We start from the raw sequence: 91,287 nt of genomic DNA, 5'->3' as shown, positions 1-91,287 counted from the left end.
CTACTTTTTCAACAGAATCGGCCGATAGCAGCCCCCCGAGGGTTATCCGGTATCGTCTTCAATCAACGAACCTATGTCCACGCAGGACAACACTGTCTGCCTTGACGTTCACTCGATCTTTGTTATGCAAAAATAATTGATTTCCCTATTGCGATAGCTTTTGCTCATTAAGCATGCTGGTTATGTGCGAGATCGTTCGTACACATAAAAAGAAGAATCAGCATGAACACAGAGACCCAAAATGCTTACCGCTCACTAGCCAGCCACTTCTACGACACGCGCCTGCCTGGCATCCCGGTCAGTGAGCTAAATGAGCTGAATATCATTGGTGCTTTATTGCGGGCTGCGCCTGAATATCGGCCCGACTATTTCAGGCGATTGCGCAATGCACTCGCGCTGGATCAGAAGCTCCGGAATCACTTCTGGATTGCCCAGGAAATCAATCGGACACTCAACCCTGTTACCGTTTTGGGCTTGCCTCGCAAACGCAAGCAGGCTCGGCGGCAGAGAATTTCTGATGAAGAGTTTGGGTGCTGGGTCAAGGAGCTGTTAGCGAAGGAGCAGGTGGTTGAGGCGGGGGCCCTTTTGTTGATCAGTATGACTGGCGCGCGCCCTTGTGAGCTCGGTGGCATCAGCGTCAATGGCAATCGCATAGTGATTCCTGGTGCGAAACACAGCCATGGCGGTTTGCGTGGTGCTGACCGAGTGCTTGAAGCCAGTGAGGATTTCTGCAGGCTGGTGAGCAATGCTCTTGAGGCTTTCCATTCTCAGGGCAGGAGCTTGGACTCAATCCGCATAGCGATCCGTCGCGCGGCTCTTGAGACCTTTCCTCGTAGAAAAGTGCCGAGTATGTATACGTTGCGCCACCAGTTTGGATCAAACCTCAAGGCATCGGGCCTGTCGCGGGTCGAAATTGCTTATGTGATGGGTCATCAAGCGACGGACTCTATTGCACGATACGGCGATAAACGATTTGGCCGCGCTGAGGCTGTCCAGGTCAAGCCTGCGTGCGAAGCAGACTTATCGAGAGTTCGAACAACACATGCTGCATACGCTCGATCTCGTTCGAAGGCCTTGCGTATTGATTGCTGATTGTCGAGCTCACCGGGCGTCGACCTTCAGTAGGTCCCCCCAGCGGGTGGTATAGGCGGGAGAGAGCAACTCCCGTCGCATGCTCCATTCGGCTGTTTTGGTGAGGCGCCCCGGTTGCAGCGTTCCACGCCCCCAGCGTCCGTTAATGGCATCCAGCGTACTCATCAGTTGCTCGGTCTTCACGGGCTGTTCAGGGGCAAATAGGTCAGGCGTGTATTCATCCCGACCGCACAGATCCAAGAGCAGTACCTGTGCTTTCGCATAGCTGAATCCATCCCGGTATAGCCGGCTGATACCTTCACGAGCAGCAGCAATAATCAGGCGAGTATCGTCGGTCGGGTAGGGCAGTTGGCAAAGCAGGCCGTTGGCGTATTTGGCCTCACTCGGGTTGAACATACCGGTGCGCAGGCTGACGCGAATCTGCCGGCATAGAGAGCCCTGCATGCGCAGTTTTTCAGCAGCTCGGGTGGCGTAAGCGGTCACGGCTTCCTGAATCGGTTCGATGGCCTTTAAGCGCTTGCCAAAAGAGCGGCTGCAGCAGATTTCCTGCTTTGCCGGTGCCGCCTCTTCCAGCGCCAAGCAGGCAGTGCCACGTAGTTCGCGCGCCGTTTTCTCGATGACCACGTTGAAGCGCTTGCGCAGTTCCCACGCGTCATGAGTCGCCAGATCCCAGGCGGTTTTGATGCCCAGGGCATTGAGGTGAACCTGCATGCGTCTGCCAACGCCCCAGACCTCCTCTACGGGCATGACCTTAAGCAGCTTGTCGCGGCGCACAGGGGCACGTAGGTCGACCACGCCACCGGTTTGTTTTTGCCAGCGCTTGGCCGCATGGTTAGCCAGCTTGCTCAAGGTTTTTGTGTGGGCGATGCCAATACCAACTGGAATACCGGTCTTCAGCTTGACCTCGTATTGCAGTGAGCGAGCTAATGGCTCCAGTGGTTCCGGCATGCCACTGAGCTCGGCAAAGGCTTCATCGATGCTGTACACCTCCACTGCAGGCAGACGCGCCTCGATGATGCTCATGACGCGCTCGCTCATATCACCATAGAGGGCATAGTTGCTGCTGAAAGCCACGATGCCATGGCGCTTGAGGTCGCCTCTGATCTCATGGAAGAGGGCGCCCATTTTTACGAAAGGCTTGGCATCAGCAGAGCGGGCAATCACGCAGCCGTCGTTGTTGCTGAGCACCACGATGGGTGTGCGCTGCAAGTCAGGCCTAAACACACGCTCACAGCTTGCGTAGAAGCTGTTGCAGTCGATCAAAGCAAATACAGGCTCAGGCATGGGCGCGGTGATCTCGAAGGCTATGGGTCACGACGCCCCAGATCCTCAACTCGTCGTCTTCCTGGACGTAGCGGGGTGGGTAGTCCGGATGTTCGGACTGCAGAACATAGCTGCCATGACTTTTTCCCAAGCGTTTGACGAATATCTCCCCGTTTAGGTAAGCCGCGACAATGTCGCGAGGTTTGGACTCCCGGGCACGGCTGACAACGAGGTAGTCGCCATCAAATATCCCGGCTCCGATCATGCTTTCTCCACTGACCTTAAGCACGTATGTGTGTGGCGCATTGATGTCCAGCAACTCATCCAGAGAGAGCTTGTGCTCCATGTGATCCAGCGCAGGACTTGGGAAGCCCGCAGGGATGTGGACGTCAAAATACGCCAGGAGAGTATCGGTTGGCCTTACTTCGTAGAGGATCTGGGCATTGCTCATGACGGTTAACCAGATTGCTGTATTTATATACAGTAATCTGTGAGGCTTGGATCTAACAAGCAGCGTCTGTCGGGACAGCGCTGGATATGCCCGAATTCTTTACAGGCGAAAAGTTTACGTGTCGCCTCACCTGGCGATCCGGCCTATGGTCGACACATCACAACCGAGGAGCGTTCACCATGATGATCATGCTGAGTTCGATGAGTGAATATTTGACCGTGCTGGCCACAGGGCTGGTGATGGTCGGGTTGGCACGCCTGGCCTACGGTGGCCGTGCAGTCTGATCGATTTGATCTCGCGCAGGTCGCCAGGGCTCACAGGCGGTAGGTGTCGACCTTCCACCATGTGGGTAGCAAGTCCCTGATCTTGGCCTGGCCGAAGCGATCATCCAGCAAATACACCACGCCTTGGTCATCGACCGTGCGGATCACCCGGCCTGCGGCCTGCACCACTTTCTGCAGGCCTGGGTAGAGGTAGGCATAGTCGTATCCGTTGGCCTCGCCGAACATCTGCTGCATGCGCGCTTTGACTTCTTCATTGACCTCGTTGACCTGGGGCAGGCCCAGGGTGGCGATAAAGGCGCCGATCAGGCGCTTGCCCGGCAGGTCGATCCCCTCGCCAAATGCCCCGCCTAGCACGGCAAAGCCGATGCCCTCGGAATGCAGGGTGAAATTGTCGAGAAAGGTCTGGCGTTCACCTTCGCTCATGCTGCGGGTCTGCACGCTGGTGGGAATGTCCGGGTGCAGCGATGTGAACAGGTCCTGCACCTGTTGCAGATACGCATAGCTGCTGAAAAACGCCAGGTAGTTGCCGGGCTCGCGGCGGTATTGCTCGGCCATCAAGCGGCAGATCGGTGCCAGGCTGGAGTCGCGGTGCTGGTAGCGGGTGGAGAGGTTGCGCAGCACCCGTACGCTCAGTTGCTCAGCGGTAAAGGGCGAGGCTACGTCGATCCATTGGGCTTCTTCCGGCAAACCCAGCAGGTCGCGGTAATAGTTGGCCGGGCGCAGGGTGGCCGAGAACAGCGTGGTGGTGTGCGCATCACTGAATCGGTCGGCTAGGAAGGGCGCCGGCACCACATTGCGCAGGCACAGGGTGGTATCCAGGCTGAGCATGTTGTCCTGCTGACGGGTGATATCGAACAGCGAGTGTGGCCCGTACACCTCGCTTAAGCGGCAGAACAGCATGGCATCCAGGTAGAACTGCAGCAGGCTGCGCTCATTACCATCTGGCTGTTCGCTGAGGTGATCGGTAATTGCTGTAACGGCTTTCTGCAGCGCGGCGACAAACAGATCCGGCACGCTGGGGTAGATCTGGTAGTCCTGCTCCTGCACCCGATTGAGCTGCTCCCAGTGCCGCCCCACCCGTTGCAAGGCGCTGCGAATGCTACTCGGCGCTGTGTTGCACAGGGCATGAAACAGCCCCTGATTGAGCTCGGCGGTGTACATGCTACGCGCCCGGTCGACCAGGTTGTGCGCCTCGTCCACGAGCACTGCGATACGCCATTCGTTGAGCAGGGTCAGGCCATAGAGCAGGGCGTTGATGTCGAAGTAGTAGTTGTAGTCACCCACCACCACATCGGCCCAGCGGCACAGTTCCTGGCTCAGGTAGTAGGGACAGATCTGATGTTCCAGGGCGATGCGTCGCACCTGGGCCTGCGGCAACCAGGCCTGTTCCAGCGCTGCCAGACGGGCCGCCGGCAGGCGGTCATAGAAGCCTTTGGCAAGGGGGCAGGATTGGCCGTGGCAGCTTTTATCCGGATGCTCGCAGGCTTTGTCGCGGGCCACATGCTCCAGCACCCGCAGTGGAATCTGTTGATCGGCTTCACGCAGGCTGTGCAGGGCATCCAGAGCCAGGCGCCGCCCTGGGGTTTTAGCAGTGAGAAAGAACAGGCGATCCAGTTGCTGCCCGGGCATGGCCTTGAGCTGCGGGAACAGGGTGCCCAGGGTTTTGCCAATGCCGGTGGTGGCCTGGGCCATCAGCGTATGGCCATCGCGGGCGCTGCGGTAGACAGCTTCGGCCAGTTGGCGTTGGCCATGGCGAAAGGTTGGGTAGGGAAAGCTGATGCTCTGCAGGTGCGCGTCACGCTTGATGCGGTGCGCCTCCTCCTGTTCGGCCCAGCGCAGAAACTGTTGGCACTGCTGATTGAAGAAGTCTTCCAGTTCAGCGGCTGTGAAGTGGTCGCTGAAGGCGTGCTCGGCGTGACTCATGACGTCGAAATACACCACAGCCAGCTCCAACTCTTCCAGCTCAAGCTGCTGGCAGAGCAACCAGCCATAGACCTTGACCTGTGCCCAGTGCAGCAACCGGTGATTGGCGGGGATGCGGCTGATATCACCGCGGTGGGTTTTGATCTCCTCCAGGCGGCGTTCCTGCGGGTCGTAGCCGTCGGCTCGGCCGCTGACCAGCAGGCCCGGGTAGCTGCCACTCAGGGGCAACTCGGCGATATAGCCGTCTCCCCGCCGATCAACCACTGTCTGATGCCCGGCCATGCCTTCCTGCGCGGTGGGGGAAGGGGTGAAGCGCAGATCCAGGTCCCCCTCCTTGGCGGTGAACTCGCACAGTGCCCGCACCGCAACTCGGTAACTCATACCTCGGCCCAGCTCACGTAGCACACTTCAACAGCAATGCCGTTCTGAGCTGCGAAACTGAGCCAGCGTTTCTGGTTGTCCTGTAGACGGTCACCGGGGCCTTTGACCTCAATCATCCGGTAGCGCCGTTCCTGCGGGTAAAACTGGATCAGATCCGGCATGCCGGCGCGGTTGGCTTTCAGGTCACGCAGCAGGCGGGTAAAGCAGGCGTGCAGATGGGCGGCGGGAATGCACTGCAGGGCCAGTTCCAAGCGCGCCTCATCGAGCATGCCCCAGAACACGAAGGGCGACTGCAGGCCGAACTTCTCCTGATACCTAGCCTTGATCAAATGCTCATAGCCGGGCTTTTCCAGCTGCTGCAGACAGCGCTCGAACAGGTGTTGGCGACGGGCATAAAAGTCCGGGCTGTGCAGGTCCACCGGGCCGCTGTGAAACGGGTGAAAAAACGCCCCCGGCAGCGGCGCGAAGATCGCCTCCCAGCACAGCAAACCGAACAGGCTGCAGAGCAGGGTGTTTTCCACGTAATGCACCGGAGCATCATCCTGATGCAGATGATCACGCACGGCGATTTCCACGCAGCCATGTGCCGGCATCGGCAATACCAGGTCGATACGGGGTTCGCCCACTGCCTTGGGCTTTTTCACCATCGGCAGGCCGAGCTTGCGGCGCAGGCGGGTGAGGGCCCGTTCCAGGCGCTGACTTTCCTCATCACTGCCTGGGGCTTGGCTAAAGGCCAGGGCCTTATCATGGGCTTCGCTGTCGCGCCCCAGTTGTTCCAGCACGCGAATCTGCCGCCAGCGGGCTTCGCCATGGGCGCTGTGCTGATAGAGCGCCAGGGCCTGCTCCAACTCGCAGCTCTTCTCCAGTTGCTGAGCGATCTGAAACAGCAGGCGCGATTGGCGGCTGCACAGATAAGGGTTGCTTGAACTGAACGCCAGCAACGGCGGAACTATATCCACCAGGTCTGCTCCTTGCTCAACGCTGACGCGCAACTGGCGCAGGTGCAGGTAATCCTCCAGATCCTGGCGACACTGAAAGCCGCGTGACTGCGGGCCTATGTCCACCGATTCGTAGCGGTAGATGCCCAGATCCGCCAGCACGAACTCGGACCAGTCCTGGGCCAGATTGCCGAAGAACATCAGGCGCAGACGGTCACACAGATCACCCACCATCAGGCTCAGCAACTGATCATCCAGCCTAGGGCACCAGTCCCTGAAGGGCTGGGCAGGTAACTCCGTGCTGCGCAGTTGTTCGAGCAGCTCGGCCTTTTTCTGTGAGGCGCGGCGGTCGGTGACTGGCAGATGGGCCAGCAGCTCGTCCTTGCGCAGCAGCTCGGCAATCTCATCAACTGTCAGCAGCGCCTGCTCGGTGACCCAGCCCTGTTCAAGCAGTGGACCGGCTGCCGTCAAGCAGTCGCCGATTTCCGGATAGACGAGCTTGCTCAGGCGAAAATGACAGCCCTTGCGCATGACCATGCGCACCAGCAAGGCCTGGGATGGCCAGGCAAGGGTGTTGAAGGTGTCGAGAAAGGCGCGCTCTTCATCTGAAAGCAGGTCGGCATAGCGTTCACCTACCCAGGCGAGTGCCGTGCGAAAATTGCTGAGGTAGTAGAGCTCGGGCGGTAGTAGCGCAGACATGGTAGCGATCACTGTATTTTTGTACAGGATTGTCCGTGTTGGTGGGCGCAGGATCAACTGACGGAAAGGCGATGAGCTTCAGTGAAGAGCAGAAATTGACTCAAAGCTGCCGTGAGCAACAGGACGAGAACGGCCAAATGCTGCCCCACCGTACGAAGCGGATCTGCCCGAGATGAAGCTGCCATACTGTGCCTACTGCGTGAGGGCGAATCTATGACTACTACATCTGAGAGCTGGCGAGTTGTATGCCAAGACCCTGGGGATGGCAGCGGAGACGTCATCGTTGAGCTTCCATCCGAGCTACTTGAGCAGCTCGGATGGGGGCTGGGTGATGAACTGTCAGTTGAGGCGGGAGAGGAAAACATCTGCCTGAAACTCAAGCAACGAGCTGATGGCGCCTCGTCATAGCAATCCAAACATTGTCTGATTGCGGTTGACTGCGTCGCTTCAAGAGCTGCTGCTAACGGCCAGAAGCGGACGCTTGGAATTATCGAAAACCTGAGCGAATTCTGATGCAACCGCTGACGGCAGCGGACGATATTGCCAGCAACACAATGGTGCGCGACTGGTTGGCGGAGAGCGAAAATGGTGCCGATCTACCACGCTTTGTCAGCTACCTGAGTGGAGTGTTGGAGCAGCACAAGGCCGCCACGGCTTTCGTGATTTCTTCGGCAACCAGTCGCCATTACAGTGAAAAGGGGCTGGAGCGCACGCTGAGCCGCGCTAACGCCCAAGACGCCTGGTATTACCGTTTCCTCGACAGTGCGCAGCGCCGCGTCGTCGAAATTGGTACCGACGGCAATACCGGCGCCCTCACGCTGTTTATCGATCTGCGCGTGGAAAAAGCTGGTCAGTTGCTGGGCGTTGCCGGCCTCGGTTTGCGCATGGACGAGCTCTCAACTCTGATCAAAAACTTCAGTTTCGGCGAGCGCGGCAAGGTGTACCTGGTGCGCAACGACGGCCTGATTCAGATCCATCCGCAAACCGATTTGAACGGTGATCGCCAACTCGCCGAGCAGATTGGCGCACCGGCAGCACGGGCCGTACTGGGCAAGTCTGCGCTGTCATCGGCGGCTTTCGAGCGCGAGGGCGAGCCCTATCTGGCGATCAGCTTGCCATTGCGCGATTTGAATTGGACGTTAGTTGCTGAGGTGCCGGAAGCACAAATCTATGCGCAAGCGCACCAGGCGCTGTGGTTGACCAGCCTGATCGGTGCGGGTGTGGCGCTGGTGTGTCTGGCATTGGTGGTTTGGTTGGCGCAGAGCCTGGTCAAGCCTATCCAGCAGGTTACCCGTGCCTTGGTGGCAATTGGCAGCGGCGGCGGTGACCTTACCCATCGCCTGGATGACAGCCGTGCTGATGAGTTGGGGGATCTGGCCCGTGGCTTCAACCGCTTTTTGCTCAGCCAGCGCGAGATGATCGCGGACGTGCTGAATACCAGCGAGCGGCTGCGCTCCACGGTTGGCCAAGTGGCGAAGGTGGTGGACAACACCGCCACGCGTGCCGACCGCCAACAGGAAATGACTGAGATGGTGGCCACTGCAGTTCATGAAATGGGGCTGACGGTGCAGGAGATTGCGCGCAACGCCGGCAGTGCGGCTTCTGCGTCGCATGGCGCTCGGGAGGAGGCGTTGCAGGCCCGAGAGGTGGTGCGCGGCTCCATTTCCCATATTGAAAGCATGTCTGACGATATCGGCACGGCTTCGGGCGCGGTGGGCGAGCTGGCCCGGCAAGTGGCCTCCATCGACCAAGTGCTGGCAGTGATCCGTGGCGTCTCCGAACAGACTAATCTGCTCGCCCTGAACGCAGCGATTGAAGCGGCGCGGGCCGGCGAAATGGGCCGCGGCTTTGCAGTGGTGGCGGATGAAGTACGCACATTGGCGCGTCGTACGCAGCTGTCCACCGACGAGATTCAGAGCATGATCGCCGGCCTTAAGCAGGGCGCGGAAAACGCTGTGGCTTCGATGCACAAGGGGCAGGCGGCTACCGGGACAGGGGTTGCCTCCAGCCAGCGCACGGGACGTTCACTTGAGGCGATCACCGAGCAGGTGAACCGCATCAGCGACATGAACCATCAGGTGGCGGCCGCTACCGAGGAACAGTCGGCGGTGACCGAGGAGATCAACCGCAACGTACAAGGCATTTCCGATCTGGCGCGTGCTACCGCGGGGGAGGTGAATGATTGTCGTCAGGAGTGCCGCACCTTGAGCGGCCTGGCCGACGACCTGGCGCGGCAGATGGGCGGGTTCAAGCTGTAGGCAGCGCGGGCGGGAGAGGCAGTTAAGGCTTCTCCCGCGTCGGGTTACAGACCCAGCACCGCTTTAAGGTCGATATCCGGCGGCACCGCCGTGTTGAACTTGTAACCCTTGATCACCAGGTTGTAGTGCGAGGCCAGCAGGTTCTTGGCAGACGCCGCGTCGCGGCGCTCGAAGCAATCCACCAGGCGGGTGTGCTCGTCACGCAGCTGGCAGTAATCGAAGCCCGAGCGGTATAGCGCGTTGATCAGCGCTTCCTGCCGGCGCAGCTGGTTGTGGATGTTGTTGAGAATGTCGTTCTTCAGGAACGAGATCAGCAGCGAGTGAAACTCACGGCCCAGTTTGTCGCCCAGATCATGGTCGTGGGCTTGGTGCGCGGCCTGCTCCTTGAGGGTGTGGGCACGCAATATCTCCAGCTCGTTCTGGGTGATCGACTTGGTCAATTGGTCAATCACACCGCTCTCCAGTACCAGGAGCATCTGGTAGAGCTGGTACGCATCGTCGAAGGTCGGGCAGGCCACGGATGACGAGCGTTTGGGTGACACCTCCACCAGGCGATCCTGCGAAAGCCGGATCAGCGCCTGCCGGACCACCGTCCGGCTTACATCGAACAACTCCGCAATATCCCGCTCATTTAGCTTTGTGCCTGGCGGCAAGCGCCGGTGGTAGATCGCATCCGATATGGCAGAGACAATTTTCTGGGTGAGCATGGCACCAGCTATCAATAGACGTTCGCAGCCGCGAAGCCTACCACAGGCCTTTATCCGCCTTCACTGAGCACCATCTTGGGGATGGGTAGCGGTCTGGCGATCGTATGTGGGGCATATTCCCCGTGGTGGGTCACGCCTTTTCAGAAAATTCACCGCGAGTAACCTGACCAATAAGACAAATTGTCGATCTGGCATGGAGAATGCTTTTTGTCATCGCTCTGGTATACCAGTTGCTCAATATTGGTACTCCAGTAATGAAAACTGGTCATATTTCAGGATTCGACCAACGACCTTTGTGATGACGGATCAGGCCGCGAGGCGGGGGCACCCCGCCGACGTTCGCAGGAAGCGCGGACTGCTCCGTCCCAGCCACCAGTGCAGGGTTTTATGAAGACAATCTCGGCTCCAAACAAGGCGCAATACCTGCGCATGCTTCTGCTGGCGTGCCAGCATGTGATGGTGATGTATGCCGGGGCAGTGGCCATTCCCCTGGTGCTTGGCGCGGCGCTGGGTCTGTCCAAGACCGACATCGCCTTTCTGATCAATGCCGACCTTTTCGCCTGCGGGATCGTGACCATCATCCAGGCCATCGGTATCGGGCCGGTCGGTATCCGCATGCCGGTGATGATGGGCGTGACCTTCACGGCCATCGGCCCAATGATCGCCATCGGCTCCGATCCCAGCGCTGGTTTGTCGGCTATTTTTGGGGCCACCATCGCTGCCGGCTTGTTCGGCCTGGCCATGGCACCTCTAGTGGGCAAGCTGCTGCGATTCTTTCCGCCGGTGGTCACAGGTACCGAGATTGTCGCGGTGGGGCTGTCGCTGATGTCAGTTGCCGCGGCATGGTCCGCCGGTGGTTTTGGCAACGCCGAATTCGGCCGCCCGCTGTACCTGGCAATCGCCTGTGCGGTACTGCTGTGCATCTTGCTGATCGTTCGTTTCACCAAGGGTTTCCTCAACAACATCTCGGTGTTGCTGGGCCTGATATTCGGTTTTGCCCTGTCGGCTGGCGCAGGTTTGGTCAGCCTGGACGGCATCGAGGACGCCCCGGTGTTCGGTGTGATCCTGCCGTTCCATTTCGGTATGCCGACGTTCCATTTGTGGCCCATGGCGGCCATGTGCATCGTGATGCTGGTGACCTTTATCGAGTCGACAGGCATGTTCATGGCCTTGGGCGAGATCGTCGACAAGCCCATGGATGAACGCACCCTGGTTCGTGGCTTTCGTGCCGATGCCCTCGGCACGGCGGTGGGTGGCATCTTCAATACCTTCCCGTACACCTCGTATGCGCAAAATATCGGTCTGGTCAGCATCACGGGCGTGCGCAGCCCCTGGGTGTGCGCGTTGGCCGGGGCGATTCTGATTGTGCTGGGTCTGTTTCCCAAGGTGGCCTACTTCGTGGCGTCGATTCCGCCCTATGTGCTGGGCGGTGCCGGCATCGTAATGTTCGGCATGGTTACGGCCAGTGGCATGAAGGTGCTCGGCCGGGTGGATTTCAAGAATGTCGGCAATCTTTATATCGTCGCCATAAGCCTGGCGGTGGGCATGTTGCCCGTGGTCTCGCCGCACTTTTTCAGCAAGTTGCCTTCCTCGTTGGGGCCGATCCTGGAAAGCCCGATTCTGCTCACGGCAATTGTCGCGATCACCTTGAATATCTTTTTCAACGGTATCGGTTTGAGAAAACCGCAGAACGACGCCGCGACTGGCGAGGGTATTGGTCAACACTCCAACTGATATCTCTGATTGTTTGGTGATAATTAAGTGAAACGCTACCTGTCTTGATAGCTACCAGGGGGCAGGTAATACACTAGAGCGACCTTATAGGTCGCTTTTTTTTGCGCTGATAGTTACCTTGGTAAGTGCATTTAATAATACAAAAAAACACGCACTAAATTACTTCACCACACCAAAAACCGCCCCCAATAGCAGCAAAAATGCATTTCAAGAGCTTGTAAACTCCTGCAAAGTCTGCGCAATTCGTGCATTTATTGGCCCATTACTTGCTATATGTAAATGCTGACTATTCGATCAGCTTTATATATGGGGGATAAGATGAAAGTTAACAATAAGTCCACTGTTTTTGCAGCAAGCTTTTTGGGGTTTTCGTGTTTGCCATCGGTATCGCATGCCGATATGAATTGGCACAGCGAAAGTCTCACTTATCAATACGGCAAAGAGTTCAAGGTGGATGCACGCACCGTACAAACCATTACCTTCGAACATGCCAGCGACTGGTCGTGGGGCGATGTGTATTTATTTATGGACAACAATTGGTACCCAGGCGGTGGTACTTACAATGATGGACACCATTCCATTTACAGTGAATTGGCGCCGCGACTTTCGTTGGGCAAAGTGTTTGATAGCAAACTGTCGTTCGGTCCCGTCAAGGACGTATTGATTGCGTCGAGTTTTGAATGGGATAAAAACGAAAAGCATGGAACGCACGATCAGGTTAACTATTTGCTCGGCCCGGGCTTTGATCTCGATCTACCGGGTTTCGATTATTTCCAGCTTAACTTCTACTACCGCAAACCAGACGGCGGTGTAGCACCTAGTGGGCAATGGCAAATCACGCCGGTCTGGTCGTATACCATTCCGATCGGCCGCTCCGACGTGGTGATCGATGGTTATATGGACTGGGTGGTCAATAATAAAGGCACGTATCACAGTAATCTGCTGTTCAACCCGCAGATCAAATATGACCTGGGCAAGCACTTTGGTTATGAGCCCAAGCGCTTCTACGCCGGGGTCGAGTACAACAACTGGACAAACAAATACGCGATCAAAGACACCCGCGCATTCGACACCGATCAGAATGTGACCAGTCTGATTGTGAAGGTGTACTTCTAAAACAACACCGGGCGGTTATCCGCCCGGTTCAGCCTTGCCAAAAGCGAGGCATGAAAAAGGCCACTCGCTAGTGGCCTTTTCCGCTGTCGGCGCGTTATGCCGTGGCTTTCTTGACCCCGAAGGTCTTGTCGAACATAGCCGCGATATGACCGCCGACAGTGATGGGCGCCGGATAGACCTCATCGGCCTTGCGCAGCGTGGGCACCACCGAGGCTTCGTAGTAGTAATCCAGGTCGAAAAAAGTTGGCACCGAGTAGCGCGGGGTGTCTTTTTTGGAGTTGAACACGCGGTGCATGGTCGAGTGATAGAGGCCATTGGTGAGCACCGGCACCATATCGCCGAGGTTCACCACAAAGGTGTTCTCGATAAACGGCGCTTTCAGCCACTCACCGTCGGCATTGCGCACCTCGAGACCGCCGACTTCATCCTGCAGCAGCAAGGTAATCAGGCCCCAGTCGGTATGGGCACCGGCGCCAATCTGGTTTTCACGGGCATCGGCCGGCTGGCTGGGGTAGTGCAGCATGCGGGTAATGATCATCGGCTCTTTGAGGCCCTGGTCGAAAAAGTCTTCGGGCAACTGCAGCGACAGGGCAAGCAAGCGGACGATCTTGCGACCGAGCAGATCCATGTAGCGCATATAGTCTTCGGTCTGCTGGCGGAAACGGGGGTTGCCCGCTGGCCATTGGTTCGGGCCGTGATAGGGTGTTTTGCGAATAACGTGCGGATGTGCGTCGTCCAACTCGCGACCCAGCAGAAACCCTTCTTTCAGATCGGGCGGCGAACCTTCATCGAGAATTTGCGCCGCAATCGGTTCATACCCTCGCAGGCAACTGGAGTTTTTCGAGTTGACCAACATTTTTTCGTGCAGCGGCGTTTTGAAATATTCCTTGGCTACATCAAACTGCGCTTTCTGCAGTTCTACCGGTACGCCATGGTTTTTAATATAAAAGAAACCGGTCTGCCGTGCCGCCTTATGAATTTCCCAGGCTACTGCCTTGCGCTTCTCGATATCGTGGGAAAAGCTGTCCGCCAGATCGATAACCGGAATGTTTTTGGCCACTGAAGGCGGGGTATATATGACCATCTGCAAAACTCCTGTTGATTACTAAGTGGTGTAACAAGGCAGAGTGGTAGGGCAACGTGCTGTCAGAACCGCTGTTATGGTTATAGTGCGGGGCAAGTAGCCACGTCTTTTGATGTTCTGACGATAAGAGTAATCAGGGTTTGCCGGCCGGGAATATGCCGGCCATTACGGTAAAGCCTGGAATACGTCTGACTTCATCCAGCCAGAGACGCACCGAGGGATAATCCTGCAACGAAAGCCCGGCTTCATCGGCCATGGCCACATAGGGAAAGCAGGCAATATCGGCAATAGTCGCGTGCGCCAGTGGACAGAGAAACTTGAAATCCTGTTGGCGATTGATCCACAGATGTTTATCCATCACCTCCAATAATGTTTGAGCACGCGCGCGACAGGCGTCGGCGTCGAAGTCATACATGAACAACTCATGTAAACGTGCGGCAGAAAGTGATCCGGTCAGACTATCGGCAAATGCCAGCCACACCTGGATATCACCCAACACCTCCGGTTGATCCAGCGGATACCATTTGCGACTCGGATCAAATATTGATGCCAGATAAACCAGAATGGCCTGGGAGTCGCGAATGATCTTTTCGCCATTCTGCAAAACTGGTAATTGACCCATAGGATTGATGCGCAGAAATGCAGGGCGCTTATGTTCACGCCCCGGGTGGAACTCGACCACTTCGGTTTCGTATTGCACGCCCAGAATCGATAGCAGCAAACGCACCTTGAAGCAGTTTCCGGATAACTCGTAATCGTAAAGTTTCAACATCAGACACCCATTAGATATCCAGAATCAGCGTTTCAGAGCGGCAACCCGATACACACGGCATGATCAACGTGCCGCTGTCTTTTTCTTTGGCCGAAAGATAAACATCGCCGTGCTGCAGTTCGCCGCTGACCACCTTGGTCATGCAGGCGCCGCATACCCCTTGCTCGCAGGAGTAATCGATGGCTACCCCGTGATCGAGGCAGGCTTGCAGCAGGGTCTGCCCGGGGCTGACGGTGAAGGCTTTGCCGCTGGACTTGATGGTCACTTGGTAACTGCCCGACTCGGCAGCCGGCGGCTTGCTGCTGGGGGCCAGCGCAAAGTACTCGAAGTGAATCTGCTCGCTGGCAAAGCCAGCTTCGCGTGCCAGCTCGACGACCAGATCAATCATCGGCTGCGGCCCGCAGACATAGACGTCATGCCGTGCCGGTTCCCGGTCCTGGAGCAATTCACGCAATGTCTGCTGCGTGCCTTCGATATCGAGGCCCAGGTAGGTCGCCGCTTGTTTACCGAGCGCGGCAAGCCGCTGGGTAAAGGCCACATGTTCCTCACTGCGCGCCAGGTAATGAAAACTGTACGGGCGCTTGGCGCGTTGCAGATGCAGGCCCATGGCCAGAATCGGGGTGACCCCGATGCCACCGGCGATCAGCAGGGCGTGACGGCCCGGCGGCTGCAGCTGGAACTGATTGCGTGGCAGCGTCAGCTGCACCTGGGTGCCTACCTGAACATCCACGTGCATGCTGCGCGAGCCGCCGCGTGATTGCGGCTCGTGTTTGACGCCGATCACCAGTACATCCTGCTCGTCAGGCGTGTTGACGATCGAGTACTGGCGTAGGTGGCCAGAGGGCGTGGTCAGGCTCACGTGCATACCCGGTTCCAGCGCCAACAGCCGCCCGTCATCCGGTTTCAGCCAGAACGAAGCGATGTCCGGGGTTTCGTTTTGGCGCGCGATGACGGTGCACGAGAACGGCTCGCCCGGCTTATCGGCGGCGGGTGGGTTGGGAGTCTTCAGAGGCACCGCGTCCGAGGCGATAAGCCGCGCGGTCGGCGCTGGCGTGGGGCTTTGCAGTACGCGGGCAAACAGCTCGTCGAGCAGTTGGGTAAAGACGATTTTGCGTTGCAGGGGCAGGGCAGCAGCGGCGTAAAGGCGGGCATGCACCACGGCCTTGGAGTCCGATTCCGGCTGGACAAAAATCCGCACGCTGTCGAGCAGCCCGGCGCAGCTCAGGTCAATGCTCAGGCCGCTTACCAGCGTTTGCACGCGGTCGGCCTGATCTCCCAGCAGCGGCGCGAACGAGGGGGCGGCCTGCTGGATGGCCTCGACGACGGCCTTGGCGTTCATTGCCACTGGATGGCTGCGCAAATTGGTGGACAGCGCGGCACCGAGCGGACGCTGTCTCCCGGGTTTGGCGTTGCCAACCGGGGCTTCGAGCTGGGCGAACACCAGGCCGTCCACCTCGGCGCAGGGGAAGGTGCGCACACAGGCGGCGCTGGGTTTTGCCGTGCGGTGAGCGGGCACAAAGGCACAATGGCCCGAGCCGCTTTCATATTTCCAGCCATGGTATTGGCACTTCAGCTGGTTGCCGATGTTCACCCCAAGGCTCAGGCGTACACCGCGGTGCGGGCAGCGGTTTTCCCACACATTTACAACACCGTTGTCGTCACGCCAGACCGCCAGCTCCTGACCGAGCAAGCGCGTTTGGTACACGTGGCGAAACGGAAGGTCTTCGGAGCTGGCGATCACATGCCATTCCTGATGTAACGAACCCATATCTGATTACCTGCTAATACGGCTCAGCGAGCGGTGCCGAACGTGACGTTGCGTGCTTTGATCCAGCGGCGGTAGGCACTGGACAGTGCATCCGCGCGCACGGGCGTTTCGTGCCGGGGATCCAGCGGCAGGCCCTTGGGCACCTGATTGAGCAAAATCATGATGTCCTGGCCAAAGATGCGTTGCTGGAAGTCGCGCAGCTGCTTGTCGGTGTTGATGTCGTCGAGGTAGCACATGATCGCGTGGGCGATGCAGCTCTCCTCATCCACGGGCTGCACGTACAGGCCGAGCACATCCAGGCGATTGGCGTCGATGACGCAAGTCTTGTAGAGGATGGCGATAAAGGGGCGGGCGATGCGGTACACGTACTGCATCTCCACCGGTTCGCTGGCCGCCGCCGAACCCTTGGGCTGCGGAAAGCGGCAATTGACTGCCAGCACCTCATCAGCCTGTTCGTCGATCTCGACGTCATAGGCGGCCACTTCGGTGAGCGGTTCGGCGCCGAGAATATCGGTGTGCACGAACGGGAAGTGAGCCATGTCGAGGAAGTTTTCCACCACCCGCAGCCCAGAGGTGGCAACGCGGATCGAGCCGGCGCTGACGACGCGGCGGTCCGTTTCTTCGAACTCGGGAATGGCCAGAATTCGGCGTGGTTGCGCGGACAACGACACCCAGAGCAAGCCGTAGACGATCAAGGTTTTCAGCGGCTGAGAACTGTCGGCAAGGTGCGCGATCAGCCCGTCGGGGGTGCGGGTGTAGCAGATGGCCTGACCCAGAATCCGGGTATGGCATGGCTTGCCAACGACGGCCTCGGCCAGCGCACCAACCGGATGCCAGTCGTCGTAGACAAAGCTGTTTTCTTTTAACATAACGGTGGCCCGTACAAGGCTTGGCGGCGCCGTGACGACGCCAAGCGCAGAGGAGGTATTACGCCCGGTACTGAGCAACGAATTCAGCCGCCGACTTGGCGCTGCGCGCCTCGTGCACAGCCGCGCGCTCGGCGTACAACTCGCGGACGAACTGCGCGTAGGCACAGCTGTCGGCAAACATGTTGTACATCCAGCCCAGGCCGTAGGCGTTTAGGTTGATGTTGTCGATGGTCATCAGCGACAGGTTGGTAGCGGGGTTTTGCAGGTAGGCATCGATGACTTTGCGGGTGACTTCCTTGGTGCACGCCAGCTTGTGCGCATGCCACATGTCGGTATGCCATTCGCCTTCGGCAGGACGCCGGAACGGGTACTGAATGGAGCGCCCTGGACGGTCGATACCTTTGGCATCCCAAGGGCCGGTTTCAAAGCCCCACCAGTTCAGCGGGCCGTTAGGCGCGGCCGGGCGCATCTGGGCCCAGTGCACCAGGTTGCGGTTCAGCCATTCGTCCGCGTAACTGTCGTCGTTGAACGGGTCAAGTTTGGCGATGGCATCGTTGTCGCCACGCATCTGCGAGACGGCGTGCTCCACTTCGTTTTCAATCTTGAAAATGCAGTGGCTGTAGTCAATGGCCACGTTGAACTTCGCGCCGCGGGCTTCCACCAGATCGGCTACTTGCGAGACCCGGCGATAGTCTTCGGACCACATGTCCACATGGTTTTCGAAGGTGATGATCACCCCGGCTTTTTCCGCGTACTCGTACGACTCCAGGTAACACTCGGCGACCTCTTCGTTGGTCACGTAGTGGCGGTCCTTGTGCTTAGCCCAGATCATGAAATTGTGGTACTTGCCGCCGACCTCGACGGTCAGGTCGATGTTCTCTTTGATCAGGTGATCATCCAGGCCCAGGGTGTACAGGCCGCTCCCCGACAGCACCGGCAGGTCGTAAAGTTGGCTGCCCTTGATGTACTCGTCCAGCTCCTGGCGGTTGTTGGGAATGCGATCGATGAAGTCCCAGACCTCGGCTTCCTTGACCAGTTTGAATTGCTCGAGAATCGGCAACTCGGTCAGTGACACCGGGTTCTCACGCGACGACGCCTGGATACCCAACCCGGCACAGCCCAACTTGAACATCTTTTTCATGTACTGCTCCTGCAAAAACGTAGCTTCGAAAGGGCGCTTGGCCCATGGGTGTAGGCCTTAACGCTCCTCGAGCACTTCGCTGAGGAGGGCCGCTTTGAATTCGTCCTTGCCGCCCAGCGCCGCTTGCGACAGTTCGCGGTGCCATTTGCGGTACTGGATGGAGATCTTGTCGGTGCCTACCGACAGTTCGGCGCTATCGAGCTCGATAGGCCATTGGGACTGGATCACCGGGCGGTCTTCTTCCAGCACGCGTTTCTGGAAAGCCAGGTGCACGTGGTCGGGCTGCTGGTCTTCGGTACGCACGATGACCATGAAGTTGCGGCAAGTTCTGTCGTCCACCGGGCTGGCGGTGGTCCAGAGGATGAATTTGGAATCGTCCTTCCACAGTTTGATTTCCAGGTTCACCGAGTACGGCATCGAGCAGCGGTAGGTGAAGTCGCCCATGGGCGCTTCTTCCGGCAGCGTTTCGTACATCTCTTTGGGCGGCGCCAGCTGAAAGCGCAGTTCACCGTGGCTGCGATCGACGTTTACCGTGGGGTGACTGGCGAAGAAGGGGTCGTACAGAGTGCCGGGGTGAACGAAGGCGAAATGGGAGAAGTCGGTGAAGTTTTCCCAGCGGCGCTCGGCCGAGGTTTCCCACACATACGACTCCGCCACCACGACTTTCATGCCTTCGCTGTCCCAATCGCCCAGGTAAGGGATTTCGGTGCAGTCGAACGAATTGTCCAGGCGCACCCAGACGATGCCGTAGCGAATGGCGCAGTCGTATTTGGCGATTTTTGCGCGCGGCGGAATAGGGCGGTCGGGGCAGGCCGGCACCAGCGTGCATTCGCCGGCGTCGTTATAGCGCCAGCCGTGGTAGGGGCACTGCAGGGTGTCTTTGCCCTGGTGCTTGCACACGCTCCCCAGCGACAGGCGCGCCGAGCGGTGCACGCAGCGGTCATCGGCGGCCATCATCTGCCCGTCCAGACGGGCCAACACCAGGTTCTCTCCCAGCAGCTTCACCGACATCGGGCCATGCCCGGATGCGTTGGCTTTCTCGAACTCGCTCAAGGTACACACCGGGTGCCAGAAATGGCGGAGGTAACCTTTGTGTTCTATCAGGGGCTTCCATTGAGCGGACATCGCCGATCCTCATTACGGTTGATCACATTGCTGGCTTTTCAGAAATACAATCTGGTATACCAGTCTCGGCATCGCTAAAGCACGTCTTGTGCCAACGCGAAGAGGCGATCAGAAAAATGCTCGCAATGCCTCGTAGTTGACTGCCTGGACAGTTTTTAGACGAATTTTTTCAGCAGTTGGCGGGCGTGTTTTTCGCTCTGGCATGGTGCGCAGCGGCAGCTCGATGCACTTTCCTGGCGCGAAAAGAATCCGCGTTGGGCAACATTTCGAAGTGAGGAAGTCAGGTAAAACCATGGTTCGGCGGTTACGGTTTCATTCGGTGTCGGTCAGCTACTTCGACATGGTTCAGCACTGCGGCTCGATCCGCGAAGCGGCCCGGCGCCTGAACGTGGCTTCGTCGGCGGTCAATCGGCAGATCCTCAAACTGGAGGACGACATCGGTGCGCCGCTATTCGACCGGCTGAGCTCCGGACTGAAACTCACCCCCGCCGGCGAGTTGTTCGCACGCCATATCGGTGTGGTGCTCCACGACGTAGAACGGCTGCGCTCGGAACTCGAAGCCATGGAAGGAATCCGGGCAGGGCATGTCGAATTGATCGTTGCCGAGACCCTGGCTGTGGACCTGTTACCCACCGTGCTCGAACACATGCACGCGCGTTATCCACGGGTGTCTGTCGGTGTCACCGTTTCCGGCTCGCAAGGCATTCCGCAGGCGATCATCTCCGGGGCGGCGGACCTGGGTCTGGCTTTCGCGTTGCCTAAACACGAGCAGCTCCAGCAATTGGCCCTGGGGCATTTCCGGCTGGCGGCGATCGTGCCGCCCAATCACCCGTTGGCCGATAAAAGCCAGGTCAGTTTTGGCGCCTGCGCCGACTACGACCTGATCCTCAGCAAGCCGGAAATCTCGACGCGGCAACGACTCGCGCCACTGCTCAAATCCGCCCATTTTTCCGGCAGGACCCGCCTGGAAACCGCATCGCTTGAACTGGCCAAGCAGATGGTAGTGCGCGGCAGGGGCGTGGCGTTTCAAACCGCGTTCGGCATCGAGGCGCAGGTGGCCGCCGGTGAACTGAAGATGCTTCCGCTCACCGACAGCGGCGGTATTTTCTGCGACCTGGGCTTGTACATGAGCAGCGGCCGCTACATTCCGGCTGCCGTGGATGCCTTCGCCAGAATTCTCACCGACGAGATTTTGCGTCGCGAGCGGCACGAGGCCAGTCAGTTCGGGGCTCTTGGCTAGCGCTGCCAAAAAGGCATCAGGCCTGGCGATATTCGATGCTTTCCGCGCTCTGCCTGAGCAGATAACACTCCGGCCCATTCAAGTAGGAGTCGCTCACATGGCACACGCCCAACTCGCACCGTCACCTCTGGAGGCCTCGCAGGCCACCACGCTTCCAGTTATCGACATCTCGGGCCTGCGCTCGGCATCACTGATCGAACGCACCCGGGTCAGTCAGCAAATCGGCCAGGCCTGTCGTGACAAAGGTTTTTTCTACGTCATCGGTCATGGTGTACCGGCAGCTTTGCAGCAGCAGGTGATCGACCAGGCGGCCACGCTGTTTGCTCTGCCGCCCGAAGAAAAGCGCAAGGTCGACAAGTCACTCTCCATGGCCAATCGGGGCTACGAACCGTTGCGTAATCAGGTGCTCGAAGCCGGCGCGCCACCGGACGTCAAAGAAGGCTTTTACATCGGCCAGGACAAGCCGCTGGATCATCCCGATGTGCTGGCTGGCAAATTCAATCAGGGGCCGAACCTGTGGCCGGCAGACCTCCCCGAGTTTCGCCAAACCATGGAGGCCTACCAGCGGGAACTGGAGTCAGTGGCTCGCCTGCTGATGCAGGGCGTGGCTCTGTCGCTGGGCCTGCCGGAGCAGCACTTTGCCGCGTTCTGCGAGGACGCCATGACCACGCTGCGCCTGCTGCATTACCCACCGCAGCCGACCACTGCGGCACCGGGCGAGAAGGGCTGTGGTGCGCATACCGACTGGGGTGGCCTGACTCTGCTGTTGCAGGATGAAAACGCCGGGTTGCAGGTGTGGGATCAGGAGCGCAATGGCTGGATCTGGGCCACACCGGTTCCCGAGGCCTACGTGGTCAACCTCGGCGATCTGATCGCGCGCTGGACCAACGATTTGTACAAATCGACCCTGCACCGCGTGGTCAATGTCTCGGGTAACGAGCGCTATTCGGTGCCTTATTTCTACTCCGGCAACATCGCCCACGAAATCGCCTGCATCCAGGCCTGCCTGGCACCCGGCGAGTCACCCAAGTACCCGGTCATCAGCGTCGAAGACCACTACAAAAACATGTTCCGCAAAACCTATTCGATGTGATCACAGCCGCGCAGACGGAGCCTGTTTCAATGCCTGCCTTTATCCCGGGCTAACCGCCTAACCAATAACGTATGGGGAGCAATACGCGCATGAACATGCCTGGATTCAGGAAAGTACTGGCAGGGTTATTGAGTGGTATCGGTCTGGCAGCAGCCATCACCGCATACGCCGACGAGCCGCTCAAGGTCGGCTTCGTCTACACCGGTCCGATTGGCGACCACGGTTGGACATATCAACACGAGCAGGGCCGTAAGGCGTTGGAGCAGGCGCTGGGCGAGAAAGTCCAGACCACCTACGTCGAAAACGTTGCCGATGGCGCGGACTCCGAACGGGTGATCCGCAACATGGCAAAAAGCGGCTACGACCTGATCTTCGGCACCTCGTTTGGCTACATGAACCCGATGGCCAACGTGGCCAAGCAATTCCCCAAGACCGCGTTCGAACACGCCACTGGCTACAAGCGCAGCACGAACCTCGGCACCTACCTGTCGACCTCGTACGAAGGGCGCTACGTGGCCGGCTACCTGGCCGCGAAAATGACCAAGAGCAAGACCGTCGGTTATGTCGCGTCCTTTCCGATTCCTGAGGTTATCCGCGACATCAATGCTATTCAGGTCGCGTTGAACAAGTACAACCCAGGGGCGGTGGTTAAAGTGGTGTGGCTGAACACCTGGTTCGATCCCGGCAAGGAATCCGACGCCACCAACACGCTTATCGACCAGGGCGCCGATGTGATCTTCCAGCACACCGCCAGCCCAGCACCGATTCAGGCAGCCGAGCGCCGCGGGGTGTACTCGGTGGGCTATGCCTCCAACATGGCCAGCTTCGGCCCCAAGTCGGTAATTACCTCCATCGAATACAACTGGGCGCCGTTCTACATCCGCACTACTGAGTCTGTACTGAACGGCACTTGGAAATCGGCTGACTACTGGGGTGGGCTGGCCGATGACGCCCTGACCATGCCGATCAGCGATATCGTTCCCGCTGAATTTAAGGCCGAGGCGCAGCAGATCATTGCCTCGATCAAGAGCGGCACGTTCCACCCCTTCGATGGCCCGGTTGCCGACCAATCCGGCAAGGTCAGAATTGCGCCAGGAGCCACGGCCAGCAATGCGGATCTGGCAGGTATGGACTACTACGTCCAGGGCATCGCTGCGGAGTTTCCGAAGCAGTAACGTTGCGGGTCCCGCTCGCTAACCGGGCGAGCGGGGTGGCTGAATACCTGAAACGGATCGACATCCTCGATCCGCCTGTGCCGCTCCTGTGCAACAACACCTAAGAAGCTCAGGCAAGCAACTGTCTTTTCAACACCTTGCCCACAGAGCTGCGGGGCAGGGCCTCAAGCATGTGCACAGACTTCACGCATTTGAAGCCCGCCAATCGCTGGCGGCATGCCTCGACAATCGAGGCCTCGTCGGTAGCGCCTGGTTGGGTCGCGACCACAAATGCGATCGGCACCTCGCCCCAGCGCTCGTCGGCCTTGCCCACCACGGCAACCTCGGCCACGCCGGGCAGCGACGCGATCACCGCCTCCAGTTCTGCGGGATAGATGTTTTCGCCACCGCTGATGATCATGTCCTTTAAGCGATCCACCACGTAGAGGAAGCCCTGTTCGTCCAGACGGCCAATGTCGCCGGTTCTGTACCACGTCAGTGTTTTCCACCGGTGTGCTCGTCATCCTCTTCGCCATCTGCACGAGTCTTCGTTTTCAGCTGCGAGAGCGCCTGCTCATTGATGATGGGTAGAACGCCTTGCTCGGTGTCGACTACCCACATCTGCTGCTGCTCGCAGTAATACCCAGGTAGTTGGTCTTCGCCTGTACGAAGTGTGCTGGCACTTGCCAGGAAGGGCGAAATGTTCGCATGACGATGGCGGGCGCGCGCGTCCCTATCGGTGGTGTTTTCCATGCATCAAGTCCATTTAGATCGGTTTGGTGTGCAGATTGATACTACTTTGCCATCAATGACCGAACAACATAGTTTCCGCATGCTGGTGGGCGGTCGTAGCATGCTTACATCAAAGATTCGCTACTAAAAAATAAGGTTCCGCTCGCGACGACGGCAAGCAGTCAGGTTGCTTGATCTGGTAGTCGCCTGATCCACTTGCGATTTGCGTTTGCGACCTTCCTGGTAAGGCTGACAGAGCCGGTATGAGCGCCGACGCAGAGAACATCGAATCGGTGCGTTGGCGAGGCAGTAACAAAGCCCTCATAGAGCCAGCCGAGCAGGTCATCAAATAGGCCGTCATTCACTAGGACTGAATCGGCCCTAACAGTCCGCTATTGGCCGATTTCGGCCGGTCATTCAGACTCGTCGTAGTCGGTAGTACCTGGCATAAGTGCTTCCAGGTCTACGCGTGCAAAGGTGCTCAGCTCTTCAGTCGGAGGCCAAAAATCACAAGGCCCAAATCCGAATCAACGCGTACCCCATATCCACATTTACGGATTCCCGTCCCTCCACCCATTCATCATTACGCAGACGTTTGCCGGTACTGGTTTCCTTTTCGCCTTTCGCAATCACCAGCACGAATAAGCGTGATGGGGCGTCGACGGAAGAAAGCCTATCGATATCGGAACGTACAGACCAATCACCTTCCAAACACTTGGCTTGTGACCCGTCACCAAGGCATTTGACCTCTGCCACCATGATCGTTTTGCCGCTTTCATCCTGCGAGTAAAGGTCTGCTTTGCGGCCTTCACCTAGAGGCAAGTCAGTCCAGATATCGACTTCGTTCTTGAACCAGGCATGAAGGCTGATTTCAGCCTGTATCCAGTGCTCCCGACAGCTGTTCAGCTGCAGCACCAAGTTTCTTGTCCATCGCGCGAAAGGCTTGCTCGAACAAGGTGATCCATTGTGCTGTGCCCATTCTGTTCTCCTGGTTTGAATCCTAATCCCGGCGATCATTATTCAATCAGCTGTCAGGCGCTTGCTCATGCAGCTCTAGAGCCGCCTTTAGTCGTTGCTGGATCTCGTCTCTGAGCCCTTGTGGTTGTTGTATCTGAATGGATCCCGCGTGGGACAAAATCCACCACTTCAGCTCCCAGCTGTCATTCACCGTCGCGGTTAGTCGTGAGCCTTCATCTTCTGCGACCAGCAGCATGTCGTGGGATATGGGCGTCTCTTGCAGCAGACGCGCGAGTCCTTCGCTGATCCAGGCTTCGAGCTTGATCTTCTCGTGGGTACCAAACTGCATGGCGCCACTATCGACATAGTCTTGCAGGTCAAACCCTTCCGGCTTGAAGCATTGAGTGGGTAATCCACGTGCCTCTTCGAAACGATGAACAACGAATTGACGGATGTCGTCGAAGGGTTCGGCGCTGGCTATGAGGTAAGTGGTATGGGCTCGCTGAACCAAGCCCAGTGGGTTAAGGGTGAAGTTGTGAAATTGATTCTTGTGGGCTGAGTAGTAGCGGCAGCTGAGCTGGGTGTCGTTCATCAGCGCTTGCTGAATCACGTCGAGAAGATCGGCGTTGATTTCTGGAGGGATTTGCGTGAGCTCTGGTTGCACGCTGGCCACCTTATCCAGCCAGCGAGCCGAAGGGTTTTCTTCGCTCATGGCTTCCAGCTTTTGCCTGGCTAGGTTGAAACGCGGCTCAAGCGTTTTCAGCATAAAAGCCGGTATCAAGGGGCGAATGCTGCCTTCCACTAGCCGCAAGGTAAGGGCCTCGCCAAGTGTGATGCCAGGAAGCTCGGCGCTTTTTCCGGGCATCCAGTGCCAACCGTAGGGCATGCCTTTGTTATTGCATTGCAGGGGAAAAAGCCTGGATAGCTCAACAAGGTCACGCTCAATGGTGCGCTTTGTGGTTTCGTGCCCTGCGTCACCGAGTAGGCGTTGTAACTCAAGCGTTGTGATCCCCGGGCCCTTGGGTGGCAGCAGCTTGAGCAGTTCCCATTGTCGGGTCAGTGTGCTGCGGCTGGTGGCTGATGGCACAGCGGGCATCCTTGTCTGGAAGTGTCTAATTGGCATCATGCCCAGCCCCGGTACTCCAAGCAACTTCATCATAGGGATGCCCTGACACCAACAAATCAGCAGCAGGTTCAGCAACCTCAAGGCTGCCGAACCTTCCAGGATCTACCACTCGGCAAAGCCAATGGCTCTCATAGTGCCGGCGCTTTTCAGGCTGCTCTCAGCCAGCAGCGCATCAATCACGTGATTGGCGTCCGTGAAGGGGTTGAAGCGAGCACGCCTGGCCACCAGTGCAAAATCACCCGGTGTAAGGCAACTTTGTCTGAGTAGCCGGGCGAGCTTAAGGCTGTCCGGTTTCTTCAAGCCCATCTGGCGTAGATGCCGGCGGAGTAGTTGAGTGATTTGTTCCGCAGTGAGGTAGCCAAAACTAATCTTCAAGTCGAAGCGCCGCAGTGCCGCTTCGTCGAGGTTTTCCATCAGGTTGGTGGAGGCGATAAAGAGGCCGCGGTAGCTTTCCATCTGTGTCAGCATTTCGTTTACCGCACTGATCTCCCAGCTATGCCGAGCGTTGCGCCGGTCCTGCAGAAAGCTATCAACCTCATCGAGCAGCAGAATCGCATCATCGTCGTTGGCCTGCTCAAATGCCCGGGCGAAGTTTTGCTCGGTCATTCCCACATAAGGTGAAATCAAGTCGGATGCGCGGCGGGTCAACAGTGGCTTGCCGAGTTGCTGCGCCAGCCAATGACCAAACGCGGTCTTGCCTGTACCGGGAGGGCCGTAAAAGCACAGGCGCGCTTCGCCATAATTACGCAGCCCGCTCAAGAGCTGATCGAGTGGCATATCGGTATTGGCCAGTTCAGGGCTGTAAAACGTAGGCAGGGCATGCATGCGGCCCTGGCCGAGACGCGGAAAACCCTGGGCTTGCAGCGTGGCATTGACCAGGAACTCAACAGTGGTGTCCAGGTTGGCCGCGTTTGTCTGATCCTGAATACTCGCCACGCTCATCGCCCGCGTGATGATGGCTGGCATCAACTGCTCGTGGTCCGCCAGCTTGTCGATCAAGGGTTGGCTGAGCTGATTGTGGCTGGCGCTGCGAATGATGTTCTCACGCTGCCGCCGCGGTGGGTTTTCCAGCCTGAGAACAAGGTCGAAGCGCCGAATATAGGCATTGTCCAGCGCATGAATGTTGTTGGTGAGCCAAAAGCAGGGGATGGGGTTCTCCTCCAGCATGCGATTGATCCAGCCCTTCTGCCGCTCCTGGCCGGCCAGCATGGCCAGCTCGCTGCTGCCACTGAACAGATCTTCAATCTCATCCAGCACCAGCAGCGTCTTTTGCTGGCCGAGTACGCACATCGCTGAGCGAAGGGCACACAGCCGTCCGTGGCGATCAATCGGATCGCCATTGTTATCCGTGCAGGCAATCTCATAGAGCTCGGCGCATAGTTCGTTTGCCAGCATGCGGGTGAGCTGACTCTTGCCTGTGCCGGGCGGGCCATAGATCAGAATGTTCACCCCCAGCTTCTTTTCCTCCAGTACCTGTTGCAGATAGGGGCGGGCGATATTCAGGGGCACACTGAGGTGGGTAAAGTCGTCGGCACACAACAAGCTATCAGGGGCGGGACGAAAGGCGCTCTGAAAGAGTCCGATGGCACTGCCCTGATGGTGACGCACTGAAAACAGCAGGTCTTTGTTGTTGAAACCCAGCAAATCAGACACGTGATTTCGCGCACTGCTGCGCAGGTTGGTTTCAATCAAGCCCGACTGTACCAGACGACCCTCTGCCGAAAGCCGCACGCGAATGTCATTCTGCGGGACGTCCAGCAGGATGCTCAGCACCCTAGTGAGGCGGTTAAAGCCGATGTAGCCGAGCTGGTTGCAACAGTCGTCCAGCAGAGTGTCAGTATTCATCAATGAGCAGAAACCGATCAGCTTCTGCTCAATTTCATCCAGACCAATTAGCTGCGCGAGGTTCTCCAGATTTGCTTGGAGGTTGTCTGGCAGTGAGGGGTTAGGGAAGACTTTGTCGAAAAGCTTGCGCTCCGCACGCAGCGCGGCCAGCGTGCGTTCGTGGAAGCTAGGTTTGCGCGCTTTTTTCGAGGGTCCGGATCTACGGGTGTGAAAGACCGGTACCGGCACGGCGTCTTCGTCATCACTGTCGTCAGCTTCAATCAGCCAGTAGACCCCCAGCTCACGAGCGACATCATCATCACTGAAGCAGCAGTGGTTGATAAAACCACGATGGCCAGAGCAGTCGAGCATCAACTTGAACATCCACGCTATAGCCAGCGGGCATGTATCGTGACTGTGGGGGCCGGATTTGCGAGTAGGCTTTGGCATGACGAGTCCTCCTGTGACTATGGAGGTATTGTGATGGGTCATTGCGACGTAATGTGTCGCATGCTGACTTGGTAGCTTTTTACCCAGCGCGATAAGGCCTCAAATTTCAAGCTCTCCTAAGAGCATCAGCACAGGTAGGGCGTTTTTGTGGCTGGCGGTTGCAGCCAGCTTCAAATCATCAACGTTCGGATTGAGTTCTTCCAGGGCGCAGCCAAGGGCAGAGTAACTCCGCAACGATAAATCCGGACCTGCAAACAGAGAGGCAAAAAGGGTCTTGAAACGGCACTGCTGGAGCGCTTTCCATGGCACTTCTAGGGGATCGTCATAGGTGATGATGTGTATCACCAACTTCCGACTGGCACTGTTTCGTAGGCTATTGACTAGGTCCATCAAATCTATGCCCACAACCCCGTTGTGCATCAGCGCCACGCGAATCATATCGATGGCTTGCTCGGACCAGCTGATGAATTCACACGCATTCAGGGTGTGTGGGCATCTGACCTGATACGTATTCTCCGGCAAGACGCGAGCGCGGTCGGTCTGGTCGAAGTAAAGCGTAGCGAGCGCGCCATTTGCGGGCGGGCGGTAATCGAGCGGCGCATTGATGACAAAATTCAGATCGCTCAACCCTAGGGCGGACACCGGGTACTCCGCAGAGAAGCTGGTCTGCATGGACTCTTTAAGGGTCACAAAGTCCATAACACTTAAACGTGGCCAGTACATCGAATGCTTGATTTCAGGTGTCGACATATCATTCCCCTCGCTCAGCAACTTTCAGGCGAATGATCTTTCGGCTAACCGCCAAGTTGACCAGCCAGCTGATCAGTTGGGCGTAGTTAATGTCCTCCAATGCCGCAATCTGTTTGCGGGCCTCCTCCAGGCTGGCGAGCATCGCGCGCATGGCGTGGGCATCTAGGGTATCAGTGAGTCCTGCCCTGGACATGAGCGTGACAGGCTCAAGCAGGGCATCGAAGGCATCTTGCTGGATCAGCAGGCGCGACAGATTGCCCAGTTGCTCCTGTAGATGCTCGGGTGGTTCAGAAGGGCTGAGAAAACCGGCCAGGCTGATAATTCGACGACCCAGACGCTTGGTATTTGAGGTTTCCTGCAGAAGAGATTCGAGGTTTTCCTTGATGAGGCGGTCCATGGTGCTTCCTCTAAATACAGACAGCACCAATCGTGAATCACGCATGCGACACAATGGGTCGCAGGCGTGTTTGTTATGGACAATTATTCTCCGTTGAGACGAATACCCACATGCCCCTTACCCCTTCCTCAACCCAGCCACCTTCAAGAATATTTGAGCCCTCGAACATATGGAGAGTGGCCTTGCCATCGAAGCCATCAGCAGTTAGCAAGAAGTGGCCCGGTGTCTGTTCTTGCCCTCGGTGTGACGAGGTTTTGTCACTCTGAGGGTATTCGACAGTGATAAACCCCGCCTCGATTTGTACCTTTCAGGGCTGGTCCAAGGTGGCATCTGTTGTTCTACAGGTTTCCATACGGGCGTTTTCGTAGAGCATTGGGATCTCGCCTGTAGTTGGATGCTGGAGCCGATAGCCAGCTCGGAATAACGCGGTCTACAAATACAACCATTTCTGCAACTCATCCAGATTCACCACCACAATTTGCTGCGCCGTCGCTTTGGCATGCACCTTGGTTGGATCGATCTGATAGCGCTGCAATACGTACTGCACCAATGCGCCGCGTGTTTCGATCACCAGCCGCCCATCCTGCATACCGTAGTCGGTTTCGATGATGGCTTGCTGCTCAGGCTTCAGGCGTGAGTCGGGTTCAATGATGACCTGCACCTGGGTAGCCCAACCCGGGTCTTGCTCGCGGGTATTTTCGGTTTTGTCGTCCATCAACTCCGGCACACCACGAAAGCGGCTTAACACAAAGTCGCGGTAATCCCGGTTCTTCTCGCAATACGCACGCACATGCCAACGCATGCCGGTGTAGATCAGGGTATGCGGGGCGATCAGTCGAACTTCGGCCTCAGGTGTGGTGAACGACACATACTCGCACTCTAGCCGCAGACCTTCTCGGCAAGCCCGAAGGAGAGGGCGCAGCAGTTCCGGACGCACTGTGCGATCCGGCACCTGCAGCACCTCGGTATGCGCATAGGCCAGGGCCAGTCCCTCGACATGTGGGGCGCGATCACAATTCTGATTGAGTAGATGCAGATAGGCGCTGGCGCTGTCATCGATAAACAGCGGGGCAAACTGCTCGCTCGGTACATACCCCTTCAGATGTTTGTCATATGTCAGGTTATGGGGCGCATGCTCGTTGATATAGGTGTTGATGTCTTTTGACGCCTGCTGGCGGCTGATGCCAAAGCTCTGCATCAAGTGATTCGTGGTCAGGCGGCCTTCCCACCAGGCTACGGTCTCGATCAGGCGGTAGCGCAGCGCCAAATCCCAGCGCACAGACTCGATTGATTGCTTGCGTTTCATGGCCTCTCCATCTGCTCGAAAACTTTACCTGTACAGGTAAACACTCTGGATGCGTCGCTTAAAGCTACATATCTTGATGCTGTCGTTCAAGTCCGCTGCAACAGGGCGGACTGGCAAAGGGAGAGCAAAGCGTGTTTGGACTTGGGATGTCGTGGCTCGTTATGGGTATTTGCATGCTGCTTGTGCAAGGAGCTGGAATTGCCCTGTATTGGCAGCTCCTTAGGCGGCGTGAAGCGTTCGCTAGCTTGCAAAACGTACAGGCCCAGTTGAAGCAGTCGCTGATGCGGGTTTATCAGCAAGAGGATGAGATACGCGAGCTGACTGCTGGCCTGCGGGCGGAAAAAGCACATGTCGAGCAACTGCAGCGCCAGCTTGAGTTTACCCAAGAGCAGGCGAGGCAGAGACATCACGACTGTTAATTACCCGCAGACAAATCAATAAGGTTTGGGTACAACCTCTGGCAATGGATGCCTATTCACAAGGAACACATCAGGATGAAGAAACCAGCATCGGTGCAGGCCCTGGAAGAATTGGGTCGGGTCAAGCTCTCCAAGCACTTTTTTATGCGTGATTTCCTCTACTCGGAAATTAGCCAGATCGAAGGCATCCCCAATATTCCGGACTACCCGGATCGGGCCATCGAAGCCGGGCGTGGGCTTTGTGAAAACTTGCTGGAGCCACTGCAAGAGCGCTTTGGTCGAATTGCCATTCGCTCGGCGTATCGCTCATCGGCGGTAAATGCCAAGGGGGCGGAAGATGGCAATAACTGCGCGAAGAACGAAAGCAACTATGCCTCGCACATCTGGGACTACCTAGATGCAGAAGGCCACCTCGGGGCAACTGCCTGCATCGTAGTGCCGGCCTTGTTGCCCTGGTACGACGAACATAAAGACTGGACGCCACTAGCTTGGTGGATCCATGACAACTTGCCGTATGCCAGCCAGTACTGGTTCCCCAAACTGGCGGCGTTCAACCTGCGCTGGAGTGGCAATCCCAATGCGCTCCCCAGCATCAGCACCTACGTCAATAATCCGCACACGGGCGATAAAAAAGCCTTGGTGAAAGATGGCGTCGCAACCCTAGGCCTGGCTGAGCGAAAGGCGATTACTCAGCCCTGGTTAGCCAGCTTGGTGTAGGCGCTGCTCGTTGAATAGGCGAGCTGCTTCAGCATGTTGAACATCTCAATTGGGTGCAGGTATGCACCGTACGCAGGAAGGGAAAGCGATGAAACCTTTGTACATTACCGTTGAAGACCATGCAGTGCCGCAGTTGATCACCTCTGCATTGGAGGCCTACGAAATTGGGCGCACGAGCCCTCGAAAGAAAGAAGACAAACTGGAGACCTTTGGCCTGCTTTGGGGGTATATGACCCCCGAGCGGGGCAATCGCCCCCCGCGCATTATCGTGACAACCGCCACTGTTGAGACATCGGCCCTGGTGACCAAAGGCTCGGCCAACCCCGATCTGGGCTCGCTGCGCATGAAAATGGAGTTTGTCACACGCTATTGGCCTCATTTGGAGGTAGTGGGCACCTTTCACTCCCATCCATACGATTCATTAAGTGAGGCGCGCGAGTACAAAGGTTGGCAGGCATCCAGCCCGGACACTGTTGGGCCGAATCAGGGGGACACAGTGTTCTGGCCCAGGCTGCATGAAGAGCTTTTTCTGAATAATCCCTACCTCGGCCATCTGATTATCAGCGTGACCGCTCTGCAAAAAACAGGCTGGGCGTTGCCGAAAGCAATTGAGGGCGACTCGGGTTTTGAGTTGTCGCTAGGCAAGAGAAAGATCTGGATTACCAGTTACGCCAGCGAGGCCGTTGAGTACGAAGACGGGCCTGGAGCGCAGATGATGGACGCGCTCCCGGTGTTGGATATCCCATCGATGACCCACCGAGCGATTGAGGGCAATTTTGCCCAGGCAAGCGATTGACCCTTAAACCCTTGGGCTAAATGGGCAAGGTGCCGCTATGCCTCTTGCCGTAAAGCTGGAAGAAAGACTCCAAAGAAGAGGCTACTTGGCTTAAGCGCTGCGCATCGCTGGGCGGGGAAACTGGCCGCACGGACACAAACTATTGGCTATGGCTTTACCCCTGTGCGGCCAGTGGATAAGGTGACGAGCATCACAGCATGGCAGGCCGCGGTATCCCAGGGATGGCCTCTCCAGTCGTATTGGCGCACCGCCCAATACGCGTCACACAGCCATCCCCCACGCCTATTGCCATCACCGTTTTTAGTATCGGCGCGCCGCCAATATGCAGCGCGTATTGAGGAGTGTTGTATGAGTGGTTTGGCCCAACTTGGCGAAGCCCTGCTGGCTGCAGTGCCGGCGGATGGCAGCAGCATCGGTAATCAAACATTGTTTGAGCGGTTAAAAGCGCAGTTGCCGGAAATCAGTGAAGAGCAACTCTGGGCGGCCCGCGATGCGCTGATCGAGCAGGGCGTGCTGGTCAAAGGCCGTGGTCGCGGTGGTTCGGTCCTACGCGCGCCAGCGTCGGGCAGCAGCTTGGCGGATCAGGTGTTGAACAAAGCCCGTGAGCGCATGGCTCCGGTGAACACCGAAGAAGTCTCAGCCGGTTATGTGGTGCAAGCCGCCGCCGCGGTGAAAAAGGCCAAAGCGCCCAAGCAGCAGGCCACCAGCATTGAGGCCATGGAGAAAACCCTCTGGGCCACTGCCGACAAGCTGCGCGCCAATATGGACGCCGCCGAGTACAAGCACATCGTGCTCGGGCTGATCTTCCTCAAGTACATCTCCGACAGCTTCGCCGGCCGGCGCGCCGAACTGGAGCGCAAGCTCACTGACGAGAACGACGACTACTACCTGGGTGATGACGACCCAGAGGCGCTTAACGCCGAGTTGGAAGACCGCGACTACTACCGCGAAGTCAACGTGTTCTGGGTGCCGGAAGTGGCGCGCTGGGAGTCGATCCGCGCCGCCGCCAAACAGGTGGATATCGGCAAGCGCATCGACGACGCCCTGGCCGCTATCGAGGCGGAAAACCCCAAGCTGAAGAACATCCTCGACAAGCGATTCGCTCGTGCCCAGTTGCCGGATGGCAAGCTGGGTGAGCTGGTAGACCTAATCTCCACCATCGGTTTTGGCCAGGACATCAGCAAGGCCCGCGATCTGCTCGGCCAGGTCTACGAATACTTCCTCGGCCAATTTGCCAGCGCCGAAGGGCGCAGGGGCGGGCAGTTCTATACGCCAGCCAGCATCGTGAAAACCCTGGTGGCGGTGCTTAACCCGCACCATGGCAAGGTCTACGACCCCTGCTGCGGTTCGGGTGGCATGTTTGTGCAGTCCGAGAAGTTTATCGAGGCCCACGGCGGCAAGCTGGGCGACGTATCCATCTACGGGCAGGAAGCCAACCCCACCACCTGGCGCCTGGCGGCGATGAACCTGGCGATTCGTGGCATCGACTTCAACCTGGGCAAAGAGCCGGCCGACACTTTCGTCCGTAACCAGCACAGCGACCTGCGTGCCGACTTTGTGTTGGCAAATCCGCCGTTCAATATCAGCGACTGGTGGCACGGCAGCCTAGAAGGCGACCCGCGTTGGGTGTATGGCACCCCGCCGCAAGGCAACGCTAACTACGCCTGGCTGCAACATATGCTCTACCACCTCAAGCCCAATGGCCGCGCCGGTATCGTGCTGGCCAACGGCTCGATGAGCTCTAGCCAGAACAGCGAAGGCGATATCCGCAAAGCCATGGTCGAGGCCGACGTGGTGGAGGTGATGGTGGCGTTGCCCGGCCAGCTGTTCTTCAACACCCAGATTCCCGCCTGCCTGTGGTTCCTCGCTAAACAGAAAACCGCTCGCCCCGGCGAAGTGCTGTTTATCGACGCACGCAAACTCGGTATCAGTGTCAGCCGTGTGCAGATCGAGCTGACCGATGCCGATATCGAACGCATCGCCCAAACCGTCGCCAACTGGCGCGGTGAACCGCTGGATGTCGGCGGTGAGATTGCCGAATACCAAGACATCGCCGGCTTCTGCCGCAGCGTCAAACTGGCGGAAATCGCCGAGCACGGCCATGTGCTGACGCCGGGCCGTTATGTCGGTGCCGAAGAGGTCGAAGACGACGACGAAGCCTTTGCCGAGAAGATGCAGCGGCTGACAAAGCAGTTGGGCGAGCAGATGGAGAAGGGCGCGGAACTCGATCAGTTGATCCGGCAAAAGCTGGGGGGGCTGGGGTATGAGTTCTGAGTGGCAGACAACAACGTTTGCTGAAGCTCCGTTTACGGTAATTGATGGGGATCGGGGAGCAAACTATCCGAAGCAACACGAATTCAGCTCGGCTGGGCACTGTTTGTTCCTGAACGCAGGGAACGTGACCCTCGGTGGATTCGTGTTTTCCGATTGTGCTTTCATAACTGAGGAAAAGGATTCGATCCTACGTAAGGGAAAACTTGTTCGACACGACCTTGTACTTACGACGCGTGGAACGGTTGGAAACGTTGCTTATTATTCGGATGAGGTGCCGTTTTCGCACATCCGCATTAACTCTGGGATGGTAATTTTTCGGCCTGATCAGGCTAGGATTGATCCTTATTATCTGTACTTGTTTTTGCGATCTAAAAACTTTAACGATCAAGTTGCTTTCCTGACCTCTGGCAGCGCCCAACCTCAGCTTCCAATTCGCGACATGAATCGCGTAGAGATGCCCCTTCCTCCTTTGGAGGATCAACGCAGAATCTGTTCGATCCTCCGCTCTCTCGACGACCGCATCACTCTGCTACGCGAAACCAACGCCACCCTGGAAGCCATCGCCCAGACGCTGTTCAAATCCTGGTTCGTCGATTTCGATCCCGTACACGCCAACGCCGAAGGGCGAGCACGCCAGGATGGCGAGCGCAGCGGGCAACCAAGGATGCCGCAGGCATCCGACTTGCCCAGGCCTGGAGCGGAGGCAGGAGCCGAAACGCAAGGACAGCCGGAGGGCATGGACGCCGCCACCGCCGCCCTGTTCCCCGATAGCTTCGAAGAGTCCGAAATGGGCTTGGTGCCGAAGGGGTGGCAGAGGCTTGCTTTCACCGAAACAGTAAAAGTTATTGGCGGGGGTACTCCTAAGACTTCTGTGCCGGAGTACTGGGATGGCGATATTCCTTGGTTCTCGGTCGTTGACGCCCCGGCAGTTACTGATGTGTTTGTGATCGATACCGTCAAGCACATTTCTGTGGCAGGGCTAAACGGCTCATCGACCAAGCTGTTGCCTGAAGGAACAACGATTATTTCGGCTCGCGGCACAGTAGGCCGCTTGGCTTTAGTCGGCAGAGAAATGGCGATGAACCAATCTTGCTATGGCCTACGAGGTATATCCGGTGATGCCTATTTCACCTACTTCAGCACGTATCGTTTAGTCGAGTCGCTAAAGCAGCGCAGCCACGGCTCGGTGTTTGACACTATTACTACCGAGACAATGAAGGGCGTTACGGTCATTTATCCTGACGAAAATGTCATCAATGCGTTTGAAGCAGCTTTGAGTCCAGTCATGGGCCGGATGAAAGAAAACCTGCAGCAAGCCCAAACCCTCACCCAACTCCGCGACACCCTCTTACCCCGTCTAATCTCTGGCCAGCTTCGACTGCCAAAAGAGTAAGGAAAAGGTCTCATGGCAACATTTGATGAGCGGCAACAGGCTTGGGAGGATTTTTTGCTGCGCTGGCCACTTCGGGGGCTGAGTAAATTGACGCCGAGCACTTATAACAAGAGCGGCGATCAGGACACATTTACCTATTGGTTAGAGTTTGGCCCTGGCCGGCTACTTGGCTCAATAAAGGGTGGTGATTCGTCCAAGCTGGGTTTGTACGAACGTAAAAATGAGCCTAAGAGGCCGCGAGTTCATGTGCAGGCTGGCGATGTGTACTCATGGAAAAAGAAGTACGGCACTTCTGTTGATGAAGCCTTTGCAACCATTCGCTCACGAATCGTGGAGGTTGCTAAGGCTGCCAGCAAGGGTGACCTGCAGCACATTCAGGAAATTGATCTTGAGCATGTGCTGAAATGGAAAGTTGCTTTTATCTATCAGGACGCTAATGCCCCCTGTGTACTGCCGATCTACAACTACAAAAGTCTCTGTGTAATTGCCGGCGAGACTGATAAGCGTGTTACTCAGGCTGATCTCTACACGCGCCTGCTGGCGCAGCGAGGTGAAAGCCCTGTTTTGCTGTATGGATTTGACCTATGGAACGCTATGGAGGATGAGCCTGTCGATCAGGAAGTCAGCGATGGCTGGGAGAGTGAAGGCGATAACAAAGAAAAGGCTTGTGAGCATCCGTTGAACCAAATTCTTTTTGGCCCCCCTGGTACAGGCAAAACCTACAACACCATCAATCAGGCACTGTCTATTCTGGCGCCGGATGTCTTGGCGCAGAACAGTGGTGATGACCCCGAGTCCCGTAAGCGTCTGAAGACCGAGTTCGACCGCTTCGTTGCGGCCGAGCGAGTGCGCTTTGTTACCTTTCACCAGAGCTTTAGCTACGAGGACTTTGTAGAGGGACTGCGGGCTTTACCGCCGAACAGTGAGGGTAATCCCGGCACATCACTAGCCTACGATGTGGCCAAGGGGGTGTTCGTCCAATTGTGCCTGGATGCCAGCGGCGACCCAGTTCTTGAGCAGAAGCTCGGTTTGAAGAAAGACCCGACCATTTGGAAAATTTCCATTGAAGAGGCCAGTAGCGACGGGCGAACCCGTCGTTACTGTTTCAACCACGGCGAAGCGCGTATCGGCTGGCATAAGGTGGGTGATATTCGACAGGCCGACCTGACCGATCCCTCGCTCAAGCTGGGCAGCAATGATCAAAGTTCACTTGCGAGCTTCGGGGGGGAAATTGAAGAGGGCGATGTGTTGGTTTGCCTGGGTACTCGCAAGAGTATCTGCGCGGTAGGGGTGGTGAGCGGGGATTATGAATACAACCCTGATGTGCCTGAAGGAGTACGTAAGGACTATGTACATCGTCTGCCGGTCAACTGGCTGCTGAACGATATTGACTTTGACATCACCACGCTCAATGGCGGTCGTGGAATGACACTGAAAACGGTGTATCCCATGAGCCGTATTGGTTGGCCTGAGTTGCAGCAGGGTTTGCGACAGGCTGGTTTCAGCTTAGAGGTCGAGGCGAAACAGCCGGCGACCGGGCAAAAACTGCCGTATGTGCTGATTATCGATGAGATCAACCGGGGCAATATTTCGCGCATTTTTGGGGAGCTGATCACTCTGATCGAACCCTCCAAACGCACTGGTGCAGTAGAGGCACTTGAAGTGGTATTGCCTTACTCGAAGCGGCATTTCAGCGTGCCGGAGAACGTCTACCTGATCGGTACCATGAACACGGCTGACCGCTCGCTGGCTGGTTTGGATATCGCCTTGCGCCGACGCTTTGTGTTCCGCGAGATGCCGCCGCGCCCTGACTTGCTCAAAGATGTACTGGTGCAGGGGCTGAACATTGGCCGACTGCTGGAGAAGATGAATCAGCGCATTGAGGTGCTACTGGATCGTGATCACGCTCTGGGGCATGCCTACTTTATGCCACTGAAAGATGACAGCTCGCTGGCGCGGTTGGAGCTGATCTTCCGCAATCAAATTCTGCCGTTATTGCAGGAGTATTTCTTTGAGGATTGGCAGCGCATCGGTTGGGTGCTGAACGACCAGAGCGCTAGCGCTAATGGTACGGAACCCTTTATTCGTCGCCCGCAAAGCGAACTGAACCTTGCCGATCTGTTTGGTAGTGGCGTAGCTGAGAAACTCAATGATCAGCGTTGGGAGCTGAACGATCAGGCGTTCAGCTCTCTCGCCAGCTATCAGAACATTTTGGGGTGACTGCTGTGGCCAGCCAGCACGTCACTATCCGCGAATACGCCCGGTTGACCACCGACGCGGTCGGTTGCTCGCTTGACTTGGCGCAGGTTTCGCCCAGTGCCTTCGACTGGCTGTGTGAGCTAAGCGCCAGCTTTAACCGTAATGGCGCCACGCTGTTGCAGGTAGAAGGGCGCAGCTCGCTAAAGTGGGACAGCTACGTGGGCGTGTTGGAAACGCCCTGCGGCACACGGCTGGAGATTTTGCCCAAACACCATGAACGGGATGACTGTCTGGTTAAGAGCCGCCAGTTGCTGCGCAAGCTTATTCAGCGTGCCTTGCAGCTAAAGCCCCGTGAAGCTTCGGTGGCCAGCTTGGAACTGTTCGACGCGCCGCTAAGTGAATGGGTGATGGGGCAGTTTTTGGCCGAGCTGGATCTGCTGGTGAAACGCGGCGTGCGCTTCGACTATCAGCGCATCGAGGAAGAGCAGCGCTTTCTGCGTGGCCAGCTCAATGTGGTGGCACAGATGCGCCAGCCACCAGGGCGACAGCATCACTTCCAGATTCGCCACGATGTTTTTCTGCCTGATCGGGCCGAGAACCGCTTGCTCAAGCTGGCGCTGGAGCAGGTGTCCACCAGTACGCAGGACGCTGGTAACTGGCGTTTGGCTAACGAACTGCGCACGATGCTCGCCGAGTTACCCGCCAGCCGGCAGGTGACCCAAGACTTTCGGGCGTGGAGCCGCGATCGGCTGATGGCGCATTATCAGGCGGTTAAACCCTGGTGCGAGCTGATCCTCAATCAGCAGATGCCAATGGCCGTGAGTGGCGACTGGCGCGGCATGAGCCTGCTGTTCCCGATGGAGAAGCTGTTCGAGTGTTACGTGGAAGGTTGGCTGCGTAAGCAGTTAGCGCCTGCTGCGCGTTTAACCAGCCAGGCCAGCCGTGCCTACCTGTGTGAGCATGGTCAAGAGCGTATGTTCTGCCTGAAGCCGGATTTGCTGATAGATACGACTGAGCAGCGTTGGATTCTCGACACCAAGTGGAAGCGGGTGGATGCGCGTAAGCCTGAGAACAATTACGACCTGAGTCAGGCTGATTTCTACCAGCTGTTTGCCTATGGTCATAAATACCGCATCAATACAGGTACACCGAAGTTGGTGCTGATTTATCCCTCTTGGTCAGGGCTGAAACAGGCGCTGCCGGCGTTTGATTACGGGCAGGGGATGAGCCTGTGGGCTTTACCTTTTGACCTTGATGGTGATCGACTGCTGGATGCCGATTTCGCCGGTATTCCGTTGGTCGGTAAGCGCACCGATCAAGTGACCGTACAAGTAAGCGATCAAGCATATGCAGCAGCAATTGCCAGGTAAGGCCGATAAGAATGACTGAAGACCAACTGGAACAAGAAACCCTCGGCTGGCTGGCGGAGGTTGGCTATAGCCACCTGTACGGCCCGGATATCGCCCATGACGGTGATAGCCCCGAGCGCGAGAACTATCGCCAGGTGCTGCTGGTTGAGCGTTTGCGTCATGCCATTGCGCGGTTAAACCCGTCTGTGCCCTTGGCGGCACGTGAGGATGCACTCAAGCAGGTTGTGGATTTGGGGCTGCCGATTCAGCTCTCGGCCAACCGTTTGTTCCATCGCCTGCTGGTTAGCGGGGTGCCGGTGCAGTACCAGAAGGACGGCGAAACCCGCGGTGACTTTGTTCGCCTGATCGACTGGGCCGATGTGCGGGCCAACGAGTGGCTGGCGATCAATCAGTTCAGTATTCAGGGGCCGAAGCATACGCGCCGGCCAGACATCATCCTGTTCGTCAACGGTCTGCCGCTGGTGCTGCTAGAGCTGAAGAACCCGGCAGATGTGAATGCGGATCTGGTGAAGGCGTTTGATCAGATCCAGACCTACAAAGAGCAGATCCCGGACGTCTTCCACTACAACGAGATTCTGGTGATCAGCGATGGCAGCGAGGCGCGCATGGGCTCGTTGTCGGCGGACATTGAGCGTTTTGCGCGCTGGCGCACCATCGATGGTGTGACCGTCGACCCGCTGGGCGAGTTCAACGAGCTGGAAACCCTGGTGCGTGGCGTGCTGCAACCGGCGCTGCTGCTGGATTACCTGCGTTACTTCGTGCTGTTCGAGGATGATGGCCGGTTGGTCAAGAAGATTGCCGGTTATCACCAGTTCCATGCCGTGCGTGCGGCCATCCAACAGGTGGTCAGCGCCTCGCGCCCAGGTGGCACGCACAAGGGCGGGGTGGTTTGGCACACCCAGGGCTCGGGCAAGAGCATCACCATGACCTGCTTCGCTGCACGGGTGATGCAGGAAGCGGCGATGGAAAACCCGACCATTGTGGTGATCACCGACCGCAATGACCTGGACGGCCAGTTGTTCGGCGTTTTCTCGCTGTCGCAGGATTTGCTGCGTGAGCAGCCGGTGCAGGTGGCTACGCGCGGCGATCTGCGCGAGAAACTGGCTAACCGCCCGAGTGGCGGCATTGTGTTTGCCACCATTCAGAAGTTCATGCCGGGCGAGGATGAAGACACTTTTCCGGTGCTTTCGGAGCGCTCGAACATCGTGGTGGTGGCCGACGAGGCGCACCGCACCCAATATGGCTTCAGTGCTTCGCTGAAGGTGCCGGACCTTAAGGTGGCCGAGGCCAGTGCCCGCTATCAGGTGGGCTATGCCCAGCACCTGCGCGATGCCTTGCCCAATGCCACCTTCGTGGCTTTTACCGGCACGCCCGTGTCCAGCGAGGACCGCGATACCCGCGCGGTGTTCGGTGACTACATCCACGTCTACGACATGCAGCAGGCCAAGGAAGATGGCGCCACCGTGGCCATCTACTACGAGTCGCGGCTGGCCAAGTTGTCGCTCAAGGACACGGAGCTGGCGCATATCGACGAGGAGGTCGACGAGCTGGCCGAAGATGAGGAAGAGGATCAGCAGTCGCGCTTGAAGTCGCGCTGGGCCGCGTTGGAAAAAGTCGTGGGGGCCGAGCCGCGTATCAAGAGCGTGGCGGCCGATCTGGTGGCGCACTTCGAGGAGCGCAACCAGGCGCAAAGCGGCAAGGCCATGGTGGTGGCCATGAGTCGCGAGATCTGCGTGCACCTGTACAACGAGATCATCGCTCTGCGCCCCGAATGGCACGACGAGGACCCGGAGAAGGGCGCGGTGAAGATCGTTATGACCGGTAGCGCATCGGACAAGGCACTGCTGCGCCCGCATATTTATCCCGGCCAGGTGAAGAAACGCTTGGAGAAGCGTTTCAAGGATCCTGCTGATCCGCTGCAACTGGTGATAGTCCGCGACATGTGGCTGACTGGCTTCGATGCGCCTTGCGTGCATACCCTGTATGTCGACAAACCGATGAAGGGCCACAATCTGATGCAGGCCATCGCCCGGGTGAACCGGGTGTTCAAGGACAAGCAGGGTGGCCTGGTGGTGGATTACATCGGCATTGCCAACGAACTGAAGGCGGCGCTCAAGGAGTACACCGCCAGCAAGGGCAGGGGGCGGCCCACCGTCGATGCGTACGAAGCCTACGCGGTGCTGGAGGAAAAGCTCGATGTGTTGCGCAGCCTGCTGCACGGCTTTGACTACAGCGATTTCCTGACCGGCGGGCACAAGCTGCTGGCCGGTGCTGCCAACCATGTGCTGGGGCTGGAGGACGGCAAAAAGCGCTTTGCTGACAATGCGTTGGCCATGAGCAAGGCTTTTACCCTGTGCTGCACCCTGGACGAGGCCAAGGCGGTACGTGAGGAAGTGGCTTTCCTGCAGGCCATCAAGGTGCTGCTGACGAAGCGCGAGATCAGCGCCAAGAAAAAGACCGATGAAGAGCGCGAGCTAGCCATCCGCCAGATCATCGGAAATGCAGTTGTCTCTGGGGATGTCGTTGATGTGTTCGCGGCGGTTGGCTTGGACAAGCCCAATATCGGCCTGCTGGATGACGAGTTCCTCGCCGAGGTGCGCAACCTGCCGGAGAAGAACCTCGCCGTTGAGTTGCTGGAGCGCCTGCTGGAAGGCGAGATCAAGAGCAAGTTCGCCAGCAATCTGGCCCAGGAGAAGAAGTTCTCTGAACTGCTCGATAGCGTAATCAAGCGCTACCAGAACCGTTCCATCGAAACCGCCCAGGTCATCGAAGAGCTGATCGAGATGGCCAAGAAGTTCGCCGCTGCCAGCAAGCGCGGTGACCAGTTGGGGCTGAATGACGATGAATTGGCTTTCTACGATGCCTTGGCTAATAACGAAGCTTCGGTACGTGAGCTGGGTGACGAGATTCTCGCCAAGATTGCCCATGAACTCACCGACAGCCTGCGCCAGAACGTAACGGTCGATTGGAGTAATCGAGACAGTGTGCGTGCCAAACTGAGGCTTTTGGTTAAGCGCATCCTGCGCAAATACAAATACCCGCCGGATCAGCAGGAGGAGGCGGCGCAGCTGGTACTGGCGCAGGCGGAGACGCTGTGTGAGGCGTGGATGTAGTTGTGCCTCAGCGTGTTGAGGTCGATTTGACCAAGCGTAAGCTGACGTGGAAGCGGTGGAAGTATGTTGGCGGTCTCGGTCTAAGTCATGCCAAGCCATGCTCCGCATCGAATGACCAGCCACTCACCTGCGGCGAGTGAAAAGCTGCTTTTTGACAACAAAGCCTGTCGCTGCGCGAAGGCAGTCGACCATTTTGCTCCTTTGCTCGGTTTCGCTTCACATTCGTTACGCTGACCTCACAAACGATCAAAACGCCCAACTGCCCCATACTTGAAGATTTCAAGTATGGGGGGAGGGGGCGTACTTGAAGAATCGCCTGGACGGCTGCTTCAAGTACGCCCCCTCCCGTGTATTTGTTGTCAAAGTCAAAGCTTAGCCAGCCCGGCAGGCCGGGCTGAAAAGACGGCCTTGCGGGTGGTGCGGCGTTTAGCTGCTCATGCCGTTTGCGATCAAATTCAAAAAGTAGCCAGCGCTAGTGGCGCCGCAGTGACGAGCTCGGCGTCAAAAAAGTGCTGATGGCCATGCAGAAGAAGCTTCATTCAAAATGCTCGCCATGCGGTGGTGATTTGGTTATGAAAAAAGTCACCGAAGTCAGTGTTTTCAAGGGTTGCAGCGATAATATAACCAAAAAAAGGAGTGCCAGTTTTGGCACGTTTTGCGCCACTAGAGGCCAGTACGGTGTCAGTCCCGGCTTCCTCCAGTGCCACTAGTGGCACTCAAACTGCCTCTAGTGGCACGATCCGGGTGTCACAAAACGTGTGTGCGACACGCATGGTGTATCGCAGCAACTGAGTGCGACATGGTTGGAGTGTCGCAATGCGCGCGTGCGACAGACCGAGAGTGTCGCATTGATGTTCTGCGATACACCCTGAATATCGCAGGCCAGACCGTGCGACACGAAGGTTGTGTCGCAAATCTGCAACCACATTGCCGGTACCGCTTGAGGCACGGTATGGGTGTCGCAATGAGCATGTGCGACATGCTGGGTGTGTCGTAGTCAGTTCATGCGACAGGGGGCGCGTATCGCAGCGTGAGCGTGCGACAGCCCAAGTGTGTCGCATTGCGGTGTCTCTGATACACAATGGGTCCCGGTTTGCCGGTACATGTAGCGGTCTGTTGTCAGTCTAAGCTGGGGTCGTAGCCGTATGTGATCACTCAGTGCCGGCGGCATTCTGGTCTCATCAGCGCTCTGCGACAGGTTAGCAATATCGCTGATGCCTGAAAGCTTTCTAAAGATGCAAAAAGGCCGCACTGACGGCGGCCCTTATTGATCCCTCATCGCATCATCTCCAGCTGATGATGGTTCCCTTCTTTTAGAAGGGGCTAGTGCAACGTCTTCCTCGCTCTCCGGCCACGTTTGCTGCGTCCTGCCTGGCTGCTCATCAAATGCTTGAAATGCTTCCAGTTTATGTCGCCCAAGGGCAGGTTGTAGCTTAGGTGGCGTTCCAGTGTATCCAGCAAAAGCACGGACTGCGGCTTTTCTAGGTAGTGCTCTTGGGTGACTTCGAGCTTGCCGTCAGAATGGCCCAGCAGATGTGCAATGGTGGTTGCCGGTACATTCGATTTCTCAAGCCGGACCGCAAACGTGCGGCGGAAGCTTTTAAAATTAAAGCCGCCATCCAATGCCACGGGACAATGCTGTCCTATAAATCCGGCGCCTGTTACGGGGCCGCAGAAGAAACGGCTCGCGGCGCGCGAGTAGAGGTGTTTCTCGTCAAAGCGCAGCTCTGAAAAAAGCAGAGCATCCGGGCCTTCGGCCTGGCGGCGCTCCGTCACGAAGTCGAGAAAGCCCATTGTGATCAGCTTCGAGCAAATTGGGATCTCGCGTCTCGATTGCTCATTTTTCAGCGACTTATTGAAGCCGTTGTCGTTGATGCTGATCAGGGGCACGCCATGGGCGTCTTCGATCACATCATGGGCGCGTAGCTGGCAGAGCTCGTTGAGTCTGGCTCCAGTGAAGAGTCCAAGGGGCATCAGCCAAAAACAATAGCTCTGCGCATCTTGGAGAACTTGCGCTGCAGGTGTGCTCGAATCGTATGCCTGATAAGGCCAGCTATTGAAGAGGCTTACGAGGTTTGAGTCGAGGAACGACTTGGTGATCTTCGATTTAGTGGTCTGGCAGCCTTTGATCTTGAGGTCTTCATCAATCCAGTGATCATTGGTTGCTTGATCTAGCATGCGATTAAACAGCCGGAAGTAGGCTTGAAGGTTATCGCCTTGGCTGCTCGACGTGTTGTTCTTCCTAAGCAGCTTTGGGAGCTCGTCCTTTAGCGCTTCGATATCGTGATTGCTTAGGCTGGCTACTCGGCGCATGGGATCATCATGAGTAAGGACGGCCTTGATTTTGGTCATCCTGGCTCTGAGTTGGTATGCCGACTTTGCGTTGTGATGATTCTCACGAAGGAAACGATTCAGCACGTTGTCCATGAACTCGGCCAGTAGCGGCGAGTTGTGGTGTCGATAAAACGATTCAGAAATCTTGGCGAGGTGTGGCATCGCCAGTTTCAAGATTTCCGGGTCATGCCCAGCAGCTAAAGCTAGCGATAGGCCATGGGTGATTGGGACGGAGATATGGGATGGGTTCAGCGCATTCATAGGTGCCTCACTAGTTAATTGAGGCACCACAATATCACTGTATGAGTAAACAGTGAATATAGAATTCGGAAAATACTCTTATTATTTATCTGTATTGACAAGTTGTCAATAGATTTTTTTCAGTGCGGGGAGGGCGATCTCCCCGCGCCGCCTCAACTATCGGGTGATGCGGGATTGCCAGTGCCGTTTTTCAGTCCAACTAGTGGCCTTGGCCTTGTTGACTCCAGCTGGGCGGCCGATGCGAAAGACGCCTTGCTTGGTTTGCAGCTCTCTGTAGTGGCTGAAGTGGATGTGCGCAGTCGTGGCCTCAAAGTCTATCTTGTCGAGCTCCTCTTTCAGCACGTAGCTTGGATAGCAATCGCCATAGCCGCCAGTGGTGCTTCGGTCGGCGTGGCCGACCAAGGCTTTGCCGATCAGCATGTCCAGCTTTTGTCGGCGGAACTGCTGAATGAATGTGTGTCGCAGGCCATGAAAAGTCAGTTCATCATCACCGAGTCCGCATTGACCCAAGAAGCCTTTGTCATCTTTGTCTGAGCCTCGATACCAGCGGCTGGCCGTGTGCCCGGGTGAGAGGTCGCCATAAGTGCGGAGATTTTCAAAAAGCGGCGCTGACAGATCACCGCCATTTGCCTCCAGGCGCTGCTGATGAAACGCCAAGAAGCCGGCTTCAAGAATGACCTTATGTAGCGGTACGAGGCGCTCCGAGTCGACAGTTTTCAGCTGTCGCGCTCCAGAGCTGCTGATGCTGATTACCCACACGCCCAGCTCTTTGCGAATATCCCCAAGCTGAAGCTGGCAGAGTTCGCTCAAGCGAGCGCCGCTATAGAGGCCAAGCAATGGCAGCCAAAAACGGTAGTCATCCAGGCGCCAGCGTGGCGGCGCCTTGAGCGTGTAGACCGGGCCTTGCAGCACTTGCTCGATCTGTCTGGGGGTATAGGTGCGCTTGCGTGGCGCGGCTGCGCCCTTCGTGCTGAATGAAAGTCCGGCGGCCAGATTCTCTTTCAAATACCCCTGGTCGTGCGCATAGCTGATGAGTGCGCGTGCCAGCTCGAAAAACTTTTTGGCTGTCCTGGCATTCAGGGGCTCGTACTTGCCGCTCTGAATAATCTGACTCAGGGGCTGATGGCGAGTCGCGCGCAAGCGATGCCTGTTCTTGGGGTAGCTGCGCAACTGGTCGCGCAAGGCATTAAAGTCAGCCCGGGTCAGTGTGGAAAGTGGGCGATGTCCTCCGATTAGCTCTGCAAGTCCTTCCAGGCGAGCATGCATGGTGATGCGGGTGCGCGGATTCTTCCATGCCCCTTCGCGTACCTGGCGCTCTTCGAACTCCCGAGTGAGAGCGCCGAAGTGCCGGCAGTTCTCATGAGTGAGTGGTGGCTGGATCAGCAGGTCGTTGGAGGCAGGTGCATCAAACAAGGCTTGTAGCTTTGCGTTTTGGGCAGGTGACAAAACGCTGCCGAGAGCATTCAGCAGTGCAAGCGTGCCGGCGTCCTGGGGCGCTGTGACGGCGTCGTTTGCCGCGCTCATGTCGGGGAGGGTGTACATGGGCTCTGCAGGTGGGATGGGGCCAAGCATGCGCCGGATCAGGTCCTGAATTTCTTGCAGGGCGCGCTCATAGGCATCCGCTGAAGGGGCTTCGATGAAGCTCTTAACCAAAATCTTGTCGATCTGACCGAGGCAGAAATGCAGCAGGATCGACGCCAGGATCGGTGAGCTGGTCAGCAGTTCGACTCGCAGTTCATCGGGGTGGCGGGGCGCGCCGGTGAGTCGCGCGCCGGTCAGCGGAATACGGAGGCTATAGAGCCCGCTTTCCTCCTGAAGAATCTGAAAATTTTGGCAGAGTGTCAGACGGTCGAGCTGTCCCGAGATCCGGCTAAAGTGAAACATGACGCTGTGCGCGGAGCGTGGCAGGCCCGGCGGAATATGCAGCAGATGGCGGCCCTGATCGGGACGGGCAAAACACAGGTACTCGTAAAACGACAGCATCGTGATAAGCGGATGCCCGGCCTTGAACATGTTTCTGGCCATTGGGGTAGTTTCCAGCACTGTGATGGCGCTGTAGATGTAAGCGGCAGCCGCGTTGGCGATGACTGGGTCGTTGGTGCCGAGCGGCCAGTCGAAGCGGGTGAAACCGAACTTGAGGGCTTGGCGCAGGGCTTCGCTCGGATATAAGGCGAAGTGGATTTCACCGCCCGGCTCGTTGCAATAAAGCACAGTGTGCTCTTGGCACTCTTTCAGCAGGCGCTCATGCCCGGCGCTCAGGTCAGAGTTGGCCAGCACAGCAGGAGCAGGGCGGAGCGCCCAGATTTTCAGGTGGCTTTCGGTAAAACGGCTGATTTCAGCGTGAACAGTGGCCAGGTTTAACAGAAAGCCCTCGGGGTCCAGCTCAATCGTACCGGCGCTGCTGCGCCTCAGCAGGTCTTCGAAACGCGGGTTGAGGTATTGGGCGAGATCGCGTGCGAGCGCTTCATCATGGCCGAGTGACCAACGAATCTGTGCCGGCAGCTGGGGGTGATTGCCGATATAGCTCGGGAAGGTGAAGTAGTACTGAAAGCCGGCTTTGGCTTGATAGACCAGGTACTGAACACCGGTTTTGCTTTGACGCTTGGACATGATGGCATACCTATTTGGATTCACAGTTGGACTGTGTGAAATCCAGTGCCATCAAATCGTGCCTGAAACCCGCGTTTTAGACGGGTTTCAGGCTTTGTTTGGTGGAGCCGGGGGGATTTGAACCCCCGTCCGCCAGTTCTCCACTGTCGGTACTACATGCTTAGCCGTGTCTATTGAGTTAACCCTCAGCCGCCCGACGGGCAGGGTGCATTGGGCGAGTTGTGTAAGTTTTAGCCACTTCGTCCACAACGTACTACGCGGCGATCCTGTTCTGCATGACAATCACTTCAGGTTTACAGGCATCCCCTAGTGATCGCTGGAGCCGAAGCTACCAGAAGGACTAGTCGCGCCGCTTACGCAGCGAGAGCGTAGCCCTCGTAGTTTTCGTCATTGGCAACTATAGAAAGTTGCAACAGTTTATTTACGACTTCTGTTACCAAGTCGGCATGCACCTCGAGCTTCGCTACCGGCGTCGAATCCTAATCGGCCCCAAAACTTTTCGGTTACAGATAGGACGTGAAGTGTACGGCAAAGGTTCCTCAGCGTCGACTGCAGATTCCGTCCGGGGAGGCTATGATGGCGCCTCGCATCTGCCTGCGCCCTCAGCAAAGGAGCCGTAATGCCGAGTTCTAGCCGCTACCCTCTCCGTCAGTGGATCTGGCGCGCGTTTGTGCAAAGCGCACTGATCCCGCTGATTCTGGTGGAGTCGGTGTTGATTGCGGTGTATCTGCTAAGCAACCAGGCGATTCGCGATGCGCAGATCGGCCATCTGCAGGAGACGGCGGTCAAGGACCTGGCTAGCGCGGCGTTGCGTGAGGGGCAGATCATCGATGGTCGCCTGCGCTCGATCGAGTCGCTGGTGCAGGTGTACCGCGACGCCACCCACAAGGCCCTGTTCGATACCCGCTTTGAGGCTGACGAGCTCGAGCGTCAGCGTCATGCTGTGACCGACGGCGTCTTCTATACCCGCAGCGATGACGGGCGTGCGGCCTCCTTCTATGCCAACAGCACGCCGCTGGCACAGCAGGATCACGCCAAGGTGATGCGCCTGTCGCAGCTCGATCCGCTGATGAGTTCGATCCGCCAGGCCAACCCGCTGGTGGCAGCCCTGTATTTCAACACCTGGGATAGTTACAACCGCATTTATCCCTGGTTCGACACGCCCGCGCAGTATCCCCACGACATGGTGATACCTGATTACAACTTCTATTACTTGGCTGATGCCAAGCACAACCCGCAGCGCAAGGTGATGTGGACCGAGGTGTATCTCGACCCCGCCGGCCTGGGCTGGATGATGTCGGCCATCGCCCCGGTGTATCGCGACGATTTTCTCGAAGGTGTGGTCGGTCTCGACGTGACCGTCGGCCAGATCCTGGGCGAAATCGCCGAGCTCAACGTGCCCTGGCAGGGCTACGCGATGCTGGTCAGCCATGACCACAACATCATGGCGTTGCCGAAGGCCGGGGAACGGGACTTCGGTCTGCGTGAGCTGACCCAGTATTCCTACGACGAAGCCGTGCGCCGTGAGGTGCTCAAGCCCGAAGATTTCAACCTCACCAAGCGCGAGGGCATGGCGTCGCTGTTGCAGGCGATGAACGAAGGTAATGGCAGCGCGCAAGAGGTGATGCTCGGTGGTCGCAAGCAGTTGGTGGCCTGGAGCGAGATTCCACAGACCGGCTGGCGCCTGTTGCTGGTGGTGGACGAGGAGCAGATCTTCCATGACACCAATCAGCTGGCCGAGCGCTACATGCAGATAGGTTATCTGCTGATCGCCGGTCTGGCCGGGTTCTATTTGTTGTTCTTCGCCCTGATGTGGCTGCGCTCGCGCCACCTGAGCGACCAGTTGTCGAGGCCCATCAATGGCATCGTCGACATGGCTGCCAGCCTCGGTCAGGGCAAATATCTGCCCGCCGCACCGGACAGCCATATCGCCGAGGTCAGCCGCCTGGCCGATGCCGTGCAGCAGGCCGGTAAACAGCTAAAGGCCAGCGAGCATGAGCGACAGGAGGCGCAAAGCATCCTGCAACTGGTGCTGGAGAGCACCACCGAAAGTCTCTGGCAAATCGATACCGCTGCACTGACCATCGAGCTCAGTGAGCGCTTCGTGCGGCGTTTCGGATTGGGCGCGTCGCTGCTGACCTTGAGCGAGTTCAATCAGCGTGTGCACCCGGACGATCTGGAGCGTTTGCGTCACCTGCGCAAGCTGTTCGCCGACAGTGGCGAGGAATACTTCGACGCCGAGTATCGTTATCTCGATTGCCGTGGCGAATACCTCTGGCTGCTCAGCCGTGGCAAGGTGCTGTCGCGTGACGAGAACGGCTGGCCGCTGCGCATCGCCGGTACCCACGTCGATATCACCCGGCTCAAGCAGGTACAGGAGGAGTTGCGTCACGCCAGCCTGGAAGCGCTCGCTGCGAGCCAGGCCAAGAGTCGTTTCCTGTCTAGCATGAGCCATGAGCTGCGCACGCCGCTCAACGCTATCCATGGCTTCGCCCAGTTGATCGAGATGGAGGTGCAGGACAAGAAGGATGCCACGCTGGAGACCGATTACTCGCGTGAGATCGTCAGCGCCAGCCAGCATCTCACCTCGCTGGTCGATGACATCCTCGACTTGTCGAGCATCGAGAGCCGGCGCCAGCAGTTGCAATTCCAGCCGATCGAGATCGGCAGCCTGCTCAAGGGCTGTGCCGAGCTGGTGCAGCCCGAAGTGCAACAAAAACAGCTGCAACTGCAGGTGATGGAGGCGGCCGATCCGCCATTGTTCGTACAGGGCGACCCGCGCCGGGTAAGGCAGATTCTGCTCAACCTGCTGTCCAACGCGATCAAGTACAACAGCCCGCGCGGGATGATCCGCATGGGCTACGAGGTGCGTGCCGACTGCGTGCGCCTGTGGGTCGACGACACCGGGCCGGGGCTATCTGGCGAGCAGCTGGCGCAGCTGTTCCAGCCATTCCAGCGCCTCGGCCGTGAAAGCTCTAATATTCCTGGCACCGGCATCGGGCTGGTGCTGTGCCGCGAGTTGGCCACGCTGATGGACGGCGAGATCGGAGTGCGTAGCGAGGCGGGAGTGGGCAGCCGTTTCTGGCTCGACATTCCCAGCGCGGCAAGCCCTGAAGGGCTGGGCGACGAGGTTGACGACGTACCAGCGCAGAGCGTGCAGAGCCTGGTGCAGGTTCTGTGCGTGGAGGATCACCCGGCCTGCATGAGGATCCTTCAGGCGTCATTGCGTGAATTTGCCGAAGTCAGGGGCGTGAGCTCCTGCCAGCGGGCACTGGCTGAGTTGCAGGACAGTGAACCAGCGCTGGTGCTGCTGGATATCGACTTGCCCGACGGCAGCGGACTCGAGGTGCTCGACGCCATGCGCGCCGAGCCTCGCCTGCGTGATGTGCCGGTGATGGTGATCAGCGCAGTGGCTGACGCCCGCTTGTTCGAGGATGCTCGGGCACGCGGAGCGTCAGCCTGCCTGAGCAAACCGGTGGATCTGCAAGAGGTCAGGCAGGTGGCGCTGGGTCTGCTTTACAGCGGCTTCTGACCCTTCACTCGCTGGCCGACAGCAGGTCCAGGGCTTCGCCGAGTACCTTGACCGACTCGGTGTGATCGCCAGCCTTGTGCAGGGCTTCGCCCTCGGCGCGCAGTTCCTTGACCTTGGCCAGCACCTCGGGGTCGGACGGTGGATCGCTTTGCAGCAGTGCATCGATCTTGGCCATGTCCTGCGGGCAGTGCATGGCCCACAACGGCAGGCTGATCAGGGTAGCGGCGAGAAACATGAGCGTGCGACGCATGATGACTCTCCTGAAACGGGTGAAGGAGATTTCAGTATAGAAGCCCGCCTTCTGCATGTTGCCCCTCAGTAGTGATACCAGCGCAGCTCCAGTTTCACTTCATTGACCGGGCTGGCCAGCTGGCTGAGTTCGCGCTGGGCGCTCAGGCGCAGGCCGAGGTTGCGCGAAACCTCCCATTGCTGGTTGAGCGATAGACGTCGGCGCACTTCGCCGTTGTGGAAGTAATCGCCAGCAGCTTCCAGGGTCATGTTGCCCAGCGGGTTGCGCCAGAGCAGTCCGCTGTTGAATCCGAGTGCCGGAGAGATAACGGCGGCAAAGTCCTCGTTGTATTCCAGGCGTGCGGTGCCGAGGGCAAAGCCCAGTAGGTCGTCGTGCAACTGCCAGGTGGCGCCGGCACCACCGCTGATATGGCCGACCAGCCGGCTATCGCCATCTTCGCCTAGCACCCGCTCCAAACCGCCGCCGATCTGCCAGGACAGCGGCTGCAACAGGGCGTTGCGTGGTGTCAGCGAGCGGATGTTGGCCAGATCCAGGCGTTGCAGCTGCCAGTGGTTGTTCTCGTACTGGCGCAGCTTGAGCTGGAAGATCTCGATCTGTGCGCCGAGCGGGAAACCGTCGAGGTTGTCGGTGAGATCGTGGTAGGCCATGCGCAGGCCGTACTCGGCAAAGGCGCGATCATCGCGGCTGCCGCCAGCCAGTTGCCAGGTGCGTGATTCGTGGCCTTCCTCAGGCAGCGGCGGGCGCTCGACTGCCAGTGGCGGTGGCGGGTTGCGATTGATCGCGCCGAGTAGCTGGAAGCTGCGCTGGGCGTTGCTGCTGCGCTCTTCATCGTTGGCGTGGTAGCGCACCAGACGGAAGGCGGCGTCCTGGATCAGGGCACGGCGTTCCGCCGGCAGGGCGAGGAAGGCGCTGTCTTCGAGTTGCGTCGGGTCTTGGCTCAGGCGCAGGACCCAGGCCTGTTCGTCGCGCTCCAGCGGTTCAGCGCGGGCCAGCAGTTCGCGCTCGCGCGAAGGGCGGTAGTCGATGCGTTCGATCAGCCCGGCATCCTTGACCGCGCGTACGGTGTCTGTGGGGATGGCAGTCAGCGGGAAATGTTCGGTCAGCTCGATACCGGGGCGGGCGATTTCCAGCAGCTCCAGCAGGCGGTAGGAGCAGTTCTCGTCGAAGAAAAAGTAGTCGAAGCGAACCTGCTTGAGTTCCCAGACGTGCTCGACCATGCGCGCGGTTTCTTCCGACGTCAGGTTCAGCCGGTATTCCCACAGGTCGCGATTTTCCAGGCGATTGTATTCGCTGAGTTTTTCGCGGTACGGCACCAGGGCGAACAGGCCTGGATAGCCGCCCATCAGGCCGCGCCAGGCGTAGAGGATGCTGTTGTCGTTACCTTCGATGAACGCGCCGAAATTCAGCGCGTAGCTGAGCAGTGCGGTGTTGTGGCTGTCGATATCGGCCTGGTCGATGCGCAGCAGTGTGTGGCCGAACATTGATGACGGGCTATTCAGGTACGCCGCCGGGAACACCAGCACCGTGCTGTGTGGATTGACGTCGGCGAACCAGTTTCGATATTCGGCGCAGTCGGGGCTGGGCAGGTCATCGAGTTGCAATTGCGCCTTGAGCCAACGGGTGCGAGCCGGGTAGACGCACTGCGGGTGGCGGTCGCCCAGCTCGGCAGGTTGGTACAGTGCCTTCAGGGTCGCCTGCAGTTCGGCTGCCGGGTCGCTGTCGCCATCTTCGGCGAGAAAGAAATCGTCGTCGTCGACATAGCTGCGCCAGCCGCCGAGCTTGCCGGTTTCATAGTGGCCGAGGGCGATCCAGTAAGGATCGTTGGCCAGTTGTTCGAGCGTGGCGGCGTGCAGGGGAAGGCTGAAGCTCAGGGCTAGGACCGCGAATATCCGTTTCAAGATCGCTGTTCTTCTGGTCATGGCGATGGCCGAGCTTTGGCCAGGCGGCAGACTGGTGTCAAGGCAGTCGACGTCGGCATTTTGCGCAAGTGCTGGCCGGTATCCATTGTGGGCGTTGCGCGGCGCATCACGGTTGAGCCGCTCTTCATTTTTTGAATCAAGCCTTGATCCCTTTCGCGCCACAGGCCCAGAATCACCCCATGTTTTGCGGAAACTTCCGCCCGCTATAAGGATTGCCAATGTCCAAGCGTAGCCTCGATGCTTTGCGCCTTGCCCCCGACTCACTGACCCGCCCCTTCGCCCCCGAGCAATTCAACTTCAGCAGTACCGATGACCTCGAACCCTTCCGCGGCGTACTGGGCCAGGCTCGCGCGGTCGAAGCTCTGCAGTTCGGCGTAGCCATGCCGCGTCCTGGCTACAACGTGTTCGTCATGGGCGAGCCCGGTACCGGACGCTTCTCCTTCGTCCAGCGTTACCTCAAGGCAGAAGCCAAGCGCATGGAGACGCCAGCCGACCGGGTTTACGTCAACCACTTCGACGAGCCGCGCGAGCCACGTGCGCTGGAGCTGCCAGCCGGTACCGCGAGCGATTTCATCGCCGACATCAACCTGCTGATCGACAACCTGCTGGCCACCTTCCCGGCGGTGTTCGAAACCCCGACCTACCAGCAGAAGAAAAGCGCCATCGATCGCGGCTTCAACAAGCGCTACGACCAGGCCCTGGACGTGATCGAGCGGCTGTCGCTGGAGAAGGGCGTGGCCCTGTACCGCGACAGCACCAATATCGCCTTCACTCCGATGGCCGACGGCAAGGCGCTGGACGAAGCCGAGTTCGCGCAACTGCCCGAAGCCGAGCGCGAGCGCTTCCACGCCGATATCGCCGCGCTGGAAGAGCGCCTCAACGAGGAGCTGGCCAGCCTGCCGCAGTGGAAGCGTGAGTCGAGCAACCTGCTGCGCCAGCTCAATGAAGAGACCATTACCGTTGCCCTGCAGCCGCTGCTGGCACCCTTGTCGGAGAAGTACGCGGAAAATGCCGATGTCTGTGCCTATCTCCAGGCCATGCAGGTCAACCTGCTGAAAACTGCCGTCGAGCAACTGGTGGATGTCGACAAGGCTGACCCGCAACTGCGCAAGCTGCTGGAGGAAATGTACTGCCCGAGTCTGGTGGTTGGTCACCATGCCAACGGCGGTGCGCCGGTGGTGTTCGAGTCGCACCCGACCTACGACAATCTGTTCGGCCGTATCGAATACAGCTCCGATCAGGGCGCGCTGTACACCAGCTACCGGCAACTGCGCCCCGGCGCGCTGCACCGCGCCAACGGCGGCTATCTGGTGGTCGAGGCAGAAAAAATGCTGAGTGAGCCCTTCGTCTGGGAAGCGCTGAAGCGTGCGCTGCATTCGCGCCAGTTGAAGATGGAGTCGCCGCTGGGTGATCTCGGCCGCATCGCCACCGTCACGCTCAACCCGCAGGTCATCCCGCTGCAACTGAAGGTCATCATCATCGGCTCGCGTCAGCTCTATTACGCGCTGCAGGACGCCGATCCCGACTTTCAGGAGATGTTTCGCGTCCTGGTCGACTTCGACGAGGACATCCCGCTCGCCGAGGAAAGCCTGGAGCAGTTCGCGCAATTGATGAAGACGCGTACCTCGGAAGAAGGTATGGCGCCGCTGACTGGTGCTGCCGTGGCGCGTCTGGCTACCTATAGCGCACGCCTGGCTGAACATCAGGGACGTCTGTCGGCGCGTATTGGCGATTTGTTCCAGTTGGTCAGCGAGGCGGACTTCATTCGCCAGCTCGCCGGAGAAGGTCTCACCGATGTCGGTCACATAGAGCGCGCACTCAAGGCCAAGGCCACCCGCACCGGGCGCGTGTCGGCGCGGATCATCGACGACATGCTGGCCGGCATCATTCTGATCGACACCACGGGCGCGGCGGTGGGCAAGTGCAACGGTCTGACCGTGCTGGAAGTCGGCGACTCGGCTTTTGGCGTGCCAGCGCGGATTTCCGCCACGGTCTATCCCGGCGGCAGTGGCATCGTCGATATCGAGCGTGAGGTCAGTCTGGGCCAGTCCATCCACTCCAAGGGTGTGATGATCCTTACCGGCTTTCTCGGTAGCCGCTACGCACAGGAGTTCCCGCTGGAGATTTCCGCCAGCATCGCCCTGGAGCAGTCCTACGGTTACGTCGACGGCGACAGCGCGTCACTCGGTGAGGTCTGCACGTTGATCTCGGCGTTGTCGCGCACGCCGCTCAAACAGTGCTTCGCCATCACTGGCTCGATCAACCAGTTCGGCGAAGTGCAGGCGGTCGGTGGCGTCAACGAGAAGATCGAAGGCTTCTTCCGTCTGTGCGAGGCGCGCGGCCTGACCGGCGAGCAGGGGGTAATCATCCCGCACTCCAACGTCGCCAACCTGATGCTTGACGAGCGCGTGCTGCAGGCCGTGCGAGAAGGCCAGTTCAACGTCTACGCCGTGCGTCATGTCGACGAGGCCCTGAGCCTGCTGGTCGGCGAGGCGGCTGGTCACCCGGATGAAAAGGGGCGCTTCCCCAAAGGCAGCGTCAACGCTCGGGTGGTAGAACGTTTGCGCGATATCGCCGAGATCGGGCTGGAGGAAGAGATCAAGCCGGCTGACGCGGACAAGGCGAAGGCCGAAGCCGAGGCGGCTGCTGTGAAACCGGCCAAGGCGCCGCGGCGCAAGAAGGGGGAGGGTGAAGGCACTGTGGGCTGAGCAAATATTGCACGATTGTCACGGATCGCCCGGGGCAGGTGCATCTTGATTGTTGCTCACTACTCATGCACAGAGTTATCCACAGATTGCGTGGATAACTTTGGCCTTCACAGTGCGGCTGCTCGGGGTGTAGGCTGAAGCCTGGATTCTGCGAGGGTCGCCGCCATGTCGCGCAGCCTCTGCCTCACCCGTCAATGCCTGGGCCTGGTCACTCGCATCGAATGCGTGATCAGGCCACTGGCAGGAGACAACGGACGTTGGACACTGCTTTGCGCCGCCGGTATGTCGGGGGCGCAGCCTTCCGCGATCAAGGCGCAAGGCCCGTTCTATGGGCCTTCCGTCGCCGAGGATGCCCTGACGGCGATTGCCGAGAGCCTGGCTCTGCAGGGCTACGTCGAATGCTCTGAAGCGCCGATCTGGCGTCTGCACCTGCAGGCCGAGTTACGCCGGGTCAATGGTGAGCGGCACAGCGCTGCCGGGCCCTTCCAGCGCCATCCTGAAACCGACGGACAGAGCTGAAGCGCCCGAATCATGGCGCGTTCGGGCAATCCGGGCGTTGCCGCCGGGCTGGGGTTATCCACAGTGCTCAGGCACCTTCTTTTGGTGCAATGCGATGGGTATACTCGCCGCGATTTTCCCCTCCTTCAGTGAGCCCTCCATGGAACGCTTCATCGAAAACACCATGTACGCATCGCGCTGGTTGCTGGCGCCGATCTATTTCGGTCTTTCTCTCGCCGTGCTCGCCTTGTCGGTCAAGTTCTTCCAAGAGCTTTATCACATCCTGCCGCAGATCTTTTCCCTGGCCGAAGCCGACGTGATCCTCAAGCTCCTGTCGCTGATCGACATGGCGCTGGTCGGTGGGCTCTTGGTGATGGTAATGCTGTCCGGCTACGAGAACTTCGTTTCACGCCTGGATATTCACGAAGGCACCGAGAAGCTGAGCTGGCTCGGCAAGATGGACTCCAGCTCGCTGAAGATGAAAGTGGCGGCGTCCATCGTGGCGATTTCCTCCATCCACCTGCTGAAAGTGTTCATGGACGCGAAGAATTACGATCTGGAGTACCTGAAATGGTACGTGATCATTCACCTGACGTTCGTTGGTTCTGCCTTCGCCATGGGCTATCTGGACAAGGTCACCAAGCACGACTGATCCGAAGCCGCCTCGCAACCGCCCGTCCGAACGTGACGGGCGTTTTGCTTTATGGGCTTGAGCTTTTTCTTTGTTGTACAAGAATTGTTTTTGTATAAGTTCTTGTATAGTTAAGGTCGGAGGCAAGCCTGATGAACCTGAATGATCTGTCCACCCACGCCCACGCCGGGCGCATCGATGAACTGAACCTGATCTCGCTCGAAGGCGGCATTTATCTGCTTGAAGCGCGGATGGACGGGCGGGCGCACCCGATCATCAATGAACAGGGCAACACGCTCAACCTGCGCTCGGTGGAGCACGCGCGCGATGTGCTGCAGGAAATACCGGCGCTGCCGTTTTTCCTGGTGCACAGCTCGGTCCATGATGAAATGTGCGGTATGCCTTCGGCTGACAACAGCCTGCGCGTGCCTCTCGCTTTCCGCTCCAACTGGTGACTGCCGCCTTTGCACCGGCCGCGACGTTGCAGGGCAGGGCTCTGGCCGTCGTGGAGGTGAAGACTACAGGCGTACATCCGGCACGCGATGCCATCTGGGAGCTGGCGATCATTCAGGTCGATGCTGAGGGGTGTGTCGCAGAGCGCTTGCACTGGTTGTTCGAGCCAGGCGTCGCGTTGCCCCCGCAGTTGCTCAGTCTAAGTGGATTACACCCTCTGGAATTAAGTGGCCAGCCACGCATCGACAGCGAAGCGCGGGCGATAGCCGATGCCATTCGCGGCCGCGTGCTGATGGGCCATAACCTGCGCTTCAGCCTGGCGTTCTTGCGCCGAGTGCTGCCTGACTGGAAGACGCTGCGTCCGCCGCAGTTGTGCACCCTGCGCTTGGCCAGAGCGACGTTGCCGCAGTTGGCGAGCGCCGGCTTCGATGCGCTTTGTGCACATTTTGGCATTACGCGTTTCTTCCGCGATCGCGCCGTGCCGGATGCCGAGGCCGTGTTGACGCTGGCTCAGCACCTGCTGCAGCAGGTCGCGCCTACGACTCTCGGGCAGCAACTGCGCAGTGCAGCGCGGCCCCCGTTGCTGGCCGCAGAGCGTTTCGCCCGGTTGCCGGAGCGTCCGGGGGTTTATTACTTCCTGGATGATGGCGGGGCGCAGCTTTACGTGGGCAAGAGCCGTAATTTGCGCCGCCGGGTGATGTCGCATTTTCAGAACGATCACCGCGACCGTCGCAGCCTGCAGATGGTGCAGCAGATTCGCGACGTGCAGCTGGCAGTCACTGCCGGTGAGCTGGGCGCGCTGCTGCTCGAGTCTGCCGATATCAAGCGTCTGCAACCCTTGTACAACCGTCGACTGCGCAAACAGCGCGAGCTGTTGACCTGGGCGCTGACGGGCGAGCCTGGTGAGCTGCACATCGAACTGCTGCAGCACCATGCATTGAGGCCCGGGCTCAGGCATGTTGGGCTGTTCCGCTCGCGTCATCAGGCGCGCCAGTGGCTACTGGAGCAGGCGCGCGAGCGGCGTCTGTGTCTGCGCGTGCTGGGGCTGGAGGAGGGCGAGGGAGCCTGCTTCGCCTATCAACTGGGGCACTGCGCGGGCGCCTGCTGTGGTGAGGAACCGCGCTCGGCCCATGACAGGCGGCTGCTTGCCGGTGCCGAGCGCCTGCAGACCCAGGCCTGGCCCTGGAACGGGCCGGTCGCGCTGGTCGAGCGCGACGAGCAGCACGGCCTCACTCAGTGGCACGTGCTCGATCAATGGCGTCATCTCGGTACGGTCGACCAGCTCGAGCATGCCCAGCCGCTGCTGGCCGCGCGTCGTGGCGGTTTCAATCTCGATACCTATCACATCCTGATCGGCCATCTGCGCCGCCACCCGAATATGGAGATCGTGCCGCTGTGAGTGCGCGCCGTCTGATTCTGATCCTGGGTGACCAGCTTACCCATGGCCTCGGTGCATTGAAGGACATCGACCGCGAGCACGACCACGTGCTGCTGGCCGAAGTGATGGAGGAGGCCAGTCATGTGCCGCATCACCCGAAGAAGATCGCCCTGATCTTCAGCGCCATGCGCCATTTTTCCGAGGCTCTGCGCGCGCGGGGCATCCAGGTTCACTACGTGACTCTGGATGATCCCGATAACAGTGGTTCGTTAGCGGGCGAGCTGCTGCGCTGGACGCAACGGCTAGACCCTGCCGAGGTGCATCTGACGGAGTGCGGCGACTGGCGCCTGGAGCAGGCGCTGCGTCACTGTGGCGTGCCGATTCACTGGCATCAGGACAGCCGCTTTCTCTGCAGCCGCGATGCATTCGCTGCCTGGGCCAGGGGGCGCAAGCAGTTGCGTATGGAGTTCTTCTACCGTGAGATGCGCCGCGACAGCGGACTGCTGCTCAACCCGGACGGCACGCCAGAGGGCGGTGCCTGGAACTTCGATGCGGACAACCGCAAGGCATTGCCCAAAGGCGTGCGTCCACCCGCGCCGCTGAGTATCGAGCCGGATGCCATCACCCGTGATGTGCTGGCGCTGGTCGAGCGGCGTTTCACCAGTCATTACGGCAGCCTGGAGGGTTTTGATTATCCGGTCACGGCCGAGCAGGCCGAACGCCTCTGGCAGTATTTTCTGGCCCAGGGCCTGGCAGACTTCGGTGACTACCAGGACGCCATGGCCGATGGTGAGCCATTTCTCTTCCACTCGCGCATTAGCGCTGCGCTGAACATCGGCCTGCTCGATCTGCGGCGGATCTGCGCCGAGGTCGAGGCCGCCTATCGTGCCGGCGACGTGCCGCTGAACGCCGCCGAAGGTTTCATCCGCCAACTGATCGGCTGGCGCGAATACGTGCGCGGCATCTACTGGCTACGTATGCCGGAGTACGCCGAGGGCAATCGCTTTGGCAACTCACGAGCGCTGCCCGAGTTCTACTGGACCGGCAAGACGCGGATGAACTGCATGCGTCAGGCCATCGGCCAGACTCTGGAGCATGCCTACGCGCACCATATCCAGCGGCTGATGGTCACCGGTAACTTCGCCTTGCTCGCTGGCATCGCGCCCAAAGCCATCTGTGACTGGTACCTGGCCGTTTACATGGACGCCTTCGACTGGGTGGAGCTGCCCAACACCCTGGGCATGGTGATGCATGCCGACGGTGGCTACCTCGGCTCCAAGCCTTATTGCGCCAGTGGTCAGTACATCAAGCGCATGTCTAACCATTGCCAGGGCTGCAGCTACAAGGTGAGCGAGAGCACCGGCGAGTCGGCCTGCCCGTTCAACGCGCTGTACTGGCATTTTCTCATGCGCCACCGCGAGCCTCTGGAACGCAACCCGCGCATTGGCATGGTCTACCGCAACCTGGCGCGCATGACCGAGGCCAAGCAGCAGGCGCTGTGGGACTGGGGCGAGCGCTTGCTGGCTAAGCTCGATGCCGGGGAGATGCTGTGAAGAAAAGCCAGTTGCCGGTGAAGACCTGCGCGGTCTGCGGCCTGCCGTTCAGCTGCGCAAGAAGTGGGCGCGCTGCTGGGACGAGGTGCGCTACTGCTCAGAGCGCTGTCGGCGTTCGCGCTGAGCGGGTGACCGGAGTCGGCTCCGGGCACCCGCTGCGAAGGCTCAGACCTGAAAGCGCGCGACCATGCCCTGCATGTTGGCGGCCAGGCTCGACAGCGCGCGGCTGGCGGTGCTGGTCTGTTCCGAACCAGCCGAGTTCTGCAGCGACAGGTCGCGAATGTTTATCAGGTTGCGATCCACTTCACGGGCGACGTGGGCCTGCTGTTCGGTGGCACTGGCGATCACCAGGTTGCGGTCGCCGATCTCGGCAATCGACTGAATGATCTGATCCAGCGCGACTCCCGCGCCCTCGGCGATGTCCAGCGTCTGCTTGGCTAGCCCGTTGCTCGATTCCATGGCGCGCACCGCCTGTTCGGTGTCACCTTGCACGGTACTGATCATGGTCTCGATCTCGCGGGTGGATTGCCCGGTCTTGTGCGCCAGGGCGCGCACTTCATCGGCAACCACGGCAAAACCGCGACCCGCTTCGCCTGCACGTGCAGCCTCGATGGCGGCGTTGAGGGCAAGCAGGTTGGTCTGTTCGGCGATACTGCGAATCACGTCGAGTACCTGGCTGATGCCACGGATCTTGCCGGCCAGTTGGCCGAAGTTGCTCGAGGTCGAATCGACATCGGCGGCCAGTTGGTTGATCGACGACAGCGTCTGAGTGATGCGCTCGCTGCCCTGGCGGGCAATGCGCCCGGATTCGCTGGAGCTTTCCGAGGCACTGGCGGCGTTACGCGCCACCTCATCCACGGCGCTGCTCATTTCGGTGACGGCGGTGGCGGCCTGGTCGATCTCCAGGCTTTGCTGGTGCAGGTTGCGCGCGGTGCCATCAGTGACGGCACTCAGTTGTTCAGCGGCCGATGCCAGTTGATTGGAGGCGTCGGCGATCTGTTCGATGGTGCCGCGCAGATTGCCCTGCATGCTCTTGAGCGCCTGCAACAGCTTGGCCGGCTCGTCATTGCCCTGGGTGTCGATATTCAGGGTCAGATTGCCGCTGGCCACCGAGTCCGCCACCTGTACCGCGTCGGCCAATGGCTTGACGATGCTGCGAGTCAGCAGCGCGGCGAGTATCACCGTGGCAATGGCCGACAAGGCCATGACCAGCAACGTTCCCCGGGTGGCCTGGGTGTAGACCTGATCGGAGGCCTTGGCCGCAGCCGAGGCACCATCGCGGTTGTGCATGATCAGCTCATTGAGCGCCTTGATCATCACGTCGGCTTGCGGGTTCAGGCTGTTGTAGAGCAAGGCCAGTGCGGCCGGCCGGTCATTGTTGGCCAGGTGCTGGACAAGCTGGGTACGGGTCGCAAGGTAGGTGTTCTCGTAGCGCTTGAAGTCATCGTAATGCGCCTGTTCTTCCGCGGAGCTGATCAGCCCCTCGTAACGTTGCTGAACGCGCTCCAGGTCACTGAGCAGGCTCTGCGCGAGCGTGGTGCTCTCCTGCAATTGCAGGGGCGTCTCACTGAGCAGCATGCGCAAGGTGGCGGCGCGCAGGCGCAGGACGTCCCGAGACAGGTCGCCCAGGGTATTGATGCTGGGGACCCAGTTGTCGTCTACCTCATTAGAGCGGTCATGCATGCTGCTCATCTGCAGCAGCGAGAAGCCGCCGAGGGCGAAAACCAGCAATGCGATCAAGCCAAATCCTATTGCAGCACGAGGGGCTATGGAGATGGATCTGAAGTTCATGGTGGCAGTACTCAAAGATTTAAGAGATGACTAGCGGGCTGAGGCGTTACATGTCGTTATCAAGGTCTATCAGTCTCCTTGCGGGCAATCGCTGAGGTCGTGCTGGAGCGTCTCGATCTGCTCATAGAGGCTCTCCACCAGCGAGACCAACTCTGGGTCGAAATGCTTGCCGGACTGTTCACGAATAAACGCCTGGACTTTTTCGATGGGCCAGGGCGCCTTGTATGGGCGTGGCATGCGCAAGGCGTCGTAGACGTCGCAGATGGCGACGATGCGTCCGGACAGAGGAATCTGTTCGCCACGCAGCCCACTCGGGTAGCCGCTGCCATCCCATTTCTCATGGTGGGTCAGGGCGATTTCTGCCGCCAGCGTGGTCAGCTCAGAGGCGTGCTGGTCGGTCAGAATGGCGTGGCCGATGGCGGGGTGCTCCTGCATCTGCCGGCGTTCATCATCGGTCAGAGCGCCGGGTTTGAGCAGGATATGGTCGGCGATGCCGATCTTGCCGACATCGTGCATCGGCGCCGCCTGACGAATCAGCTCGACCCAGTCGGCGCTCATGCCATAGGCCTTGGCAATCAACGCGGCTGACTCACCGATACGCACGATATGGTTGCCAGTCTCACTGTCTCTGTAGGCCGATGCTCGGCACAGCGTGCGTACCAACGCCGAATAGCTCTGGCTCAATTGTGCAGTGCGCTCGCGCACGCGTTGTTCCAGGGTCGTGTTGGCTTCGTACAGGGCCAGGCTGGCCTGGCTCAGTTGCAGGTTGCTGCGCACTCGCAGGATCACCTCGGGCAGGTCGACGGGTTTGCTCAGATAATCGTTGGCGCCCAGTTCCAGGCCGGTGCGGCGGCTGGCCGCGTCGTTCAGCGCGGTAATGATGATGATCGGGTTGCTGCTGCGATCACGGTCGGCCAGCGCGCGGAGAATGTCGAAGCCGTTCGGCGCCGGCATGTCCAGATCGAGCAGCAGCAGGCTCCAGGGGTTGTGCTGCAACCAGTCCAGCGCGGCGGCCGAATCGGAGAAACTGATGGTGTCGCGCAGGCCAAAGGCCCGGAGGCTGGACTCCAGCAGGCGACTGTTGGCGATCACATCATCGACGATGACCACGCGTGATTGTCGAAAGTCCTTAGACAGCATCGTTAGCCTCCTTACCGGTCAGGTCGCAGACCAGTTGGTGTAGTTCATCAGGATCGATGGGCACGCCGAGCAAGGCGCTGGCACCCAGGCCGACCAGTTCCTGCAGCTGATCTTCACGGCTCAGCAGAATCACCGGCAGGTCCGCCAGCTCGGCGCTTTGGTGCAGGGCGCGGAGCAGGTCGCGGCCGTCCAGGCCATTCAGTTCGACGCTGAGCAGCAGCACGTCAGGGCACCTGTTGTGCAGCGCCGCCAGCAGTTGCTGGCCATCCTCGAACTGTTGCAGATCGATATCGGCCAGCGCCTGGCTGACGATTTCACGGTTCGTGCGGTCCAGGTCGCCGTGATAGACACATGCCTGGTGCGACGTCGATTCAACTGCTTCAGCTTGTACCGGGGTGACGTGGCGCGGCAGGTCGATCCAGAACTGGCTGCCCTTGTTCGGCTCGCTGTGCAGGCCCATCTCGCCATTCATCAGCGCTGCATATTCCTTGCACAACGATAGGCCAATTCCGGTGCCCTGGATGGCGCCGTTCTCCTGGCCCAGGCGCTGAAAGGGTTCGAACAGCAGCGGTTGCAACTCACTGGCGATACCCATGCCGGTGTCGCTGACCATCAGCCGTACACGGTCATCATGTTCGGTGCAGCTGAGGCTGATACTGCCGGACGGGGTGTACTTGATGGCGTTGGACAGCAGGTTGAGCAGCACCTGGCGCAGGCGCCGCTGGTCCGCCAGTACCGGCACGGCTGTTTCCGGCAGCGTCAGCTTGAGTTCCAGGCCATGGGCTTCGACTTCCGGTGCGACCAGGTCGGCGCACTCGTTCATCAGGGCGACGGCGTCGACCTTGGTCATGTCCAGGCGTGGCTGGTCGCTCTGCAGGCTCGACCAGTCGAGGATATCGCCCACCAACTGGTTGAGGTGGCGGCTGGCGAGCAGGATTTCTTCCAGGTAGTCGGTGTCCTGCTTGTCCGGTTGAGCCTGTTGCATGCGCATCAATTGCGCGAAGCCCTGGATGGCGTTGAGCGGGGTGCGCAGCTCATGGCTCATGCTGGAGATGAACTGGCTCTTGACACGACTGGCTTCCTGGGCTTCGTGGCTGGCGCGCTGAAGCTGGGTGGCGCTGCGCTCCAGGCGCTGCCCCATGGATTCGACATCATCGATGATCGCCTCGAGTTCGGCGATGGTGGTCGCCGGGCGCTTGGGCTTCCAGTTGCCCTGGCCGATTTCGCGAAGCATGGCAACGATGCCGCCGATGGGTTTGCGCAGGCGCTCGGTCAGTTCACGGGCACGGCCCCACATGAAGGCGAAGAACACCAGGTAGAACAACACCAGGCCGGCGATCAGCAGGTAGCCGATGTTGCGGTAGTGGCTGGCCAGTTCGTTGGTCTGGCTGAATACCTCGGACTCATCGACCACGGTGAGCAGATGCCAGTCGGTAGCCGGAATCGTGGCCCAGGCGATCAGGTGCGGACGGCCATTCAGAGGCATGGACAACACGCCACTGTCACGCTGCGCGATGGCTTTGGCGAGATCGACGGTGTCGGTGCGTTTGCGGAGATTGAAATCCTCGGGCTTGAACAGCTCCGAACTGATCGCTTCGTCGTAGGAGTGAGTGGTCAGTTCATCCAGGCCGAAGTCGTCTTCTCCTGCCGGTGGCAGCGCCATGATGTTCATCTCATCGCTGATGATCATGGCGTAGCCGTCCCAGGGCACATTGAGGCTCTGAATGTGTTCGAGCAGCTTGCCGACGGTGATGTCCAGGCCCACCACACCTTCGAGAAAGTCCCCACGCAGCACGGGGGCAACGGCAGAAAGCATCCAGCCCTGGCCAGCCGGGTCGAGGTAGACGTCGGTCCAGGCGACCTTGCGTTCGGGGTTGTGCTTGGCGTCTGCCAGGTAATAGAAGTTGTAGTCCGGTATCACCATGTCGTGGGGATACTGCGAAGGTGTGTCGAACCAGGGAAAGATGTGGTTGTAGCTGTCCCAGCTGTTGAAATAGATGCTGGCTACCAGTGGGTTTTGCCGCACGGTTTCGCGCATCAGCGGATCGAGACGGGTCAGGCGCGCCACCTTGTACAGATCCTGTTTGTCCAGTGGCGTGGCATTGGAGTAGAAGGACGCCGCGCCACCCTCATCGCTCGGGCTGTAGCGCACGCCGCTGGCAGTCGTCGCCAGGGTTGCCGGGGCGATGGGCTGACGGTCGTTGAGGGTCTGCTGGGTAAGGGCTGCGTAGGTGCTGGTAAGGCGAGCGATATGACCGAGTTCGCTCTCGATCAGATGCGCCTCCTGGCTCGCTGCGGCCTGCAGGTCATTGAGGGCGGTCTCACGCAGGTGTGATATCTGCGCGTCACGGATGGACACATTGGTGAACAGGTAGACGCTGATCAGGACAGTCTCGACCAGGATCAGCGGAATCAATGCAGTTTGTACGAATGCGCGCCATATCCATGTCCGAAGACTGACTCGAGAGCAGTTTTGCATGACGCACGCTCCTGCGTGATGTAAGGGCGAACAGTGTGATGTCAATATGATATCCTGCTTTCCTTAAGGGTGGCTTAGCTAAAGGTAGTAGTAATTGCTGCAGGTCAAGGGAGCCGTGGCTGCCTTGAGCCGGCAGATCAATGGCGGGGGTGGGGGGCGTGCGGTTCTATGCTAGGCTGGCCGACCTTTTTTTGATACCCCAAGCGGAGCCCTTCATGTCCGAATTCAACTTCAGCCCCGACCTGTCCTCCGATGAAGGCCGCGTCAGTTACGGCATCGGTCGTCAACTCGGTGGTCAGCTGCGTGACAACCCGCCGCCCGGGGTCGATCTGAACGCCATTCTCGCCGGTCTGACCGACGCCTTCACCGGCCAGGCCAGCCGCGTGTCCGAGGCCGAGCTGGGCGCCAGCTTCAAGGTCATCCGCGAAATCATGCAGGCCGAAGCGGCCGCCAAGGCGGAAGCCGCTGCCGGTGAAGGCCGTGCCTACCTGGCCGAGAACGCCAAGCGTGAGGGCGTGACCGTACTGGCTTCCGGCCTGCAGTACGAAGTGCTGGTAGCCGGCGAGGGCGCCAAGCCGTCTGCCGAAGACCAGGTACGTACTCACTACCATGGCACCCTGATCGACGGCACCGTGTTCGACAGCTCCTACGAGCGCGGCCAGCCGGCTGAATTCCCGGTCGGTGGTGTGATTCCGGGTTGGGTCGAGGCGCTGCAACTGATGGGCACCGGCAGCAAATGGCGCCTGCACGTACCGAGCGAGCTGGCCTACGGCGCTCAGGGCGTTGGCAGCATTCCGCCGCACAGTGTGCTGGTATTCGATGTCGAGCTGCTCGACATCCTGTAAGTGAAATCGGCAGGCGCGTGTCGGGTGGACAAGGCTTTTATGTCCACCATCGCGACCACGGTGGACGGGTGAAGCGTCGTCCACCCTAGGCTACGTACGAACGGCCCTTCTGCATTGCACAAGGGCCGTTTTGTCTTTCAGGATGGGCGCAATGCCCGGGCGTAGCAGTACAGAAACAGGCTGCGCACCAGTTCCTTGAGGACGATGGGTTCGCTGGAGCTGAGCTCGTGTAAATCCAGGTCGCCCTGATCACGCAGTTCGTCCAGGGCTTCTTCTTCGAGCATGGCGCAGACTTCACCGGTTTCACGGTTGAGGATGCGCAGGTAGGGATGCGGGCGGTCCAGCCAGGCATCGATCAGGTAGGTCATGGCAGGTCTCCTTGGCCGTCATTACGTAACTGAGAATAATTCCTATTACATAAATAGCAAGGGCTAATTGCTGCCTTTTGTCGTTTGCCTGTTTTCAGCAGGTGGAGCGGACAGGGCGAAGCCTTGCCTGCCTTCCGCGCAGGCGAGTTGGAGGGGCGCAGCATGCTGTTGATCCCGCGCCTCGCTACTCACTCTGCGCGCAGGCGGTAGATGCTGGAGGCGGAGACGCGTGCCATGCCGGTTCGCAGATCGGGTCAGGAGCCCAGGCGGCGAGTCACTTCGCCCAGTTGCCCGGACATGTCATGCAGGTTGCGGCTGGCTTTCTGCGTACGTTCGACGTTGTCCTGGTTGGCGCTGGCGATGGCGGTCAGCTCGGTAAGGTTGCGCGAGATATCCTCGGCCACCGAGGTTTGCTCTTCGGCGGCGGTGGCGATCTGCTGGTTCATGTCGCGGATGGCTTCCACGGCCTCGGTGATGCGCTGCAGCATGGCACCGGCCTCGGTGACCTGGGTCACGCCCTGTTCGCTGCGCTGTTGACCGCTCTCGATGGCGCGCACGGCATTCAGCGCACCGCTCTGCACGGTGTCGATGATCTGGTTGATCTCTGCGGTGGACTCGGCGGTGCGCTGGGCGAGGTGGCGCACCTCGTCGGCGACCACGGCGAAACCGCGGCCTTGTTCGCCGGCGCGGGCGGCTTCGATGGCGGCATTAAGGGCCAGCAGGTTGGTCTGTTCGGCGATGCCACGGATCACTTCCAGCACCTTGCCGATGCGCCCGCTGTCGCTTTCCAGGCGGCGAATCACTTCGGCGGTATTGGCGATCTCGCCGCGGATGTCGGTGATGGTGGCGATGGTCGATTGCATCACCGTGCTGCCCTGGCGTGCCGAGTCGTCGGCATCGTTGGCCGCATGCGCGGCGTCGGCGGCGTGGCGCGCGACTTCCTGCGCCGTGGCGGACATCTCATGCATGGCCGTGGCGACCTGATCGGTGCGCTCGAACTGCTCGCTGACGCCCTCGGTCATGCGTGAGGCGATGGCGTTCAGCTCGCTGCTGGCGCTGTCGAGGTTCTGCGTACTGTGGTGCAGGCGCTCGCTGGTGCTGGCAAGAAAGTCGCGCAGGGTGTTCGCGGCGCGCGCCAGCAGGCCCAGTTCATCTTGCCGGGTGCTTTCCACGCGTTGGCCGAAACGGCCTTGGCTGAGTTGGTCGACATGGCCGATCAGTTGGCGGATGGGGATGATCAGATTGCGATTGACCAGCCACAGGCTGAATACGGCGATGACCAAAGCTGCGGCCAGCATCACGACTGTGCCGCTGAGAATGGTGCGCGCGGCGCTGGCGTTGATCTGCTCGGCCTGGCTCAGGCTGTTCTGGCGTAACTGCTCGACCAGTGCCGTCATCTGCTCACTGGCGGCGCGGTCGATACCTTTGACGGCTTCATCGCCGGCTCTGGCATCGGCTCCGGCGGCCACGAAGGCGTCGCGGCCCTTGCGGTAATTGCCACCAAGCGCCTGATGTTCGCTACGCAGGCGCTCGACCTGCGTCTTCAACGCCGGGTCGGCAGCGGCGACCAGGGTCAACTGGCCGAGAATATCCTGCACCTTGCGCTCCTGCGCTTCGAACTGGCTCCAGTAGCGTTGCAGGTTGGCGCTGTCCTGGCCGCGCAGTAGGACGTTCTTCCATTCCTGCACCTGAATCTTGAATTCGACGTTGGCCGCGTCGATCAGGCGCGAAGATTCCAGCGGCCCATCGAGCAGGCCGCGGTAGGACTGAATACCGCTGGAGAGAAAGCTGAAGCAGGCCAGGGCGGTGATCAGGATCAGTGCCAGACTGCCGCCGAGCAGGGCGAGAATCTGCGCGCGCAGGGATTTTTGCAGGAACATGACGAGGTGCCTCGGGAGCCAGGCGTGGCGGGACACGCTCAGCGTAGTGGGCGAATGTTGCAGATTTGTGAAATGTCTAGATGAGTCGTCGCGGTGCCGGATCAGCCAGGGAACAGCAGATGATCTCGATGCTTGAATGATTGCGCAATCATCTTAATCTGACTCGGGTTGTCCATTTTTGGCGACCCATCGGGGCGCCGACTCTCATCACGAGGAAGAGTCATGACCGATAACTCCAGCCCACGCGCCGATGATGACCGCATCACCTGGCTCAGTCTGCGCTCGGTAGCGCTGCCGCTGGCCAACCCGATCAGCGATGCCAAGGTGCTCACCGGCCGGCAGAAGCCGATGACCGAGATTGCCATCCTGATCGCCGAGATCGAACCCCGCGATGGTCATCGTGGCCTCGGGTTCAGTTACTCCAAGCGTGCCGGTGGCCCCGGTCAGTTCGCCCATGCCCTGGAAGTGGCGCCGAACCTGATCGGCGAGAACCCCAGTGATATCGCCAAGCTGTGGGACAAGCTGTGCTGGGCCGGCGCGTCGGTCGGTCGCAGCGGCCTGGCGAGCCAGGCCATCGGTGCCTTCGACGTCGCTCTGTGGGATCTCAAGGCGCGCCGCAGTGGCTTGTCGCTGGCACGTTTGCTCGGTAGCCATCGTGATTCGGTGCGCTGCTACAACACTTCCGGCGGCTTCCTGCATACGCCGCTAGACCAGTTGCTGAAGAACACCGATATCTCCCGCGAGAAGGGCATTGGCGGCATCAAACTCAAGGTCGGCCAGCCTGACTGGGCGCTGGATATCCACCGCGTCAGCACGGTGCGTGAACATCTGGGTGAGAGCTTCCCGCTGATGGTCGATGCCAACCAGCAATGGGACCGCCCGACTGCGCGGCGCATGTGCCGTCGTCTGGAGCCCTTCGACCTGATCTGGATCGAGGAGCCGCTGGACTGCTACGACGCCGAAGGTCATGCCGAGCTGGTGCGCCTGTTCGATACACCGATCGCCACCGGCGAGATGCTCACCAGCCCCGCCGAGCACTGGGAGTTCATTCGCCAGCGCGGCGCCGACTTCCTCATGCCCGATGCGCCGCGTGTCGGCGGTATCACCCCGTACCTGCGCGTGCAGACCCTGGCCGAGCAGGCCGGCATGACCCTGGCGCCACACTTCGCCATGGAGCTGCACGTGCACCTTGCCGCCAGCCACACGCGCGAGCCATGGGTCGAGCATTTTGAATGGCTGGAGCCGTTGTTTAACGAGCGTCTGGAGATTCGCGACGGACGCATGTTGGTGCCGACTCGTCCGGGTCTGGGGCTGAGTCTGAGCGAGCAGGTTGCCGGCTGGACGGTGCAGCAGGCAGAGGTCGGCAAACGCGCTTGACGCCTCAGCTCTGCGGATAGATGTCGTTCGCGGCCTGGCGCACAGCTGCGATTATCGACGGTAAGGCCGGGTTGTCGTTGTCGTCGCGCCAGACCAGATGCAGCTCCCCGCTTATGCCTTCGGGTAGCGGCAGCTCGCGGAAACGTACTTGCTCGAAGCGGATGGCACTGGCGCTGCGCGGCACCAGTGCCAGCCCCATGCCGGCATTGACCAGCGACAGGATGGTCAGGGTCGAGCCCAGCGCCTGAACGAACTCCGGCTGGATGCCGCTGGCGCGAAACAGGCCGGTATGCAGTTCGTTGAAGGGCTGCCAGGCGGTATGTGCATAAAGGATGAAGGGTTGGCTATGGAGCATTTCCAGGGTCGGCCTTTCGTGCTGCGCCAGTGGATGTTCGGCGGGCGCAGCCAGCACGAAGGGTTCGCGCAGCAGGCATTCGCTGACCAGCCCAGGTTGTTGCAAGGGCGCTCGGACGATGGCCAGGTCCACACGCCGGGCGCGCAGCGCTTGCACCTGTTCGAAGGTACTCATCTCCAGCAAGGCGATATCCACCCCGGGGCGTTCGCGCTTGGCGGTGGTGATCGCGCGCGGCAGCACGTCATACACCGCGCTGGCGACGAAGCTGATGTTGAGTGCGCCGCTTTCGCCGATGGCAGCCAGCCTGGCGCTTTGCGCTGCGCGGTGGGCCTGGTCGAGCAGAGCCTGGGCTTCGACGAAGAAAGCGCGGCCAGCTGCCGTCAACGCCACCGAGCGGGTGCTGCGGGTGAACAACGCCACGCCCAACTGGTGTTCTAGCAGTTGGATCTGCCGACTCAGTGGCGGCTGAGTCATGTTCAGGCGCTCGGCAGCGCGGCGGAAATTCAGCTCGGCGGCCAGGGTGGTGAAGCAACGCAGTTGCGATAGCTCGAACACTGATTCAATCCAGGTATCAATTGAGTAGAAAACTAGATTAGACCTGGATCAATGGCGGCGTCCATCATCGCTCCACGCTTTCGCGCCCGGAGTGACGATGAGCCTCGACCTTTACACCCCTGATCCGATCACCTGGATCGGCCTGCGCTCGGTGGATCTGCCACTGGCTCGGGCCGTGAGCGATGCCAAGGTGTCCACTGGTCGACAATTGCCGCTGTCGGCCGTCAGCCTGTTGTTCGTCGAACTACAAACCCGCCAGGGGCATACCGGGCTCGGCTTCAGCTACACCCTGCGCACCGGTGGCCCGGCGCAATACGCTCACGCCCGCGAGCTGGCACCGCTGCTGCTCAACGAAGATGGCAACGATATTGCCCGTCTATGGGGGCGGCTCAGTTGGGCCGGTGCCTCCATCGGCCGCAGTGGTCTGGCAGTGCAAAGCATTGCGGCGTTCGACACGGCGTTGTGGGATCTCAAGGCGCGGCGGGCCGGTTTGCCGCTGGCCAAGCTGCTCGGCGCCCAGCGTGATGCGGTGCCTTGCTACAACACCTCTGGCGGCTACCTGCAGGCGCCCATCGAGGAGCTCATCGACCGCGCCGGGCAGGCGCTGGCGAGCGGCATCGGTGGCATCAAGCTCAAGGTCGGGCAGCCGAATCAAACTGAGGATTTACGCCGCGTGCGGGCCTTGCGTCATGCCCTCGGTGATGAAGTGGCGGTGATGGTGGACGTCAACCAGCAATGGGATCGCACCACGGCGCTGCGCATGGGGCGCGCTCTGGAAGAGCTGAACCTGACCTGGATCGAGGAGCCGCTCGATGCACACGATCTGGAGGGGCATGCGGCGTTGTCCGCGCAACTGGTTACCCCGGTCGGCAGCGGCGAGATGCTCAGTAGCGCAGCCGAGGCGTGCGCTTACGTGGAGCGCGGCGCGGTCGACGTGATCATGCATGACGCACCGCGAGTCGGTGGTATCACACCTTTCCTGCAGGTTGCCGAGGTGGCCAGACGGCACGGCCTGGTCATGGCGCCGCACTTTGTCATGGAACTGCACATCCATCTGGCGGCTGCCTACGAGCATGCCACCTGGGTGGAGCATTTCGAGTGGCTGGAGCCTTTGTTCAACGAGCGGCTTGAGATTCGCGACGGTTGCATGCAGGTGCCGATGCGGGCCGGGCTGGGCCTGAGTCTGAGCGAGCAGGTGGCGGGCTGGACAGTGGCGCAGGACGCTTTTGGAGTGCGGGCGTGAGAGGGGAGATGCGGGTATTCCCCTCGCCGTGTTGGCGAGGGGAACGGTGGGGTGGGTCAGGTGCGAAGTATTTCGTTGATCGCGCTGGGTTTCGGGCGCAATGCACTGAACACCTGCCAGAGCACGAACACCAATGCCAGGCCGAGGAAGGTGCCGGCAATCGGATTGGTGAAGAACTCGGCGAAGCTGCCGTCCGACAGCATCAGGCCACGGCGCAGGTTGGTTTCCGCCATTGGCCCGAGGATGAAGCCGATGATGAACGGCGCCGCCGGCATACCGGCCTTGACGAAGACGTAGCCGAGCAGACCGAACAGCAGGATCGACCAGACGTCGAACAGGCGGCTGGACAGGCCGAAGGCACCGACCACGCACAGCACCAGGATGATCGGCAGCAGGATGTGCTTGGGCACGTCGAGCAGCTTGATGAACAGGCGCAGGCCGTAGAACTCCATGAACAACATCATCACCGTGGCGACGATCAGCGCGGCGAAGATGGTGTACACCAGCGGACCCTGGCTGATGAACAGCAGCGGACCGGGTTGGATGCCGTGGATCAGGAAGCCGCCGAGCATGATCGCGGTGACGGTGTCGCCGGGGATGCCCAGGGTCATCAGTGGCATCATGGCGCCGCCGATACCGGCGTTGTTGGCCGTCTCGCTGGCGACCACGCCGCCGATGTTGCCCTTGCCGTAGGTGTGCCCGTCTTTCGCGCGTTTCTTGGCGATGATGTAGGACACCAGGTTCGAGGTGCCCGCACCGATGCCTGGCAGGATACCGATGCCCAGACCGATCAGGCCGGAGCGACCGGCGTTGGGCAGTTGCTCGCGGAATTCCTTGAGCGAGAAACCGAAGCCCTTGATGTTCTTCATGCTCACCGACTTGGCCTTGCCCTGTACGGCATGGCGGCCGGTTTCGGCGAGCTTGATGATCTCGGCTACGGCAAACATGCCGATCATTACCGTGAGCATCGAGAAGCCGCCATTGAGCTCACTGATGCCGAAGGTGAAACGGCGCACTGCCTCGACCGGGGCGATGCCGACGGTGGATACCGCGATACCCAGCGCACCCGCGAACAGGCCCTTGACCATGGAGCCGGCCGACAGGGTGGCGATCAGGGTCAGGGAGAACACGGCGATGGCGAAGTATTCGTGCGGGCCGAAGCTCAGGGCGACCTTGGCCAGCTGCGGAGCGATGAACATCAGCGCGACGATGCTGAAGATGGTGCCCAGGAAGGAAAACACGATGCCGACGCCCAGCGCCTTGACGCCGTGCCCCTGCTCCATCAGCGGGCCACCGTCGAAGACCGTGGCGATGGAGGAGGGCGTTCCCGGAATCTTCAGCAGGATCGCCGAGATCAGGCCTCCGGATGTGGCGCCGATGAACAATGCGACCAGCAGCGACAGGCCCGCCTGCGGGCCCATGGTGAAGGTCAGCGGCAGGCACAGCGCCACGGCCATGGTTGCCGACAGGCCGGGCACGGCGCCGAAGACGATGCCCATGGCCACGCCGACGGCCATCAGCATCATGATGTTCAGTGAAAAGACGGCACCGAAGCCTTGCTGCAGTAATTCGAGCATGGTCGATCCTCAGATGAAATTGTTCAGCAGGCCAGCGGGCAGCAACAGATCGAAGGCCTCGCGGAACAGCAGGAAGATGAGCGCAGAGCAGATGACGGCGACCAGCAGATAGGTCAGGTGCCTGGCTTTCTGGTTTACCGGGGTCAGCACGAGGAACTGCAGATACAGGTAAACCACGGTCATGATCGGGAAGCCCACAGGGCCGAGCAGGGCCATGTAGCCAAGGATCAGGCCGAGTGTCTTGATGACGGTCTTCGGCTCGACAATTTCAACAGTTGGCTCTTCGGCCTCTGCAGGAGCCGGACTGGCGGCGGGTTCGGCAGCAGCCTTGGGTTTGGCAAAGGCGCTGACCAGTTGCATCACGCCAAGCAGAGACAGGAATCCGGCCAGCAGTTTCGGCACCGTGGCGGCATCGACACCATCATGCCCGGGGAGCTGTTGTGCCAGTACCAGGTAGGTAAGGCTGGCGCCGAGCATGGCAATGCCGATGATCAGCTCTTTCTTGTTCAGGGTGTTCATCGTGTACCTCGGTGTTCTGAGGTGCAGCGCCGGTAAGAATCGATCGTGCCGGCGCTGCGTTATGGCTTACTTGGCCTTGCGCAGTTCATCCTTGAACTGCATGAAGTCTTCGCGGGTCTTGGCCAGAATCTGCTTGGCGTCTTCGGTGGCGAAGAACGCGACCGGCTGCTTGAACTTCTTCAGGTCTTCAGCGTAGGCAGGCTGCTCGGTGATCTGCTGCATGATGTCGGACATCTTCTTCACGATCGCCGGGTCGGTGCCTTTCGGGAAGGCCACTACGTAGGGCTTGTCCATGGTGATGTCGAGGCCCTGCTCCTTGAGGGTCGGCACTTCACCCAGCATGGCGTTGCGCTCGGCGTTGGGTTGGCCCAGTGCGACCATCTGGCCGCCCTGCACGTAGTCCTGTACGGAACCGTAGGTGATAGCGCCCAGATCGAGGCGGCCGCCCAGCATGCCGACCACGCGATCGGATACGGTACCGCCGTCGACCATCTTCAGCTTGGCGCCGGTGAGTTTTTCCAGCATCAGACCCTGAATGTGGGAGAAGCTGCCCATCTCGGTGCCGTAGGTGATGCTGCCCGGGTTGGCCTTGGACTTGTCGACCAGGTCTTTCATGCTGGTCACGCCGGACTGCTTGGAGGCGACAAACACGGTGCTCTTGTCGACGCCAGCGATGCAGGACACGTCGAAGGTCTCGTAGCTGTCTTCGGTCAGGCCGGCGACTTCGTTGACGATCAACTGGCCCGGGTGGGTGAACAGGATGGTGTTGCCATCCGGCGCTGCGCCCTTGACCTGCTCGGCAGCCAGGGTGCCGCCGCCGCCAGCGACGTTGGTTACCACCATGGTCTTGCCGGTGATCTCGTTGAAGTACTTGGCCATCATGCGGGCGTTGAAGTCGGTGTCGCCGCCTGGGTTGGCGATTACCACCACCTGGACGGGGCGGGTCGGCCAGTTCACTTCATCGGCGAAGGTGGCGGAATGAGTGGCCAGGACACCCATGCCGACCAGGGCAGAAAGGAGGGAGGCGCGGAATGTTTTTTTCATTGGAATACTCCGGGTTGGGATAAAAGCCGCGCGAGTCACTCGCGGCCGAGGCTGGGACGTTTCGGGTCGTATTGCCAACCCGGAACCAGGTACTGCATGGCCATGGCGTCGTCACGCGCGCCGTTGGCCACCTTTTTGTAAAGTTCGTGAGCGGCCATGATCCGCTCCATGTCCGGCTCGATACCTAGGCCGGGTTTGTCCGATACCTGCACCTGGCCACCGATGATCTGCAGCGGCTCGCGGGTCAGACGTTCCTCGCCTTCCTGCCAGATCCAGTGGGTGTCGATAGCCGTGACGCGGCCGGGCACGGCCGCCGCAGCATGGGTGAACATGGCCAGGGAAATATCGAAGTGGTTGTTCGAATGCGAACCCCAGGTCAGGCCGAACTCTTCACAGACCTGACCGAGGCGCACGGCGCCCTGCATGGTCCAGAAGTGCGGGTCGGCCAGGGGAATGTCCACGGCCTCCAGGCGCAACGAGTGCCCCATCTGCCGCCAGTCGGTGGCGACCATGTTGGTGGCGGTGGGGATGCCGGTGGCGCGCTTGAACTCGGCCATGATCTCGCGACCCGAGTAGCCATTCTCCGGGCCGCAAGGGTCTTCGGCATAGGTCAGCACGTGACCTTGTCCTTGGCACAGGGCGATGGCTTCATCCAGCGACCAGGCGCCATTGGGATCGAGGGTGACGCGGGCATCGGGGAAGCGCGCCTTGATCGCGCGGATCGCGTCCATTTCCTCGGCGCCACGCATCACGCCGCCCTTGAGTTTGAAATCGTTGAAGCCGTAGCGCGCATGCGCCGCTTCGGCCAGGCGGGCGATGGCCTCCGGCGTCAGCGCGGCCTGATGGCGCAGGTGATACCAGTCATCTGCCGAGCCTTTACCTGCGAGGTAGGGCAGGTCGGTGCGCTGGCGTTCACCTATATAGAAGAGGTAGGCGAGCATCGGCACGCTGTCGCGTTGCTGGCCGCTGCCGAGCAGTTCGGCCACCGGCACGTCGAGATGCTGGCCGAGCAGATCGAGCAGGGCGGCTTCGACCGCGGTGATCACGTTGTCCAGGCGCAGGTTGATCTCGTGCGGTTGCTTGAGTACACGCGCTTCGGATTCGGACGTGACCTGATGCTGGGTGGTCTGCGGCCCTTTGGCCGGCCCGGCGATGGCCTGGCGCAGGCGATTGAGCACATGGTTGTAACGGCCGACCGATTGGCCGATCACCAGTTCGCGGCAGCGCTCCAGCGCCTGGCGGATGCCTTCGCCACCTGGGACTTCGCCACAGCCGATGCGCCCGGCATTGTCCTTGAGCAGCACCAGGTTGCGGGTGAAGTAGGGGGCATGGGCGCCGCACAGGTTGAGCAGCATGCTGTCATGGCCGGCGACCGGAATGACCTGCATCTCGACGATCTGGGGTGTGCTGCTACGGGAGGCTTCGTACATCTTGGCTGGGGCTCCGAAACTGGTGCGGCCCTCGGCCGCAATGGCAAAGGTACGGTTCAGTCGTGCACCGGGATCATCGTGCGATCCGCGCGGTAGCAAGTGAGAGCATGGGCAAAGACGGCAACGAGGCCTGCGCGGATTGCGCTGTTCAGGCGGCTGCTGACATCGGTGCGATGGTCGGCACGATGGCAGGGTGGGGCGGCAGTGAAGGTCTGTGACATGACCAGGGCCTCGTTTGTTTTTATTGGAATGTCATAGGTTGTCGTATGACTTGGTGAAATTAGTACCAGCCTGTTCCTGGCCTGTCAACGCTGCTCATGGTTAATGATGATTGCGCTGCCATCTCTTCTGGCGCCATGATGGAGCCTGCTCTACGCTGAGCTTTCACGCTTACGCAGCGGTTTTGCGGGCAGGCTGGGCGAAGGCGATAAAAACTTCGACGAACGGGTAATACAAAAACTGGTGTTTTTTTTGTTGTTGTACGATAACGTATCTCTACAGCTACGGCTGACGTCATTCCTCACAACTCGCTTTAACAGGGTGTTCGCATAATGAATCCACAAGAACTTAAGTCCATCCTCTCCTCCGGTCTGCTGTCTTTCCCGGTAACCGACTTCGATGCTGCCGGTGATTTCAATCAGGCGGGCTATGTGCGCCGCCTCGAGTGGCTGGCGCCTTACGGTGCTTCCGCCCTGTTCGCAGCCGGTGGTACTGGCGAATTCTTCTCCCTGGCGCCGGACGAATACAGCGCCGTGATCAAGACCGCCGTGGATACCTGCGAGAATTCCGTGCCTATCCTGGCTGGTGTTGGCGGCCCGACCCGCGTTGCCATCCAGATGGCGCAGGAAGCCGAGCGCCTGGGCGCCAAGGGCCTGCTGTTGCTGCCGCACTACCTGACCGAAGCCTCGCAGGACGGCGTTGCCGCTCACGTCGAGCAGGTGTGCAAGTCGGTGAAGATCGGCGTGGTGATCTACAACCGTAACGTCTGCCGTCTCAACGCCAACCTGCTGGAGCAACTGGCCGAGCGTTGCCCGAACCTGATCGGTTACAAGGATGGCCTGGGCGACATCGAGCTGATGGTGTCGATCCGCCGCCGCCTGGGCGAGCGTCTGACCTACCTCGGCGGCCTGCCGACCGCTGAAGTCTATGCTGCGGCCTACAAGGCGCTGGGTGTGCCGGTCTACTCCTCGGCCGTGTTCAACTTCATCCCGAAAACCGCCATGGACTTCTACCGCGCCATCGCCGCGGAAGATCACGCCACCGTTGGCAAGCTGATCGATGATTTCTTCCTGCCGTACCTGGACATCCGTAACCGCAAGGCCGGCTATGCCGTGAGCATCGTCAAGGCCGGCGCCAAGATCGTCGGTTACGACGCCGGTCCGGTTCGCGCACCGCTGACCGATCTGCTGCCGGACGAGTACGAAGCCCTGGCCAAGCTGATCGAAGCCCAAGGCGCGCAGTAATACCGAAAAGGGCCGCTCGCGCCTGCGAGCGGCCTGGCCGCGCCCCGGAAGTCCCGGCGCGCCGGCGTTGAACCATTGTCGAACCCGCATAAGAACAACAGGGTAACGCTCATGACTTCACAGATTCCTGCCGCTGTCGGCACTCCGCTGATCACCGAGCTGCAAGTCGTACCGGTCGCCGGTCAAGACAGCATGCTGCTCAATCTGAGCGGTGCCCACGGCCCGTATTTCACCCGCAATATCCTCATTCTCAAGGACAGCGCCGGCCACGTCGGTGTCGGCGAAGTCCCCGGCGGCGAGGGCATTCGCAAGACCCTCGACGACGCCCGCTCGATCCTCGTCGGCCAGCCGGTCGGCAACTACAACGCATTGCTCAACCAGGTACGCCGCGCCTTCGCCGATCGTGATTCCGGCGGTCGCGGCCTGCAGACTTTCGATCTGCGCATCACCATTCACGCCGTCACCGCGCTGGAGTCCGCGTTGCTCGACCTGCTCGGCCAGCACCTCGGTGTGCCGGTGGCTGCACTGCTCGGCGAAGGCCAGCAGCGCGATGCGGTGGAAATGCTCGGTTATCTGTTCTTCGTCGGTGACAAGGACAAGACCGATCTCGGCTACCGCGATGAGCGCGATGCCGATGACACCTGGGAGCGCGTGCGCAACCAGACCGCGCTGACTCCGGAAACCATCGTCCGCCAGGCCGAGGCCGCGCATGCGCGTTATGGCTTCAACGATTTCAAACTCAAGGGCGGTGTGCTGCATGGCGAAGCCGAAGTCGAGGCGATCCGCGCCCTGGCCGCGCGCTTCCCTGAGGCTCGTGTGACGCTGGACCCCAATGGCGGCTGGTCGCTGGATGAGGCCATTGCCCTGTGCCGCGACCTGCATGGCGTGCTGGCCTATGCCGAAGACCCGTGCGGCGCCGAGAACGGCTACTCTGGTCGTGAAGTGATGGCCGAGTTCCGCCGTGCCACCGGCCTGCCGACTGCGACCAACATGATCGCTACCGACTGGCGGCAGATGGGCCACACCATCTCCCTGCAATCGGTGGATATCCCGCTGGCCGACCCGCACTTCTGGACCATGGCCGGTTCGGTACGCGTGGCGCAGATGTGCAACGACTGGGGCCTGACCTGGGGTTCGCACTCCAACAACCACTTCGACATCTCCCTGGCCATGTTCACCCACGTCGCCGCGGCGGCGCCGGGTCGCGTCACTGCCATCGATACCCACTGGATCTGGCAGGACGGCCAGTACCTGACGCGCAACCCGCTGCGCATCGAGGGCGGTCTGGTGCAGGTGCCGAAAACGCCGGGTCTCGGCGTCGAGCTGGATTGGGACGCGCTGGCCAAGGCGCACGAGCTGTACCAGACCAAGGGCCTGGGCGCGCGTGACGACGCCATTGCCATGCAGTACCTGATCCCCAACTGGACTTTCAATAACAAGAAGCCCTGCCTGGTTCGTTGAGCCGAGCCCGACGCCGTACTGTGGCTTTGTAGGGTGGGCCGGGCGGCGTTCCGTTTTAGCCCACCCTACGGCCTTACCGGCTGAGCCTTTCCTGCTGTCTCGCGAGCCTTGCCGATGCCAGATGCCAAACCGGGTCGTGTGCGCTACAGCATCTTGTTGATGCTGTTTCTGGTCACCACCATCACCTTCGCCGATCGCTCCAGTCTGTCCGTTGCCGGTTCGGCGATGCAGGCCGGCCTGGGCATCGACGCGGTGACGCTCGGCTACATCTTCTCGGCGTTCGGCTGGGCCTACGTGATCGGGCAGATTCCCGGCGGTTGGTTGTTCGATCGCTTCGGCACCAAGCCGGTGTACACCCTGGCGTTGTTCGTCTGGTCGGCGCTGACCCTGTTGCAGGGTTTCGTCGGCTGGCTGCCGGGTACCTGGGCCGTGACCTCGATGTTTCTGCTGCGGCTGTTGGTGGGCTTTGCCAGTGCGCCGTGCTTTCCCGGCAATGCGCGCATCATCGCCTCTTGGTTTCCTACCGCTGAGCGCGCCACCGCCACGGCCATCTCCAGTTCGGCGCAGTATGCCGCCACGGCGCTATTCGCACCGTTAATGGGCTGGGTGGTGCAGGCGATGGGATGGCAATCTGTGTTCATCGTGCTCGGTTGTCTTGGGCTGGCGCTGTCGCTGCTGTGGTTGAAGCAGCTGCATGGCCCGCGTCAGCACCCGCGTATCGAAGCGGCCGAGCTGGAACATCTGGAGCAGGGCGGGGCGCTGATCGATCTGGAAGGGCAGCGTAGCGGTGATGGCGGTTCGCAGTGGCGCTACCTGGGCCTGCTGCTGCGCCAGCGCACGATGATCGGCATCTATCTTGGCCAGTACTGCAACAACGCCATTACCTATTTCTTTCTCACCTGGTTTCCGGTCTACCTGGTGCAGGCACGCGGCATGAGCATTCTCGGCGCCGGTTTCGCTGCTGCCTTGCCGGCCATAAGCGGTTGCGCCGGTGGCGTGCTCGGCGGGCTGCTGTCCGATGGCATGTTGCGTCGCGGTCACTCGCTGACCCTGGCGCGCAAGCTGCCGATGGTGTTCGGTCTGCTGCTGTCGAGCGCCGTGGTGCTGTGCATTTTCGTCGAGAGCGACACGGCCGTGATGGCGCTGATGGCCCTGGCCTTCTTCGGCAAGGGCCTCGGCTCGCTGGGCTGGACGCTGGTGGCCGACACTTCGCCCCGGCAGATCCTTGGCTTGTCCGGCGGGCTGTTCAACACCTTCGGTAACCTGGCAGCGATCACCACACCTATCGTTATCGGCTACCTGGTCAGCCGTACCGGATCATTCGATTGGGCATTGGCCTATGTTGGTCTCAATTCCCTGCTGGCGGTCGTGAGCTTCGGCTTGATCGTCGGCCGTATTCACAGGGTCGAGCTGGACGCTGCGTCTGGCTCGGCATCCTGAACGCACAACAGGAGCAAGCGTCATGCAGTTGATTCCCCATCAGGATTCGCCCCGTTACATCCGCCTGCACCCGAGCGACAGCGTCGGCGTGGTGGTCAATGACCAGGGCGTTGCCGCGGGCGGCCAGTTCGACGATGGCCTGACGGCTATCGAAGGCATCCCGCAGAGCCACAAGGTGGCGCTGGTGGATATCGCCGAAGGCGGCGAGGTGGTGCGTTATGGCGAGGTCATCGGCTATGCGCTGAAACCCATCGCCGCCGGCAGCTGGGTCACCGAGCAGGTGCTGCGCATGCCCGAGCCGCCAGTACTGGACAACCTGCCCAAGGCGACCATCAAGACCGCACCCGGCGAGCCGCTGGAGGGCTACACCTTCGAAGGCTTCCGCAACCCGGACGGCAGCGTCGGCACCCGTAACATCCTCGGCGTGACCACCACCGTGCAGTGCGTGGTCGGCGTGCTCGATCACGTGGTCGAGCGCGTGCGCAAGGAAATCCTGCCCAAATACCCCAACGTCGACGACGTGGTGGCGCTGTCGCACAGCTACGGTTGCGGCGTGGCGATCAACGCGCCGGACGCGGTGGTGCCGATCCGCACGCTGTACAACATCAGCCGCAACCCCAACCTGGGTGGCCAGGCGCTGGTGATCAGCCTCGGCTGCGAGAAGCTGCAGGCCAACCAGTTGATGGATGGCGACCAGCTCACCAACGGCATGGACGAGGAAGATTGGCTGTTCCGCCTGCAGGATTCCGGCACCGGCTTCACCGGCATGGTCGAGCAGATCATGGGCATGATCGAGGAGCGCCTGCAGGTGCTCGACCAGCGTCGCCGCGAGACCGTACCGGCGTCTGAGCTGGTGATTGGCATGCAGTGCGGCGGCAGCGATGCCTTCTCCGGGATCACCGCCAACCCGGCGCTCGGTGTGGCTGCCGACCTGCTGGTGCGCGCCGGCGCCACCGTGATGTTCTCCGAGAACACCGAAGTGCGTGACGGCATTCACCTGCTCACGCCGCGCGCCGCCAGCGTCGAGGTGGCCGATGCGCTGATCCGCGAGATGGACTGGTACGACCGCTACCTTGCGCGCGGCATGGCCGACCGCAGTGCCAACACCACGCCGGGCAACAAGAAGGGCGGGCTGAACAATATCGTCGAGAAGGCCATGGGTTCCATTGCCAAGTCCGGCAACAGCCCCATCGCCGGCGTGGTCGCACCGGGCGAGCGCATTCGTGGCAAGGGTCTGTGGTTCTGCGCCACGCCGGCCAGCGACTTCATCTGCGGCACCCTGCAACTGGCGGCGGGCATGAACCTGCACATCTTCACCACCGGTCGCGGCACGCCCTATGGCCTGTCCATGGTGCCGGTGATCAAGGTGGCCACACGCACCCAACTGGCCGAGCGCTGGCCGGATCTGATCGACGTCGACGCCGGGCAGATCGTTTCCGGGCGCATGACGCTGGAGCAAATGGGCTGGCATATCTTCCAGCTCTATCTGGATGTGGCCAGCGGTCGCAAGCAGACCTGCGCTGAGCATCTGCGCCTGCACAACGATCTGGTGCTGTTCAACCCGGCGCCGGTGACCTGAGATGAGTGGCCTGTCCGATGATCTGCTCCAGGCGTTGCGCGAGGCGGTCGGCGAGGCTGGTCTGATCACTGACGCCGAGCGTATGCAGAGTTACCTGAGCGACTGGCGCGGCGCCTACCGTGGCCAGGCAGCTGCCGTGCTGCGCCCGGCGTCGACCGAGGAGGTTGCTGCCGTGGTACGGCTGTGCGCGCAGGCCGGCGTCGCCCTGGTGCCTCAAGGCGGCAATACCGGCCTGTGCGGCGGCTCGATCCCGGATGACTCTGGCGCGCAGGTCGTGCTGTCGCTGACGCGCATGAAGCGTATCCGTGCAGTGGACGTGGGTAATGAAACCATCACCGTCGAAGCGGGGGTGATCCTGCAGCAGTTGCAGGAGGCTGCCGTCGAAGTCGGCCGGCTGTTCCCGCTGTCGCTGGGCGCCGAGGGCAGTTGCACGGTTGGTGGCAACCTGGCGACCAATGCCGGCGGCACCGCGGTGCTGCGTTACGGCAACATGCGCGACCTGACCCTGGGGCTGGAAGTGGTGTTGCCCGATGGGCGTATCTGGGACGGCCTGCGCGGGTTGCGCAAGGACAATACCGGCTACGACCTCAAGCACCTGTTCATCGGCAGCGAGGGCACCCTGGGCATCATTACCGCCGCCGTGCTCAAGTTGTTCCCCGCCGTGCGCAGCCTGACCACCGCCTGGGTGGCGCTGCCCAGTCCGCAGGCAGCGGTCGAGCTGATCGGGCAGATGCGCGGGCTGTGTGGCGACCGCCTGACCGGCTTCGAACTGATGTCGCGGCAAAGCGTCGAGTTCGTCCTGCGCCATGTCGCCGGTGTCAGCGATCCCTTCGCCGACACGCATCCCTGGTACGTGCTGATCGAGCTGAGTGACACCCAGCCCAACGCGCCCTTGAACGAGTTGCTGGAAGAGGGCCTCGGTGCTGCCTTCGAACAGGGCGTGGCGCTGGATGCCGTGGTCGCCGCCAGCGACGCGCAGGTGCGCGCCTTGTGGGCGTTGCGTGAAGGCATCTCGGAGGCGCAGAACCACGAAGGGCCGAGCCTCAAGCACGACATCAGCGTGCCGGTCAGCCGTATTCCCGACTTCATCGAACTTACCGATGCCGCACTGCAGCAGGCCTTCCCCGGTGTGCGCATCGTGGCCTACGGGCACGTCGGCGACGGCAACCTGCATTACAACATCAGCAAGCCAATCGGCGCCGAGGATGTCGCGTTCAAGGCGCAGGCCGAGGCGATCATGCGCGTGATCTACGACCAGACCCTGCGCTATGCCGGCAGCATCAGCGCTGAACATGGCCTGGGACAGTCCAAGCGCCTGGCCGCGCAGCACTACAAGGCGCCGCTGGAGCTGGAGTTGATGGCCCGCGTCAAGCAGGCGCTGGATCCGGCTGGGCTGATGAACCCGGGCAAATTGCTGTAGCAGGCCGTTGAAAAACGTAGGCGAGGTAGCCAGTGCAAGGCAAATACAGGCGAAAAAGCGGAGTTTACGAGCTGTAAATGAGCATTTTGAGCCTGTATTTAACGCAGCATTGGCAACGCAGGTAGTTTTTCAACAGCCTGGTAAATCGCACGATCCAAACAGGAGGTTCCATGAGCAAACCCAAGGTGCTGCAGATCGGCCCGCTGAGCGAGCGTTTCAACCGCGAGCTGGCCGAGCAATACGAGGTCAGTGCGCTGTGGCAACAGGCCGAGCCGCTGGCGTTCCTGCGCGAGCACGGCGAGCAGTTCATCTATATGGTGTCCTCAGCACGCTTCGGCTGTACGGCTGACCAGCTCGCGCTGCTGCCGAATCTGCGCGCCATCTGCAGCTTCGGCGTGGGCTACGATCCCTATCCGCTGGATCTGCTGCGTGATCGCGGCATCGTGCTCAGCACCACGCCGGACGTGCTCAACGACTGCGTCGCCGACCTGGCCATGGGCCTGATGATCGATAGCGCGCGGCGCCTGTCCGAGGCCGATCGCTTCGTGCGCAGCGGTGCCTGGAGCAGCACTACGGGTTTCCCGTTGGCGCGTCGGGTCAGCGGCAAGCGCCTGGGTATCGTCGGCCTTGGCCGCATCGGCGAGGCAGTGGCCTTGCGCGCCTCCGGTTTCTCCATGCCGGTGCGTTACCACAATCGCCGTGCGGTCGAGGGCAGCCCTTTCCAGCACGAGCCGGATCTACTGGCGCTGGCGCGCTGGGCGGACTTCCTGGTGCTGACTTGCCCGGGCGGCAAGGCCACCCATCACCTGATCAATGCCGAGGTGCTCGAAGCACTCGGTCCGGATGGCTTTCTGGTCAACGTCGCACGTGGCTCGGTGGTCGATGAGGCCGCCCTGATCACGGCGTTGCAGCAGAAGGTGATCGGCGGTGCCGGGCTGGACGTTTTCGAGCGTGAGCCTCAGGTACCGGCGGCGCTGCGCGAACTGGACAACGTGGTGCTGTTGCCGCACGTTGGCAGCGCCAGTCTCGAGACGCGCCAGCAGATGGCCGATCTGGTGATGGACAACCTGCGCGCCTTCATCGCCACCGGCGAGTTGCTGACGCCGCTCTGATCCCACTCGCCACCGAATACGCCGGGCGGCGCTGCCGCCTGGCCTATCGTTACATCGCCACAAGCGCTGTAATCGTTTCTACCTCACCTGCAGCATCCCCGGCGCACCACAAGTGCGCCGTTTTTTCTTCCGCGCGCTGATGTCGGTGCCTCATGCCCTGTAAACTGTTTCGTTTTCCGCAGGCAAGGGGCCATCCACCGTGCAGTCGGTCATCTCCATCCAGCAACTGAACAAGATCTATGCGTCCGGGCATCCGGCGCTGCAAGGCATCGACCTGGACATTCGCCAGGGCGAGATTTTCGCCTTGCTCGGCCCCAACGGCGCGGGCAAGACCACCCTGATCAGCATCATCTGCGGCATCGTCAATCCTGGCGAGGGCAAGGTGCTGGTCGGCGGCAAGGACATCGTCCGTGACTACCGCGCGGCCCGCTCGCAGATCGGTCTGGTGCCACAGGAACTGGTCAGCGACGTGTTCGAAACCGTCTGGGCGACGGTAAAGTTCAGCCGCGGTCTGTTCGGCAAGAAGCCCGACCCGGCCTACCTGGAGCAGTTGCTCAAGGATCTGTCGCTATGGGACAAACGCAACGCCAAGATCATGGAGCTGTCCGGCGGCATGAAGCGCCGAGTGATGATCGCCAAGGCGCTCTCCCACGAACCGAAGATTCTCTTTCTCGACGAGCCCACCGCTGGCGTCGACGTGGAGCTGCGCCGCGACATGTGGAACATGGTGCGGCGCCTGCGTGAGCGCGGCGTGACCATCATCCTGACCACCCACTACATCGAGGAGGCCGAGGAAATGGCCGACCGCATCGGGGTGATCAGCAAGGGCCGCATCATCCTGGTGGAAGACAAGCAGGTGCTGATGCACAAGCTGGGCAAGAAGCAGCTGACCCTGCACCTGCAGCAGCCGTTGTCCTGCGTGCCGGCCGAGCTGTCGCGCTACGGCCTGGAACTGGCCGATCAGGGTCATGTTCTGGTGTTCACCTTCGATGCCCAGCATGAGAACACCGGCATCGCCGAACTGCTGCGCGACCTGGCTCAGCACGGCATCGACTTCAAGGATCTGCAGTCGAGCCAGAGTTCGCTGGAGGAGATTTTCGTGTCACTGCTGGAGGAGTCACGCGCATGAACCTGTACGCCATCAAGGCCATCTACCTGTTCGAGCTGGCGCGCACCTGGCGCACCCTGCTGCAGAGCATTGCCACGCCGGTGATCAGTACCTCGCTGTATTTTGTGGTGTTCGGCTCGGCCATCGGTTCGAGCATGACCCAGGTGCAGGGCGTGAGCTACGGCGCTTTCATCATTCCCGGCCTGATCATGCTGGCGCTGCTGACCGAAAGCATTTCCAATGCCTCGTTCGGCATCTACATGCCCAAGTATTCCGGAAGTATCTACGAGCTGCTGTCGGCGCCGGTGTCCTATCTGGAAATTCTGATCGGTTATGTCGGCGCGGCGGCGACCAAGTCGGTGATCCTCGGTCTGATCATCCTGCTCACCGCGCGGTTGTTCGTCGATTTCGAGATTCAGCATCCGATCTGGATGGCGGCGTTCCTTGTACTGACGGCGCTGACCTTCAGCCTGTTCGGCTTCATCATCGGCGTCTGGGCCGATGGCTGGGAGAAGCTGCAGATCGTCCCGGCACTGATCGTCACGCCATTGACCTTCCTCGGCGGCGCCTTCTATTCGATCAGCATGCTGCCGCCAGCCTGGCAGACGGTGACCCTATTCAACCCGGTTGTGTACCTGATCAGCGCCTTCCGCTGGAGCTTCTATGGCGTGTCGGACGTCAATGTCGGCGTCAGCCTGGCGATGGTGCTGGGCTTCCTGGCGCTATGCATTCTGCTGGTGGGCTGGATCTTCAAGACCGGTTACCGGCTCAAGAGCTGAGGCCATTCGCGGCTGAAGCCGCTCCTACATAGGTCGCGTACGCCTCTGATTGTAGGAGCGGCTTCAGCCGCGAAACGATAGAAATGATGGGGGCGCATCATGCGCCCCTTGTTCGTTTGCAGCCTGTAGGGCGGGTGAAACCCCCCAATGGATAGATGGTGGCACGGAACCGTGGGAGGCGCTTTAGCGGCGACTGATTTCGAGTCGTCGCGGCTAAAGCCCCTCCCATAGAAGCACTTCAGGTCACTTAACCCGCACTTCACACTCGAAGGTTTCCGCTGGCGGCACGTTCGGTTCCCAGGGCTGCTGGTAGGTCAGCAGCAGCCGGCCTTCGCCTGGCTCGCGCGCGGTAAAACGCCAGGTGGAGATGCCGCCAGCACCCACCAGCCCGGCGTCTTCCGGGTTGCTGTAGACCTCGGGGCCGAGGCTCTGCAGCACGCCCGGCGCAGCATCACGCACGTCCCAGCGAAAACCGGTGGTGGGGTTGCTGGGTAGGCTGAGAATCAGTTGCTGACCCTTGTTCAGCGTCAGCGGGCACTGCCGATCCTTCTTCAGTTCCAGCGTGCCGGATTGATGGGCACAGGCCGTAAGCAGGGCCAGGGCGGGCAGGATAAGCAGGCGCAAGGTGGCGTGCATGGCGAACTCCAGTCGACGAAACCTGGCCCAGCATAGCGGCATAGACCTGTCGGTGGCGACCGTGGAGATGCGTGGTTTGCTGTGGGAGCGAGCTCTGCTCGCGAATAGCGGCGAGGCTGAAAAGCTTCGCGAGCAAAGCCCGATCCCACATCTGCCTGTCTAGTCGAACAACACCTTGGCCACGTCGCTGTAGCGCTTGGCGAAGTGCACGGTAATGCCTTCCTTGAGGTAGTCCGGCAGTTCCTCGTAGCTGCCGCGATTGGCCTCCGGCAGGATCAGTTCATGGATCTTCTGCCGCCGCGCCGCGATCACTTTCTCGCGTACGCCGCCGATGGGCAGCACCTGGCCAGTGAGGGTCAGCTCGCCGGTCATGGCCACACCTTTCTTCGGCGCCTGGTTGCGCGCCAGCGAAAGCAGGGCGCTGGCCATGGTGATGCCGGCACTGGGGCCATCCTTGGGCGTGGCCCCTTCCGGTACATGCAGGTGGACGAAGGCCTGGTCGAAGAAGGTCGGATCGCCGCCGAACTGCTTGAGGTGCGAGCTGACGTAGCTGTAGGCGATCTCCGCCGATTCCTTCATCACTTCGCCGAGCTGGCCGGTGAGCTTGAAGCCGCGATTGAGCGTATGGATGCGCGTTGCTTCGATCGGCAGGGTGGCGCCGCCCATGCTGGTCCAGGCCAGACCGGTAATCACCCCGGTGCCGGCCAGTACGCGCTCATTGCGGAATACCGGCATGCCGAGGGCTTGCTCAAGATCCTTGGCGCCAATGCGAATCTTCGCTTCGGGATCGTCCAGCAGCTTCACCACCGACTTGCGCACCAGCTTGCCCAGCTGTTTCTCCAGCTGACGCACGCCGGCTTCACGGGCATAGCCTTCGATCACCGTACGCAGCGCTGCATCGCTGATGGACAGGCGGGCTTTCGGCACGCCGGCTTTTTCCAACTGCTTGGGCCACAGGTGGCGCTTGGCGATGGCCAGTTTTTCCTCGGTGATATAGCCGGACAGGCGGATCACTTCCATGCGGTCGAGCAGCGGGCCGGGAATGGAGTCGAGAGTGTTGGCGGTGCAGACGAACAGTACCTTGGACAGGTCCAGGCGCAGATCCAGGTAGTGGTCGAGGAACTCGACGTTCTGCTCCGGATCGAGGGTCTCCAGCAGCGCCGAGGCCGGGTCGCCCTGGTAGCTGGTGCCCATCTTGTCGATCTCGTCGAGCATGATCACCGGGTTCATCACCTCGGCTTCCTTCAGCGCCTGCACCAGCTTGCCGGGCATCGCGCCGATGTAGGTACGGCGATGGCCCTTGATCTCCGCCTCGTCACGCATACCGCCCACCGAAAAACGGTAGAACGGCCGGCCGAGCGATTCGGCGATGGATTTGCCGATACTGGTCTTGCCCACGCCAGGTGGGCCGACCAGCAGCACGATGGAGCCGGCGATCTCGCCCTTGAAGGCGCCGACGGCCAGGAACTCGGTGATGCGCTCTTTGATGTCGTCCATGCCGGCGTGGTGCTTGTCCAGCACCTTGCGCGCGTGGCCCAGGTCGAGCTTGTCCTGGCCATGAATGCCCCAGGGCAGGGCGGTGGACCAGTCCAGATAGTTGCGCGTGACGGCGTACTCAGGCGAGCCGGCTTCGAGGATCGACAGCTTGTTCAGCTCCTCGTCGATGCGCTTCTGCGCCTGCGCAGGCAGGGTCTTGCCTTCGAGGCGGGCGAGGAATTCTTCGCGATCCGCGCTCTTGTCGTCCTTGCTGAGACCCAGCTCCTTCTGGATCAGCTTGAGCTGCTCCTTGAGGAAGAACTCGCGCTGGCGTTCGCCAATCTGCTTGTTCACCTCGGCCGACAGTTCTTTCTGCAAACGACCGACCTCGACCTCCTTGCGCAGTAGCGGCAGCACCTTCTCCATGCGCTTGAGCATGGGCACGGTGTCCAGCACTTCCTGTAGTTCATGGCCGGAGGCAGTGGTCAGGGCGGCGGCGAAGTCGGTGAGCGGTGACGGCTCGTTGGGACTGAAACGATTGAGGTAATTCTTCAACTCTTCGCTGTACAGCGGGTTGAGCGGCAGCAGCTCCTTGATTGCGTTGATCAGCGCCATGCCATAGGCCTTGACCTCGTCGCGCGGGTAGGCCGGTGGCTGCGGGTATTCGACTTCGGCCAGGTAGGGGCCACGGCGGCTGAGCCAGCCACGAATGCGCACGCGGGTCAGGCCCTGGGCGACGAACTGCAGCTTGCCGCCTTCCTCGCTGACGTGGTGCACGCGCACCAGGGTGCCGTGCTCGGGCAGGCTATCGAGATCGAACTCGCCATGCTCGTCCGGTGGGTTGTCGACGTAGAACACCGCCAGGCATTTGTGTTCGGTGTTGTCCACGCGCTTGAGCGTGCGCCCCCAAGGGTGCTCGTTGACGATCACCGGCAATACCTGCGCGGGGAAGAGCGGGCGATTGTTGATTGGGATGATATAGAGCTTGTCCGGCAGCCTTTGTGCGGGCAGCACCAGGCCGGTGGTGGATTGCACGTTGTCGTCGACAGCTTCGGAGTGGATGTCCTGATCGTTCATGGAGCACCTTTGCTTGCACATTGGTTGCTACATGGGGCGACTGCGGGTTTTTTTCAACGTTTCAATCGAGGCTCAGACGAATGCCCTGCAG

The 91,287-nt window shown here is 59.9% G+C and carries 71 protein-coding genes, 1 other RNA gene and 1 pseudogene (1 of these 73 running past the window's edge); 36 read left to right on the top strand and 37 right to left on the bottom strand.

The genetic code is table 11. The features are described from left to right. Positions 1-222 precede the first annotated feature (222 nt). Positions 223-1,092, top strand: coding sequence for a site-specific integrase (locus tag CXP40_RS06840; RefSeq protein ID WP_106733154.1), 870 nt, complete (start codon positions 223-225; stop codon positions 1,090-1,092). Between the two features lie 9 nt (positions 1,093-1,101). Here CXP40_RS06840 and umuC read toward each other — a convergent pair whose 3' ends face one another. The 4 genes from umuC to CXP40_RS06820 all read right to left on the bottom strand — a co-directional run bounded on the left by umuC (position 1,102) and on the right by CXP40_RS06820 (position 7,031). After that, on the bottom strand, positions 1,102-2,376 hold the full coding sequence (gene umuC / locus CXP40_RS06835) for a translesion error-prone DNA polymerase V subunit UmuC (protein WP_106733153.1): 1,275 nt from the start codon (positions 2,374-2,376) through the stop codon (positions 1,102-1,104). Further along, on the bottom strand, positions 2,369-2,806 hold the full coding sequence (locus tag CXP40_RS06830) for a LexA family transcriptional regulator (RefSeq protein WP_157831681.1): 438 nt from the start codon (positions 2,804-2,806) through the stop codon (positions 2,369-2,371). Before CXP40_RS06830 ends, umuC begins: the two co-directional genes overlap by 8 nt. Positions 2,807-3,120: 314 nt before the next feature. Then, a complete protein-coding gene (locus CXP40_RS06825) occupies positions 3,121-5,394 on the bottom strand; it encodes an ATP-dependent DNA helicase (RefSeq protein WP_106733152.1) in 2,274 nt (757 codons plus the stop codon). Beyond that, a complete protein-coding gene (locus tag CXP40_RS06820) occupies positions 5,391-7,031 on the bottom strand; it encodes a VRR-NUC domain-containing protein (RefSeq protein WP_106733151.1) in 1,641 nt (546 codons plus the stop codon). Before CXP40_RS06820 ends, CXP40_RS06825 begins: the two co-directional genes overlap by 4 nt. A 213-nt stretch (positions 7,032-7,244) precedes the next feature. On the opposite strand from CXP40_RS06820, the gene CXP40_RS23940 reads away from it, so the two are divergent. Next, entirely contained in the window at positions 7,245-7,439 is a 195-nt protein-coding gene (locus tag CXP40_RS23940; protein ID WP_017940154.1) for an AbrB/MazE/SpoVT family DNA-binding domain-containing protein, read from the top strand. A 104-nt stretch (positions 7,440-7,543) separates the two neighbouring features. Then, complete coding sequence (locus tag CXP40_RS06810; RefSeq protein WP_017678244.1) at positions 7,544-9,289, top strand: methyl-accepting chemotaxis protein; 1,746 nt, start codon at positions 7,544-7,546, stop codon at positions 9,287-9,289. 44 nt (positions 9,290-9,333) lie between these two features. On the opposite strand, the gene CXP40_RS06805 is transcribed toward CXP40_RS06810, so the two are convergent. Further along, positions 9,334-9,996 carry a GntR family transcriptional regulator gene (locus CXP40_RS06805; RefSeq protein ID WP_026088704.1) on the bottom strand — a complete coding sequence of 221 codons (663 nt, stop codon included), beginning with the start codon at positions 9,994-9,996 and terminating at the stop codon, positions 9,334-9,336. A 387-nt stretch (positions 9,997-10,383) separates the two neighbouring features. On the opposite strand from CXP40_RS06805, the gene CXP40_RS06800 reads away from it, so the two are divergent. Further along, positions 10,384-11,730 (top strand): nucleobase:cation symporter-2 family protein, encoded by a 1,347-nt coding sequence (locus CXP40_RS06800; RefSeq protein WP_092377148.1) that lies wholly within the window; start codon positions 10,384-10,386, stop codon positions 11,728-11,730. 318 nt (positions 11,731-12,048) lie between these two features. Beyond that, positions 12,049-12,846: an outer membrane protein OmpK gene (locus CXP40_RS06795; RefSeq protein WP_048330399.1), complete on the top strand. Its 798-nt coding sequence runs from the start codon at positions 12,049-12,051 to the stop codon at positions 12,844-12,846. 94 nt (positions 12,847-12,940) lie between these two features. On the opposite strand, the gene CXP40_RS06790 is transcribed toward CXP40_RS06795, so the two are convergent. The 6 genes from CXP40_RS06790 to CXP40_RS06765 all read right to left on the bottom strand — a co-directional run bounded on the left by CXP40_RS06790 (position 12,941) and on the right by CXP40_RS06765 (position 19,605). Further along, entirely contained in the window at positions 12,941-13,930 is a 990-nt protein-coding gene (locus tag CXP40_RS06790) for an isopenicillin N synthase family oxygenase (RefSeq protein ID WP_017678248.1), read from the bottom strand. A 133-nt stretch (positions 13,931-14,063) separates the two neighbouring features. Beyond that, entirely contained in the window at positions 14,064-14,702 is a 639-nt protein-coding gene (locus CXP40_RS06785; protein ID WP_017678249.1) for a glutathione S-transferase family protein, read from the bottom strand. Between the two features lie 10 nt (positions 14,703-14,712). Continuing rightward, positions 14,713-16,470, bottom strand: coding sequence for a Rieske 2Fe-2S domain-containing protein (locus tag CXP40_RS06780; RefSeq protein ID WP_033377565.1), 1,758 nt, complete (start codon positions 16,468-16,470; stop codon positions 14,713-14,715). Between the two features lie 23 nt (positions 16,471-16,493). Next, entirely contained in the window at positions 16,494-17,339 is an 846-nt protein-coding gene (locus CXP40_RS06775; protein ID WP_017678251.1) for an aromatic ring-hydroxylating dioxygenase subunit alpha, read from the bottom strand. Positions 17,340-17,397: 58 nt separating this feature from the next. Beyond that, positions 17,398-18,480 carry a TIM barrel protein gene (locus tag CXP40_RS06770; RefSeq protein WP_017678252.1) on the bottom strand — a complete coding sequence of 361 codons (1,083 nt, stop codon included), beginning with the start codon at positions 18,478-18,480 and terminating at the stop codon, positions 17,398-17,400. A gap of 57 nt (positions 18,481-18,537) precedes the next feature. Then, positions 18,538-19,605, bottom strand: coding sequence for an aromatic ring-hydroxylating dioxygenase subunit alpha (locus tag CXP40_RS06765; protein ID WP_017678253.1), 1,068 nt, complete (start codon positions 19,603-19,605; stop codon positions 18,538-18,540). A 292-nt stretch (positions 19,606-19,897) separates the two neighbouring features. On the opposite strand from CXP40_RS06765, the gene CXP40_RS06760 reads away from it, so the two are divergent. The 3 genes from CXP40_RS06760 to CXP40_RS06750 all read left to right on the top strand — a co-directional run bounded on the left by CXP40_RS06760 (position 19,898) and on the right by CXP40_RS06750 (position 23,113). After that, complete coding sequence (locus CXP40_RS06760) at positions 19,898-20,845, top strand: LysR family transcriptional regulator (RefSeq protein WP_026088706.1); 948 nt, start codon at positions 19,898-19,900, stop codon at positions 20,843-20,845. Between the two features lie 97 nt (positions 20,846-20,942). Continuing rightward, positions 20,943-21,938 (top strand): isopenicillin N synthase family oxygenase, encoded by a 996-nt coding sequence (locus CXP40_RS06755; protein WP_017678255.1) that lies wholly within the window; start codon positions 20,943-20,945, stop codon positions 21,936-21,938. A gap of 89 nt (positions 21,939-22,027) precedes the next feature. Further along, the gene (locus CXP40_RS06750) at positions 22,028-23,113 is read left to right on the top strand and encodes a BMP family ABC transporter substrate-binding protein (protein ID WP_079456520.1); all 1,086 of its coding nucleotides are present in this window, start codon (positions 22,028-22,030) and stop codon (positions 23,111-23,113) included. Between the two features lie 109 nt (positions 23,114-23,222). Here the strand turns inward: CXP40_RS06750 and CXP40_RS06745 are convergent, their stop codons facing one another. The 8 genes from CXP40_RS06745 to CXP40_RS06705 form a co-directional block, all read right to left on the bottom strand. After that, positions 23,223-23,513 (bottom strand): hypothetical protein, encoded by a 291-nt coding sequence (locus tag CXP40_RS06745; RefSeq protein ID WP_017678257.1) that lies wholly within the window; start codon positions 23,511-23,513, stop codon positions 23,223-23,225. A 74-nt stretch (positions 23,514-23,587) separates the two neighbouring features. Beyond that, complete coding sequence (locus CXP40_RS06740; protein ID WP_017678258.1) at positions 23,588-23,845, bottom strand: hypothetical protein; 258 nt, start codon at positions 23,843-23,845, stop codon at positions 23,588-23,590. Between the two features lie 486 nt (positions 23,846-24,331). After that, on the bottom strand, positions 24,332-24,739 hold the full coding sequence (locus CXP40_RS06735) for a hypothetical protein (RefSeq protein WP_256579254.1): 408 nt from the start codon (positions 24,737-24,739) through the stop codon (positions 24,332-24,334). Positions 24,740-24,848: 109 nt separating this feature from the next. Continuing rightward, positions 24,849-25,868 carry a YafY family protein gene (locus CXP40_RS06730; protein ID WP_218238969.1) on the bottom strand — a complete coding sequence of 340 codons (1,020 nt, stop codon included), beginning with the start codon at positions 25,866-25,868 and terminating at the stop codon, positions 24,849-24,851. A 141-nt stretch (positions 25,869-26,009) separates the two neighbouring features. After that, positions 26,010-28,115, bottom strand: coding sequence for an ATP-binding protein (locus CXP40_RS06725; protein ID WP_256579253.1), 2,106 nt, complete (start codon positions 28,113-28,115; stop codon positions 26,010-26,012). 165 nt (positions 28,116-28,280) lie between these two features. Then, entirely contained in the window at positions 28,281-28,931 is a 651-nt protein-coding gene (locus CXP40_RS06720) for a hypothetical protein (protein ID WP_106733149.1), read from the bottom strand. 1 nt (position 28,932) lies between these two features. Further along, positions 28,933-29,328, bottom strand: coding sequence for a hypothetical protein (locus tag CXP40_RS06715; protein WP_003459810.1), 396 nt, complete (start codon positions 29,326-29,328; stop codon positions 28,933-28,935). 430 nt (positions 29,329-29,758) lie between these two features. Beyond that, positions 29,759-30,634, bottom strand: a complete 876-nt coding sequence (locus CXP40_RS06705) for a WYL domain-containing protein (RefSeq protein WP_003459811.1) — start codon at positions 30,632-30,634, stop codon at positions 29,759-29,761. A 173-nt stretch (positions 30,635-30,807) separates the two neighbouring features. Between CXP40_RS06705 and CXP40_RS06700 the strand changes: the two genes are divergently transcribed. The 8 genes from CXP40_RS06700 to CXP40_RS06665 all read left to right on the top strand — a co-directional run bounded on the left by CXP40_RS06700 (position 30,808) and on the right by CXP40_RS06665 (position 42,915). Then, positions 30,808-31,053, top strand: coding sequence for a hypothetical protein (locus CXP40_RS06700; protein WP_106733167.1), 246 nt, complete (start codon positions 30,808-30,810; stop codon positions 31,051-31,053). A gap of 75 nt (positions 31,054-31,128) precedes the next feature. Next, positions 31,129-31,770 carry a hypothetical protein gene (locus CXP40_RS06695; RefSeq protein WP_003459813.1) on the top strand — a complete coding sequence of 214 codons (642 nt, stop codon included), beginning with the start codon at positions 31,129-31,131 and terminating at the stop codon, positions 31,768-31,770. 88 nt (positions 31,771-31,858) lie between these two features. Continuing rightward, on the top strand, positions 31,859-32,566 hold the full coding sequence (locus CXP40_RS06690) for a hypothetical protein (protein WP_106733148.1): 708 nt from the start codon (positions 31,859-31,861) through the stop codon (positions 32,564-32,566). Between the two features lie 348 nt (positions 32,567-32,914). Next, positions 32,915-34,840 carry a class I SAM-dependent DNA methyltransferase gene (locus tag CXP40_RS06685; protein ID WP_106733147.1) on the top strand — a complete coding sequence of 642 codons (1,926 nt, stop codon included), beginning with the start codon at positions 32,915-32,917 and terminating at the stop codon, positions 34,838-34,840. Then, positions 34,830-36,233, top strand: a complete 1,404-nt coding sequence (locus CXP40_RS06680) for a restriction endonuclease subunit S (protein ID WP_106733146.1) — start codon at positions 34,830-34,832, stop codon at positions 36,231-36,233. The genes CXP40_RS06685 and CXP40_RS06680 overlap by 11 nt, the downstream gene beginning before the upstream one ends. A 12-nt stretch (positions 36,234-36,245) precedes the next feature. Next, complete coding sequence (locus tag CXP40_RS23930) at positions 36,246-38,453, top strand: AAA family ATPase (protein ID WP_256579252.1); 2,208 nt, start codon at positions 36,246-36,248, stop codon at positions 38,451-38,453. A gap of 5 nt (positions 38,454-38,458) precedes the next feature. Further along, positions 38,459-39,802 (top strand): McrC family protein, encoded by a 1,344-nt coding sequence (locus CXP40_RS06670; RefSeq protein WP_256579251.1) that lies wholly within the window; start codon positions 38,459-38,461, stop codon positions 39,800-39,802. An 11-nt stretch (positions 39,803-39,813) separates the two neighbouring features. Beyond that, positions 39,814-42,915 carry a type I restriction endonuclease subunit R gene (locus CXP40_RS06665; protein ID WP_106733144.1) on the top strand — a complete coding sequence of 1,034 codons (3,102 nt, stop codon included), beginning with the start codon at positions 39,814-39,816 and terminating at the stop codon, positions 42,913-42,915. A gap of 1,323 nt (positions 42,916-44,238) precedes the next feature. Here CXP40_RS06665 and CXP40_RS06660 read toward each other — a convergent pair. From CXP40_RS06660 to ssrA, 3 genes are all read right to left on the bottom strand, one after another. Beyond that, positions 44,239-45,510: a tyrosine-type recombinase/integrase gene (locus CXP40_RS06660; protein WP_106733143.1), complete on the bottom strand. Its 1,272-nt coding sequence runs from the start codon at positions 45,508-45,510 to the stop codon at positions 44,239-44,241. A 156-nt stretch (positions 45,511-45,666) separates the two neighbouring features. Next, on the bottom strand, positions 45,667-48,120 hold the full coding sequence (locus tag CXP40_RS06655; protein WP_106733142.1) for a site-specific integrase: 2,454 nt from the start codon (positions 48,118-48,120) through the stop codon (positions 45,667-45,669). A gap of 99 nt (positions 48,121-48,219) precedes the next feature. Next, positions 48,220-48,611, bottom strand: a transfer-messenger RNA (tmRNA) gene (gene ssrA / locus CXP40_RS06650). A gap of 128 nt (positions 48,612-48,739) precedes the next feature. On the opposite strand from ssrA, the gene CXP40_RS06645 reads away from it, so the two are divergent. Further along, the gene (locus tag CXP40_RS06645) at positions 48,740-51,652 is read left to right on the top strand and encodes an ATP-binding protein (protein ID WP_106733141.1); all 2,913 of its coding nucleotides are present in this window, start codon (positions 48,740-48,742) and stop codon (positions 51,650-51,652) included. 4 nt (positions 51,653-51,656) lie between these two features. Here the strand turns inward: CXP40_RS06645 and CXP40_RS06640 are convergent, their stop codons facing one another. Both CXP40_RS06640 and CXP40_RS06635 read right to left on the bottom strand, forming a co-directional pair. Further along, the gene (locus CXP40_RS06640) at positions 51,657-51,902 is read right to left on the bottom strand and encodes a hypothetical protein (RefSeq protein WP_106733140.1); all 246 of its coding nucleotides are present in this window, start codon (positions 51,900-51,902) and stop codon (positions 51,657-51,659) included. A gap of 65 nt (positions 51,903-51,967) precedes the next feature. Then, the gene (locus tag CXP40_RS06635) at positions 51,968-53,821 is read right to left on the bottom strand and encodes a DUF4105 domain-containing protein (protein ID WP_177429634.1); all 1,854 of its coding nucleotides are present in this window, start codon (positions 53,819-53,821) and stop codon (positions 51,968-51,970) included. A gap of 218 nt (positions 53,822-54,039) precedes the next feature. Between CXP40_RS06635 and CXP40_RS06630 the strand changes: the two genes are divergently transcribed. From CXP40_RS06630 to CXP40_RS06600, 7 genes and pseudogenes are all read left to right on the top strand, one after another. Beyond that, positions 54,040-56,529 carry a Lon protease family protein gene (locus CXP40_RS06630; RefSeq protein WP_106733138.1) on the top strand — a complete coding sequence of 830 codons (2,490 nt, stop codon included), beginning with the start codon at positions 54,040-54,042 and terminating at the stop codon, positions 56,527-56,529. Positions 56,530-56,694: 165 nt separating this feature from the next. Then, a complete protein-coding gene (locus tag CXP40_RS06625; RefSeq protein WP_106733137.1) occupies positions 56,695-57,048 on the top strand; it encodes a hypothetical protein in 354 nt (117 codons plus the stop codon). Positions 57,049-57,187: 139 nt separating this feature from the next. Further along, complete coding sequence (locus tag CXP40_RS06620) at positions 57,188-57,679, top strand: TIGR00645 family protein (RefSeq protein WP_004423362.1); 492 nt, start codon at positions 57,188-57,190, stop codon at positions 57,677-57,679. 131 nt (positions 57,680-57,810) lie between these two features. Then, positions 57,811-58,113, top strand: coding sequence for a DUF6482 family protein (locus tag CXP40_RS06615; protein ID WP_106733136.1), 303 nt, complete (start codon positions 57,811-57,813; stop codon positions 58,111-58,113). Beyond that, entirely contained in the window at positions 58,110-59,510 is a 1,401-nt protein-coding gene (locus CXP40_RS06610) for a 3'-5' exonuclease family protein (RefSeq protein ID WP_177429633.1), read from the top strand. Before CXP40_RS06615 ends, CXP40_RS06610 begins: the two co-directional genes overlap by 4 nt. Continuing rightward, positions 59,507-61,042 carry a cryptochrome/photolyase family protein gene (locus CXP40_RS06605; protein ID WP_106733135.1) on the top strand — a complete coding sequence of 512 codons (1,536 nt, stop codon included), beginning with the start codon at positions 59,507-59,509 and terminating at the stop codon, positions 61,040-61,042. The genes CXP40_RS06610 and CXP40_RS06605 overlap by 4 nt, the downstream gene beginning before the upstream one ends. After that, positions 61,039-61,166 (top strand): annotated as a pseudogene (locus tag CXP40_RS06600) (DUF2256 domain-containing protein). Before CXP40_RS06605 ends, CXP40_RS06600 begins: the two are co-directional and overlap by 4 nt. A gap of 41 nt (positions 61,167-61,207) precedes the next feature. Here the strand turns inward: CXP40_RS06600 and CXP40_RS06595 are convergent. From CXP40_RS06595 to CXP40_RS06585, 3 genes are all read right to left on the bottom strand, one after another. After that, positions 61,208-62,833 (bottom strand): methyl-accepting chemotaxis protein, encoded by a 1,626-nt coding sequence (locus CXP40_RS06595; protein ID WP_106733134.1) that lies wholly within the window; start codon positions 62,831-62,833, stop codon positions 61,208-61,210. A gap of 69 nt (positions 62,834-62,902) precedes the next feature. Beyond that, on the bottom strand, positions 62,903-63,973 hold the full coding sequence (locus tag CXP40_RS06590; protein ID WP_106733133.1) for an HD domain-containing phosphohydrolase: 1,071 nt from the start codon (positions 63,971-63,973) through the stop codon (positions 62,903-62,905). Further along, positions 63,963-66,452, bottom strand: coding sequence for an ATP-binding protein (locus CXP40_RS06585; protein ID WP_106733132.1), 2,490 nt, complete (start codon positions 66,450-66,452; stop codon positions 63,963-63,965). Before CXP40_RS06585 ends, CXP40_RS06590 begins: the two co-directional genes overlap by 11 nt. A 215-nt stretch (positions 66,453-66,667) precedes the next feature. Here CXP40_RS06585 and CXP40_RS06580 point away from each other — a divergent pair, with 215 nt between their 5' ends. Beyond that, positions 66,668-67,297, top strand: a complete 630-nt coding sequence (locus CXP40_RS06580; protein ID WP_092380275.1) for an FKBP-type peptidyl-prolyl cis-trans isomerase — start codon at positions 66,668-66,670, stop codon at positions 67,295-67,297. 137 nt (positions 67,298-67,434) lie between these two features. On the opposite strand, the gene CXP40_RS06575 is transcribed toward CXP40_RS06580, so the two are convergent. After that, entirely contained in the window at positions 67,435-67,665 is a 231-nt protein-coding gene (locus tag CXP40_RS06575; RefSeq protein ID WP_004423370.1) for a hypothetical protein, read from the bottom strand. Positions 67,666-67,919: 254 nt separating this feature from the next. Then, entirely contained in the window at positions 67,920-69,545 is a 1,626-nt protein-coding gene (locus tag CXP40_RS06570) for a methyl-accepting chemotaxis protein (protein ID WP_106733131.1), read from the bottom strand. Positions 69,546-69,767: 222 nt separating this feature from the next. On the opposite strand from CXP40_RS06570, the gene CXP40_RS06565 reads away from it, so the two are divergent. Then, positions 69,768-70,922, top strand: coding sequence for a mandelate racemase/muconate lactonizing enzyme family protein (locus CXP40_RS06565; protein WP_106733130.1), 1,155 nt, complete (start codon positions 69,768-69,770; stop codon positions 70,920-70,922). A gap of 4 nt (positions 70,923-70,926) precedes the next feature. Here CXP40_RS06565 and CXP40_RS06560 read toward each other — a convergent pair whose 3' ends face one another. Beyond that, a complete protein-coding gene (locus CXP40_RS06560; protein ID WP_106733129.1) occupies positions 70,927-71,832 on the bottom strand; it encodes a LysR family transcriptional regulator in 906 nt (301 codons plus the stop codon). Positions 71,833-71,929: 97 nt separating this feature from the next. On the opposite strand from CXP40_RS06560, the gene CXP40_RS06555 reads away from it, so the two are divergent. Next, entirely contained in the window at positions 71,930-73,075 is a 1,146-nt protein-coding gene (locus CXP40_RS06555; protein WP_106733128.1) for a mandelate racemase/muconate lactonizing enzyme family protein, read from the top strand. A 56-nt stretch (positions 73,076-73,131) separates the two neighbouring features. Here CXP40_RS06555 and CXP40_RS06550 read toward each other — a convergent pair whose 3' ends face one another. The 4 genes from CXP40_RS06550 to CXP40_RS06535 all read right to left on the bottom strand — a co-directional run bounded on the left by CXP40_RS06550 (position 73,132) and on the right by CXP40_RS06535 (position 77,645). Continuing rightward, entirely contained in the window at positions 73,132-74,652 is a 1,521-nt protein-coding gene (locus CXP40_RS06550; RefSeq protein ID WP_106733127.1) for a tripartite tricarboxylate transporter permease, read from the bottom strand. A gap of 9 nt (positions 74,653-74,661) precedes the next feature. Further along, on the bottom strand, positions 74,662-75,171 hold the full coding sequence (locus CXP40_RS06545; RefSeq protein WP_106733126.1) for a tripartite tricarboxylate transporter TctB family protein: 510 nt from the start codon (positions 75,169-75,171) through the stop codon (positions 74,662-74,664). A 66-nt stretch (positions 75,172-75,237) separates the two neighbouring features. After that, the gene (locus CXP40_RS06540) at positions 75,238-76,215 is read right to left on the bottom strand and encodes a tripartite tricarboxylate transporter substrate binding protein (RefSeq protein WP_106733125.1); all 978 of its coding nucleotides are present in this window, start codon (positions 76,213-76,215) and stop codon (positions 75,238-75,240) included. Between the two features lie 35 nt (positions 76,216-76,250). After that, positions 76,251-77,645, bottom strand: coding sequence for an enolase C-terminal domain-like protein (locus tag CXP40_RS06535; RefSeq protein WP_106733124.1), 1,395 nt, complete (start codon positions 77,643-77,645; stop codon positions 76,251-76,253). 551 nt (positions 77,646-78,196) lie between these two features. Here CXP40_RS06535 and kdgD point away from each other — a divergent pair. The 8 genes from kdgD to CXP40_RS06495 all read left to right on the top strand — a co-directional run bounded on the left by kdgD (position 78,197) and on the right by CXP40_RS06495 (position 88,007). Next, complete coding sequence (gene kdgD / locus CXP40_RS06530; RefSeq protein WP_106733123.1) at positions 78,197-79,108, top strand: 5-dehydro-4-deoxyglucarate dehydratase; 912 nt, start codon at positions 78,197-78,199, stop codon at positions 79,106-79,108. 111 nt (positions 79,109-79,219) lie between these two features. Beyond that, the gene (gene gudD, locus CXP40_RS06525; RefSeq protein WP_099522247.1) at positions 79,220-80,569 is read left to right on the top strand and encodes a glucarate dehydratase; all 1,350 of its coding nucleotides are present in this window, start codon (positions 79,220-79,222) and stop codon (positions 80,567-80,569) included. A 114-nt stretch (positions 80,570-80,683) separates the two neighbouring features. After that, entirely contained in the window at positions 80,684-82,009 is a 1,326-nt protein-coding gene (locus CXP40_RS06520; RefSeq protein WP_106733122.1) for an MFS transporter, read from the top strand. A gap of 22 nt (positions 82,010-82,031) precedes the next feature. Further along, on the top strand, positions 82,032-83,588 hold the full coding sequence (gene garD, locus CXP40_RS06515; protein ID WP_106733121.1) for a galactarate dehydratase: 1,557 nt from the start codon (positions 82,032-82,034) through the stop codon (positions 83,586-83,588). Position 83,589: 1 nt separating this feature from the next. Beyond that, on the top strand, positions 83,590-85,008 hold the full coding sequence (locus CXP40_RS06510; RefSeq protein ID WP_106733120.1) for an FAD-binding oxidoreductase: 1,419 nt from the start codon (positions 83,590-83,592) through the stop codon (positions 85,006-85,008). A gap of 170 nt (positions 85,009-85,178) precedes the next feature. Next, positions 85,179-86,120, top strand: coding sequence for a 2-hydroxyacid dehydrogenase (locus tag CXP40_RS06505; protein WP_106733119.1), 942 nt, complete (start codon positions 85,179-85,181; stop codon positions 86,118-86,120). A gap of 199 nt (positions 86,121-86,319) precedes the next feature. Beyond that, entirely contained in the window at positions 86,320-87,249 is a 930-nt protein-coding gene (locus CXP40_RS06500; protein WP_106733118.1) for an ABC transporter ATP-binding protein, read from the top strand. Then, complete coding sequence (locus CXP40_RS06495) at positions 87,246-88,007, top strand: ABC transporter permease (protein WP_017678012.1); 762 nt, start codon at positions 87,246-87,248, stop codon at positions 88,005-88,007. Before CXP40_RS06500 ends, CXP40_RS06495 begins: the two co-directional genes overlap by 4 nt. 243 nt (positions 88,008-88,250) lie before the next feature. Here the strand turns inward: CXP40_RS06495 and CXP40_RS06490 are convergent, their stop codons facing one another. Further along, a complete protein-coding gene (locus CXP40_RS06490; RefSeq protein ID WP_106733117.1) occupies positions 88,251-88,643 on the bottom strand; it encodes a protease inhibitor I42 family protein in 393 nt (130 codons plus the stop codon). On the opposite strand from CXP40_RS06490, the gene CXP40_RS23635 reads away from it, so the two are divergent. Beyond that, entirely contained in the window at positions 88,642-88,806 is a 165-nt protein-coding gene (locus tag CXP40_RS23635; RefSeq protein ID WP_157831680.1) for a hypothetical protein, read from the top strand. The two genes, CXP40_RS06490 and CXP40_RS23635, sit on opposite strands and share 2 nt — an antisense overlap. Here the strand turns inward: CXP40_RS23635 and lon are convergent. Continuing rightward, positions 88,803-91,196: an endopeptidase La gene (gene lon / locus CXP40_RS06485; protein WP_106733116.1), complete on the bottom strand. Its 2,394-nt coding sequence runs from the start codon at positions 91,194-91,196 to the stop codon at positions 88,803-88,805. The genes CXP40_RS23635 and lon overlap by 4 nt on opposite strands. Positions 91,197-91,257: 61 nt before the next feature. After that, positions 91,258-91,287, bottom strand: partial view of a hypothetical protein gene (locus CXP40_RS06480; protein WP_106733115.1) — the end only. The gene runs 675 nt beyond the window's last position; 30 of the gene's 705 nt are visible here — the last part of the coding sequence; its start codon lies beyond the right edge, outside the window — the gene reads right to left on this strand; it ends in the stop codon at positions 91,258-91,260.

Origin of the sequence: Pseudomonas sp. YY-1 (assembly GCF_002843095.1) — a bacterium.
Classification (GTDB): domain Bacteria; phylum Pseudomonadota; class Gammaproteobacteria; order Pseudomonadales; family Pseudomonadaceae; genus Aquipseudomonas; species Aquipseudomonas sediminis_A.
The sequence above is the reverse complement of the archived record's forward strand: the minus strand, read 5'-3'. Positions and strand labels throughout refer to the sequence as shown.

What these genes read in the sequence shown, in the direction of transcription:
- CXP40_RS06840 (WP_106733154.1), top strand. Translation starts at nt 223, where the DNA reads ATGAACACAGAGACCCAAAATGCTTACCGCTCACTAGCCAGCCACTTC.
- umuC (WP_106733153.1), bottom strand. Translation starts at nt 2,376, where the DNA reads ATGCCTGAGCCTGTATTTGCTTTGATCGACTGCAACAGCTTCTACGCA.
- CXP40_RS06830 (WP_157831681.1), bottom strand. Translation starts at nt 2,806, where the DNA reads ATGAGCAATGCCCAGATCCTCTACGAAGTAAGGCCAACCGATACTCTC.
- CXP40_RS06825 (WP_106733152.1), bottom strand. Translation starts at nt 5,394, where the DNA reads ATGAGTTACCGAGTTGCGGTGCGGGCACTGTGCGAGTTCACCGCCAAG.
- CXP40_RS06820 (WP_106733151.1), bottom strand. Translation starts at nt 7,031, where the DNA reads ATGTCTGCGCTACTACCGCCCGAGCTCTACTACCTCAGCAATTTTCGC.
- CXP40_RS23940 (WP_017940154.1), top strand. Translation starts at nt 7,245, where the DNA reads ATGACTACTACATCTGAGAGCTGGCGAGTTGTATGCCAAGACCCTGGG.
- CXP40_RS06810 (WP_017678244.1), top strand. Translation starts at nt 7,544, where the DNA reads ATGCAACCGCTGACGGCAGCGGACGATATTGCCAGCAACACAATGGTG.
- CXP40_RS06805 (WP_026088704.1), bottom strand. Translation starts at nt 9,996, where the DNA reads ATGCTCACCCAGAAAATTGTCTCTGCCATATCGGATGCGATCTACCAC.
- CXP40_RS06800 (WP_092377148.1), top strand. Translation starts at nt 10,384, where the DNA reads ATGAAGACAATCTCGGCTCCAAACAAGGCGCAATACCTGCGCATGCTT.
- CXP40_RS06795 (WP_048330399.1), top strand. Translation starts at nt 12,049, where the DNA reads ATGAAAGTTAACAATAAGTCCACTGTTTTTGCAGCAAGCTTTTTGGGG.
- CXP40_RS06790 (WP_017678248.1), bottom strand. Translation starts at nt 13,930, where the DNA reads ATGGTCATATATACCCCGCCTTCAGTGGCCAAAAACATTCCGGTTATC.
- CXP40_RS06785 (WP_017678249.1), bottom strand. Translation starts at nt 14,702, where the DNA reads ATGTTGAAACTTTACGATTACGAGTTATCCGGAAACTGCTTCAAGGTG.
- CXP40_RS06780 (WP_033377565.1), bottom strand. Translation starts at nt 16,470, where the DNA reads ATGGGTTCGTTACATCAGGAATGGCATGTGATCGCCAGCTCCGAAGAC.
- CXP40_RS06775 (WP_017678251.1), bottom strand. Translation starts at nt 17,339, where the DNA reads ATGTTAAAAGAAAACAGCTTTGTCTACGACGACTGGCATCCGGTTGGT.
- CXP40_RS06770 (WP_017678252.1), bottom strand. Translation starts at nt 18,480, where the DNA reads ATGAAAAAGATGTTCAAGTTGGGCTGTGCCGGGTTGGGTATCCAGGCG.
- CXP40_RS06765 (WP_017678253.1), bottom strand. Translation starts at nt 19,605, where the DNA reads ATGTCCGCTCAATGGAAGCCCCTGATAGAACACAAAGGTTACCTCCGC.
- CXP40_RS06760 (WP_026088706.1), top strand. Translation starts at nt 19,898, where the DNA reads ATGGTTCGGCGGTTACGGTTTCATTCGGTGTCGGTCAGCTACTTCGAC.
- CXP40_RS06755 (WP_017678255.1), top strand. Translation starts at nt 20,943, where the DNA reads ATGGCACACGCCCAACTCGCACCGTCACCTCTGGAGGCCTCGCAGGCC.
- CXP40_RS06750 (WP_079456520.1), top strand. Translation starts at nt 22,028, where the DNA reads ATGAACATGCCTGGATTCAGGAAAGTACTGGCAGGGTTATTGAGTGGT.
- CXP40_RS06745 (WP_017678257.1), bottom strand. Translation starts at nt 23,513, where the DNA reads ATGATCATCAGCGGTGGCGAAAACATCTATCCCGCAGAACTGGAGGCG.
- CXP40_RS06740 (WP_017678258.1), bottom strand. Translation starts at nt 23,845, where the DNA reads ATGGAAAACACCACCGATAGGGACGCGCGCGCCCGCCATCGTCATGCG.
- CXP40_RS06725 (WP_256579253.1), bottom strand. Translation starts at nt 28,115, where the DNA reads ATGTTCAAGTTGATGCTCGACTGCTCTGGCCATCGTGGTTTTATCAAC.
- CXP40_RS06720 (WP_106733149.1), bottom strand. Translation starts at nt 28,931, where the DNA reads ATGTCGACACCTGAAATCAAGCATTCGATGTACTGGCCACGTTTAAGT.
- CXP40_RS06715 (WP_003459810.1), bottom strand. Translation starts at nt 29,328, where the DNA reads ATGGACCGCCTCATCAAGGAAAACCTCGAATCTCTTCTGCAGGAAACC.
- CXP40_RS06705 (WP_003459811.1), bottom strand. Translation starts at nt 30,634, where the DNA reads ATGAAACGCAAGCAATCAATCGAGTCTGTGCGCTGGGATTTGGCGCTG.
- CXP40_RS06700 (WP_106733167.1), top strand. Translation starts at nt 30,808, where the DNA reads ATGCTGCTTGTGCAAGGAGCTGGAATTGCCCTGTATTGGCAGCTCCTT.
- CXP40_RS06695 (WP_003459813.1), top strand. Translation starts at nt 31,129, where the DNA reads ATGAAGAAACCAGCATCGGTGCAGGCCCTGGAAGAATTGGGTCGGGTC.
- CXP40_RS06690 (WP_106733148.1), top strand. Translation starts at nt 31,859, where the DNA reads ATGAAACCTTTGTACATTACCGTTGAAGACCATGCAGTGCCGCAGTTG.
- CXP40_RS06685 (WP_106733147.1), top strand. Translation starts at nt 32,915, where the DNA reads ATGAGTGGTTTGGCCCAACTTGGCGAAGCCCTGCTGGCTGCAGTGCCG.
- CXP40_RS06680 (WP_106733146.1), top strand. Translation starts at nt 34,830, where the DNA reads ATGAGTTCTGAGTGGCAGACAACAACGTTTGCTGAAGCTCCGTTTACG.
- CXP40_RS23930 (WP_256579252.1), top strand. Translation starts at nt 36,246, where the DNA reads ATGGCAACATTTGATGAGCGGCAACAGGCTTGGGAGGATTTTTTGCTG.
- CXP40_RS06665 (WP_106733144.1), top strand. Translation starts at nt 39,814, where the DNA reads ATGACTGAAGACCAACTGGAACAAGAAACCCTCGGCTGGCTGGCGGAG.
- CXP40_RS06660 (WP_106733143.1), bottom strand. Translation starts at nt 45,510, where the DNA reads ATGAATGCGCTGAACCCATCCCATATCTCCGTCCCAATCACCCATGGC.
- CXP40_RS06655 (WP_106733142.1), bottom strand. Translation starts at nt 48,120, where the DNA reads ATGTCCAAGCGTCAAAGCAAAACCGGTGTTCAGTACCTGGTCTATCAA.
- CXP40_RS06645 (WP_106733141.1), top strand. Translation starts at nt 48,740, where the DNA reads ATGCCGAGTTCTAGCCGCTACCCTCTCCGTCAGTGGATCTGGCGCGCG.
- CXP40_RS06640 (WP_106733140.1), bottom strand. Translation starts at nt 51,902, where the DNA reads ATGCGTCGCACGCTCATGTTTCTCGCCGCTACCCTGATCAGCCTGCCG.
- CXP40_RS06635 (WP_177429634.1), bottom strand. Translation starts at nt 53,821, where the DNA reads ATGACCAGAAGAACAGCGATCTTGAAACGGATATTCGCGGTCCTAGCC.
- CXP40_RS06630 (WP_106733138.1), top strand. Translation starts at nt 54,040, where the DNA reads ATGTCCAAGCGTAGCCTCGATGCTTTGCGCCTTGCCCCCGACTCACTG.
- CXP40_RS06625 (WP_106733137.1), top strand. Translation starts at nt 56,695, where the DNA reads ATGTCGCGCAGCCTCTGCCTCACCCGTCAATGCCTGGGCCTGGTCACT.
- CXP40_RS06620 (WP_004423362.1), top strand. Translation starts at nt 57,188, where the DNA reads ATGGAACGCTTCATCGAAAACACCATGTACGCATCGCGCTGGTTGCTG.
- CXP40_RS06615 (WP_106733136.1), top strand. Translation starts at nt 57,811, where the DNA reads ATGAACCTGAATGATCTGTCCACCCACGCCCACGCCGGGCGCATCGAT.
- CXP40_RS06595 (WP_106733134.1), bottom strand. Translation starts at nt 62,833, where the DNA reads ATGAACTTCAGATCCATCTCCATAGCCCCTCGTGCTGCAATAGGATTT.
- CXP40_RS06590 (WP_106733133.1), bottom strand. Translation starts at nt 63,973, where the DNA reads ATGCTGTCTAAGGACTTTCGACAATCACGCGTGGTCATCGTCGATGAT.
- CXP40_RS06585 (WP_106733132.1), bottom strand. Translation starts at nt 66,452, where the DNA reads ATGCAAAACTGCTCTCGAGTCAGTCTTCGGACATGGATATGGCGCGCA.
- CXP40_RS06580 (WP_092380275.1), top strand. Translation starts at nt 66,668, where the DNA reads ATGTCCGAATTCAACTTCAGCCCCGACCTGTCCTCCGATGAAGGCCGC.
- CXP40_RS06575 (WP_004423370.1), bottom strand. Translation starts at nt 67,665, where the DNA reads ATGACCTACCTGATCGATGCCTGGCTGGACCGCCCGCATCCCTACCTG.
- CXP40_RS06570 (WP_106733131.1), bottom strand. Translation starts at nt 69,545, where the DNA reads ATGTTCCTGCAAAAATCCCTGCGCGCGCAGATTCTCGCCCTGCTCGGC.
- CXP40_RS06565 (WP_106733130.1), top strand. Translation starts at nt 69,768, where the DNA reads ATGACCGATAACTCCAGCCCACGCGCCGATGATGACCGCATCACCTGG.
- CXP40_RS06555 (WP_106733128.1), top strand. Translation starts at nt 71,930, where the DNA reads ATGAGCCTCGACCTTTACACCCCTGATCCGATCACCTGGATCGGCCTG.
- CXP40_RS06550 (WP_106733127.1), bottom strand. Translation starts at nt 74,652, where the DNA reads ATGCTCGAATTACTGCAGCAAGGCTTCGGTGCCGTCTTTTCACTGAAC.
- CXP40_RS06545 (WP_106733126.1), bottom strand. Translation starts at nt 75,171, where the DNA reads ATGAACACCCTGAACAAGAAAGAGCTGATCATCGGCATTGCCATGCTC.
- CXP40_RS06540 (WP_106733125.1), bottom strand. Translation starts at nt 76,215, where the DNA reads ATGAAAAAAACATTCCGCGCCTCCCTCCTTTCTGCCCTGGTCGGCATG.
- CXP40_RS06535 (WP_106733124.1), bottom strand. Translation starts at nt 77,645, where the DNA reads ATGTACGAAGCCTCCCGTAGCAGCACACCCCAGATCGTCGAGATGCAG.
- kdgD (WP_106733123.1), top strand. Translation starts at nt 78,197, where the DNA reads ATGAATCCACAAGAACTTAAGTCCATCCTCTCCTCCGGTCTGCTGTCT.
- gudD (WP_099522247.1), top strand. Translation starts at nt 79,220, where the DNA reads ATGACTTCACAGATTCCTGCCGCTGTCGGCACTCCGCTGATCACCGAG.
- CXP40_RS06520 (WP_106733122.1), top strand. Translation starts at nt 80,684, where the DNA reads ATGCCAGATGCCAAACCGGGTCGTGTGCGCTACAGCATCTTGTTGATG.
- garD (WP_106733121.1), top strand. Translation starts at nt 82,032, where the DNA reads ATGCAGTTGATTCCCCATCAGGATTCGCCCCGTTACATCCGCCTGCAC.
- CXP40_RS06510 (WP_106733120.1), top strand. Translation starts at nt 83,590, where the DNA reads ATGAGTGGCCTGTCCGATGATCTGCTCCAGGCGTTGCGCGAGGCGGTC.
- CXP40_RS06505 (WP_106733119.1), top strand. Translation starts at nt 85,179, where the DNA reads ATGAGCAAACCCAAGGTGCTGCAGATCGGCCCGCTGAGCGAGCGTTTC.
- CXP40_RS06495 (WP_017678012.1), top strand. Translation starts at nt 87,246, where the DNA reads ATGAACCTGTACGCCATCAAGGCCATCTACCTGTTCGAGCTGGCGCGC.
- CXP40_RS23635 (WP_157831680.1), top strand. Translation starts at nt 88,642, where the DNA reads ATGGCGAACTCCAGTCGACGAAACCTGGCCCAGCATAGCGGCATAGAC.
- CXP40_RS06490 (WP_106733117.1), bottom strand. Translation starts at nt 88,643, where the DNA reads ATGCACGCCACCTTGCGCCTGCTTATCCTGCCCGCCCTGGCCCTGCTT.
- lon (WP_106733116.1), bottom strand. Translation starts at nt 91,196, where the DNA reads ATGAACGATCAGGACATCCACTCCGAAGCTGTCGACGACAACGTGCAA.